The sequence below is a fragment of the Rhodococcus sp. NPDC058532 genome, assembly GCF_042719255.1.
Lineage (GTDB): Bacteria > Actinomycetota > Actinomycetes > Mycobacteriales > Mycobacteriaceae > Rhodococcus_G.
In genome coordinates this window covers 1-110,765 of the sequence record NZ_JBHXNU010000014.1, presented here as the reverse complement: position 1 = coordinate 110,765, position 110,765 = coordinate 1, and the positions used below count along the sequence as shown (strand labels likewise).

Genomic DNA, 110,765 nt, shown 5'->3' with positions numbered 1-110,765 from the left:
GTACCGGTTCACCGTGTTCGTCGAGCCCGGTGCGCCACGTGTAATTCCACATGCCGCCCAGATCGCTCTGCTTTTCGAAACAAACCAACTCGGGTGTCGAGCCGGGATCCGATTTGAACGCGGATTCGAATGCTCGCAGTTGTGCGAGCCCACTCGGTCCGGCTCCCAAAATCGCAATCCTTGGCGTCAAGACTGTCCCCTATTCTCGTGGATCTCCTCTCTTGCTTAGCATGACGAATGACGAAATCGCCAGTTCGGCGACGCACTCGGGGGCGGTGACGGCGCCGCCCGCGACGTCCTCACCTGCGAGTATGTCGATCCTGTTACGAGATGCCGGGTCGGCGGGTCCCGGCCGCGCCCGACGCCGCCGGCCCGGGGTCGAGCGGGCGTGTCCGCCGGGCGCCGTTCGGGGGTGCGTAGGCTCATGACCGGGCGACCCGGCGGCGTGGACGCCGCAGACAACGATCGGATGAAGTGGAGATCAGGTGACCGTGATTCGCGTCGGAGTGCTCGGTGCCAGGGGCAAGGTGGGGAAGGCGATCTGCGAGGCCGTCGAGGCGGCCGCGGACCTCGACCTCGTCGCGCAGGTCGACGCGGGCGACCCGATCGAGACCTTCGTCGACACCCGCACCCAGGTCGTCGTCGACTTCACCCACCCCGATGTGGTGATGGGGAACCTCGAGTTCCTCGTCGCCAACGGCATCCACGCCGTCGTCGGCACCACCGGATTCGACGACGACCGGCTCGCACAGGTCCAGCAGTGGCTCGCCGAGCGGCCCGAGGTCGGCGTGCTGATCGCCCCGAACTTCGCGATCGGCGCCGTGCTGTCGATGCGGTTCGCGCAGCAGGCGGCGCGGTTCTTCGACTCCGTCGAGGTGATCGAACTGCACCACCCGAACAAGGCCGACGCCCCGTCCGGCACCGCCTACCGGACCGCGGCGCTGATCGCGGAGGCCCGCGCCGCCGCCGGTCGGGGACCGAGCCCCGACGCGACCAGCACCGAACTCGAGGGCGCCCGCGGCGCCGACGTCGACGGGGTGCGGGTGCACTCGGTGCGGCTCGCCGGACTCGTCGCGCATCAGGAGGTGCTGCTCGGCACGCAGGGCGAGACCCTGACCATTCGGCACGACTCGATCGACCGCAACTCGTTCGCGCCCGGCGTCCTGCTCGGTGTTCGGGAGATCGCCGGGCGGCCCGGTCTCACCGTCGGCATCGACCCGCTGCTGGACCTGTGAAGGGGTCCTCGACGAAGGTCGTCGCGACGATCGCGGGCATCGTCGTCGCGCTCGCGTTCTACTTCGTCCTGCTCGGGCAGCGCGGGATCGCGTTGATTCAGGACGGCGGCGCCGTCCCCGTCGTGCTCGGCATCGCGGTCCTGGTGCTGCCGTTCCTCGGCATCTGGATGGTGTACTCCACCATCCGATCCGGATTCCAGCATCAGCACCTGGTGTCCCGGGCCAGGGAGGAGGGTCGCGACCTCGACGTGTCGGACCTGCCGACGATGCCGTCCGGCCGCGTCCAGCGCGACGCCGCCGACGCCCTGTTCGCGCAGGTGCAGCGCGAGTGGGAGGCCGAGCCCGACAGCTGGCTCGCCACCTACCGCCTCGCCCGCGCATACGACTATGCGGGTGATCGGTCGCGGGCCAGGGAGACGATGCGGCGCGCGGTCGCACTCGAGGCGGCCGAGCGTGGGACGCCGTAACCTGCACCCGTGACCGCAGATACCGCGTCGTCCCGGGTGTCCACCCTGCTGGTGGTGCACCACACGCCCTCCCCGCATTGCCAGGAGATGTTCGAGGCCGTCGTCGCCGGCGCAACCGACCCCGAGATCGAGGGTGTCGAGGTGGTCCGGCGGGCAGCGCTCGCGGTGACGCCGTTGGACATGCTGGAGGCGGACGGGTACCTGCTCGGGTCCCCGGCGAACCTCGGGTACATCAGTGGTGCTCTCAAGCACGCCTTCGATGTTTGCTACTACCCGATCCTCGACTCCACTCGGGGTCGGCCGTTCGGCCTCTACCTCCACGGGAACGAGGGCACCGAGGGCGCGGAGCGAGCCGTCGACTCCATCACCGCCGGGCTCGGCTGGGTGCGGGCGGCGGGAAATGTCATCGTGTCCGGCAAGCCGAGCAAGGCCGAGGTGGAGGCGTGCTGGGAGTTGGGGGCAACGGTCGCCGCGCAGCTCATGAACTAGCCCGGCTCTTAGGCGAATCCGCGGTAGATTCCGTCGGGTCCGGCCGCGGAGGTGAAGTCCTCGAAGTCCATGTTGGCGAGGGAGAGATTGTTCTCGATGGACCACATCTGGGACGGAATCACCCGAACCGTTCCGCCCCGCGACCGGTCGCTTTCGGTGGGGCTGGTATCGACAGCGAGGATCGGGTGCTCGGGATCGGTGATGGTAGTGGTGTCGGCAAGGAACGCGTAGTACACCGGCTGATCTCCGATGTCGTCGAGTAGTTGGTTGATCGTCATGCCGTCGTACTCCCGGTTGTCGATGCACGTCAGCACGGCAACGAAGTCGGATTCGTCGCCGACGCCGGGTGCCATCGCCGACGCGGCCACGCTCCGCCAGGCGTCGTCGTCGGTGAAGTCGGTCCGGATCAGTAGCGACACCCCGTGGCGGTCCCCGAGATAGTCGTCGAGTCGACGACCCGTACCCAGCGATTCGGATGCCTCGGTCTCGGTCTTCGCCGCGGCATCGCGGTTGAGGGCGTCACGGATCTGTTCAGGTGTGGCGGCCGGCAGGGCGGCGGGCTCGATGGATTCGATGATCCGCGTGCAGTCGTCCGGGTCGATCGGGGTGTGGCTGCGGATCTCGTAGGTCCAGGGCCCGACCGACAGCGCATGCCTCACCGGGACGTGCTGGGTGGACCATCCGGGGTCGGGTTCGCCGACGTCGGTGATCCACTGGCGCAGCGTGAAGAAGCCGTGTTCGGCGGTGACCTGGAGTTCGAGGGCACCCGTTCGGGGATCGCCATCGAGCGGTTCGGCGGTGATGGTTCGCGGCACCCAGGTGACGCGTGGCCTGGGCAGCTGCTTCAGTGCCGCCATCTTCTCTTCGTATTCGCGTTGGGCCGGGGTGACGAAGCCGTCCTGCTTCTCGCGGGCAGGGCCGGTCCACTCGAACAGAGCCGGGTCGACGTCCTCATCGAGCGTGGGGTTGGCCAGTTCCATCACCTGACTTCCCACTGTCCTCGACAAGACAAGGCCGAGTTCGGCGTCGATCACGTACGCGACCTCGCCGCCGGATGCGGCATTGATGAACCGAACCCGCCAGCCCGAACGACCACGACACTCGACCGGTTCCGGGGTGCTCGGTGCAGTCAGGTGCGGCTCGGTGCCCCGCTCCTCCAGCGGCCACATCAGGTACGAGGTGAGGAGGGTCTGCGGAGCATCTCCGATGGTCATGACCCACCGATTCGGGGACTTGACCGAGTGCACCATCATGCCGTCATCGGACCTGCGGTATTCGTCGGTGTCGTTCTCGATGTACGTCACCTCGCCGGCGGCGTTCTCGACGCGCCACGATGTCGGTGGTGCGAACCACACGCGTCCGGTATAGCTTCCGTCCGAATACATTTCGGCTCCGACGGGTCGACCCATCGTGCTGAAGTTCAATCCGCGCACCCGCGGCCAGGTCATCGACATCTGCCCAACCTAGGTCACCGCAACGACAGGGACATCGGACACGGATGCAACACCTCGACGAGGGCGGGGGTACCTGCCGATGTGGAGGCGCGATTGTGGGTATCGCGGTGACGCTCGTCGCCTGACTGTCTGGCGCACCCACGGCCGTGTGTAGCCTTGCCTAAGTTCATTGCCCGCATCGGTCGACACCGCCGGTGTGCCGCCACCCGCGCCGAGGAGCCCCGATGCCCGACCCGACTCCGGACCCCGTGCGACCCGGCTACCGCCCCTACCGCGCCACGGTCACCGAGGTGCGGCGGCTGAGCCCGCACTTCGTCCGGGTCGGATTCACCGGTCCCGACTTCGTTCACTTCGCCGACCACGCACGCGATCAGCGGGTGAAGGTGGTGTTCCCGACCGCCGACCGCTGCTACGCGGACCTGGGTGTCGACGACGAGGAGGCGTTGCTCCGGGGCGACTGGTACGCCCGCTGGCGGGACCTGCCCGACGAGCACCGCAGCCCGTTCCGCACCTACACCGTTCGCGCCGTCGACCCGGCGCGCCGCCGCGTCGACATCGACTTCGTCGCACACACCGAGGCGGGCCGTCCGGTCGGCCCCGGCTCCACCTGGCTGCACCGCGCCAGCCCCGGCGACGACCTCATCATCGTCGGCCCCGACGCCCGCAGCGCGGACTCGGCAGGCGGGATGGACTGGAAGCCGGGCACCGCGACCGAACTCCTGCTCGCCGGTGACGAGACCGCGGCACCCGCCATCGCGGGCATCCTCGAGCGGCTGCCCGCGGGATGCCGGGCCACCGCGCTCGTCGAGGTGCCGGAGCCGGCCGACATGCTCCCGATCGCCAGCGCCGCCGACGTTGACCTCCGGTACCTGCCGCGCGGCGGGGCCGCCGTCGGCTCGCTCCTCGTGCCCGCCCTGCACGACTGGCACGGCACCCACCGCAAGCTCGTCGACGCCGCGCGGGCGGCCGGGAGTCAGCACCTCGACGACATCGACGTCGACGACCAGATCCTCTGGGACTCGCCCGAACCCGAGCCGACCGGCGACTTCTACGCGTGGCTCGCCGGGGAGGCCGCGGTGATCAAGCAGCTCCGCAGGCTCCTCGTGACGGACTGGGGCGTCGACCGCAGGCGGGTCGCATTCATGGGGTACTGGCGGAAGGGGCTCGCGGAGCGCACCTGCTGACCGCGGCCAGACCGTCAGCGGAACGGGACGGTGTCCGGGTCGTCGGGGTCGACCGGTGACGGATCGAACGGCGGCGGGTCGTCGGGGTCGAAGCGGCCCGGCAGGGTGGAGCAGGTGGCGCCCGGCTCGGGGAAGGTGGCCGGGTTCAGCCGCAGCGCGGTGACGAACCGGTCGATGCGCGGGTCGTCGACGCTGTCCACCGGCAGCTGATGCCCCCACGACTGCAGTGAAATCGGCACCGGCAGGCCCGGATACGGCGACATCAGCAGATAGCTGCGCCCCTCCACCCGCTCCGCGAGCCGATCCAGGTCGGCGCCGCGCACCCGGTCGGGGTCGTACGCGATCCACACCGCGCCGTGCTCGAGCGAATGCACGATGCTCTCGGTGCGCACCGCGGTCGGGTACACGAGACCGTTGCATGCCGCCCACACCGCGTCGTGCGGTCCGCCGACCGGCGGTACCAGGTCGTAGTCGACCCGCTGCGTCGGACGGACATGCAGACCGGCGGGGGGTTCGACGATCACGATGCCCTCGATGCGCACCGACGGATCCGGGTTGTCGAAGGACGGCACGAACCGGTCGGGGGTCGCGGTGCCCTCGACCGTCGACCCGCATCCCGCCGCGGACAGGGCAACGGCGGCGGCGATGATCGGGATCGCGATGCGCACGACCGGATCGTAGCCGCCCCGGTGATGTCGGTGGCCCGTGACAGGGTGAGCGCATGCTGACGATGAGTGCGTCCGCGGCGCGGCGGGCCGCGCTGGCCGCGCAGGGGTTTACCGACCGCAGGCCCGCCGCGACCCCGACACGGCGGCACGTGCTCGCCGCGGTGCGCCGGACGGGGCTGCTGCAGCTGGACTCCGTCTCGGTGGCGGTCCGGGCCCACTACATGCCGGTGTTCAGCCGGATCGGTGGTTACGACCGTGCACTCCTCGACGCCGCGGCGTGGCGCGACACCGCAGCGAAACCCCGTGCGCTGGTGGAGTACTGGGCGCACGAGGCGGCCCTGATCCCGGTCGACGACTGGCCGCTGCTGCGCTGGCGGATGCGGCGGTACGCCGACGGCCGATGGGAGGGGGAGCGGCGGGTCCTCGAACGAAACCCCACCCTCGGCAGGGACATCCTCGACGCCATCACCGAGGTCGGCGCCGCCACCGCAGGCGACGTCGAACGGCACCTCAGCATCTCCTCCGAGCGGGGCGGGCCGTGGTGGGGGCGCAGCGACACCAAGGTGATCTGCGAACAACTGTTCGCCTCGGGACAGCTGTCGGTGGACCGCCGGGTCGCGTTCGCCCGGCACTACGACCTGGCCGACCGGGTGCTCCCCACCCACGTGGTCGCCGTCGACGTCGACGAATCGGACGCGATCCGGGAACTGGTCCGCCGCGCTGCCCGGTCGCTCGGCGTCGCGACCGCGGCAGACCTGCGCGACTACCACCGGCTGTCGGCGGCCCAGGGGCGTGCCGCGATCGCCGACCTCGTCGACGAGGGCACCCTGATCCCGGTGGCGGTCCGCGGCTGGGACGAGGCGGCGTACCGGCACGTCGATGCCCGCACCCCGCGCCGCGCGACCGGAACCGCGCTGCTCAGCCCGTTCGACCCGCTCGTCTTCTTCCGGCCCCGCACCGAACGGATCTTCGGGTTCCGGTACCGGATCGAGATCTACACGCCCGCCGCCCAACGGGTACACGGCTACTACGTGTTCCCGTTCCTCCGCGACGGGGAACTGGTGGCGCGGGTGGACCTCAAGGCCGACCGCGCGGCCGACGCGCTGCGGGTCCCGGGCGCGTTCGTCGAGGACGGCCACCACCCCGGCGAGGTCGCCGAGGCGCTCGCGATCGAACTGCGGTCGATGGCGACGTGGCTCGGGCTCTCCGACGTCGCGGTGGGGGACCGGGGCGATCTGGCGGCGACCCTCGCGGCCCGGCTGTGACCGGCGGCGGTTCTACGGCAGGTCCAGGCCCGGCGCGGTGACCAGGGCGATCACCTGGTCGACCGTCGGCACGGCACCGAGACCGCCGAGGTCCACGGTCACCGCGGTGCCCGACGGGCGGGTCGCCGTCACGTGCGTGGTGCCGTACTCGCGGTGCGTGCGCACCCGGGTGCCGTCCGGACGCGGCTCGCCCGCCGCGCGCGACTCCGACGGTGCCGGTGCGATCACGACCCGCAGTCGGGACTCGCCGCCGGAACCCGACAGCGTGACCTCCGTGCACACGGACGTCCGGCCGGCGCCGGTCAGTTCGAGGGACCCGAGCGGCCGGTCGGGGGTCGCGGGCAGCGGACCGAGCGCAACCAAGGCCGCGTCGAGCGCACCGTTCAGCCGTTCCACGTCGGCGCGATCGAGCGGTGCACCGGACCCGTCCGGTGCCGCGCCGCAGCCCATGCGTGCCGCGGGAGTGCCGACGGGAACTGTTGTGGTGGTGCGCAATCCGGGTTCGGCCGCGACCCTCGCCAGCTCGTCCACCGTCAGGGGCAGGGCGCCGCTGTGGGTGTCGCCGTCCGTGTCATCCACCGACACGTCGACGCGGGATCCATCCGGTGTGTACGCGGTCGCGCCCGCGGTGCGGGTGCGCACCCCGCCGCGCTCGAACCAGCTGTCGAGGACGTCGACGACGGTGCCGTCGGCGAGGGTGCGCCGCTCGTCCAGTGCCCCCGCGACGCAGTCCGGCGGCGTTCCGCTGCCGGCGCGGACGGCGGTGCGTAGCGTTCCCGACCCCTCGCCCCGGACCAGGAAGCCGCGCGACTCGCTGACGCCGGACACGTCCTCGGGTGCGACGTCCTCCGGAAGCTGGTCGGGGTTCATGCGAAAGATCGGCTGGAACAACAGCATCCGGCGCGGAGCGTCGAATCGCACGTCGGCGTCGGTCGGGAGCGCGGCGCGCAGCGCGTCGGTCATCGCGGTCGCCTTCGGCGCCGTCAACCAGGCGAAGTCCGGGTCGCCGTAACCGTACGACGCGCCGTACATCGTCCAGCCGGAGCCGGTGACCGGCGGCGGTGGCGGCAGCACCTCGGCGCAGCCCGGAATGTCGACCGGATACGCGACGGGTTCGGTGACATAGGTCGGGGCGGCCGGACCGGTGTCCGGGTGGTCGCGGGGCAGCACCGATGCGGCCCCGAACCCAAGCGCGACGATCCCGGCCACGACGGCGGTGTCCCGCCACGACCACCGGGCCCGACTGGTGTCGGGCCCGGGGCTCTGCCGCGGTTCGGTCACCCTCACCCGCCCGGCGTCAGCCCTCGACGAACTTCGTCAGGCCCTTCGACGCGGTGTCGAGGGCCATCTTCTGCGCCTTCTTCACCAGGAAGCCGGGCACCGGGATCTTCGGGTCCACGGTCAACGCGAAGTCGACGTGGGTGGTGCCGTCGCCGTTGTCGGTGAGGACGTAGCTGCCGTCCTGCTGCTTCTGCTGGCTGCCCTCCACGAGCGTCCAGGACAGCTTCTCGTCGCCCTCGTAGGAGTAGTCGACGACCTGCTCGTCGGTGATGCCGATGACCGAGACCGTCATCCGCACCCGGTGCGGACGCCCGTCCGGGTAGGTGGTCTCGACCGCGACCGATTTGTGCGCCGACGACCACTCGCCGAGCCGCTCGACCGCGACCAGTGCCGCCATTACCGTCGCCGGATCGGCCTTGACGTCGAACTGCTTGGACCCGGATACCGCCATGTGGGACCCACCCCTTCTGATTGCCGCGAACGTGACGCGTCAGTCAATCACCACCGGTGGTGACGACCGCCGACGACCGAACCTTACCCGTGAGTCAGTTACAGGCCGAACCGCGTGTTCTCCCGGCTGCGCCGCATCTGATCGCTCAGTGCACCCTGCACGGCCTGCGCGACCCACGAGTTCAGTGACACGCCGTTCTGTGCCGCTGCCTCCTCCGCGCGCGCCTTGACCTGCTCGACCAGGCGCAGCGTCACCCGGGAGATGTCCCCGCTCAGGTCGTCGAAGTCCGAGGTCGGCGGCCGGGTCCCGGTCGTGCCGTCCCCGCCGGGCGGTGTCGACGCGGCGGGCTGCTCGGGATCGGTGGCGCGGTCGGTGCCGGTGATCTCGACGGTCGCGTCGTTCCCGGTCAGCCGGACGTGCACGGCGCGGTCGCCGAGTTCGGCGGACACCTCCGCGGCCAGATCGGACAGTGCGCTGATCACCATCAGGCGGGCCGAATTCTCTGCGGCGTCGGCAAGGGCCTCCGCGATGCGGCGGGTGTTGTCGTCGCCGAGGGCGGCCGCCGCCGTCAGGTCGCGGCGCAGGGATTGGGTGTAGGTCGACAGGTCCATGACGTCAGTGTGGCGTCACACATGACATCAGTCAAGGGCATGTTGACGCCAGTTTGGCGTCATCGCTGGGTGGGGTCCGGTGCGCGGACGTCGGGTGCCCGCGCCCGCCCGTCCTTCCGGGTGCAGGTGGGCGGCGAGCGAACGGCACATTCGGTCGATCTCATCGACTGAACGCTTCCGTTCACTCGGAGTGGTGGGGGCGGTGGGGGTGGATAGGGTGCGGGCAGGAGCCGATTCGCGGCGACGGAGGGAAGGCGGTGGTCCGGTGGCGCATGATTCCGTGCGGCGAGCGGTGTCCCTGAACGTGCAGCTGATCGCGAGGACCGAGTTCCTCGCGCCCGCGGATGTCCCGTGGGACACGGACGCCGACGGGGGTCAGGCGCTCGTCGAGTTCGCCGGGCGGGCCTGCTACCAGAGTTGGAGCAAGCCGAACCCGCGCACGGCGACCAACGCCGGGTATCTGCGGCATCTGCTCGAGGTCGGGCACGACTCGGTGCTCGAGCACGGCAGCGTCAGCTTCTACGTCACCGGCATCTCGCGCTCGTGCACCCACGAGCTGATCCGGCATCGGCACCTGTCGTTCTCGCAGCTGTCGCAGCGGTCGGTGTCCGAGCGCGACGCCAACGTCGTCGTGCCGCCCGCCATCGCGGGCGACCCCGCACTGGAGGCGCTGTTCGAGTCCGCGACCGAGGCCAGTCGCGCGGCCTACGGCGACCTCCTCGACGCGCTCGATGTCGCACTCGCCAGCGTGCCCAACGGATCGTTGCGGGCCAGGCAGGCCAGGCAGGCCGCCCGGTCGGTGCTGCCCAACGCGACGGAGACGCGCCTGGTGGTGACCGGCAACTATCGGGCGTGGCGGCACTTCATCGCGATGCGCGCCACCGAGCACGCGGACGTCGAGATCCGGGAGGTCGCGGTCGAGTGCCTGCGGCAGCTGATCGTTGCCGCGCCAAACGTGTTCGGCGACTTTGAGATTGCGACGCTCGCCGACGGCTCCGAGGTGGCGGTCAGCGAGTTCGACGCCGGCGCCTGACCGGGCGTCGCGGGCCGGGTGTGATCGGTGTGCGAAGTGGGCGGCGCCACCGGGTAACCTTGACAACCATGACCAATGCTGAATCCGCACCAGTCGAGCGTCCGTTCGGCACCATCCTGACCGCGATGGTGACCCCGTTCACTGCCGACGGAAAGCTGGACGTGGATGCGGGTGTGCGGCTGGCCACCCATCTCGTCGACGGAGGCTGTGACGGCCTGGTGCTTGCCGGCACCACCGGGGAGTCTCCGACCACCACCGAAACCGAGAAGCTCGAACTGATGCGCGCGGTGATCGACGCCGTCGGCGACCGCGCCAAGATCGTCGCTGGCGCGGGCAGCAACGACACCGCGCACAGCGTCGAACTGGCCAGGGATGCCGCCCGCGCGGGTGCGCACGGCCTGCTGGTCGTCACCCCGTACTACTCGAAGCCGCCGCAGGCCGGCCTGCTCGCGCACTTCACCGCGGTCGCCGACGCCACCGACCTGCCGGTGATGCTGTACGACATTCCGCCGCGTTCGGTCGTTCCGATTGCTACCGAGACCATCTACCGGCTCGCCGAGCACCCCCGGATCAAGGCGGTCAAGGACGCCAAGGGTGATCTGGTCGCCGGCGCCGAGCTGATCGCTAACACCGACCTGGAGTTCTACTCCGGTGACGACCCGCTGAACCTGCCCTGGCTGTCCGTCGGCGCCGTCGGATTCGTCAGCGTCATCGGGCATCTCGTGCCCGGCAGGCTGGGTGAGCTGCTCGACGCCTACCGGTCCGGTGACGTCGCCCGGGCCACGCAGATCAATGCCAGCATGCTCCCGCTGATCCGGTCGTTCGGCCGCCTCGGTGGTGTCACCGGGTCGAAGGCTGGACTGCGACTGCAGGGCATCGAGGTCGGTGATCCGCGGTTGCCCCAGGTACCGCCGACACCAACGCAAGTCGAGGAACTGGCAGCGGATCTGCGCGCGGCGGGAGCACTGTCGTGACCCGCCCGGAGCGCCGCCGCAGCGCGCGCCGCCAGGCCGGACCGCCGAGCATCGCGCAGGCGGCTCCCGAGACGCCGATCGTGACCCACGTGCCCGATACTGCGCCCGCGACGAAGGCCGCCCCCGCGAAGGCCGCCCCCGCGAAGGCCGCCCCCGCGAAGGCCGCCCCCGCGACGGCCGCCCCGGCGCAGGCGGCCCCGGCAACGGCCGCCCCCGCGACGGCCGCCCCCGCGAAGGCGGCCCCGGCCAAGGCGGCGAAGTCCCGGAAGGCGGCGGCCGAGCGGGCAGCCGAACCGGCGCAGGAGAAGCAGGCCAAGGACAAGGCGCCGCGGCGCCGTCGCGGCCAGGGCGGAAACAAGGCGCCGAGGCAGTCGAAGGGTCGCCCCGACGGACTCGCCGCTGTCGACCCGACCGAGCGGCTCGGTCTTCCGCCGAAGGCACCGCACAACGGCCTGCGGGTCGTCGCGCTCGGCGGCATCGGCGAGATCGGCCGCAACATGACCGTCTTCGAGCACAAGGGCAAGCTGCTCATCGTCGACTGCGGCGTGCTCTTCCCCGAGGACCAGCAGCCCGGCGTCGACCTGATCCTGCCGGACTTCGCGCACATCGAGGACCGGATGGACGACGTCGAGGCGATCGTCCTCACGCACGGCCACGAGGACCACATCGGCGCGGTGCCGTTCCTGCTCCGGATGCGCCCGGATGTGCCGGTGATCGGGGCGAAGTTCACCCTGGCGCTGGTCGCGGCCAAGTGCCGCGAGCATCGGCAGCGGCCGAACCTCGTCGAGGTCGTCGAGGGTCAGATGACCACCCACGGCCCGTTCGAGTGCGAGTACTTCGCGGTCAACCACTCGATCCCGGACGCGATCGCGGTCGCGATCAAGACCTCCGCGGGTGTCGCGCTGCACACCGGTGACATCAAGCTCGACCAGCTGCCGCTCGACGGCAGGCTCACCGACCTCGCCGGGTTCTCGCGGCTCGGCGACGAGGGTGTCGACCTGTTCCTCGTCGACTCCACCAACGCCGAGGTCCCCGGCTTTGTCACCCCCGAACGCGAGATCGGCGGGGTCCTCGACGGCGTCATCGGCAAGGCGAAGCAGCGGGTGATCGTCGCATCCTTCGCCAGCCACGTGCACCGGATCCAGCAGGTCGTCGACGTCGCGGTCCGCTACAAGCGCAAGATCGCGTTCGTCGGTCGCTCGATGGTCCGGAACATGCAGATCGCGCAGGATCTCGGCTACCTGACCGTGCCGGACGGGGTGGTCGTCGACATCGACACCGCCGCGAACCTGCCCGACGACCGGCTCGTGCTGATCTCCACCGGCTCGCAGGGCGAGCCGCTGTCCGCGCTGTCGCGGATGGCCCGCGGCGAGCATCGCCAGATCAACATCCGCGCCAACGACCTGGTCGTGCTCGCGTCGTCGCTGATCCCCGGCAACGAGAACTCGGTGTTCGCGGTGGTCAACGGCCTCGCCAAGCGGGGCGCGACCGTCGTCACCCAGCAGAGCGCGAAGGTGCACGTCTCCGGGCACGCGTCCGCGGGTGAGCTGCTGTACCTGTACAACGCGGTGCGGCCGACGAACGCGATGCCGGTGCACGGCGAGTGGCGGCACCTGCGCGCCAACGCCGCCCTCGCCGCCGCGACCGGTGTTCCGGAGGAGCGGATCGTGCTCGCCGAGGACGGCGTCGTCGTCGACATGGTCGACGGGCTCGCCGAGATCGTCGGCCGCGTCCCGGTCGGGATGGTCTACGTGGACGGCAACTCGGTCGGCGACGTCGGCGACTCGACCCTCTCGGACCGGCTGGTGCTCGGCGAGGGCGGGTTCATCTCGATCTCCCTCGCGGTCGACCAGCACACCGGCAAGGCCGTGAGCACCCCGCAGGTGCATGGGCGCGGCTTCTCCGACGACCCGGCCGCGCTCAAGGAGGCGGCGGTGCTCGTCGAGGCGGAACTCGCCCGGCTCGCCGGGGAGGGTGTCACCGATACCCACCGGATCGCGCAGGCCGTCCGCCGCGTCGTCGGCCGTTGGGTCGCCGACAAGTACCGGCGTCGGCCGATGATCGTGCCGACCGTCATCGGCGTCTAGCATCGTCACCTCACGCGACCCCCGGTGCCTCCGCACCGGGGGTCGCGTCACGTCAGGCCAGCAGGCGCCACAGGCCGATCAGGCCGAGCACCACGATCGCGGCGCGTAGCGCGTTCGGGGACAGCCGGCGACCATAGCGGGCGCCGATCGACCCACCGATCAGCGAACCGACGGCGATCAGCCCCGCCGCTGCCCAGTCGATCCGATCGAACGCGACCAGGGTGTACGCGGCGGCCGCGACGATGTTCACCAGCAGTGCGAGCAGGTTCTTCGCCGCGTTCATCCGCTGCATCGACTCCGGAAGCAGGGCGCCCATCACGCCGACCAGCAGGATGCCCTGCGCGGCCGTGAAGTATCCGCCGTAGACGCCGACCGCGAACGTGCCCGCGGTCAGCGCGAGCATCCGACCCGTCCCGACGTGGTCGGCGGTGCGTCCCGCTGCCTCCGCCCTTGCCCGCGCCCACGCCTGGATCCGCGGCCCGGCAATGACCAGGGTCAGCGCGCCGACCAGCAGGACGGGGACGATTGTCACGAACGCCTCGTCCGGCAGGTGCAGCAGCAGCCACGCGCCGAGGCAGGCGCCGAGCAGCGAGGCGGGGATCTGCCAACGCAGCCGATCCCATTGGCCGCGCAGTTCCCTGCGGTACCCCCACGTCCCGGACACGCCGCCCGCGACGAGACCGACCGCGTTCGACATCGTCGCTACCACCGGCGGGTAGCCGAACGCAACGAGGGTGGGAAAGGTGACCAGGGTGCCGGATCCGACGATCGCGTTGATGCCGCCCGCGCAGAACCCGGCGAGGGCGATGACGATCATCTCGGCGGCGGTCATGTCGGCACGCTATCGAGGGCGTGGACCCCGCCGACGCGCGGGGAGCGGTAGCGTGCGCGCCATGAGCCTCGCCCATGACGAACGACTCGCGTTGGTGGCGACGATGACCTCGGTCGGACCGGAGGCGCCGACGCTGTGCGCGGGCTGGACCACCCGCGACCTGGCCGCGCACCTGATCCTGCGGGAACGTCGACTCGACGCGGCGCCGGGGATCCTGGTGGCGCCCCTGGCCGGGCACACCGCGCGGGTGCAGGCGGGGATCGCCGCCCGCCCGTACCCGGAGCTGCTCAAGCTGGTGCGGACCGGCCCGCCCGCCTGGTCGCCGCTGCGTTGGTTCGACGCGCAGGCCAACCTGGGGGAGATGTTCGTGCACCACGAGGACGTCCGGCGCGCCGGTGCCGGCTGGGAGCCGCGGGACCTGGGTGCCGACTGGGACGGTCCGCTGTGGTCGCTGGCGAAGCGGATGACGCGGATGGCGTTCCGGAGGGCGCCGTGCACGGTCGTCGTCGAGGCGGGGGAGGGGCGGCGGGTGATCCCGCGCCAGGTGGCGGGGGCCGATCAGGTGACCGTGGTGGGCACGCCGCCGGAGCTGGTGTTGTACGGCTTCGGCCGCGACGCGGTCCGGGTCGCGTTGGACGGCCCGGACCGGGCGGTCGCCGCGGTCCGGGCGCTGACGCGGGGCGTCTGATCGCGCTGCTCCGGCGCTGGGGCGAGTGTTGCGGATGGTCCCGGTGGGGCTGGAGCGACTAACCTGGCCGTCATGGCAGGTAAGTCCGGGACCCGATCCACCACGAGCACGCCGCGGTCCGCACCGCGGGGCGGGGCCTCGGGTGGGTCGTCGGCCGCCCGGGGCGCGAAGGGGGCGGGAGCGAAGGGCGCGACGGCGCGCAGCCGGACCACGAAGACCGTCAGCACCCCCCGCAAGGCAACGGCGCCGCGACCCGCCACGCGCAGGCCCGCGAACCGTAGGCCCGCGCCCCGGAAGTCGGGCGGCGCGCTCCAGTCCGTCGGCGCCGGACTCGGCCGGGGGTGGACGCTGATGGCCCGCGGGGTCGGGGCCGCGACCCGCACCGTCGGGCGCGCGGGCGACATCGAGCACGGGCATCGGCGGGACGGGATCGCGCTCGGCCTGATCGCGGTCAGTGCGGTGATCGCCGCCGCCATGTGGTTCTCGGCGGGCGGCCCGGTCGGCGGGTGGATCGAAACCGGGGTTCGGGGGTTGTTCGGCGGTGCCGCTGCGATGCTGCCCGTGGTCGGTGTCGTGGTCGCGGTGATCCTGATGCGCACCGAACCGAAACCCGACATCCGTCCCCGTCTGGTGCTCGGGTCGCTGCTCGTCGCGGTCCCCGCGCTCGGCGTCTACCACGTGATCAGCGGGGAACCGCGGGACGCGGACGGGCGCGCAACGGGGGCGGGCATCGTGGGGTCCGTCGCTGGCGGCCCGCTCACCGACGGCGTCACCTTCTGGCTGTCGGTGCCGCTGCTGCTCCTCGCGATGTGCTTCGGTGTCCTGCTGCTCACGGGGACGACGGTCCGCGAGGTTCCGGCGCGGCTGCGGGCGTTGGTCGGGGCGTCGCATTCGGACGGCGAGCACGAACCGTATGACGACGAGGAGGACGTCGGCTCCGAGTACGGCGACCACGAGCCGGACTACCTCAGGGGGCTGCGCAATCTGCGCCCGTCTCGGCGGCGCGCCGAGGCCGACTACGACCCCGCGCTCTTCGACGCCGACGGCTACCCGGTCGACGACGACCGCGCCGCGGACGGCTCCGGTCGGTACGGCGTGAACTCGTCCGGGTACGCCCGCTTCGACGACCATCCGGTCGCGACGGACCCGGAATCGAACTATCCGCTCGACGAGGGATACGCGCCGACCGAGGTGCTCGTCCCGGACGCGGAGTTCGCCGCCCCGGCCGCACCCGCCGCGCCACCCGCGCCGAAGCCGAAACCGAAGCCCAAGCCGAAGCAGGCGGCGACACCGCCGCCGAAGGCCGACGACGAACCGGAGATGCTGATCCCGGATCGGGTGGTCGAGGGCGACTACACGCTGCCGCCCGCGTCGCTGCTGATCGACGGCGATCCACCGAAGACCGGGAGCTCCGCGAACCAGGCGATGATCGACGCGATCTCCGAGGTGCTCCTGCAGTTCAAGATCGACGCCGCTGTCACCGGCTACACCCGCGGTCCGACCGTCACCCGCTACGAGGTGGAACTGGGTCCGGGTGTGAAGGTCGAGAAGATCACCGCCCTGGCCCGCAACATCGCGTACGCGGTCGCGACCGACAATGTGCGGCTGCTGGCGCCGATCCCCGGCAAGTCCGCGGTCGGTATCGAGGTGCCCAACACGGACCGCGAGATGGTCCGGCTCGCCGACGTGCTCACCGCCCCGTCCACGCGTAAGGACCACCATCCGCTGGTGATCGGCCTCGGCAAGGACATCGAGGGCGACTTCGTCAGCGCGAACCTGGCGAAGATGCCGCACCTGCTGGTCGCGGGTTCCACCGGTTCCGGCAAGTCCAGCTTCGTCAACTCGATGCTGGTGTCACTGCTGCAGCGGGCCACCCCGGACGAGGTCCGGATGATCCTGATCGACCCCAAGATGGTCGAGTTGACGCCCTATGAGGGCATCCCGCACCTGATCACGCCGATCATCACCCAGCCGAAGAAGGCGGCAGCCGCGCTGGCGTGGCTGGTCGAGGAGATGGAGCAGCGGTACCAGGACATGCAGGCCAACAAGGTCCGGCACATCGACGACTTCAACAAGAAGGTCCGGTCGGGGGAGATCACCGCGCCGCTCGGCAGCGAGCGGGTGTACCGGCCGTACCCGTACATCCTGGCGATCGTCGACGAACTCGCGGACCTGATGATGACCGCCCCCCGCGACGTGGAGGAGGCGATTGTCCGGATCACCCAGAAGGCGCGCGCCGCGGGAATCCACCTGGTGCTGGCCACGCAGCGGCCGTCGGTTGACGTCGTCACCGGCCTGATCAAGACCAATGTGCCGTCCCGGCTCGCGTTCGCGACGTCGTCGCTGACCGACTCGCGGGTCATCCTCGACCAGCCCGGCGCGGAGAAGCTGATCGGCATGGGCGACGGGCTGTTCCTGCCGATGGGCGCGGGGAAGCCGACCCGCATGCAGGGCGCGTTCATCACCGACGAGGAGATCGCGGCCGTCGTCGACTTCACCAAGAATCAGGCCGAACCCGAATACACCGAGGGCGTCACCACCGCCAAGGCCGCCGAGAAGAAGGACGTCGACCCCGACATCGGCGACGACATGGACGTGCTGCTGCAGGCCGTCGAGCTGGTGGTGACCAGCCAGTTCGGATCCACGTCGATGCTGCAGCGCAAGCTGCGGGTCGGGTTCGCGAAGGCGGGGCGGTTGATGGACCTGATGGAGACCCGCGGCGTCGTCGGGCCGAGCGAGGGGTCGAAGGCGCGCGAGGTGCTGATCAAACCGGATGAACTGGACGGTCTGCTGTGGTCGATCCGCGGCGGCGACCCGGACGAATCCCCGTCCGACGACTGACCTGCTCGTTCGTGGCGAGCGGCCGATGCTGTGATTGAATGGGGAGGCTTTGGAGGGGAGTATCCCCGTGATCCGTGGCAACCTCGTCAACACGATCGGCGCCGTCGCCGCTCCGGGGTTGTCGGTCGATCGACCCGGGGCGGCACGCGGTGACGCGGCCGGCCGGTGACGTTCGGCGGGAGAGACCTCCGGTGTCCTGATCGACTACCGGAGGTCTACGAGTGCACATCACACCCCTGATCTGGATCGTCACCTGCGTGGTGATCCTTGGCCTGTTCGTCTTCGACTTCTTCGCGCACGTGCGGACACCGCACGCACCAACCCTGCGGGAGTCCGGCTTCTGGTCGGCCGTCTACATCGGCATCGCGATCCTGTTCGGCCTGTTCGTCATGTGGCAGTGGGGAACCGGCGCCGGCGGTGAGTATTTCGCCGGGTACATCACCGAGAAGGCGCTCTCGGTGGACAACCTGTTCGTGTTCGTCATCATCATGTCCAGCTTCGCGGTGCCCCGCGAATACCAGCAGAAGGTGCTGCTGATCGGCATCGTGATGGCGCTGGTGCTGCGCGGTGTGTTCATCGCCGTCGGCGCGGCCGCGATCAACGCCTACAGCTGGGTTTTCTACCTGTTCGGTTTCTTCCTCGTGTACACGGCGATCAAGCTGGTCAAGGACCACGGTGACGAGGCAGACGCGGAGGAAAAGCGCGAGAACCGGATGGTCTCGATCGTGCGCCGGTTCGTGCCGGTCAGCGAGGTGTACGACGGCGACAAGCTGGTCACCAAGATCGACGGCAGGCGTTTCGTCACCCCGCTGCTCCTTGCCCTCATCGCGATCGGCTTCACCGACATCCTGTTCGCGCTCGACTCGATTCCGGCGATCTACGGTCTGACCAAGGAGCCGTACATCGTCTTCACCGCGAACGCGTTCGCGCTGATGGGCCTGCGGCAGCTGTACTTCCTGATCGGTGGCCTGCTCGAACGGCTGGTGTACCTGTCCTACGGTCTGTCGATCATCCTGGCGTTCATCGGCGTCAAGCTCGTGCTACACGCGCTGCACGAGAACACCCTGCCGTTCGTCAACGGCGGCGAGCACGTCACGGTCCCCGAGATCAGCATCGCGTTCTCGCTGACCGTGATCATCGGCGTGCTGATCGTCACGACCGTCGCCAGCCTGATCAAGACCCGTGGCGACAAGGACAAGGAGCCGACGACCACGGCGTGATCGCTTGTCCGCCCCGTCCCGCGTCCGCGGGGCGGGGCGCACCTGCGTCAGGCGAAGGCGCCCATCACCGGCGTCCACTCGGTGAACCGGGCACGGTCGACGAGGCCCGCCCGCCCGAACGGATCGTCGGCGAACAGGGCGCGGGCGGCGTCGACGTCCACGGCTCGGACGAGAATCAGCGCGCCGCTGCCGTCGGCGTACGGGCCGGTGCTCAGGACGGTGCCCGCGTCGACGAGGCCGGCGAGCCACCCGCGGTGGTCGGGGCGGATCTCGTCGCGGGCCGCCGCGGTCGCGGCGGCATAGCTGTATTCGACGGCGATGACGGGCATCGGAACTCGCTTTCGTTGGGGGAGGCAGGGGCGGGTCAGAGGGTCAGCAGCATGCGGGTGTTGCCGAGCGTGTTCGGCTTGACGTAGCTGAGGTCGAGGAACTCGGCGACACCGGTGTCGTAGGACCGGCACATCTCCGCGTACACCTCCGCGGTCACCGGGGTGCCCTCGATCTCGACGAAGCCGTGCCTGGCGAAGAAGTCGACCTCGAAGGTGAGCACGAAGACCCGCTCGAGTTCGAGTTGCCGCGCAACGCCGACCAATCGGGCGACAACGAGGTGGCCGACACCACGTCCCTTCACCGTCGGGTCGACCGCGACGGTCCGGATCTCACCCAGGTCGCCCCACAGCACGTGCAGCGCGCCGCAGCCGACGACCTCGCCGCCGATCTCGGCGACCCAGAACTCCTGCACCGCCTCGTACAGGGTCACCAGGTTCTTTTCCAGCAGGATGCGGCCGGCGTAGATGTCGATCAGGCGCTTGATGTCCGGGACGTCCGAGGTGCGTGCGCGGCGGACGAGCAGCGGGTCCGGGTCGGACTGGGCAACGCCTGAAGTCATGGGGTGAACAGTAGTCGGGGCACGAAACGATATTCTGGGCGATGTGCCGTCCCGTCTTATCTCCGCCCGCGTCGCTGACGCCTCGGGCGTGCGCCCCCGTTGCGCCGGTCGCGGAGCCCGAAAATGACCGCGCAGCAGCGGGCCTCGGACGGTCTCGCGGTGTCGTCGACCGAGGGCTCCGACGCGGCGGCTGGGCGCCCCGTCCCGGTGCTGAACATCGCGAACGTGCTGACGATGCTCCGGATCCTGCTGGTCCCGGTGTTCCTGCTTCTGCTGTTCGTCGGCGACGGGCACGAGACGCCGTGGCGGATCGCGGCGGCCGCGGTGTTCGCGATCGCGGCGATCACCGATCGGATCGACGGCCAGGTGGCCCGCAAGTACGGGCTGGTGACCGACTTCGGCAAACTCGCGGACCCGATCGCGGACAAGGCCCTGATCGGCGCGGCGCTCGTCGGCCTGTCGATCCTGGGTGACCTGAGCTGGTGGGTGACCGGCGTCATCGCCGCCCGCGAAATCGGCGTCACCGTCCTGCGGTTCGCGGTCCTGCGGCACGGGGTGATCCCGGCCAGCCGCGGCGGCAAGGTCAAGACGTTGGTGCAGTCCGTCGCGATCGGTCTGTATCTGCTGCCGCTGTCCGGTGCCGTGGCGACCGCGGCCGCCGTCCTGATGGGTGCCGCGGTGTTGCTCACCGTCGTTACCGGACTCGACTACGTGATTCAGTCGATCCGGCTGCGCGCGGGCGTGCACACCCGCCACCCGGCGCCATGACCGATCCGCTGACCGACGGCACCGAGGTCGTCGCGCTGGTTGCGGCGCTGACCGAACGACGGGAAACCGTCGCGACCGCCGAATCCCTGACCGCCGGGCTGCTTGCCGCGACGATCGCGGGCGTGCCCGGCGCCAGTGTTGTGCTGCGTGGCGGACTGATCGTGTACGCCACTGACCTGAAGGTAGGCCTGGCCGGGGTGTCGGCGGCGACGCTCGCCGCGGACGGCCCGGTCGCCGCGAGCACCGCCGCCGAACTCGCCACCGGGGCTGCCGCGCGCTGCGGCTCGGACTGGGGGATCGGGCTCACCGGTGTCGCCGGACCCGACCCGCAGGACGGCACCCCGGTCGGAACGGTGTTCCTCGGGGTCGCGGGCCGGGACGGGGTCGCCGTCCGGCGGCTGACGTTGCCGGGTGGTCGCTGGGAGATTCGCCGCGCGGCCGTCGCCGAGGCCGTGTCGGACGTCCTCGGTCGCGTGCGTTCCGGTGCGGCGGGATAGGGTCGGGAACCAACTCGACATGGCGGCTCGTTGAACCAACAGGACTCGTCGTACGACCCGTCGGGGGCAAGTGAAGGAGGTGCCAGATGACCGTGTTGTTGCGAGAAGCGCTCGGGGACAGTCTGCGGCGCACGAGGGTGGCCCAGAGCCGCACGCTGCGCGAGGTGTCGAGCTCGGCGCGTGTCAGCCTGGGATACCTTTCCGAAGTCGAACGGGGGCGGAAGGAGGCGTCGAGCGAACTGCTCGCCGCGATCTGCGACGCGCTCGACGTTCCGCTGTCGGACGTGCTCCACGACGTCAGCGAGACGCTGTCGGACGCGACCGCGGTACGTGCCGGGGCCGTCAGTACCGAGACCGCGGGCTCCGCGATGCCCGAGGTCGTGCACGCGGCGGCGCCGCGCATCGACGGGGACACCCGGGTGGTGATTCCGGCGCCGCAGGCGACGGCATTGGCCGCCGCCTGACGGTCCGCTCGGGGGCGGTTCGGTCGGTCCGCTCGCTTCAGCCGGACCGGATTCGGGTCGGCGCGGATGGTTCGCGGTGGTGCCGGATCGCTGTAGATTCGACGAGGACAGTGGCGCAAGGCGGTGTGCGACGGTCGCGCACCGGGTCGCGGATGACGCGGCGCATCAGATGGAGGCAGGATCACACCCATGGCTAACCCGTTCGTCAAGGGCTGGAAGTACCTGATGGCGCTCTTCAACTCGAAAATCGACGAGAAGGCGGACCCGAAGGTTCAGATTCAGCAGGCAATCGAGGACGCGCAGCGCCAGCACCAGGCACTCTCGCAGCAGGCCGCATCGGTCATCGGCAACCAGCGCCAGCTGGAGATGAAGCTGAGCCGCCAGCTCGACGAGGTGGAGAAGCTCAACGCGAACGCTCGTCAGGCCGTCACCCTGGCGGACCAGGCCGCCACCGCGGGCGACAACGAGAAGGCGATCCAGTACACCAACGCCGCCGAGGCCTTCGCCGCACAGCTGGTGACGGCCGAACAGTCCGTCGAGGACCTGAAGGTGCTGCACGACCAGTCGCTGCAGGCGGCCGCGCAGGCGAAGAAGGCCGTCGAGCAGAACGCGATGGCGTTGCAGGCCAAGGTCGCCGAGCGCACCAAGCTGCTCAGCCAGCTCGAGCAGGCCAAGATGCAGGAGAAGGTCAGCGACTCGCTGCGGTCGATGGACGCCACCCTGTCCGCGCCGGGCAACACCCCCAGCCTCGACGCGGTGCGCGACAAGATCGAACGCCGCTACGCGGACGCGCTCGGCTCCGCGGAGCTGGCTCAGAACTCCGTCCAGGGACGGATGATGGAGGTCCAGCAGGCCAGCGTGCAGATGGCAGGCCACAGTCGTCTCGAGCAGATCCGCGCCTCGATGAAGGGCGACGCGCTTCCGTCGGGGGGCGGTGCCACTCCGGCGGCAGCGCCGCAGACCCCGGCGGCTGCCCCGAAGACCGAGGGTCCCGCCGCGCAGTAGTTCCACACCGACGCCAGGCCCGGTCCGGACATCGTCCGGGCCTGGCGTCGTTTTCCGACCCGCGTTCGTCAGTCGTCGACGCCGCGCGCGGCGAGGGCCTCGCCCATCGCGTCGGCCGTGCGGACGGCACCGATCACGACCGGGACGGCCAGGGCCCGCAGGGAGAAGCCGAGACCACGGGCCTTGCGGGCCTCGGTCACCTCGGCGACCAGCCCGGCAAGCAGCGGGATGCAGCGGATCGTCATCGCCAGCACCAGACCGACCCGGTTGGGGTCCACCCCGAACCGCCGGAACGGCCCGAGGATCCGGTGCAGCGCGTCGAGCATGTCCAGTACCCGGGTGGTCAGGGACACCAGTGCCGCGACGGCGACGGACAGCAGCAGCACCCCGCACACCACCAGCGCGCGTCGCCACCCGGTGAAGACGACCTGAAACACCGCGATGAACGCGAGCATCCACAGCACCGGACGCAACTGGGCGAGCACCACCCGTGCGGGGATGCGGGCGATGCCGAACCCGGCGATCACCACGACCGCGGCGGGCGCCAGCTGCCACGGCTGCCGAACGAACGCCGCGAGCCCGATGAGGAACAGCACCAACCCGATCAGCTTCCCGCCCGCGGGCAGCCGGTGCAGCACGGACCGCCCCGGTCGGTACAGGCCGAGCGTCGTCACCCGGCGAGCCGTCGATAGAAGCCGATCGCCTCGGCGGGCGCGCCGTCGGCGGCGACGCCCCCGGAGTCGATGACGATGACCCGGTCGAAGTCCGCGAGCAGGTCCAGATGGTGGGTCACCGCGATCAGCTGCTGCGGCAGCGCCGCGAAGGTGTCCGAGACCAGCCGGGTGTTGCGCAGGTCCAGCAGCGTGGTCGGCTCGTCGGCGACGATCACCTCGGGCTCGGTGACCATGATCGCCGCGAGCGCCAGCAGCTGCTTCTGCCCGCCGGACAGCTGGTGGGTGGGGTGGTCGGCGTGCCCGGCGAGCCCGAACCGGCCGAGCACGCTGGCGACCCGCGCGTCCCGGTCGGCGGCGGGCAGCCCCGACCGCTTGAGGGAGAACGCGATGTCCTCGGCGACGGTCGGCATGATGATCTGATGGTCGGGGTCGGTGAACACGAACCCCACCTTGCGACGCACCTTCCTGCCGTCGCGGGCGGTGTCGAGTCCGTCGACGGTCACCGTCCCGGCGGTGGGGACCACCAGCCCGTTGATCATTCGTGCGAGTGTCGACTTGCCGCTGCCGTTGGCACCGACGATCCCGATGCGGGATTCGGTGAGGGTCAGGTCCACCTCGCGCAGGACGGCGCGTTCCCCGTAGCGGTGCGCGACGGACCGGAACCGGATCTCGGTCATCGGCGGGGTCAGGCGGCGTCGGCGGCGGGCGCCGCTGGCGCCCGGCGGCCGGTCAGCAGGGCGGGGTACGCCCGGTGCACCTGGGCGGCGACGACGGCGGCGACCACCGCCTTGATCGCGTCGCCGGGAAGGAAGGTCACGTTCGCCGACAGCGTGGCCACCAGCGTCAGGTCGGTGCGCAGCAGCATGCCCGCGATCCCGCAGGCGTACAGCACGACGATCCCGCCGAGCAGGTTGATCAGGGTCCCGACGATCGCGTTGTAGCGGGGCAGCGCCTTGACGGTCAGCCACCCGATCAGCGCGGCGGTCGGGATCCAGCCGATCAGGAAGCCCGCGGTCGGGCTGGCCAGCGCGGTCAGGGTGGTGCGCCCGCCTGCGAGGACGGGCAGCGCCATCCCGACCGCGATCACGGTCAGCACGGCCAGCGATCCCTTGCGGGCGCCGAGGAGCGCGCCCGCGACCATCACGCCGAGACTCTGCAGGGTGATCGGCACGCCGGAGGTGCCGATGGTGATGGTGCCGGGCAGGCCGAGGGCGATGATCAGCGCCGCGAAGACCGCGACCTGGGCGAGGTCGCGCGCGGTCAGTGCCGGGGCGCCGGAGATTCGGGAGGACACGGGTGGTGCAGAGCTCCTAGGTGGCGGGGACCGGTCGAGCTTATGTCAGGCGCGTCGGCCGATGGGCTCCTCCACCCGGTCGGGGCGGCCGCGGGGCATGGGGGTTCACCCTGATCTTTCCCTGATCTTGCCGTTGAGCTGGTGATTTACCGGCGCGATCCTGTCAGGCTGGACGGCAGCGGACCGCCAACTCGTGGTGGTTCGGCCCGCAAGAAACGGAGAACCATCGTGTTCTGGAAGATTCTCGGTGTCGTTGCGCTGGTGTGGATCGCACTGGCCCTGGTCGGGGTGCTGGTGAAGGGCCTGTTCTGGATCCTCGCCGTCAGCGCCGTGGTGTTCGGTGTGTACCTGCTGGTCAAGGCGTTCTCGGATTCGGACTCGCAGAAGGTCACGAAGATCTAGGCGTGCTGCCCGGGCGCGTCTCGCCACCCGAACCGGTATCCGGCGGCATGCTCGTTGGCATGGAGCCCACGATCGAACCGATTCCCGAGGACTGGCAGCGCGGCGTGGTGATCGTCGCGCATCCCGACGACATCGAATACGGCTGCGCGGCGGCCGTTGCCCGGTGGACCGCGCAGGGCAAGGACGTCCGCTACGTCCTCGTCACGCGGGGGGAGGCGGGGATCGAGGGGGTCCCGCCCGCCGAGTGCGGACCGCTGCGGGAGGCGGAGCAACTCCGGTCCGCCCGGGTCGTCGGGGTCACCGAGGTCGAGTTCCTCGGCCTCCGGGACGGCACCGTCGAGTACGGCCCGGCGCTGCGCGCCGCGATCGCCGGGGCGATCCGCAGGCACCGGCCCGAGATCGTCGTCACCCTGACTCATCACGAGGCCGTGGTCCCCGGACGCCGCAACAGCGCCGACCACCGGGCCGTCGGGTTGGCCGCACTGGACGCGATCGCGGACGCCGCGAACGAGTGGATCTTCCCGGACCTGCCCGAACCGCGCTGGTCGGGTGTGCGGTGGGCGGCGGTGACCGGGCCGTCCGGGCACACGCACGCCGCTGACGTGACGGCAACGGTCGACCTCGCGGTCGCGTCCCTTGCCGAGCATGCCCGCTACCTCGCCGCGCTCAGCGACGTCCCGGTCGCGGAGCAGGCCGCCGCGCAGGTGGAGATGGCAACCGGTCCGAAGCCCGGATTCCCGGCGCCGCGGGCGGTTGGGTTCGAGTTGTTCTCGTTCTGACCCGCCCGCCGCGATGCGGTGAATGGGGGTTCATGGCGCATTTCCGGCGGCACGGTGGCACCTGAACCCCCATTCAATCCTGGGGCGTGGGTCAGTGGACCGGAGCGCCGACGATGACGCGCCCGGCCCCCCGAACGGTCTGGACGTCGATCGGCAGCGGCGCGATCCGTTCCCCGTCCGCGTACGCGGTGATACCCGCCGCCTCCACCCGCACCGAGGCGGAGCGGAAGACCCGCACCTCGTCGAGCGACACGTGGGTCCCCTTGTAGACGGTGGGGAACAGCCGGACCAGCTTCCATCGGCTGCCCGGAGCGATGACGACGACGTCGAACAGTCCGTCGGTCAGGCTCGCGTCCGGCGCGATGAGCATCCCGCCGCCGTACGAGGTGCCGTTCCCGATCGAGACCATCGCCGCGTCCAGATCGAGGGTGCGGTCGTCGAGCACGATCCGATACGGGATCGCCCGCAGGCTCGCCAGTTCCGCGAGCATCGCGAGGTTGTAGCGCATCGGGCCCCGCGGCCAGCGCATCCGGTTCGCCCGTTCGGTGACGAGGGAATCGAAACCGCCGCACAGCACCGTGCCGAACCAGTGCGCGGCCGCGCCGACGGTGACCCGTCCGAGGTCGACGTCGGCCGTCTCGCCCTCGGCGACGATGTCCGCCGCCGCGACCGGGTCGTCGACCGGGATGTGGAACAGTCGGGCATGGTCGTTGCCGGTCCCGCCGGGGATGATGCCCAGCGGCACCCCGGATTCCGCGACCGCCTGCCAGGCGATGTTGATCAGCCCGTCGCCGCCGACCGCGACGAGGGCGTCGGTGCCTGCCTCGACCGCGGCGCGGGCCAGCTGCAGGGCCTCGGCAGGGGAGCCGCCCTCGATCGCGGTGATGTCGATGCCCCGCTCGCGCAGGCGCGCCGTCGCGGCCGCGGCCACCTCGTGCGGGTGTCCGCCGCCGGCGTGCGGGTTCGTCAGCACCGTCACCGATCTCATGGGATCAGCTTGCCGGGGTTGAGGATGCCGACGGGGTCGAGCGCGTCCTTGACCGCCTGCAGGACGCTCGCACCGAGCTCGCCGACCTCGTCCGCCATCCACGGGCGGTGATCCCGGCCGACGGCGTGATGGTGGGTGATCGTTCCGCCCGCCGCGACGATGGCATCGCCCGCGGCGCGCTTGGCCGCGGACCACTGGATCAGCGGATCCGCGGCCTGCGCGCACACGACCGTGAAGTACAGCGACGCGCCGGTCGGGTAGGTGTGCGAGATGTGGCACATCACGAGGGGCGCGGTGCCCTGCGCGGTGAGGGATTCGGTGAGGGCGGTGGTGACGGCGTCGCGGAGGGTCGCCAGGTTGGACCAGGTGGTCGCCGTCTCCAGGGTCTCGACGACCGCGCCCGCGTTCAGCAGTGCATCGCGCTGGTAGGGGGCGGAGAAGCGGCCGTGCTCCCAGGATCGGGCGGGCCCGTCGCCGAGGTCGGTTCCGCCTGCGGCGGCGAGCAGGGCGCCCGCCTCCTCGGAGCGGGCCCGCACGTGCGCCTCGGTGCCCTCGAACGTGGTGATGGCCAGGCATCCCGACGTGGGGCTCTCGCCACCGATGTCCCCGGCCAGCGCCAGGTTGATGCCGGTCTCCGCCTCATCCGACAGGCGCATCACCGTCGGTGCGGCGCCGGTCTGGACCACCGTCCGCAGTGCGTGCGCGCCGGTCTCGAAGTCGGGGAACGACCAGGCGCGGTAGGCGGTGGTCGCGGGCACCGGGTGCACCCGGACGGTGACCTCCGTGATGACGCCGAAGGTGCCCTCCGAGCCGACGAGCAGCTCGCGCAGGTCCGGTCCCGCGGCCGACGCCGGGCCGCGGCCGAGGCTGAGGGTGCCTGCCGGGGTCGCAACCCGCAGGTGCTGCACCATGTCGTCGAACCGGCCGTAGCCCGCGGACGCCTGCCCGGACGAGCGGGTCGCGGCGAATCCGCCGATCGTCGCGAACTGGAAGCTCTGCGGGAAGTGGCCGAGCGAAAAGCCGTGCACCCCGAGCAGTTCCTCCGCCTGCGGTCCGGTCACACCCGCCTGCAGGGTCGCGATCCCGGACACCGGATCGAGGTCGACGAGCGCGTTCAGGCGCCGCAGATCCACCGCGATCACCGTGTCGAAGCCGCCGCGGACCGGGTCGAGTCCGCCGACGACGCTGGTGCCGCCGCCGAACGGGACCACCGCGACCGTGTTCCTGGCACACCACTGCAGGAGGGCGAGGACGTTCTCGTGGGAGGCGGGCAGGACCACCGCGTCCGGGGCGTCCTGCGCCGCGGTGTCCTTGCGGCGCAACAGGTCGGGTGTGGACTTTCCGCCCGCGTGGCGGAGCCGGATCGCGGAGTCGGCGCGGACGTTGTCGGATCCGAGCAGGTCCTTGAGCGCGCGGCGGTGCGCGTCGGTGAGGGAGCTGGGCCGCAGCACGACGTCGGACTCGGCGGGGGCGGCGGCCTGCGCCGCGTCGACCCCGAGCGCCGCCCCGAGCAGGGACAGGACCTGCGGGGAGAGTTGCTTGCGGAACTCGCCGACTCCCCAGGCGTCCCACTCCATGACGGGGGCCTCGGTCGCCGGGTGCTCGGGTGCTGTGAAGTCGATCATGCGTTACAGTGTTACACACAATGTCTATTCGTAACGCTGATCTCGACCGGGGAAATGTGAACGCGTGAGCAGTGACACCGCGGCGGCCCGGTGCGTCGACGACCAGATCCTCGACGCGGCCCGGACCTGCGTCCTCGAGTTCGGCCTGCGGCGCACCACGCTCGCGGAGATCGCCCGGCGGGCTGGCGTGAGCAGGCCGACCGTCTACCGGCGCTGGCCCGACACCCGCGCAGTGGTGGGGGATCTGCTCACCCGCGAGATCGGGCTCGCGGTCCCGGCACCGTCCGGTGCTGGCCCGATGCGCGCCCAACTCGTTGCCGCGGTCGCGCAGATGGCGGACGCGGTGCGGCATCACCCCCTGTTTGTGAAGATCCTCCGATCCGACCCCGAACTGCTCATCACCTACATTGTCGAGCGGCTCGGCACCAGCCAGCGCGCGATCATCGACCATCTCGTCCCCGCGCTCGTTGCCGGCCAGGCGGACGGCTCGGTCCGGGCAGGCGACCCCGTCGCCCTCGCGACGATGCTGCTGTTGATGACGCAGTCGGCGGTCCAGTCCGCCGGAATGGTCGCCGACCTGCTCCCGCCCGACGCGCTGATCGGGGAGCTGACCGTCGCCGTCGACGCCTATCTGACCGCACCGTCCGTCTGACATCCCGGATCAGGAGTTCACCGTGCACCTCAACGCCCCGACCGCCCTCAATGCCGACCGCCGAGCGCGGGAACTGTCCGAGCTCGGTGACGGGGATCCGATCGACCTGCTGGTGATCGGCGGCGGGATCACCGGGGTCGGGGTCGCGCTGGACGCCGCGTCCCGCGGACTGCGGACCGTCCTCGTCGAACGCCGTGACCTGGCCTTCGGGACCAGTCGATGGAGTTCGAAGCTCGCGCACGGCGGACTCCGGTACCTCGCGAGCGGGAACGTTGGCATCGCCAGGGAGAGCGCCGTCGAACGCGGCATCCTGATGACCCGGACTGCGCCGCACCTGATCCGGGCGCTGCCGCAGCTGGTGCCGCTGCTGCCGTCCGTCGGGCGATTCGAGAAGGCGCTGGTGCGGGCCGGATTCCTCGCCGGCGATGCGCTGCGGGCGACCGCCGGCACCCCCGCGTCGGTGCTGCCGCGCTCCCGGCGCGTCGGGTCGGCCGCGGCGATCGCCCTCGCGCCAGCGGTGCGCCGGGACGGCCTGCGCGGCGGCCTGCTCGCGTACGACGGCCAGCTCGTCGACGACGCGCGACTGGTCGTCGCGATCGCCCGCACGGCGGCCGGGCACGGCGCGAAGATCCTTACCCGGGTCGGGGCGTACGACGTCACCGGTGATCGTGCGCGGCTCCGGGACGAGCTGACCGGGGAGGAGCTCACGGTGCGGGCCCGCGCGGTCGTCAATGCCGCCGGGGTGTGGGCCGGGCAGGTCGACCCCGACATCGCGCTCAAACCCAGCCGCGGCACCCACCTGGTGCTCTCCGCGGAGCGACTCGGGAACCCGACGGCGGCGCTCACCGTCCCCATTCCCGGCGAGACGAACCGCTTCGTGTTCGCGTTGCCCGCGCAGCTGGGTCGGGTCTACCTCGGGCTGACCGACGAGGCGGCATCGGGGGAGATCCCCGACGTCCCGGTGGCCACCGAGCCCGAGATCGACTTCCTGTTGACCACCGTCAACACTGCGCTGGGGGGCGACCTGACCCGCAGCGACGTGCTCGCCAGCTACGCGGGCCTGCGGCCCCTGCTCGACACCGGGGACGGTGCGACCGCGGACCTGTCCCGCAACCACGCGGTCCTCACCTCGGGCGCCGGGGTGATCAGTGTCGTCGGCGGGAAGCTGACCACCTATCGGAAGATGGCGCAGGACGCGGTCGATGCCGCGATCCTGGCCGGGGGCCTCGCGGCCGGGGCGTGTGTCACGAGGAATCTGCCGGTGGTCGGTGCGGGTGCGGCACCGACCGGGTTGCCCGCGTCGCTGATCGACCGGTACGGAGCCGAGGCGGGCAGCGTCGCCGCGGCCGGGCCCCTCGATCGGGTGGCCGACGGGATCGACGTCAGCCACGCCGAGTTGGTGTTCGCGGTCCGCAGCGAAGGGGCGCTGGACGTCGACGACCTCCTTGACCGCCGAACCCGGATCGGTCTGGTCCCCGCCGACCGGGACCGCGCACGGAACGCGGCGGTGGCCGCGCTCGGCTGAACATTGTCGGTGCGAGGTCGTACGGTGGGGCGTCCGGTTCGACACGGCTGTACCGACGTTCGGGAGCGACGCACACCATGACCACCGATCCGCAGAGCACTGCCACGACCGACATCCTCGACCTGCTCGCCGAGCAGCGCAGCACCTTCCTGATCACCTTCCGGGGCCTCGACGACGCGGGGGCCCGCACCCGGTCAACGGCCAGCGAGTTGACGCTGATCGCCCTGCTCAAGCACGTCACCGGCACCGAGCGCGGCTGGATTCGGACCCTGGTCGAGCGGGACGAGGCCGCCGAGTTCGACATGGACTCCGCGATGCAGTCGTGGACGGTCGGGTCGGACGAGACCCTTGAGGCGCTGCTCGCGGACTATGTCGTGGTGGCCCGTGAGACCGAGGCCGCGGTCCGCGACCTCGACCTCACCGAGCCGGTCCCGCTGCCGACCGCGCCGTGGGCGCCGCAGCGTCAATGGTGGAGTGGGCTGAAAATCCTCATGCACATCCTGCGGGAGACGGCCCAGCACGCCGGGCACGCCGACATCATCCGCGAGAGCCTCGACGGGGCGAACACCACCATGCAGATGGGCGCCGACGCGGGCATGGAGATCTAGCGTCGGCGACGACGAGGCGGGTGCCGCCGCCGAATCGCCTGCCACAGTCGGCCCACTCGTCATGGGCTGAGCGGGGCCTATGGCACCCTGGTCGGATGCGCGTCGCCGTCGTCGCCGGACCCGATCCCGGTCATGCCATCCCCGCCATCGCCCTGTGCCTGAAACTGATTGCCGCGGGCGATGATCCGGTGCTGTTCACCGGTGATCGCTGGCTGGACACCGCGCGCGCGGCGGGGATCTCGGCGCGCAGGCTCAAGGGTCTCGCGCCGCGGCCGGAGGACGACGACCTCGACGCGGGGGCGCGGATCCATACCCGGGCGGCGTACATCTCCACCGAGATCCTGCCCGAGCTGAGCGCGATGCTGCCCGAACTGGTGGTCTCCGACATCCTCACCGCGGGCGGCGGGATGGCCGCCGAACGGCTCGACGTGCCGTGGGTGGAGTTGTCACCGCATCCGCTGTACGCGCCGTCGACGGGCCTGCCGCCGATCGGCAGTGGCCTGGCGCCGGGGGAGGGGCTGCGTGGTCGGGCCCGCGACCGGCTGATGCGGGCGGCGACCGGCCGGTCGATCAAGCAGGGTCTGCGGCAGCGCTCCGAGGCGAGGGTCGGCGTCGGTCTGCCCGCCGAGGATCCGGGGCCGGTCGCGCGGCTGATCGCGACCCTGCCCGCCCTGGAGGTGCCCCGGCCGGACTGGCCAGACAACGCGCAGGTGGTCGGGCCGCTGCTGTGGGAGCCGACCGCGGACCTCCTCGCCCCGCCGCCCGGCGACGGGCCGTTGGTGATGATCGCGCCGTCGACCGCGCACACCGGAGCCGAGGGCATGCTCGAGACCGCGCTGGCGGCGCTCGACGGCACCGGGGTGCGGGTGGTCGCCTCCATGCTCGACACCCCTCCTGCGGACCTGCCGTCCTGGGCCAGCGCTGGGCTGGGGCGTCAGGACGCGCTGCTGGCCGACGCGTCGGTGGTGGTCTGCGGCGGCGGTCACGGCATGCTCGCCAAGACGCTCCTCGCCGGGGTGCCCGCGGTGACCGTTCCCGGCGGCGGGGACCAGTGGGAGCTGGCGAACCGTGCGGCCAGGCAGGGCAGCGCCCTGGTGGTGCGGCCGCTGTCGGGCGATGCCCTGCGCGGGGCGGTGCTGAGGATGCTGGACGACCCGTCGTTCGCGGCGGCGGCGGCCGCGGCCGCGGCGACCGCGGGCGAGGTTGCCGACCCGGTCGCGGTGTGCCGGGCGGCCGCCGCCGCTGGATCGACCCTGCCATGATCGCGCGGCGGGCGGGCGGGCCTGATGGCCGGACGGCGGCACGCGTTACCGTTGGTCCGTGCGACTGACCGAGTTCAATGAACTGGTACACGGCGAGTTCGGCCGACTCTACGGCGAATCCCTGCTGGTGGACCACGTGCTGCTCAGCCTGGGTGGCAGGACCGCCGCGCAGGCCATCGAGGCCGGTCGGGAACCGCGTGAGGTGTGGCGTGCGCTCTGCGTCGAGTTCGAGGTGCCACGAAGCCGCTGGTAGTTGCGGCGTTGGCGCCGACACGCCCATCCCGGGCCATTGACTCGAACAGGTGTTCCCCTATGCTGGGGGTGTGCTCGTCAGGTCGCGTCGGCAGAGTTTGTCGGTGTCCCCGTCTACGGTGACCACAACACAGTGAGACCCCGCTCGAACATCGGGCCGCCCGGAAATCGGGCCGCTCGACACGCGAGCTCCTGACGACACACGAGTTCCTGACTAAGGAGAACCGATGGCACCACAGGCACACGATCGCGACAAGGCGCTCGAGCTCGCACTGGCGCAGATCGACAAGAACTTCGGCAAGGGCTCGGTGATGCGTCTCGGTGAGGAGGCGCGCCAGCCCATCTCGGTGATCCCCACCGGGTCCATCGCCCTCGACGTCGCGCTCGGGATCGGCGGCCTGCCGCGCGGGCGCGTCGTCGAGATCTACGGCCCGGAGTCCTCGGGTAAGACGACCGTCGCGCTGCACGCGGTGGCGAACGCGCAGGCCGCAGGCGGTGTCGCGGCGTTCATCGACGCCGAGCACGCGCTCGACCCCGAGTACGCCCGCAAGCTCGGCGTCGACACCGACGCCCTGCTGGTCTCGCAGCCGGACACCGGTGAGCAGGCGCTGGAGATCGCGGACATGCTGATCCGCTCCGGCGCCCTCGACATCATCGTCGTCGACTCGGTGGCCGCGCTGGTGCCCCGCGCCGAGATCGAGGGCGAGATGGGCGACAGTCACGTCGGTCTGCAGGCCCGACTGATGAGCCAGGCGCTGCGGAAGATGACGGGTGCCCTGAACAACTCGGGCACCACCGCCATCTTCATCAACCAGCTGCGCGAGAAGATCGGTGTGATGTTCGGTTCGCCGGAGACCACCACCGGCGGCAAGGCGCTCAAGTTCTACTCGTCGGTGCGACTGGACGTGCGCCGTATCGAGACCCTCAAGGACGGCGGCGACGCGGTCGGCAACCGCACCCGCGTCAAGGTCGTCAAGAACAAGGTCTCGCCGCCGTTCAAGCAGGCCGAGTTCGACATCCTCTACGGCCAGGGCATCTCCAAGGAGGGCTCGCTGATCGACATGGGTGTCGAGCACGGCTTCATCCGCAAGTCGGGGTCGTGGTTCACCTACGAGGGTGACCAGCTGGGGCAGGGCAAGGAAAACGCCCGCAAGTTCCTGCTGGAGAACACCGACATCCGCGACGAGATCGAGAAGAAGATCAAGGAGAAGCTGGGCATCGGCGCCGACGTGACCGCCGAGGACGCGGGCGACGCACCCGCCGACTTCTAGGACACCGCCCATGGAACAGGACGACCGCCCGCGGGCGTCCCGTCGCCGGGCCGATGAGTCGCGACGATCCGGTGCCGGCGCGGCGAGACGCGCCGCCGCCGACGTGGGCTCCCGCAGTCCTGCCGAGCAGGAGGCGCAGGCGAAGGACCTGTGCCTGCGCCTCCTGACCGACCGCGCGCGCAGCCGCACGGAACTGGCCACCAAGCTCACCGACAAGGGCTACCACCCCGACGTGATCGTCGGGGTGCTCGACCGGCTCACCGAGGTGGGTCTCGTCGACGACGCCGCGTTCGCGGCGCAGTGGGTGCACTCCCGGCACACCTATTCCGGCAAGGGCAAGCGGGCGCTGGCGATGGAGTTGCGCACCAAGGGGGTCGCGCCGGACATCGCGGCGACCGCGCTCGACCGCATCGACGTCGACGACGAACGTAAACGGGCCACCGAACTGGTGCGGCGCAAGCTGCGCACCGCATCCCTCGACTTCGAGGTCGACGGACCGGGCGGTCGCAGCAGCGACCGCGACCGACTCGTCCGGCGGCTGGTGTCGATGCTCGCCCGCCGCGGCTATCCGCAGGGCATGTGCTTCGACGTGGTGAAGACCGAACTCGCGCGGGCCGGTTCGGATGACGAGGGTCTCGACGCCGGGTGACGGTCCACGCCGCGCGGGCCCGGCGGGCCGTCCCCGTCCGCCGGGTCAGAACCGGACCAGGGTGAGCGCCAGCCAGACCGCACCCAGGATCATCAACGCCCACCCGGCCAGCGCCACGAACGGGAAGTAGACGACCGGCGGCACGAACGCCCACAGGATCACCGCGCAGGCCGTCGCGACGAGCACCGACACCGCGGCGACGGTCGCCCGCCACCACCGCGGCGGGACCGGCCGCGCCGCACCTTCCCCGGTCATCACACCTTTGCGGTCAGGTCCATGCCCGGCGCGGCGGGCGGTACCGCAGGCGTGGCCGCCGGGCGCCCCTTCCGTCCGCTGCGCAACCGCCTCTCGACGTACGTCGCCAGTGCGGACAGCGCCGAGTTCAGCACGATCATGATCGCCGCGACCACCAGCAGTGCGGGCAGGTAGTTGCCGTAGAACGCGCCGAGCTGCTGGCCGGACCGGACCACCTCGACGTACCCGATGAGGTAGCCGAGCGCGGAATCCTTCAGCGCAACCACCATCTGCGAGATGATCGCGGGCAGCATCGCCGCGATCGCCTGCGGCAGCAGGATGCTCCGCATGATCAGGCTCTTGCGCATGCCCAGCGCCCGCGCGGCCTCCGACTGCCCCTTCGGGAGCGAGGCGATGCCCGCGCGCACGATCTCCGCGATCACCGACCCGTTGTAGAGGGTCAGGCCGGTGATGACCGCGGCCAGCGCCAGGTAGGTCGACTTGAACACCTGGTAGTCGGCGAACACCTGGTACGCGAAGATCATCAGGATCAGCACCGGGATTGCCCGGAACACTTCCACGATCACCCCGGAGACCACGCGGACCGCCCGATGTTCCGACAGTCGCCCGACGCCGAGCAGGACGCCGAGCAGCAGCGCCAGCACGATCGACACCGCCGCCGCGATCAGGGTGCCGCGGATGCCGGGGACGAGGTACGTCGTCCACGACGAGGACTCGAGGAACGGCTCCCACTTCTCCGCCGTCAACTGCCCCTTCCCGTCGAGGGCGCGGTACACGAGGTATCCGACGGCGACGAGCACCGCGGCGGCAACGACCGACCCGAGGCGGTGGAGCCTGCGGGCCCGGGGACCCGGCGCGTCGTAGAGGACCGTTGCCCCGGTGCTCATCGGGCCACCTCCAACCGCTTGCCGAGATACCCGAACAGCAGACCCATCGGCAGCGTCAGGATCACAAAGCCGAGCGCGAAGATGCCGCCGACGACGAAGATCGCGGCCTCGTTCTCGATCATCGTCTTCATCAGCAGCGAGGCCTCCGCGACGCCGATCACCGAGGCGATCGTGGTGTTCTTGGTCAGGGCGATCAGCACGCTGCCGAGCGGTGCGATCACCGCCCGGAACGCCTGCGGCAGCACGATCAGCCGCAGGTTCTGCCCGAACGTGAGACCGAGGGAGCGGCCCGCCTCGGCCTGCCCGACGTGGACGGTGTTGATGCCGGCGCGCAGCGACTCGCACACGAAGGCGGCGGTGTAGACGCTCAGGCCGAGCACCGCGAGCCGGAAGTTGTTGTCCACCAGGAAGGTCGGTGAGTTCTCCGGCGAGAGTCGAACACCCATCGTCTGATAGAGGCCGAACGAGCAGAAGATGACGATCAGCGTCAGCGGGGTGTTCCGGAACACGGTCACGTACGCGGCCCCGAGCCACCGCGCCACCGGCACCGGCGACACCCGCATCGCGGCCAGCACGGTGCCGATGACGAGGGCGCCGATCGCGGCGAGCACGGTCAATTCGATCGTCGTCCAGAACGCGGAGATCAGCTGATCCCCGTACTTGGTGAGCAGGTTCACGGACGTTCCTTCTCCGTCCCCGCGCACCGTGCGTGATTTTTACCCCCATCGGGGTGAAACTCACGCACGGGCGCGGAGCGCCTCCTAGTAGCGGTCGACGGTCGGGGGCGCGGGGATCGGGTATCCGGACGGGCCGACGTTCTTTTCCAGCGCCGCCTGCCACGATCCGTCCGCGATCATCGCCTCGATCGCGTCGTTGATCCTGGCGCGGGTCTCGTCGTCGCCCTTGGCAAGGCCGATGCCGTAGTTCTCGGTGGTGAAGGTGTCACCGACCACCTTCAGCTGGCCCGGGTACTGGGCGGCGTAGCCGGCGAGAATGATCGCGTCGGTGGTCACCGCGTCGACGGCGCCGTTGCGCAGGGCCTCCACGCACGCCGAGTACGTGTCGAACTCCTGCAACTGCACCTCGTTGGCGTAGGTGTCCTTGACGTTCTGCGCCGGGGTGGAGCCGGTGACCGAGCACAGCTTCTTGCCGCCGTTGAGCGAGTCGGGCCCGGTGATGTCGGTGTTGTCGGCGCGCACCAGCAGGGACTGCCCGGTGGTCAGGTAGGGCCCGGCGAAGTCGACCTTCTCCTTGCGGGCGTCGGTGATCGAGTAGGTCGCGACCACGTAGTCGACCTCGCCGTTCTGGATCAGCGTCTCCCGCTGCGCGGACGGGGACTCCTTGAACGTGATCCCGGACGGCTGCACACCGAGCTTGCCGGCAACATAGGTGGCGACGTCGACGTCGAAGCCGCTGAACGTGCCGTCCGGGTTGCGCAGGCCGAGGCCGGGCTGGTCGAACTTGATGCCGACCGTGAGCGTGCCGGACTCGGCGCTCTGCACGGCGCTCCTCTGCTCGTCGCCGCCGCAGGCGGTCGCGACGGCGGCGACGGCGAGCACGCCGACCCCGACTCGCAGCGCACGGGTGATCCTCATGTGTTCCTCTCCTTCGGGTCGGGCAACGGGAAGTGCGGTCGGGTGCTCGGTCCGTGCTGTCAGTGACCGAGGATCTTGCCGAGGAAGTCCTTGGCGCGGGCCGATGACGGTGCGGTGAAGAACGTGTCCGGGTCGGTGTCCTCCACGATCTGGCCGTCCGCCATGAACAGCACCCGGTCGCCCGCCTTGCGGGCGAAGCCCATCTCGTGGGTGACGACGAGCATCGTCATGCCCTCCTTCGCGAGGCTGGTCATCACGTCGAGGACCTCGCTGACCATCTCGGGATCCAACGCCGAGGTCGGTTCGTCGAACAGCATCACCTTCGGGTTCATCGCCAGGGCCCTGGCGATCGCCACCCGTTGCTGTTGGCCACCCGACAGCTGGGCCGGGTACTTGTCGGCCTGGTTGCCGATGCCGACCCGGTCGAGCAGTTCGACGGCCCTGGCCCGCGCATCGGACTTGCTCATCTTCCGGACCTTGACCGGGGCGAGCATGACGTTCTCGAGGATCGTCTTGTGCGCGAACAGGTTGAACGACTGGAAGACCATCCCGACGTCGGCGCGCAGCGCGGCAAGCGCCTTGCCCTCCTCGGGCAGTTCGCGACCGTCGACGGCGATGACCCCCTCGTCGACGGGTTCGAGCCGGTTGATCGTGCGGCACAGGGTCGACTTCCCGGAGCCGGACGGCCCGACCACGATCACCACCTGCCCGGTGGGGACCTCGAGGTCGATATCGCGCAGCACGTGCAGATCACCGAAGTGCTTCTGCACCCCGGACATCGAGATCATGGCCCGTGCGGTGGCGGTGGGTGCGCCCGCGCCCGATTCACCCGCGTTCGTCATAGTCGTCGACCCTAGGTGCTGGGCAGGCGGAATCCGGGTGTTTGCGTGACGTCGGCCCGTCGACGTAACGGAACCTTTACCAAGGCAACGGATTGGTGCGGCTGCGCGAAATCCGGCCCCGAAGCCGGGTGGGGATCGCCGGACGGGTGTTTACTGGATCGGTACGACCACGGCCTGCCGAGGGGGCTTCATGACGTACGCGTACCCGAGTTCCGATCGACTCCGCCGGGCGGGGCGGCGGCGATGACCGCGGTGTCCCCGACGCCGGGTGTCGCGGCGTCCCGGCCGTTCCCGGCCCGCCTGGGGCCCAAGGGGTCCTATGTCTACCGGATGATCACCACCACCGACCCGAAGATGCTCGGCGTCATGTACCTGGTGACGTCGTTCGCCTTCTTCCTCGCCGGCGGCCTGATGGCGCTGCTGATGCGCACCGAGTTGGCCTTGCCCGGCATGCAGTTCCTGTCGAACGAGCAGTTCAACCAGCTGTTCACGATGCACGGCACGGTGATGCTGCTGCTGTATGCGACGCCGATCGTGTTCGGTTTCGCGAACTACATCCTGCCGCTGCAGATCGGCGCCCCCGACGTCGCGTTCCCGCGACTGAACGCGCTGAGCTACTGGCTGTACCTGTTCGGCGCGTTGGTCGTGATGGCCGGCTTCGTGACTCCCGGCGGCGCCGCGGACTTCGGCTGGACCGCATACAGCCCGCTGACCGACGCGGTGCACTCGCCCGGTGTCGGCGCGGACCTGTGGATCATGGGTCTCGCGGTCGCGGGTGTTGGCACCATTCTCGGCGGCGTCAACATGATCACCACCGTGGTCTGCCTGCGCGCCCCCGGCATGACGATGTTCCGGTTGCCGATCTTCACCTGGAACATCCTCATCACGATGATCCTGGTGTTGCTCGCGTTCCCGATCCTGACCGCGGCGTTGCTCGGGGTGTTCGTGGACCGGCATCTCGGTGCCCACCTGTTCGATCCGGCTAATGGCGGGAACCTGCTGTGGCAGCACCTGTTCTGGTTCTTCGGGCATCCCGAGGTGTACATCGTTGCGCTGCCGTTCTTTGGGATCATCACCGAGGTGATCCCGGTGTTCAGCCGCAAACCGCTGTTCGGGTACACCGGGATGGTGTTCGCGACGATGTCGATCGCGGCACTGTCGATGGCGGTGTGGGCGCACCACATGTATGCCACCGGCGCGGTGCTGCTGCCGTTCTTCTCGTTCATGACGTTCCTGATCGCGATCCCGACCGGCGTGAAGTTCTTCAACTGGATCGGCACCATGTGGAAGGGGCAGTTGACGTTCGAATCGCCGATGCTGTTCTCCGTCGGCTTCATCGTCACGTTCCTGTTCGGCGGCCTGTCCGGGGTCCTGCTCGCCAGCCCGCCGCTCGACTTCCACGTCACCGACTCGTACTTCGTGGTCGCGCACTTCCACTACGTGCTGTTCGGCACCATCGTGTTCGCCACCTACGCGGGCATCTACTTCTGGTTCCCGAAGATGACCGGCCGGATGCTCGACGAGCGCCTCGGCAAGTGGCACTTCTGGCTGACCTTCCTCGGCTTCCACGCCACCTTCCTGGTGCAGCACTGGCTCGGCAATGAGGGCATGCCGCGTCGCTACGCGGACTACCTGCCGTCGGACGGCTTCACGACACTGAACACGATCTCGACGCTCGGCGCGTTCGTGCTCGGCGCCTCGACGCTGCCCTTCCTGTGGAACGTGTTCAAGAGCTACCGCTATGGCGAGGTCGTCACGGTCGACGACCCGTGGGGCTACGGCAACTCCCTCGAATGGGCGACGACCTGCCCGCCGCCGCGGCACAACTTCACCGAGCTGCCCCGGATCCGCTCGGAGCGGCCCGCGTTCGAGTTGCACTACCCGCACATGTCCGACCGGATGCGCGCCGAGTCCCACGCCGGTGTCCGGCACCGGACGTCGGCGTCAGAGGTCGAGCGCAGTCGCGCGTGAGGGGGCACCGATGCAGGGAAATCTGCCGAACCTGCCGTACATGGGATCGGACTGGGAGTTCTCCTTCCCCACGAATCTGTACATAATGTTCATCCGCTGGTGGAATCCGTTCTGACGAGCGGGCACGGTGACGGCGGCCAGCATCGTGAAGGGGGAGTGCCGTGCGCGCGGACATCGCTGACCGAGCCGACATCGGCACCCTGCTGCGCCGATTCTACGGCCGTGCCCTCGTCGACGAGTTGCTCGCGGAACCATTCACCGAGGTGCGGGAGCAGGGGCTTGAGTCGCATCTGCCGGTGATGTGCGATTTCTGGGAGACGCTGCTGTTCGCGGCGGGCACCTACCGGGGCAGCCTGTTCCGGATCCATCAGAACGCGCATGACCGGCACCCGTTCGGGGCCGAGCACTTCGACCGTTGGCTCCAGTTGTGGCACGAGTCCGTCGACGAGGCGTTCACCGGGCCGATCGCGGACCGGGCGAAGCAGCAGGGCGAGCGGATCGCGGTGGCCATGCACCGGCGAATGACGCACGCCCCGAGCCTGGCCGCGGAGGCCGTCCGCACCGGCGTTGCGGCGGCGCCGACGATGCGGCAGGGCGGAGCCGGGTCGGCCTGACGGTGCCGTTCGGTGCGGCCCGCGCGGGCCCGTACCCTGGACTGGTGGACACGATCGACCAAGACACCCCCGCATCGCGCAGCTATGAGGTCCGCACCTTCGGCTGCCAGATGAACGTGCACGACTCGGAGCGGCTGTCCGGTCTGCTCGAGGACGCCGGGTACACCAAGGCCGCGCCCGGCTCGGACCCCGACCTGCTCGTGTTCAACACGTGCGCGGTCCGCGAGAACGCCGACAACAAGCTGTACGGCACCCTCGGCCACCTGCGCCCGACGAAGGACGCGCACCCGGGCATGCAGATCGCGGTCGGCGGCTGCCTCGCGCAGAAGGACCGCGACACCGTGGTCAAGAAGGCGCCCTGGGTGGATGTGGTGTTCGGCACCCACAATATCGGGTCGCTGCCGGTGCTGCTGGAACGCGCCCGCCACAACGACGAGGCGCAGGTCGAGATCATCGACTCGCTCGAGGCGTTCCCGTCCACGCTGCCCGCCAAGCGGGACTCCGCCTACTCCGGCTGGGTGTCGATCTCCGTCGGCTGCAACAACACCTGCACCTTCTGCATCGTGCCCGCGCTGCGCGGCAAGGAGGTGGACCGCCGCCCCGGCGACATTCTCGCCGAGGTGCAGGCGCTGGTGAACGAGGGCGTCCTCGAGGTCACCCTGCTCGGCCAGAACGTCAATGCGTACGGCGTCTCCTTCGCCGACCTGGAGATCCCCCGGGATCGGGGCGCGTTCGCGAAGCTGCTGCGCGCCTGCGGCGAGATCGACGGCCTCGAGCGGGTCCGGTTCACCTCCCCGCACCCGGCCGAGTTCACCGACGACGTGATCGAGGCGATGGCGGCGACCCCGAACGTGTGCCCGCAGCTGCACATGCCGCTGCAGTCCGGGTCGGATCGCGTCCTCAAGGCGATGCGCCGCTCGTACCGCGCCGCCAAGTTCCTCGGCATCATCGAGAAGGTGCGGGCCGCGATGCCGCACGCCGCGATCACCACCGACATCATCGTCGGGTTCCCCGGTGAGACGGAGGAGGACTTCCAGGCCACCCTCGACGTCGTCCGGCAGGCGCGGTTCACCAGCGCATTCACGTTCCAGTACTCGAAGCGGCCCGGCACCCCGGCCGCCGAGATGGACGGGCAGCTGCCGAAGGCGGTCGTGCAGGAACGCTACGACCGGTTGATCGCACTGCAGGAGCAGATCACGCTCGAGGAGAACCGCAAACTGGTCGGCACCGAGGTCGAGCTGCTCGTGGCGGCAGGCGAGGGCCGCAAGAACGCCGAGACACAGCGGATGAGCGGCCGCGCCCGCGACGGCAGGCTGGTGCACTTCCGGCCGGACGGCAACCTCGACGGCGGAATCCGTCCCGGTGACGTCGTCACGGTCGCCGTCACCGGGGCCGCACCCCATCACCTGGTCGCCGACGACGCCGTCCTCACCCATCGGCGCACCCGTGCCGGCGACTCGCACGAACGTGGCATCACCCCCAAGACCCCGCCGATCGGTATCGGATTGGGGCTCCCGCAGATCGGTGCGCCCGCACCGCTGCCGACCGTGACCGGATGTGGAGCATGAGCGACAACCAGCCCGCCGACCCCAGCGAACAGTTCCGGAAGGACATCGACGCCGCCGAGAGGAAGGTGGCCCGCGAGATCGACCCCGGCATGCGGGCCCTGGTCGTCGCCGTCGGCGTCCTGCTGCTCGCGGGTACGTTCGCGCTCCCGCACACCGGTGCCGCGAAGGGATGGGACGTCCTCGCGGGGAACGAGGTGGCCCTCGCCGAGGACATTGCGCTGCCGTCGCGGGTCTTCGTGTGGTTGACGCTGGTGTTCGGCGTGGTGTTCGCGATGCTCGCGCTGGCCACCCGCCGCTGGGCGCTGGCCTGGGTCGCGGTCGCCGGATCTGCCGTCGCGAGCGTGTTCGGGATGTTGGCGATCTGGTCCAGGCAGACCCTGGACGCGAACTCACCCGGCGCCGGTCCCGGGATCGGGCTGATCCTCGGCTGGATCCTGATCATGGTGCTGACGTTCCACTGGGTGCACGTGGTGTGGCAGCGCACCGCGATCCAGCTGGCCGCAGAGGAGGAGCGCAGGCGGCAGACCGCGGAGCGCGGCGACCAACTGCTGTGGGGCGATCGCTGACCCCGAGCGGGAGCGGCGACCCGACACGGCGCGGCGCGCGTCAGTCATTCGGTCCGGCCGACGACGGGGAGTCGTCGGCCGGACGCGTGACCTATTGGCAGGCGCCGTCTATCGGTCGCTGACGGCGGTGCCGTCTATCGGTCGCTGACGGCGGTGCCGTCTATCGGTCGCTGACGGCGGTGCCGTCTATCGGTCGCTGACGGCGCCCTCGGCGGCGTCGGCCCATTCGCGCCACTGCTTGGCCTGGGCGAGGGCCTTCTCCGCGTCCTTGGCCTTGCCTGCGGCCGTCGCCTTCGCTGCCTGCTCCTCGAACTGGGCGACCCGCTCCCGGAACTGGGCGGCGCGGGCCATCGCCTCGGGGTCGGTGCGCCGCCACTGGGAGTCGGCGGCGTCGCGGACCGTCTTCTCGATGGCGTGCAGTCGACCTTCGAGGTCGTGCATCTTCTCGCGGGGGACCTTGCCGATCTCGTCCCACTTCTCCTGCAGGTCCCGGAGCGCGGAGCGGGCGGCGTCGAGGCCCTTACTCGGATCGATGTGCACGCCCTTGAGCAGGTCCTCCTTCGCGGCCGCGTTGCCTTCGAACTCGGCGTCCCGCTCGGACGCGGCGGCGTTGCGATTGCCGAAGAACACGTCCTGCGCGGCCTTGAACCGCTTCCACAACGCGTCGTCGGCCTCCCGCGGGGCGCGTCCGGATGCCTTCCATTCGGCGAGCAGGTCACGGAAGGCGGCCGCCGTCGGGCCCCAGTCGGTCGACTCCTGCAGGTCCTCGGCGCGCTGGCAGAGTTCCTCCTTGCGGGTCTTGGCGGCGGCGCGTTCGCGGTCGAGTTCGGCGAAGTGGGCCCCGCGGCGCCGGTTGAACGCCTCCCGTGCCTTCGAGTACCGCTTCCACAGGGCATCGTCGAGTTTGCGGTCGACACCGCGGATCGACTTCCACTCGTCGAGGATCTCGCGGAGTCGGTCGCCCGCGGCCTTCCACTGGGTGGACTCGGCGCCGATGCGTTCCGCCTCGGCGGCCAACTCCTCCTTCCGGTGGGTGTGCTCCTCGCGATCGCGATCGCGTTCGGCCTTCTCCGCCTCGGCGGCCTCCTGCGATCCGGCGATGACGGCGTCGAGGCGGGTCGCGAGGGCGTCGATGTCCCCGATGACGGCGGCGGTCGGCAGGGTCTCCGCCAGGGCGACGGCGGCGGTCCGGGTGCGGCGGGCGTCGCCGGTGCCGGAGGTCAGGCGGGCCTCGAGCAGTCCGACCTCGGTGGCCAGGTCGTCGTACCGGCGGCCGAAGTGGGCCAGCCCCTCGGCGGCGTCGCCTGCCTGCCAGGACCCGATCTGGCGTTCGCCGTCGGCGGTGGTGACCCACGCGGTGCCGTCCTCGTCGACCCGCCCGAATCGGCTCGGGTCGCTCGGGGGTGTTGCGGCCGGGGCGTGCACGGCGGCGTGGGCAGCGATGTTCGCGGGACCGGGTTTGGCCGCACCGGGCTTGGGCGTGCCCGGCTTCGGGGCGCCCGGCTTGGGCGTGCCCGGCTTCGGGGCGCCGGGCTTGGGTGCGCTGGTGTCGGTCATGACTCCTCATCTCTGCCGCGCGTCACGGCTGCCGCTGCCTCGCTCGTCGCACGCCGATCCGCTCGTCGGTGCGCGCTGGTTCCATTCAACCCGGAACGAGGTGTCTACGACCATTGAAACAGTTCGGACCGCGAGAGTCGGGATTGTGCGGCGGTGCGGGGTCGATCTGGTCGCGGACCGTCGACACGGGGCGACTACCTTGGGCGGTGTGTTCACCGCCGCCGCACTGGTTTCCTCGCCGCCCCTGCTGCTTCCCGAACTGGCGGGCGCGGCGGCCGCGGAGACCGCCGACCTCCGGGCCGCGAGCATCGCCGTCGCTGGCGAGCTGGGGAGACTGGCGGCGGTGTGGACGGTGATCGGGGTCGGGGACACGGACACCGAGGTCGCGGCGGGGGTGCGGGGAACCTTTCGCGGCTACGGCGCTGACGTGCGGGTGGCGTCGGGGGCGGCAGGCGAGCATGGCGTCGCGGACCCGACCCTGCCCCTCGCGACGCTGACGGCGGGATGGCTGCGCGGCAGGGCGGCACCCGACGCGGAGTTCGACACGGTCGTCCTCAGCGCGGACACCCCACCGGCGTCCTGCGTCGACTTTGGCCGCCGGTTGCGGGCCCGGCTGGACGCGGATCCCCGGCCGCGGGGCGTGCTGGTGGTCGCCGACGGTGCGGCAACGTTGACCGCGAAGGCGCCCGGCTCCTTCGACGACCGTGCCCCCGCAGCGCAGGCCGACCTCGACCGCGCGCTCCGCTCCGGCGACGTCGACCATCTCGCCGCACTGGACCCGGTCATCTGCACCGGCCTCGGGATCGCGGGCCGCCCGGCGTGGCAGGCGCTGGCCGCGCTGTTCGGTGGCCCACCCGCCCGGTGCCGCACCGACTACCAGGGCGCCCCCTACGGGGTCGGCTATCACGTGGGGATGTGGCTGCCGTGACGGGAAGCGTGCGCCCGATCGCGGTGCTCGGCCCGACCGCGACCGGCAAGTCCGACCTCGGGCTCGCGCTGGCCGAGCGGCTCGGCGGCGAGATCGTGAACATCGACGCGATGCAGCAGTACCGCGGGATGGACATTGGCACCGCGAAGCTGCCGGTCGCGGAGCGGCGGGGCATCCCGCACCATCAGCTCGACGTCCTCGACGTCACCGAGACCGCGACGGTGGCCCGATACCAGCTGGCCGCGCGGGCCGACGTGGAGGCGATCGCCGCGCGGGGGGCCGTGCCGGTGATCGTCGGCGGGTCGATGATGTATGTGCAGTCGCTGCTCGACGACTGGGAGTTCCCGGCGACGGATCCGCGGGTGCGGGCCCGGTGGGAGGCGGTGCTCGCGGAGCAGGGGGTCGCCGGTGTGCACGCGGAGCTGACCCGCGTCGACCCGGCTGCCGCCGCCACGATCCTGCCGACCGACGGCCGCCGCATGGTCCGCGCGCTGGAGGTGGTCGAACTGACCGGGCGGCCGTTCGCGGCGTCCGCGCCGACGATCGGTGAGCCGCGGTGGGGGACGGTCGTCCTCGGCGTCGACCGCGACACCGCCGAACTGGACGAGCGGATCGACCAGCGGACCAGGGCGATGTTCGCGTCCGGTCTCGTGGACGAGGTGGCGGAGTTGGTGGCGGGAGGGCTCCGGGTCGGGGTCACCGCGCGCCGCGCGATCGGGTACGCGCAGGTGCTCGCCGCGGTGGACGGCGAGTACGACCTCGACGAGGCCCGCGAGCGGACCCTGATCGGAACCCGGCGGTACGTGCGCAGGCAGCGGTCCTGGTTCCGACGGGATCGCCGGGTGCAGTGGCTCGACGCGGCCCGACCCGACCTGATCGATGCGGCCCTGACGATTGTCGAGAAGCAGACGGAGATGCAGTGACGAAGAAGACCACCCCCCGGGCGGCGGGGGGACCGCCGCGCAGCGGAGCCCGCGACGCGACCGGGATGCGCAAGGTGACGGTGCGCAACGCCAGCTTTCAACAGTGGCAGTCGTACCTGACCACCCGCGCGAAGCGGACGAAGGCGGGCCGATTCCTGATCCAGGGCGTCCGTCCGCTGACCCTCGCCCTCGACAACGACTGGCCGATCGAGACGCTGCTGTACCGGGTGGACGGGCCGCCGCTGTCGGAATGGGCCAGGGGCGTCCTCGCCGGATGGGCCGGGGACTCGGTCGGGGTCGCGGGGGAGCTGCTCGCCGAGTTGGGGGAGCGGGCCGAGTCGGCGCCGGAGCTGATCGCGGTCGGGAAGACCCGGACCCGCCCGGTGTCGACGCTGACCGTGACCCGGTCCGAGCGGGCCCCGCTGATCGTGGTGTTCGACCGGCCGTCGTCACCGGGCAACCTGGGTACCCTGATCCGCAGCGCCGACGCGTTCGGGGCGGACGCGGTGGTGGTCACCGGGCACGCCGCGGACCCGTTCGATCCGCAGAGTGTGCGCGCGTCCACCGGTTCGCTGTTCGCGATGCCGGTGTACACCGCCGCAGATCCTGACGAGGTGGTCGCGTTCCGTGACCGCCAGAAGATGGAGTTGCAGATCGTGGGCACCGACGAGCACGGCGGTGTCACGATCGCCGACCACGACCTGAGAGGTGGAACGATCCTGGTGATCGGCAACGAGACCCGTGGCATGAGCGCCGCCTGGCGCGGCGCCTGCGACGTCACCGCCAGCATCCCGATCGGCGGTGCCGCGAGTTCGCTTGGCGCGCCGTCGGCCGGCGCGGTGTGTCTGTACGAGATCACGCGGCAGCGAACCGCTGCCGCGAGCGGTCGCGGTGCGGCCCGTCACGACCGGGAGGGCATCCGATGAACATCGCCGACCACCTGGCCGCCCGGATGAGCCTGTTCGGCGCCGCCGCATCGATGACCGCGGTCGCCCCGACCACCGCCATGCAGTTCAGCAAGGGGCACGGCACCGAGAACGATTTCGTGCTGCTGCCCGACCTGGAGGCGACGATCGACCTTGGCCCGGCCCGGGTGTCGGCGCTGTGCGACCGGCGCCGGGGACTCGGCGCCGACGGGGTGCTGCGCGTCGCGCGCGCCGGGGTGCTCAAGGAGGCGGGCGTGCTCGACGCCCTGCCGAAGGGCGTCGGGGTCGACGACTGGTTCATGGATTACCGGAACGCGGACGGATCGATCGCCGAGATGTGCGGCAACGGGGTCCGGGTCTTCGCGCATTTCCTGCGGGCGTCGGGCCTCGAACTTGCCGACGAGTTCGTCGTCGGATCCCGGGCCGGGGCACGCCCGGTGGTGGTGCACCGCCTCGCGGGGGCGACCGCCCAGGTGACCGTCGACATGGGTCTGGTCCGGGAACTGGGACCCTCGACGGCGACCGTCGACGGCACCGAGTTCACCGGGCTCGGCATCGACGTCGGCAACCCGCACCTGGCGTGCGTGGTGAAGGACCTGACCGCGGAGTCGCTTGCCGCGCTCGACCTGACCGCGCCGCCGCAGTTCGATGCCGCGTTCTTTGCCGACGGGGTGAATGTCGAGATCCTCACCCCGCTCGCCGACGGCGCCGTCGACATGCGCGTGCACGAACGCGGGGTGGGGGAGACCCGGTCCTGCGGCACCGGCACCGTCGCCGCGGCGATGGCCGCGCTGCGGGCCGCCGGCCGATCCGACGGGGAGGTGCGGGTCCGGGTCCCCGGCGGGGAGGTCGTCGTCGACATCGACGCGGGCAAGGCGACCCTGCGCGGGCCGTCCGTCCTGGTGGCATCCGGCAGCATCGACGAGACCTGGTGGTCGTCGCTGTAATCCGGATGCGTCGCGGTCGTCGGGCGTGGGACGATTGGGGTGTATGACGAACTCAGACGACATGACCCCCCGCACCGACCACCGCGATCACCCGATCAACGGCCACCACGACCCGTCGGTCGGCGAGATGCAGCTCGACGAACGCAGCGCCCTGCGCCGCGTCACGGGCCTGTCCACCGAACTGACCGACATCACCGAGGTCGAGTACCGGCAGCTCCGGCTCGAGCGGGTCGTGCTGGTCGGGGTGTGGACCTCCGGCACCGCCGACCAGGCCGACGCCAGCATGACCGAACTGGCCGCGCTCGCCGAGACCGCGGGCTCGGAGGTCCTTGAGGGCCTCGTGCAGCGCCGCGACAAGCCGGACGCCGCCACCTACATCGGTTCCGGCAAGGCCGAGGAACTGCGGGAGGTGGTCCTCGCGACCGGCGCGGACACGGTGATCTGCGACGGCGAGCTGACCCCCGCCCAGCTGACGGCGCTGGAGAAGGTCGTCAAGGTCAAGGTGATCGACCGCACCGCGCTGATCCTGGACATCTTTGCCCAACACGCCACCTCCAGCGAAGGCAAGGCGCAGGTCGCGCTGGCGCAGATGGAGTACATGCTCCCGCGCCTGCGCGGCTGGGGTGAATCGATGTCACGGCAGGCGGGCGGCCGGGCAGGCAGCAACGGCGGTGTCGGTCTGCGAGGTCCCGGTGAGACGAAGATCGAGACCGACCGCCGCCGGATCCGGGAACGGATGGCGAAGCTGCGCCGCGAGATCAAGGGGATGAAGGCGGCCCGCGACACCAAACGCACCCGGCGGCTGCGCAGCGACGTCCCGTCGGTCGCGATCGTCGGCTACACCAACGCGGGCAAGTCCAGCCTCCTCAATGCGCTCACCGGCGCCGGGGTTCTGGTGCAGGACGCGCTGTTCGCGACCCTGGACCCGACCACCAGGAAGGCCGAATTCGCCGACGGCCGCCAGTACGTGCTCACCGACACCGTCGGGTTCGTGCGGCACCTGCCCACCCAGCTGGTCGAGGCCTTCCGGTCCACGCTCGAGGAGGTCGCCGACGCGGATCTGCTGCTGCATGTCGTCGACGGCTCCGACCCGCTGCCCACCGACCAGATCAAGGCGGTGCGGGAGGTGATCACCGACGTCCTGCGCGAATCGGACGCCCCGGCCCCGCCGGAACTCCTGGTGGTCAACAAGATCGACGCCGCGGACCCGATCACCCTCACCCAACTTCGGGGTCTGCTGACGGGCGCGAGGTTCGTCTCGGCACGGACCGGCGAGGGCATCGCGGATCTGCGGGCCACCCTCGCCGAGATGGTCAGCCCACCCGAGGTGGAGGTCGAGGTCCTGCTGCCGTACACCCGCGGCGACCTGGTGGCCCGGATTCATGCGGACGGGCGGATTCTCGAGTCGGCGCACGAAGCGGAGGGCACCCTGGTCCGGGCGAAGGTGCCGCAGGCGCTGGCCTCCGCCCTGGACGGGTTCCGGCGCAGCGCCGTCTGACGCCGAGGAGCAGCCCGACCATGCCAGGAATGAGCGCTGCCGTGCGGACCCGACTGGCCGTGGTCGCCGCCGCGGTGTGCGGGATGGCCGGGGTGTCGGCCGTCCCCGCTCTCGCGCAGGGCGGCCCATCGGCCGCACCCTCGAGCGGTGCGGCCGTGGTCGATGCGCCGCTGGAGACCCTGTGCACGCCAACGGATCCCGGGCTCGCCGAGCTGTCCGGTCTGGCGTCGGACGGTGACCGGATGTTCGCGATCGGGGACAGCGGCACCGACCGGACGCTCTGGGTTCTCGGCCCCGACTGTGCGGTGACCGGGGCGCTGCCGGTGCCCGCGACCCCCACCGATGTCGAGGACCTGGCGCTGGTCGACGGTCGGCTGTGGCTGTCGGACACCGGCGACAACGCCCGGGTCCGGTCGTCGGTGGCGCTGACCGTCCTGGATCCCGGCACCGGGTCCGGCTCGACCCACCTGCTCGGCTACCCGGACGGTGCGCACGACGCCGAGGCCTTCCTCGTCGGGCGGGACGGCCGCCCGGTGATCGTGACGAAGGAGGTGCTCGCGCCGTCGGGGATCTACACCACCGACCTTCCCCTCGACGAGCTCCCGGCCGGACCGACACCGCTTCGTCGTGTCGGCCAGCTCACCGTCGCGCCCACCGACACCCCGGGCGGCCCGCTGCCCGTCGCGTCGTCGGTCCTGGTGACCGGGGGCGCGGTCAGCGGTGACGGCCGGGTGGTGGCGGTCCGCACGTACACCGACCTCTACCTGTATCCGGCGGCGGACGGTGATGTCGTCGCGGCGTTGACCGGTGCGACACCGGTCCGGGTGCCGATGCCGCATCAGCCGCAGGGCGAGGCCATCGCGTTCACCCCGGACGGCGACCTGGTGAGCGGGTCGGAGGCCGCGGACGGCCCGATGCCCCCGATTCAGGTCCTGCGGGGCGCCGCCGCGCTGGTCCCGCTGCCGGATCCCACCCCCGTCGACGAACCGCTCGCCGGACGTACCGGATCGGCTGCGGTCGCGGCCGCGCTGGTCGGGGTGGGCGCGGTGGTCATCGCCGCGGCCGGCGCCGCGGTCGTACGGTTCCGGTCGCGCCGGCGCTGACCGAACGGACCATCTGCTCGATCTGATCGACTGAACGGAAGCGTTCACTCGACCAGATCGACCGAATGTGCCGTTCGCTCGGCTCGTTCTCGGTGGAGGAACGGCGGTCGATGGCCCACGATGGAGGGCATGGACCCGGTCGAGGCATTGCGGGAGATCGCCTTCTGGCTCGAGCGCGGGCGGGCCGAGACGCATCGGGTCCGCGCGTATCGGCGCGCGGCGGACGTCGTGGACGCGTTGACCCCGGAGCAGCGGGACCGGCTCGGCCGCACCGAGACGTGGACGGCGCTGACCGGGATCGGGCCGAAGACGGCGACCGTGATCGGCCAGGCCTGGTCCGGGCGGGTCCCCGACTACCTGATCGAGGTCAAGGCGGCGGCCGGACGGATCGGGGAGGGGGGAGGCGAACTGCTCGCCGCGCTGCGTGGGGACCTGCACACGCACTCGGACTGGTCCGACGGCGGCAGCCCGATCGCCGAGATGATGCGCCGTGCCGCGCTGATCGGGCACGAGTACTGCGCGCTGACCGACCATTCGCCGCGGCTGACGGTGGCGAACGGGTTGAGCGCGGATCGGTTGCGCAGGCAGCTCGATGTGGTCGCCGAACTCAACGCGGACCTGGCACCGTTCCGGGTCCTGACCGGCATCGAGGTCGACATCCTCGACGACGGCAGCCTCGATCAGGATCCCGAGCTGCTCGCCGAGCTCGACGTGGTGGTCGCGAGCGTGCACTCGAAGCTGGCGATGGACCACGACGCGATGACGCGGAGGATGGTGCGCGCGGTCGCGAATCCCCTGGTCGACGTGCTCGGGCACTGCACCGGCCGGCTGGTCGAGGGTGGCCGCGGCACCCGCCGCGAGTCCACGTTCAATGCCGAGGTGGTGTTCGAGGCGTGCCGCCGGTTCGGGACCGCGGTCGAAATCAACAGCAGACCCGAACGCCGTGACCCGCCGTCGCGGCTGATCCGGACCGCACTCGACCGGGGCTGCGTGTTTGCGATCGACACCGACGCCCACGCGCCCGGTCAGCTCGACTTTCAGGGCTACGGATGTGAACGGGCGCAGGCGTGCGGGGTGCCCGCCGACCGGGTGGTCAACACGTGGCCGGTGGGCGAGCTGCTGGCCTGGGCGGCGGGGTGACGGTCGGACCGGGCACCGCCCGGCACGGTGCGGCCGCGGGTGGGAGTGCCGTTGACCGAGCCGCACGGCCGTGTCTAGTGTCCGTGTCGGCTCAGGAGCGCGACGCGACCGTGCGTCCGGTGCGTGGCCGCGCGACCCTCGCGCGCCGGAAGGGCCGCCGACGCGAAGGAACACACACGTGAGCGCACATCGCTTGACTACTCGACTCGCTGCCGTTGGGCTCGGCGCCGCCCTTGCCGCTGGCGTCCTCGCCGTCGGAGCCACGGCGACGGCCGCCACCCCGGCCGCGGGCACCGTCGTCGCGAGCGAGCCACTGCCGCAGGATCTCTGGTACCCGGGCACGGCGCGGGCGGAACGCCTCACCTACTGGACCAGCCTCGCGAACGGGCAGCCTGCGCTGAGCACCGGCACCGTGTTCGTGCCGGAGGGGACGCCCCCGGACGGCGGCTGGCCGGTGCTGTCGTGGGCGCACGGCACCGTCGGTCTCGGTGACGACTGTGCGCCGTCGGTGGTCGGGCCCGGCGCCCGCGACCGCGACTTCGCGTACCTCGGTACCTGGCTCGATCAGGGCTACGCCATCGTCGCGAGCGACTACGCCGGACTCGGCACGCCCGGGGTGATGCCGTACCTGGACGGCCGGGCCGAGGCGCACAGCGTGGTGGACATGGTGAAGGCCGGGCGCAGCGTCGAACCCGACCTGTCGAACGCCTGGGTGGCGATCGGCCAGTCGCAGGGGGGCGGCGCCGCCATCACCACGGCGCGCTACGCCACCGAGCTGGGCGGCCCGACCCTCGACTACCGCGGCGCGGTCGGCACCGGGGTCCCGGCATACATCGAAAACATTGTTGCGCAGGCCGGTCCGGGCTTCCCGCCGGTCGCGCTGCCCGCCGGTCTGACCGTCTACGCCCTGTACATTCTCGCGGGCCTGAATGCCGCGCATCCGGAACTCGGCGTCCCCGGCCTGCTGAACGAGACGGGTCTCGGCCTGTTGGGGAAGGCCGAGACCCTCTGCTATGGCGACCTCAAGGACGAGGTGGCCGGCCTGGTCCTCGGCACGGTGTTCGCGAAGCCGCTGTCGTCGATCCCGAACGTGCACGGTGTGCTGACCGACTACATGGGCATTCCCGAAACCGGTTACGACAAGCCGTTCTTCATCGGTCAGGGCCTCAAGGACACGGACATCATCATGCCGTCGACGCTGCTGCTCGGCGGGACGCTCGCCCGCAACGGGGAGCCGGTGACCTTCAGGACCTACCCGACCGACCACAGCGGAACCATGGCCGCCTCGCTGGTGGACACGGTCCCGTTCGTGCGGGACCTGTTCGACGGCCGCACCCCCGAGTCGGGCGCCGGCAGCTGAGCCTCCGACCGGCGTGACGGTGTCGCGCCGGTCACAGTTTGTGCTCGTTCGGGTCATCGACCGGGCCGTCGGCCGGGCCTAGCCTGGGCGAATGGAACGCACTCTCTTCGAGCCCGAGCACGAACTCTTCCGTGAGTCCTACCGGAAGTTCCTCGACCAGGAGGTCGCTCCCTTCCACGACCAGTGGGAGGAGGACAACATCGTCGACCGCGAGGTCTGGAAGAAGGCGGGCGCGCAGGGCTTCCTCGGCATGGCGGTGCCCGAGGAGTACGGCGGCGGGGGAGTCAAGGACTTCCGCTACAACACGATCGTCACCGAGGAGACCACCCGCGGTGGGTTCGGTGGCCCCGGCTTCATGCTGCACAACGACGTCGTTGCGCCGTACCTGATCGACCTCGCCACCGAGGAGCAGAAGCAGCGCTGGCTGCCCGGATTCTGTTCCGGCGAGATCATCACCGCGATCGCGATGACCGAGCCGGGCACCGGGTCGGATTTGCAGGGCATCAAGACCCGCGCGGTTCGCGACGGGGACCACTGGATCCTCAACGGCTCCAAGACGTTCATCACCAACGGCATCAACGCGGACCTCGTCATCGTCGTTGCGCAGACCGACCCCGACAAGGGTGCGCAGGGCTTCTCGCTTCTCGTCGTCGAGCGCGGCATGGCGGGCTTCGAGCGGGGACGCAACCTCGACAAGATCGGTCTCAAGGCGCAGGACACCGCCGAGCTGAGCTTCACCGACGTGCGGGTCCCGGCGACGAACCTGCTCGGTGAGGAGGGGATGGGCTTCATCTACCTGATGAAGAACCTTCCGCAGGAACGGCTGTCGATCGCGGTGGTCGCGGTCGCGGCCATGGAGTCGGTCCTGGAGTCGACGATCCAGTACTGCCGGGACCGCAAGGCGTTCGGCAAGTCGATCGGCAGCTTCCAGAACAGCCGGTTCGTGCTTGCCGAACTCGCCACCGAAACCCAGATCGCGAGGGTGTTCGTCGACCGGTCCATCGAGCTGCTCAACGAGGGCAAGCTGACCGTCCAGGAGGCCGCGATGGCCAAGTGGTGGACCACCGAGAAGCAGGTCGAGCTCGTCGACCGGTGCCTGCAGTTGCACGGCGGCTACGGCTACATGCGCGAGTACCCGATCGCGAAGGCGTACCTGGATTCTCGGGTGCAGCGGATTTACGGTGGCACCACCGAGATCATGAAGGAGATCATCGGCAGGGGACTGAACCTCTAGGGATTGCGCTGCCCGGGTCTACCCGGCCGAGGGGTGCCGACGGGGCCGTGACGACTGAACGTCACGGCCCCGTCGGCATGTCCGTCCGCTAGACCTTGCGCATCACCGTGACGACCTTGCCGAGGATCTGCGCGTCGTTGCCCGGAATCGGCTCGAAGTGCTCGTTGTGCGGCATCAGCCACACCTCGCCCCTGGTCCGCTTGAAGGTCTTCACCGTGGCCTCCCCGTCGATCATCGCGGCAACGATGTCGCCGTTGTCCGCGACCGACTGCTGCCGCACGACCACCCAGTCGCCGTCGCAGATCGCGGCATCGATCATCGACTCACCGACGACCTTGAGCAGGAACAGCGAGCCCTGACCGACCAGCTCGCGGGGCAGCGGGAAGACATCCTCGACGGCCTCCTCCGCGAGAATGGGGCCGCCCGCGGCGATCCGGCCGAGCACCGGCACCAGGGCCGGCTTCGGTGCCCCAGCGTCGGTCGCGTCGCCGGCCGCGGCCTGCTCGAACCCGGCCTGTGGGTCGGTGGCCGGTACCGGCTCGTTGAGGCCCCGAACGTCCACGGCGCGGGGGCGGTTCGGATCGCGGCGCAGGAATCCCTTCCGTTCGAGGGTGCGCAGCTGGTGGGCCACCGAGGACGTCGATGTCAACCCGACCGCGTCACCGATCTCCCGGATGCTGGGGGGATACCCGCGTTCGCTGACGGACGCGCGGATCACCTCCAGTACGCGACGCTGCCGGTCGGTGAGCCCCGCCGTCAGGTCGGGCAGGCCGGGGGCGGCCGCCGTACCTGCGCGGGAGCTGTCGTCCTTCATGGAGGGCCTCCTTGGAGTGGGAGCGGTGTGGGTCTCGGTGCGGGTGATGCGGCAGGCGGGTCGGGTGGGACGCCTGGGTGTGTTGTGGCTTCTGACACGAATCTAGACCCAAAAGCCGTGGGCATCAAACGTTTGTTCGACATTTCTCGCATCAATGCGAGACATTGCTGGCGATGCGTGGTAGAAATCGAACATGCGTTCCCTCGAACGGGTGATCGAATCGGCGGGCTCCCTCGAATTGGCGGGCTCGAATTGGCGGGCTCCCCGACAGTCCGCTTCCGGCGGACGACGAACCCGGCCGATCGCGAGGAGCGTGCGAACTAGTCCGAATACCCTGTACGACCAGGTAGAAAGCGGTGGTTCTCATGAGCGTGGCGATGGATGTCGACGGCGGTGCGGACGGCGAGGGGGCGGGTAACCGACTCGGGGTCGGCGGGAACAGGGCAGCCGGGAGCAGGGCAGCGGGGATTCGAACCGCGGGCGGCCCAGCGTTGACCGTGCGCCCCGCCCGTCCGCCGAGGGCGCCGCGCCGCGCCGCACGCCGGTACGGGACATCCCGCCGGCCCGGCGGCCGCCCGCTGTCGTACGGCCCGGCCGGCACCGGCGTCTCGCGGGCGGCGCACACCCGGTTCGGCGGCGACACCGGGTGGGGCACCGTCGTGGTCGTCGCCCTGGCCACCGCCCTCGCGATCGTCGCGTTCGGTGCGCTCGCACAGTGGCAGTCCGGTGACGCGGTGCCGGACCGGACCGGTGTGGTGCAGGTGCGGGCTGGGGAGTCGCTCGGGGAGGTCGCCGAACGGTCGGCTCCGGGGGTGCCGGTCGAGCGGGCAGTGGAACGGATCGTGGAATTGAATGCACTCGACGGCACCGGAGTGCATCCGGGGCAGGCGCTGATCGTGCCGGTGTCCGCGGGCTGACGCGGGGGAAGTGAACGGTCATGGCCGAGCCGACGGTATTGTCGATCCTTGTTGGTTCCACCACATCCAGTGGATCGCACGAGCTCGGACCGCTCGGGATGCATGACGACCTCGGGTTTCGCGGTTCGTGCGTCCGCAGGCACGGTCCAGACGAAGGATTCGCCATGCATTGCCCGTTCTGCCGGCATCCCGATTCGCGCGTCGTCGATTCGCGGGAGGCGGACGAGGGTCAGGCGATTCGCCGTCGTCGATCCTGCCCCGAATGCGGCCGCCGCTTCACCACCGTCGAGACCGCGGTCATGTCGGTCGTCAAGCGCAGCGGCGTGACGGAGCCGTTCAGCCGCGAGAAGGTCGTCCGCGGTGTCCGTCGCGCCTGTCAGGGTCGCGATGTCGCGGACGACGCGCTGTACCAGCTGGCGCAGAAGGTCGAGGAGACCGTCCGGGCCAGCGGGTCAGCCGAGATCCCGAGCAACGAAATCGGGCTCGCGATCCTCGGCCCGCTGCGGGACCTGGACGAGGTGGCCTACCTCCGGTTCGCCTCGGTGTACCGGTCCTTCTCCTCCGCAGAGGATTTCGAGCGGGAGATCAAGGACCTCCGGGTGCATCGCGAGGAGGCAGCGGCGGAGGCGGACAGCGACGCTCCGGCGTAGCCTCCGGTCCCCTCAGTCGCGCAGCTCCCAGACCAGGTCGCCGTCCGTGATCCGCGGGTACCACAGCCGGTCGAACACGCCGCCACTCTCGAGGCTGTCGGCGAGATCGGTCAGCATGGCGCTCACCGACTTCCATCGCGGGCCCACCTCGTCGGCGCCGTCGCGGGAGAACTCGAGCACGCAACCGTGCATCGGTCCGGGCCGGGTGTCGACGACGAGGTAGTACCCGTCGAGCCCGGCGAACGGGACGTACTCGCGAATGAACGTGAAGGCCGGTGTCCCCGCCTGCTCCGACACCACCTGCCCGTCGCCGGGTTCGGATCCGTCCTCGTCGGCATCGATCTCGGACCAGATGTCCACCATCATCGCGTGGTCGTCGAGCATCTGGTCGAGGGAGAGGACAGCATGCGAGGGAAACAGTCGGTGCGGGTGGTCCTGTCGCGCCGCGGTGACGAAGTCGATCAACTCGTCGGGCCACGCGACGCCGGTCCGGGTCACCGCCGCCGCGACGGCCTCCGGCGTGGCGGTGAGACCCGCGGGGGTGGCGGCGGGCAGGTTGCGGTCGAGCCACGAGGAGACGCGATCCCACTGTGCGCGAACGGACCCGGGCGGCGTTGGGCTCAGCGTCGGGGCGTCGCCGAGGAGCGCTGCGGATTCCTCGGTGCGCCGCATCATCTCGTCCTGCTCCCTGGCGTAGGCGGCGATGGCCGCCTCGGTCCGGGCGACGAGCTCCTCCACCGGAAGATCGGGGTCGGTGGCGCCGAGCACCGTTCCCAGTTCGGTGTCTGCCCGGTATTGCACCACGTGGATGGTGGCGCGGTCGTCGACCGGGCCGGGGTGAGCGGCGACGAAGTCCCTGATCGCGGTCAGGGCGTCGACGATCGCCTGCGGCCGGGATTCCGAACTTCCCTGGAGGAAGGCTCTTTCCCGGCGGCCGGGGCCGTAGTTGAACGCCGCGCGCCAGATCCGTCCGTCGTCTTCCACGGTGTCTCCTCGTACTTGGTGGACCGGATGGGGTTCGTCCCCCGCCCCACGGGGTGTCGCGGCAGCTGGCCGGGGTGTTACCGGGCGATCGCCGCGATGGCCTTGCGGATTCGCTTGTCCGACACCGGGTACGGGGTGCCGAGCGACTGCGCGAACAGCCCGACCCGTAGCTCCTCGATCATCCAGCGGATCGCGTCGACGTCGGGGTCGTGGTGTCGCCGCGGATCCAGGCGCGCCAGCAGTGTGCCGTACGCGTCGAACACGCCGTCCACCACGGCGAGGTTCTGGCGGTCGCGGACCGCCGACGCAGGCAACGCCTCCAGTCGCTGGATCGCCGCGTCCAGGTAGCGGGGCAGCTCGCGGAGACGGGCCGCGCCGGTGTCGGCGACGAAACCCGGATACACCAGGGAGTCGAGCTGCTCGCGGACATCATCGGCGGCGTCGCCGCTGGCGCCGTCGAGCAGCACCCGCAGCTGCTGGGCGCGCGCCAGGGCCGGGACGACGAGGCGCACCAGCGCCGCCACCTCGCGGGGCAGTTCGGCCCGCACCGCCGCGGCGAGGGCGTCGAAGCCGTCGGGGGTGCGCGGTGGGCCGCCGTGTCGATCGATCAGGGCGTCGACGGCGCAGGTGCGTGCATCCTCGACGAGCGCGTCCACGCCGCCGTGCGGATTCTGGCTCAGCGCCAACCGATCCCGGGTTCCGAGGCCGCCGATCGCGGCCTTTGTCGGTGTCGGAACCGCGGCAAGCAGCAGCGTCCGGGTGCCCTCGCGCATCGCGCGCCGCTGCTCGGCCGGCGTGGCAAGGACGCGCACCGCGACACCGCCGGGCTCGGGGACCAGCGCCGGATAGCCGACGACCTTCTGCCCGCCGAGATTCCGGGTGACCGTGGCGGGCACGGTGCCGAGGGTCTCCGACGTCCACACCGCCGCGGCCGCCCGCTCGGTGGTGGACGCGGCCTTCGACACCGCCGCCGCGACCCGCGGTGCCTGCCCGGCGCGCAGGTCGTCAAGACTCTTGCTGCGGCCGAGCACCGCGCCAGCGGGGTCGACCGCGGCGAACGTCATCCGCAGGTGATCGGGGACCGCGGTCAGGTCGAAGTCGGTCGGGGCGATCGGGGTGCCCGCCATCCGGGTCAGCTCCCGCGCGATCGCGACCGGCAGCGGCTCGGTCCGCGGCTTGACCGCCGACAACGCGGCCCGCGCATAGTCGGGGGCGGGAACAACGGTGCGGCGCAACGTCTTCGGTAGCGTCTTGATCAGGGCGGTGACCAACTCCTCCCGCATTCCGGGGACGAGCCATTCGAAGCCGACGCCGCGCACCTGCGCGAGCAGGGCCACCGGGATGCGGGCCGTGACACCGTCGTCCTCGGTTCCCGGCTCGAACTGATAGGTCAGCGGGAAGGAGATGTCGCCCTGCCGCCAGGTGTTCGGGTAGTCGCCGCCGAGCACGGCGGTCGCCTCCGGGTTGACGACGTGCGCTGCCGTGAAGGTCAGCATGTCCGGGTCGGAGCGCCGCGCCTTCTTCCACCAGGTGTCGAAGTGCCTGGCGGACACCGCTTCTTGGCCGACACGCTGGTCGTAGAACTCGTACAGCGCCTCGTCGTCGACGAGGATGTCCCGTCGCCTTGCCCGGGTCTCCATCTCCTCGACGTCGTCGAGCAATGCCCGGTTGGCGTGGAAGAACGTGTGCTGGGTCTGCCACTCGCCCTGGACCAGGGCGTGCCGGAGGAACAGCTCCCGTGACGCCTCGGGGTCGATCGACGAGTAGGTGACCGCGCGCTTCGCGACCAGCGGGATGCCGTACAGCGTGACCCGCTCGTACGCCATCGCACAGGCCCGCTTGGTGGACCAGTGCGGCTCCGAGTAGGTGCGCTTGACCAGGTGCGGGGCCAGATTCTCGGCCCACTCCGGCTCGATGCCCGCCGCCATCCGGCCCCACAGCCGGGACGTCTCGACGAGCTCGGCGGCCATCACCCAGCGCGGGGGCTTCTTGAACAGCGACGAGCCGGGGAAGATCGCGAACCGGGCGCCCCTGGCGCCAAGGAAGTCCCGCTTGTCGCCCTCGCGCAACCCGATGTGGGAGAGCAGCCCGGCGAGCAGCGCCTGGTGCACCGCATCCGGGGACGACTCGGTGTCGGCGACCGACCAGCCGAGCGAACGGGTGATCTGCGACAGCTGCCCGTGCAGGTCCTGCCATTCTCGGATGCGCAGCCAGTGCAGGTACTCGTTCTTGCACATCTTCCGGAACTGGCTCGACGACAGTTCCTTCCGTTGGGTACGGAGGTATTCCCAGAGCGTGGTGTATGCGAGGAAGTCGGAACCGGTGACGGCGAACCGGGCGTGCTTCTCGTCGGCGGCCTGCTGGTGTTCGGCGGGACGTTCCCGGATGTCCTGAATGGACAGCGCGGAGACGATCACGAGCATCTCGCGGAGGCAGCCGGTGTGGTTGGCCTGCGCGAGCATCCGTGCCATCCGCGGGTCGACCGGGATCTGCGCGAGTTCCCGACCAATCGGGGTGAGCTCGGCTGCGGCGTCCTTGCGGGCCGGAACCAGCGCGCCGAGCTCCTCGAGCAGCGCGATGCCGTCGCGCACCGCCCGCGGGTCGGGCTTCTCGACGAACGGGAACGCCTCGATGTCGCCGAGTCCGAGCGCCGTCATCTGCAACACCACCGACGCCAGGTTGGTGCGCAGGATCTCCGGCTCGGTGAACTCCGGCCGCGCGTCGAAGTCCTCCTCCGAGTACAGCCGGATGCAGATGCCGTCGGCGACGCGGCCGCACCGTCCCGCGCGCTGTCGTGCGGAGGCCTGCGAAATCTCCTCGATCGGCAGCCGCTGCACCTTGGTGCGGACCGAATACCTGGAGATGCGGGCGGTGCCGGGGTCGATGACGTACCGGATGCCGGGGACGGTCAGCGAGGTCTCGGCGACGTTGGTGGACAACACCACCCGCCGGCCGGTGTGCCGTTCGAAGACCCGATGCTGCTCGGCCGCGGACAGTCGCGCGTACAGCGGCAGGATGTCGAGGCCGCGGATCCTGCGGTCCCGCAACGCGTCCGCGGTGTCCCGGATCTCCCGCTCGCCGGACAGGAACACCAGGATGTCGCCGTCGCCCTCGGCCAGCAGTTCCTCGACGGCCTCGCCGACCGCGTCCACCGGGTCCCGATCGATGGTCTGCTCGCCAACGTGGACGGTCAACGGGCGGTACCGCATCTCGACGGGGAACGTGCGGCCCGAGACCTCGACGATCGGGGCGGGCACCCCGTCGACCGCGAAGTGCTCGGCGAACCGTTCGGGGTCGATCGTCGCGGAGGTGATGATGATCTTCAGGTCGGGCCTGCGGGGGAGCAGCTGCTTGAGGTAGCCGAGGATGAAGTCGATGTTGAGGCTGCGTTCGTGCGCCTCGTCGATGATCAGCGTGTCGTAGCGGCGCAGCAGCCGGTCGCGTTGGATCTCGGCGAGCAGGATGCCGTCGGTCATCAGCTTGATCAGCGTGCCGTCGGAGACCTGATCGGTGAACCGCACGGTGTAGCCGACGGCGTCGCCGAGGTCGGACTCGAGCTCCTCGGCGATCCGTTCGGCGACGGTGCGGGCGGCGAGCCTGCGCGGCTGGGTGTGGCCGATCAGGCCGCGGATGCCGCGGCCGAGGTCGAGGCAGATCTTCGGGATCTGGGTGGTCTTGCCGGAGCCGGTCTCACCGGCGACGATCACCACCTGGTGGGCCTGGATCGCGGCGGCGATGTCGTCGCGGCGGGCACTGACCGGCAGCGCCTCCGGGTAGGTCGTCGCGGGCACCCGGGACCGGCGGGTCGCGATCCGGGCCTGCGCCTGGCCGACCTCCCGGCCGAGCGCTGCGAGGGCCTCCGGGCTGCGGGCACGGTCGAGTTTGCGCCGCAACCGGTGCTCGTCGCGGAGGGTGAGGTCGGGGAGGAGTCGCGTGATCTCGCGCCGGTCGAGGCCTGGCTGCGCGGCGGGTGGTGTGGTGGACATGCTGCGCACAGCCTATCGAAGGCCGCGCCGCCGGATCGGTCCGGCGCATGCGCGTCGCACCCCGCCGCGCCCGCCCGGCGTGCGACGATCTGCCGGTGAGCGACGTCGCCGCGCAGTCGGCCTACCCCCACACGCGTCCCTACGTCCGCGTCCTGCGGCTCGCGTTCGCAGTTCTCGGCGTTGTCGCGCTGGCCTGGATTCCGCTCCGCAACGTGGGTGATGCCGCGTTCTCGGTGGCGAACTACTTCAGCTACTTCACCGTGCTGAGCAACGTGCTCGGGGTGATCGCCCTGCTCGTCGGCGGCCTGGTCGACCCGCAGTCGACACGGTGGCAGCTCTTCCGCGGCGCCGCGACCCTGTACATGGTCATCACCGGAATCATCTACGCGGTACTGCTGTCGAACATCGACGTCACCTTGAACGACAAGTGGATCAACGACACGATGCACCGGTACCTTCCGCTGGTGTTGCTGTTGGACTGGGTGCTCAACCCACCGCGAGGGCGGATCTCCGACAGGCAGGCACTGACCTGGCTGTGGTTCCCCCTGGTCTACGGCGTGTACACCCTGGTCCGGGGTCCGTTCGTGGACTGGTACCCGTACCCATTCATCGACCCGCGCGCGCAGGGCTACCTGCAGATGGCGGTGGGGCTGGTGGTGTTGCTGCTGGCGTTCGTGCTGATGGCGTTGGCGGTCAACGTGTCCGGGCGCCTGGCCGGGCGCTGGCGCACCGGTGACGACGTGCCTCGGTCGACCTCGGACGAGATCGGGAGCAACGAAACCACGGAGTCGGCATGACGACCGCAAGTCACGGCACGGCCAGCTCGACGCCGCGGCCTGCCTGCCCCCACACGCCTCCCGCGGTCCGAGTCCTGCGCGTCGCCCTCGCCGTGCTCGGCGCGGTGGCCCTCGCGTGGCTGCCGATCCACGAGGCGGGCGAACCCGATTTCGACCTGGTCAGCTACTTCAGCTACTTCACCGTCCTGAGCAACGTGTTGGCCGTGGTCGTCCTTGCGGTCGGCGCGGTGATCGACCCGCAGGGCGAACGCTGGCAGTCATTCCGCGGCGCCGTCACCGTCTACATGGTCATCACCGGCATCGTGTACGCGGTGCTGCTGGCGAACGTCGACGTCGGTGGCCAGGGGCAGTGGACGAACGACGTCGTGCACCGGGTCATGCCCCTGGTGATCCTCCTCGACTGGGTGGTGTTTCCGGCGCGCAGGCGGATCAGCGACGCGACGGCGATGACGTGGGTGTGGTTCCCGGTCCTCTACGGGGTGTACACGCTGATCCGCGGCCCGATCGTGGCCTGGTATCCGTACCCGTTCATCGACCCGCGCCAGCAGGGCCCGCTGCAGATGGCGATCGGACTGGTCGTCCTGGTGGTGGCGTTCCTGCTCATCAGCCTTGCCGTCAACGTCGCCGGGCGGCTCGGCGCCCGCTGGCGATACGGTGATCGAACGGTCCCGGCATCCGACGCGGGAGTCGACAGGAAGGTCGAGCAATGAGTACGAGCGGTTCGCTGTGGCATGGGTTCGCGGACATGGGGGCGGTGCACCGGGACGGGGCCTTCGTGGTCAGTCGTGGTGAGGGCGCGTACATCTGGGACGCCGAGGGCAACCGGTACCTCGATGCGACGGCGGGCCTGTGGTTCACCAACGTCGGACACGGGCGCACCGAGATTGCGGACGCGGTCGCGGCACAGTTGTCGACGGTGGCGCACTTTTCGAACTTCGGCGACTTCGCGCCGGAGACGACGATCGCCCTTGCGGACAAGCTCGCCGAGATCGCCCCGGTGCCCGGCAGCAAGGTCTTCTTCACCTCGGGCGGATCCGATTCGGTGGACACCGCGGCGAAGCTCGCCCGCCGCTACTGGCACGAGCTGGGCAGGCCCGGCAAGCGGATCGTCGTCGGCAGGCAGAAGGCCTACCACGGCATGCACGTCGCGGGGACCGCGCTGGCCGGCATCCCGGTCAACCGCGAGAACTACGGCGAGCTGATGCCCGACGCCCGCACCGTCGGCTGGGACGACGCGAAGAGTCTGCTTGAGCTGATCGAGCGGGAGGGCGAGGACACGATCGCGGCCTTCTTCTGTGAGCCGATCATCGGTGCGGGCGGCATCTATCTGCCGCCGGACGGCTACCTCGCCGAGGTGCGGGAGATCTGCCGCGACCACGACATTCTGTTCGTCGTCGACGAGGTGGTCACCGGCTTCGGCCGGATCGGCGGATCCTGGTTTGCGTCCACCCGGTTCGACCTGCAGCCGGACCTGATCACCACCGCGAAGGGCTTGACGTCCGGGTACGTGCCGATGGGGGCGGTCTTCGTTGCGCCCCGCGTCGCCGAGCCGTTCTTCGCGGGCGGGGTGTGGTGGCGGCACGGCTACACCTACGGCGGGCACGCGGGGGCGGCCGCCGCGGCGCTGGCGAACCTGGAGATCATCGAGCGGGAGAACCTGCTCGCCGAGTCGAAGCGGCTGGAGGTCTCGCTGCACGAGCACCTCGCGCCGCTCGCCGACCATCCGCGGGTGCAGGAGGTGCGCAGCGGGCTCGGTGCCGTCGCCGCAGTTCAGCTCGCGGACCCGGCGGAGGCGTTGCCGTTCGTGAAGACGCTCCGCGAGCACGGCATCTCCGGGCGCGCCGCCGGGGTCGGTGCCATGCAGTTCTCCCCGTCGTTCGTGATGACCGACGAGCAGGTCGCGGAAATGGCGGCCGGCGTCCGCTCCGCCCTGGGGTAGGCGGCTCCGCCGCCTGTGAGTACTTCTGGTCCGTCTGGGGGCCAGAAGTACTCACAGGCGCCGCAGGCGCCGCAGGCGCCTCAGGCGTTGGCGGAGAGTGGATTTGACGGGGGCGAGCTCAACCTTCGGGCGCCGGTCGGCGTCCCCGGCGGCCTGCGCGAACCGGGTGTGTAGCCGGGCCCGCACCTCGTCGGGGGTGTAGGCGCGGCGCTTGCGTTCGGCGCGGACGGTGAGGGCGCCGGTCGCCGCGACGCCGACCACACCGGCGAGGCCGATGAGCTTCCACAGGTGGCGCGGGTTCATCGCTCTAACCTAGGGGGATGAGTCGGCGGATGCACGAATCGCAGGTCAGCCTCGACGTGGCGGTCGACGCCACCCGCACCGGGGACATCTGGATCTTTCGGGGCCGCGCCGGCGCGGACCGCGCCATCCAGACGCTGACAAACAGCCCGGTCAATCATGTCGGGATGTCCGTCGTCCTCGATGACCTGCCGCCACTGATGTGGCACGCCGAGTTGGGGCATTCGCTGCAGGACATGTGGACGGGCCGGTACCAGCGTGGGGTGCAACTGCACGACCTGCGCGCCGCGGTGCAGGTGTGGGGCGCGCGGTACGGGCAGCGGGGGTGGCTGCGTCAGCTGGAGACCCCGGTGACGCGGGAGCAGGAGAACGAGCTCCTGCGGACGATCGCCCGACTGAACGGGGCGTCCTTCCCGTCGACGGCGCGGCTGGCGTCCCGGTGGGTCGGGGGCCGCCTGCCTGCGCTCCGCAGGCCGACCCGCCGTGCCGGTCAGCGAGCGGCGGCCGGGATCGAGAGCGCGTACTGCGCGGAGGTCGTCGCGCAGACCTACGAGTCGATGGGTCTGCTCACCGATCGGCGGCGGACCAACTGGTACGACCCCGGGAAGTTCTGGAGCGGGGATCGGCTGCCCCTCGCCGACGGGGTGCGGCTGGGCGACGAGATCGCGGTGTCCCTCAGCGCGGCGGATCTGGCCGCGGGGGCGGCGCGCACGCCCTGACCCGGGTCGCGAATCGGACATTTTGAGTGACGCGGATCACTTTCTGTGCGTGTCGGTCGCCACACTCCGCGGGTGGACCGACCGGTTGGTTCTGGTTGAAATCTGCACGATGCCCTGCGGGGAACGCGTTATATAGCAGCAATTGTGTCAGATGTGGCGGCAACACGCGGGCCGTGACCTTCTTGTGATCGTCGCCTACGGTCATCTCAGCTCGAATCAACCGGGCTACCGCCGACCCGCTACCGCCAGATCCTGTCCCGCGGGTCGGACGCCACCAACTTCCCCGGGACAGGAGCGGGCCGGACACACACTCGCGGGGCGCCGATGACGGCGCGCGAGTCCGGACCCCGGCGGCAAGGAGAGGATTCACCCGAATGACTCGCTTCACCCCCAAGCGCGCCCTCGGCGCCGTCGCCGCCACCGCCGCCCTCGCCGCCGTTCCGATGGCGCTGAGCGCGGGCACCGCCTCGGCAGCCACCCACAACTGGGACGGCGTCGCGCAGTGCGAGAGCGGCGGCAACTGGTCGATCGACACCGGCAACGGCTACTACGGCGGCCTGCAGTTCTCGCAGAGCACCTGGAACGCCTACGGCGGCGCGGGCAGTGCCAACAACGCCAGCAAGGCCGAGCAGATCCGCGTCGCGGAGAACGTGCTCGCCGGGCAGGGCGTCGGCGCCTGGCCGGTGTGCGGCCAGTACCTGACCACGGGTGTCTCGGACGTCGCCGAGCCCGTCCAGGAGGCCCCGGTCCAGGAGACGCCCGCCCCGAGCCCGGTTCAGCAGGTCGCGGCGCAGATCGCCGAGTCCGCGCCGGTGCAGACGCTCGGGGCGTCGACCTACGTCGTCCAGGTCGGTGACACCCTCTCGCAGATCGCCGCCGAGCACGGGGTCGACCTGTCGGTCTTCGCCGAGCAGGTGCAGAACCTCGACCTGATCTTCCCGGGGCAGACCCTCACGCTGTCCTGATCCGGCGGGGCGGCGCGACCGCCCACCGAGCATCGACCGCCCGGCGACCGTTCACACGGTCACCGGGCGGTCGCGCTGCACCCGGCCGCCGACCTCGATCCAGCCGTCCGGGCTGCGCCGGGTGACGATCTTCGACCCCCGCCCCTGCGTGATGTGCAGGCCCCTCCGCAGGTGCTCGGTGATGCGGACCGCGGCGGCGCCGGTGGCCTCGTCCTCGGGAACGCCGAGCGCGGGGGCGAACATGCGCGCGTGGATCGCGCCCTCGCCCGCCCACGCCCAGACGTAGTGGTGGCCGTCGCCGAAGCTCGATGCGGCGACGGCGTGGACGGCGGCGCTGTCCGGCTGGCAGTGCAGGGTGAACTCCGGTGCCCAGTCGGGCTTCGCCCGCACCCACGTGTACCCGTCGGCGGTGCGGGTGGCGACCGGCCCGGCCCGCACCTCGAGGGTGTCCACCGGGAGTCCGCGTTCGCGCAGCCACCACGACAGCCCTACGGTCGGGTGACCCGCGAAGGGGATTTCGGCTGCCGGGGTGAAGATCTGGGCGGTCGCGGAGGTGGCCGTCGGGTCGGGCAGATCGACGAAGATCGTCTCGCTGAACCCGAGGTCGGCGGCCACCCGCTGTCTGTCCGGTGGCGGTACCGCGGCCGCGTCGACGATACCGAGCGGATTCCCGTGGCGCCCATCGGGATCGGTGAACACCCGGACCACATCTACCTGAATGCTCATTGTCAAACGATACCGCCGGATGGGACGACGAAAGGTGCCCTTCGCGTAACGGTCCACGCGAAGGGCACCTTTCGTGGTGCGGGGGAGACTAGGCGGTCGTCCCGGCCAGGGACTCGGAGACCGCGACGGCCTGCGCGACACCCTGGAGGGTCGCGGCGACCTTGACGGCCTCGAAGACCTGCTCCTTGGTCAGCCCCTCCTTGCGCACGACGGCGTCGTGCGCAACGGTGCAGTGCTCGCAACCGTTGATCGTGGAGACCGCGAGGCTCCACAGCTCGAAGTCGACCTTGTCGACACCGGGGTTGCCGATGATGTTCATCCGCAGACCCATCCGCACCTGGGCGTAGTCGTCGCCCAGGTAGCCCTTGGCCCGGTAGGCGACGTTGTTCATGCCCATGATCGACGCGGCACCGAGCGCGGCGTTGTACGCCTCCGCCGACAGCACGTCGGCGGCCTCCTCGGCGACCTCACGCAACACGGTCGCCGACTTGGTTGCCGCGGCCGCCGCGAGGAACGTGCCCCACAGCTGCTGCTCGGTGAGCTCGGTCGAGCGTGCGAGCGAGCCCAGGTTGAGCTTGAGATCCTTGGCGTACTCGGGGAGGGAGTTCTTCAGGTTCTCGATGCTCATGGTCAGACGCCCTCGGTCATCAGGGCGCCGGCGTCGATGGTCGGGTCGCCCTTCTTCCAGTTGCAGGCGCACAGCTCGTCGGACTGCAGGGCGTCGAGGACGCGCAGGACCTCGTCGACGTTGCGGCCGACGGACCCGGCGGTCACGGACACAAACTGGATCTCGTTGTTCGGGTCGATGATGAAGGTGGCGCGGTCCGCGACGCCGTCGGCGTTCAGGACGCCGGTGGCCTCGGCCAGCTCACGCTTGAGATCCGAGAGCATCGGGAAGGGGAGGGTCTTGAGGTCCTCGTGCTGTGCGCGCCACTGGAAGTGCACGAACTCGTTGTCGACGGAGGCGCCGAGCACCTGCGCGTCGCGGTCCGCGAACTCCTCGTTGAGCTTGCCGAAGGCGGCGATCTCGGTGGGGCAGACGAAGGTGAAGTCCTTCGGCCAGAAGAAGACGATCCGCCACTTGCCCGCGTAGTCGTCGCTCGTGATCTGGGTGAAGTAGTCGTCGGGCTGCTGCGCGTCGACCTTGGACAGGTCGCCGCCGATGACGGCCTTGAGGTTGTACGCCGGGAACTGGTCGCCGATGGTCAGCAGAGCCATGTGTGTTCTGTCCTCCTGTGCTGGATTTCGTCCGCGATCGAGCGCGTCTTTCTGGGGTGACTCCAGTCTGCCCGAAACCCTTCAAAAGGTAAAGGCGATAGAAGTCACTACACTGATAGGCGTGCCCGATCAGACTTATCAACCGACACTGTCGCAGCTGCGTGCCTTCGTCGCGGTCGCCGAATGTCGCCACTTCGGCACCGCCGCAACCCGACTCGGTGTGAGTCAGCCCACACTCTCGCAGGCGCTGGCGGCGCTCGAGAACGGTCTCGGTGTGCAGCTCATCGAACGCAGCACCCGCCGGGTCCTGGTCACCCCCGCGGGGGAGACCCTGCTCGCGCAGGCCAAGCAGATCCTGGACGCCGCCGACGGATTCGTCGCGACGGCAGCCGGGGTCGGTCACGCGTTGTCCGGACCGTTGCGGATCGGGCTGATTCCGACGATCGCCCCCTACGTGCTGCCCGCCCTGCTGCCCGCGCTGCGTGCCGAACTGCCCGCGGTCACCCCGCAGGTGGTCGAGGACCAGACCGCCCGCCTTCTCGACGCCCTCCGCTCCGGTGACCTCGACGTCGCCGTCCTCGCACTACCGTCGGAGGCGTCCGGGATGGCCGAGATGCCGCTGTACACCGAGGAATTCGTGTTGGTGGTGCCGCCGGGGCACGAGCTGGCCGGGCGCGCCGACCTGGCACCGGGGGCGCTCGACGAGTTGCCCCTGCTGCTGCTCGACGAGGGCCACTGCCTGCGCGATCAGACCCTCGACCTGTGCCGCTCGGTGGACGCCCACCCGATCGCGGGGGACACCCGCGCCACCTCGCTGACCACCGTCGTGCAGTGCGTGGCGGGCGGTCTCGGTGTCACCCTGGTGCCCGCGTCGGCGGTGGCGGTCGAGGCCGCCCGCGGCGGCCTCGCGACCGCGCGATTCGCCGCCCCCGCCCCCGGCCGCACCGTCGGCCTGGTGTTCCGGGCGTCGAGCAGTCGGGTCGAGGCATACGAGCGGCTCGCGGACCTGATCACCTCGATCGCGCCCGCCGGGATCCGCTTCTGACGGCGCCCCCGCCGCGGACCGTGATCGACGGGCGGTGGCAGGCGCCCGCGGGTGCGACGCGGATGGAAGGATGGACGAAGCACGCGCGTGACGTGCGGCGCTCGGGTCGGCGACGGCTTCGAGGGAGCGACGAAGGAGAGAACAGGCGTGAGCACCAGTGTCATCGTTGCGGGGGCGCGGACCCCGATCGGCAAGCTGTCCGGCGCGTTGGCGTCGCTGACGGCGGCGGACCTCGGCGGCCGAGCGATCGCCGCCGCGATCGAGCGTGCGGGCGTCGGAACCGACGGCGTCGACGCCGTGGTCATGGGCACCGTCGTGCAGGCCGGTGTCGGCCCCAACCCGGCGCGGCAGGCGGCGGTCGCCGCGGGCCTGCCGATGACCGTGCCCGCCACCACCGTGAACAACCTGTGCCTGTCCGGGCTTGAGGCCATCATGCAGGCCGACCGGCTGATCGCGACCGGCGCCGCGGACGTCGTCGTCGCCGGCGGCATGGAATCGATGACCAACGCCCCCTACCTGGTGCGCGGCGCCCGTCAGGGCCTGAAGTACGGTTCCACCGGCTTTGAGGACGCCCTCGACCGCGACGCGCTCGTGTGCGCGTTCGACGGGGTCTCGATGGGCGCCTCCACCGAGAGCTACCAGGCGTCGGAGAACATCACCCGCGCCGAGCAGGACGAGTTCGCGGCCCGCTCACACCGCCTCGCCGCCGAGGCCACCGCCTCCGGCGCGTTCGCCGCCGAGATTGCGCCGGTGGAGATCGCCTCCCGCAAGGGCACCGTCACCGTGTCCGCCGACGAGGGCATCCGCGAGGCGACCACCGTCGAGTCCCTCGGCAAGCTGCGCCCGGCGTTCGCGAAGGACGGCACCATCACCGCGGGCGCGTCGTCGCAGCTGTCCGACGGCGCCGCCGCCGTCGTGGTCATGCGCAAGGACGTCGCCGAGGCCCGCGGCATCGAATGGCTCGCCGAGATCCGGGCGCACGCACTGGTCGCAGGACCGGACACCTCGCTGCTGCACCAGCCGGCGAACGCGATCGAGGCCGCGCTCAAGCGGGACGGCGAGACCACGGTCGCGGACCTCGACCTGCTGGAGATCAACGAGGCGTTCGCCGGTGTGTCGATCGCGTCGATCCGTCAGCTCGGTGTCGACGCCGACAAGGTGAACATCCACGGCGGCGCGATCGCGGTCGGGCACCCGGTCGGCATGTCCGGTGCCCGGATCGCGCTGTCGCTGGCGCATTCGCTCAAGGCCGCCGGGGGCGGTGTCGGCGCCGCGGCCCTCTGCGGCGGCGGCGGCCAGGGCATCGCGATGATCCTGTCCGTGTAGGCGCCTGCGGCGCCCGTGAGTCTTTTCGGTCCCGGTGTGGGCCAGAAGGACTCACGGGCGCGTCAGCGCCTGCCGCGCTTCGGCTTCTGCTTCGGCTTCGGCTTCTGCGGCGGGACTTTGCCCGCCGCGACCCGGGCGGCCTGCTTGGCCGCGGACTTCTGCGACGCGGTGCGCTTCGGTGCCGGCTCGGGTGCGCCGCGGCCACGCGAGCTGTTGACGCTGCGGCCGCGGACGATGCCGACGAACTCCTCGACCAGGTCCGTCGTCCGGGCGGCGGGCCAGGCCAGCGCGACGGGGGAGACCGGCGCGTCGGTGACCGTCCGGTACGTCAGATCCTTGCGATGGTGCAGCCGCGCCAGGGACTGCGGCACCACCAGCACGCCGACACCGGCCGCGACCAGTTCGACCGCATCGGCGATGGTGTCGGGACGGTGCCCGGCCGCCGTCCCCGGCCGCACCGCCCACTCGAGCATGTCGTCGAGCGGATGCAGCACGATCTCATCGGTCAGGTCCGCGGTCGACACCGCGTCGGCGGCGGTGACCACGTGGTCCTTCGGCACCACCACGACCGGTGTCTCCTCGTACAGCGCGATCACGCTGAGCTCGCCGCTGTCGATCGGCAACCGCACCAGGGCCGCGTCCGCGCCACCGTCCCGGAGCAGCGTCGGGGCGGCGGACTCGGTCGCCGCGACCAGTTCGAGGCGGACGTCCGGCATGCGTTCGCCCCAGATCCGCACCCACTTGGCGGGGGTGACGCCGGGCACGTACGCGAGCCGGAACGGGGCGGAGGGGGCGGGCTCGGTCATTCCGCCAGATTACCGGTCGATACCCTTGACCCATGAGTGCGCAGAAGACACCCCAGACGATGAAGCCGGCGACAGCCGCGAAGAAGCTGGACGTGTACCTCGAGGCGACCCCCGCCGAGTTCCGTGACGGCGTCGTCTCCCGCGAGGAGCTCGCAGACCTGCGGGCGAACCCGCCGCAGTGGCTGCAGGACCTGCGTGCCGACGGCCCGCACCCGAAGAATGTCGTCGCCGCGAAGCTCGGTGTCACGATCGCCGGACTCACGCGCGGCGGCGTCGCCGAGGCGTTGACCACCGAGCAGATCGACGCGCTGCTGGCCGACCAGCCGGACTGGCTGGTCGCCGAGCGCGCCAACCTCGTCGAGGTCCGCAAGGAGGACAAGCGGATTCGCGAGCAGCAGGCGGCGCAGCGGGAGGCGTCGAACCGTCAGCAGCGGCGCGCGAAGCCGATCCTGCACCCGCAGGACTGACCTTTCGGCGAGTAACACGCCCCGGCAGGGGGCCGATGTAGCCGTCCGTGCCCGGGAGCACCCGGTCACGTCCGAAGTGAGACCGTCACCAGTGATGAGGAGCTCCACCCGTGTCGAACCCGCATGACATGAGTTCGGATCCAACCGAGGTGATTCCGCGCGTGGATGCCGCGCAGCCGGTGCCGACGAGCCAGATGCCGACGAGCCATGTGCCGACGAGCGACGTGCCGACCAGCTACGCGCCGACGAGCGACGTGCCGACCAACTACGTGCCGACGAGTGACCTGCCGACCACCCAGGCGCAGGCTGCCCCGATCCCGGCTGCCCCGGCCCCGGCTGCGTCGGCGACCGCGGCGCCGGAACCGGGCAGCGGGTCACGGCGGCGCGCGGCGGTGCTCGCTGGCGCCTCGGTGGCCGCGCTGGTCGTCGGTGCGTTCGCCGGCTACCTCGTCGGGTCCGGCGGGTCGGGATCCGCGCCCGCGCCCGCCGCCGCGGCGGCCGCTCCGACGACGACTCCCGCGCCGGTGCCAGGTCCGGGGCAGTTCCTCGCGTCGTCCGGCACGCTCGACACCGTCAGCGGGACGTCGTTCGTGCTGCGGACCGCCGACGGCACCCGGGTCAACGTCCGGACCACGCCGGGCACCCGCGTGGTGACGCTGCGCGGCGACGCCGTCACCGATCTCGAGGCAGGCGACTCCGCCGTCGTGCAGGGCACCGGAACCCCCGCCGACTTCGTCGCGGATCTGGTGATCGCCGGGGGCCTGGCCGGGATCGGTCCGACCCCGGAACCGGCGGCGGCGCCGACGCAACAGGCCGAACCGGAACCGACCGCGGAGCAGTGGGAGCCACCGCAGCCCGCCGTCGCCGCGGTCCCGGAGGCGCCAGCCCCGGAGCCGGTCCCGGAGACCACCGAGGTTCCGCCGCCCGCGCCGACCACCAATCAGATCGGACCCGATCGCAGCGACTACGGCCCGAAGCAGGACAGCTACGGACCGGACCGCAGCGACTACGGCCCGAAGCAGGACAGCTACGGGCCCAGGCAGGACAGTTACGGGCCGAACTGACGCGGTCGCGCCGCTCGCCTGCTACCCCTCGACCACCTCGAACTCGTCGAACACCACCTCGCCTGCGGCGTCGGACTCGGCGAGGTTCACCTCGGCGAGCAGCGCCCAGCCGTGGTCGCCGTTCGGGTCGGCGATGGTCTGACGCACCCGCCACAGGTCCGCCTCGCGGGTGACGGTGAACAGCTGCGGGCCGCGGGCGTCGGGGCCGGTGCCGATCTCGGCGTACTCGTCGAAGTACAGCTCCATCAGGTCGGCCCAGTCGTCGGCGTCGAGCCCGTCACCCAACTCCGCCAACACCTCCCACCGGCGGCGCGACGCCAGTTCGATCCGTTTGAACATCGCGTTGCGGACCATCACGGTGAACGCGCGGACATTCGCCGTGACCGGGCGCGGGATGTCGGCGCCGAACGCGACCTGCTGGTCGTCGGATTCGACGCCCGGGTTCGTCAGCTGCTCCCACTCGTCGAGCAGCGACGAGTCCACCTGCCGGATCAGCTCGCCGAGCCACTCGACGAGGTCGTCGAACTCCTCGGTGCGCGCCGACTCCGGCACCGTCTGCCGCAGCGCGCGGTAGGCGTCGGCGAGGTACCGGAGCACCAGCCCCTCGGACCGGGCCAGCCCGTAGTGGCCGACCAGGTCCGCGAACGTCATCGCCTTCTCGATCATGTCCCGCACCACTGACTTCGGGGACAGCGCGAACTCCGACACCCACGGATGCCCGCCGCGGTAGGTCTCGAAGGCGGGGTAGAGCAGTTCCTCGAGCGGCTTCGGCCAGGTGACGTCCTCGAGGAGCTCCATCCGCTCCTCGTACTCGATGCCGTCGGCCTTCATCTGCTGCACGGCCTCGCCGCGGGCGGAATGCTGCTGCGCCATCAGGATCTGCCGCGGATCGTCGAGCGTCGATTCGATCACCGACACCACGTCCAACGCATAGGTGACCGCGCCGGAGTCGAGCAGGTCGATCGCGGCCAGCGCGAACGGGGACAGCGGCTGGTTCAGGGCGAAGTCCCGCTGCAGGTCGACGGTCAGGCGGGCCCACGAGCCGTTCTCGTCCGGCGTGTCGAGCTGCTCGACGATCCCGGCCTGCAGCAGCCCCCGGTACAGGGCGATGGCCCGCCGAATGTGCCCCAACTGCTTCGGCCGCGCCTCGTGACTGTCCTCGAGCAGATGCCGCATCGCGGTGAAGCAGTTGCCGGGCCGGGCGATCACGTTGAGCAGCATCGAATTCGACACCCGGAACCGGGAGACGAGCTGTTCGGGGGCAGCCGCGACGAGCCGCTCGAACGTCGGTTCACCCCACGACACAAACCCCTCCGGCGGCTTCTTGCGCTGAATCTTCTTGAGCTTCTTCGGATCGTCGCCCGCCTTGAGGACCAGGCGGTGGTTCTCGATCTCGTGCTCGGGTGCCTGCACCACCACGGTGCCCATCGTGTCGAACCCGGCCCGGCCTGCGCGCCCGGCGATCTGGTGGAACTCGCGGGCCCGCAGGTGTCGGGTGCGGGTGCCGTCGTACTTCGTGAGTCCGGTCATCAGCACGGTGCGGATCGGGACGTTGATGCCCACGCCGAGGGTGTCGGTGCCGCAGATGACCTTGAGCAGTCCGTCCTGCGCGAGCCGTTCGACCAGGCGCCGGTACTTCGGCAGCATGCCCGCGTGATGGACGCCGATGCCGTGCCGCACCAGCCGCGACAGCGTCCTGCCGAAACCGGTGGTGAACCGGAACGCGCCAATCGCCTCGGCGATCGCGGCCTTCTCCTCCTTCGAGCACATGTTGACGCTCGTCAACGCCTGCGCGCGTTCCAGCGCGGCGGCCTGGGTGAAATGCACCACGTACACCGGCGCTTGGTGGGTGGTGACGAGTTCCTCGATGGTCTCGCCGATCGGCGACTTCGCGTACGAGAACGTCAGCGGCACCGGCCGCTGCGTGCCCCCGACCACGGTCGTCGGCCGCCCGGTGCGGCGGGTCAGGTCGTCACGGAAGAAGGAAACATCGCCGAGGGTCGCGGACATCAGCAGGAACTGCGCGTTCGGCAGTTCGATCAGCGGAACCTGCCATGCCCAGCCGCGGTCCGGCTCCGAGTAGTAGTGGAACTCGTCCATCACCACCTGGCCGATGTCCGAGTCGGCGCCCTGCCGCAACGCCAGGTTCGCGACGATCTCCGCGGTCGCGCACACGATCGGTGCCTGCGAGTTCACCGACGCGTCGCCGGTCATCATGCCGACGTTCTCGGCGCCGAACACCTCGCACAACGCGAAGAACTTCTCACTGACCAGGGCCTTGATCGGCGCGGTGTAGAAGGTGCGGCGGCCGTCCGCGAGGGCCGCGAAGTGCGCTCCGATCGCGACCATCGACTTCCCGGACCCGGTCGGGGTGGACAGGATGACGTTCGCGCCGGACACGATCTCGATCAGCGACTCCTCCTGCGCCGGGTAGAGCGTCAGCCCGCGCCCGGACGCCCACCCCGCGAAGGCATCGAAGAGCGAGTCGGCGTCGGGGGAGTCGGGGATCAGATCGGAAAGGAGCACCGGTACAGGCTATCGGTCGCCGGAGGGGCCCTGGCTGCGTACTCGACGCTCGCCTCGTTCCTCGCTTGAGGGGTCAGACGGTGAGCAGTCCGGCGGCAACCAGCATCGCGACCGCGGTTGCCCCGTGGATTCCGTACGCGGACTTCCGGTTTCCCCCGTTGGCGAGCACGATGACCATGTCCCCGAGCGGGATCAGGGCCAGCACCAGGAGTAGGAGTGCAAGCTGGTCGCGGGCGGCGAGAATGAAGACGATCCCCAGGATTCCGGTGGTGGCGTCCCGAATGCCCTTCACCTGCCACCAGCCGCGGGCCTCGGGTGCGAGGCTGGTGGGAAGGCCGAATCCGGCGGCGTTGCCCGCGTTCTTGGCGAGATAGGCGATGCCGATCCCGAGGATGCCCAGCGCTCCGACCCAGGCGAGCGCGAGTCCGATCCAGGACAGCATGGTCGCTCCCTTCCGCGTAGGGACCGGTCAGGTCGCGCTGCGCTCGTCCGCCCCCATCGCGTCGAGGACCGCCTCCCTGGCCGCGCTGGACCCGGCGATGCTCGATTCGCCGACGCCGTCGAGGAGCGTCTGCCGCCATCGGTCGCGGTCGAACTCCAGCGGACGGGTTGTTGCGACGAAGTCCTCCACCACCTGCAGGAAGCGGATCGGGTCGTCGTGGAACGGGAAGTGGCCGCTGTCGGGGAAGATCTCCAACCGCGAGTGCGGCAGCGCGGCGTGCGCGAGGTGCGCGTGGCTCACGGGGATGACGGCGTCCCGGTCACCCCAGATGATCTGCACCGGGAGGTCCGCGGTCAGGTAGCACCGGTCCAGCATCGTCACCACCTGCCCGCGCCAGTCCACGACGGCGCGCAGGGTCCGCAGGAAGGCGTCCCTCGCGGTGGGATCGGGCAGGGAACGCAGCACCCGCACCAGGTCGGGGGCGTCGTGGAAGAGGGCGACGCTGCGGAACGGGCCGCGGTAGAGCTGGTCGGCGATCTGCCCGAGCGCCCCGATCAGGGTGAGCGCACCGGGGACCTGAAGCAGGCGCATCGCCTCGTTCGCGATCGGCAGCGACGCGAACCGCAGCGCCGGGTTGACGTCCTTGGTGACACCGCCGGGGGCGACGACGACCAGACGCTCGACCATCTGCGGGAATTGGTACGCGAACTGCAGCGCCACCCCGCCGCCGAGGGAATGCCCGACCACCGTTGCTCGGTCAAATCCGAGGACGGTCTGCAGGTCCCGGATGCCGTTCGCGTATGCCGCGATGGAGTAGTCGGCACGGGGCTTGTCGGAGCGGCCGTGCCCGAGCAGATCCGGCGCGATCACCGTGAAGTTCTTCGCCAGGTGCGGGATGACCTCGTTCCACGTCGCGGAGTTGTCGCCGATCCCGTGAATGAGGAGCAGGGCAGGTCCGCTGCCCGCGATCCGGAACGCGCGTCGATACCCGTGCACGGTCCGGAACGACAGCCGCGGTTCGGTGTCCGGAACCGTGCGCAGTGCGCGGGTGCGGTCTCCGCCCATGTCTCGCTCCTGTCGTCCGTCGGCCGGTATTTCGTTGGCCGACCTACCCAGTCGATGATCTGGACGATCGTATAGATGAACTCCTGTGCGCGCCGGATAACTGTAAAACGGATTCACATGTTGCGCTCGCCGGGCTCGCCGCCCTGGTCGGGGGCGTCACCGTCGGCGTCGAGCTCGGCGAGGAAGCGCTCAAACTCGGCGCCAAGCTCGTCCCCACTCGGCAGCTCACTCTCCGTCGCCAGCAGGCTCGACTGCTGTTCCTGCGCGGTCACATAGCTGTCGTACTGGCGCTCGAGCGCCCGCACCACCGACTCGACCTCCTCGTTCCCGTTCACCTGGGCGTCGACCTGTTCCCGGACGCGGGCCGCTGCCTCGCCGAGCGCGGCCAGCGGCAGCACCAGCCCGCCCGCCTCGCCGACGCGTTCGAGCAGCGTCTCCGCCGCCGCCGGGTAGTCGGCCTGTGCCAGGTAGTGCGGCACGTGCACGGAGTAGCCCATCGACTCGTGCCCGTGCTGGGACATCCGCAGCTCCAACAGCGAGGACGCGCTGCCCGGGATGCGCAGATCGCCGGGCCAGCCCTCGTTCTCGCCGACCAGATCCGGGTTCGCCGAGTGCGCGGTCACTCCCATCGGCCGGGTGTGCGGCACCGCCATCGGGATCGCGTTGAGCCCGATCGTGCGGCGGACGCCGAGCTGCTCGGCGAGCAGCCGGACGGCGGTGGTGAACCGATTCCACTTCAGGTCCGGTTCCAACCCGGACAGCAGCAGAAACGGGGTGCCCTCGGTGTCCCGGACCGCGTACAGGTTGAGCTCGGGGGCGTCGTAGTCGGTGAAGTGATTCGCCGTGAACGTCATCGTGGGTCGCCGGGACCGGTAGTCGATCAGCTCGTCCACCGCGAACGACGCGACCAGTTCGGTTTCCAGGCTCTCCCGCAGGTGCGTCGTCGCGAGCTTCACGGCATGACCTGCGTCGGAGTAGCCCTCCAGGCCGTGCACCAGCACCGGGCCGCTGCCGTCGTGCGCGGACACCACCGGGGCCGGGAACTCCAGCTCGTACATGCCCGACTGCTCGTCCATCGTCAAACCCCTTCGCGTTTACGTTGCCGACCAGTGTCCCTCACCGGCCGGCCGGGGCGATCACCCCGGTCCCACGCCCGATTGCATCAGTCAACGTGACGCGCGGACACATCATTCCCGTGTCGCCGGTGCGGGGACGCGCCGCGCCGCGCTCGGGTCGTCCCCGCGGTCCCGACCTGGCAGAGTTGACGCATCCGCCCGCAACCCGAGAGGACCGTCGTTGACTCGCCGAATGCTGATGGCCGGAGCGGCCGCCGCCACCCTGGTGGTCGCCGGATGCTCCTCGCACGTCTCGGGTGTCGCCGAACCGGTCGGGGGAGCGGCAACTCCCGCGGCGGGCACCGCGGACCGGGTCGAGGCGCCGCTGGCGTCGATGCTGCCCGCCCCGGACGACTTCCCGGCGCCCTACCAGGCCCTGGTGCTGCCGGAGCAGGCGGTGGAGCAGGCCGCCGCCGACCTGGACGGGATTCCGGCGGGCGCCAAGGTTGACCCGGCCGGGTGCAAGCCCCCGCCGCAGAACTTCGGTCCGGACGCCACCGCCCTGATCGTGGGCACCGACAACGACGCGCGGGCGACCGTCTCCGTGGAACTGACCCGGGTCGACACCCCGCTGTCGGTGCGGGCGAACGAGATCGACCAATGCCTGGAGCTGACCACGACGAAGAGCGGCGCGACGGCGACGGTCGCCACCACGGTGCTGCCCGCGCCCCCGCTCAACGCGGACGACACGCTGGCGCTGCGGCAGACGGTTACCTCCGGCACCCCCGACCGCACCGTCACCCAGTCGATGCTCAAGCTGTTCGCCCAGGTCGACGACGTGCGCATCTCCGCGACACACATGTCCTTCGGCGCAGGCACACCCGACTCGGTGACGCTGGACCAGCTGTTCACCGAGACCGTCCAGAAGGTCACCGCGGCGGCAAAGTAAACCCCGGCGGCATCAGCTGTGGAAGACGCGGGAATTCGTCCACAGGGCAGGCGGATTCGACGTCCGTGGCCCGGTGGTGGTCGCCCCGGTCGGGGACCGTGCAGGCATGACACGCAGGCAACCGAATCCCGCACCCGACGACGAACCGCGGCTGCGGATCAGCGAACCCGGCGACCTGATCGCCGCGATCCCCGCGATGCTCGGCTTCCGGCCGCACCGGTCCATCGTGGTGATCAGCCTCGGCGGTACCCCGACGGCGGTGCAGACCGTGATGCGGCAGGACCTTCCGGCCGGGGACGTCACCGCCGGTGACCGCGCCGGACTCGAACTGATCGCACGGGTGTGCGCGCGGTCCGACGCGAGCATGGCGGTCGCCGTCGTCGTCGACGACCGCGAACCCGGGACGCTCGGCCCGGCCGTCGCCGGCCTCGTCGACGGTGCGGCGGCCGCGCTCATCGCGGCCGGGGTGATGCTGACCGCGGTGCACGCGACGCCCTCGATCGAGGCGGGGCGACCGTGGTGGGGGATCCTCGGCGATCCGCGGTGCGGGCGACTGCCCGATCCGACCGCGTCGACGGTGGCCGCCGAGCAGGTGCTGCGGGGGCGCCCGATCCTCGCGTCGCGGGCCGAGCTGGCGCGGATCCTGCATCCGCTGCCCCGGCGGGACCGGCTGCGGATGGCGCGACTGCTCGCCGTCGCCCGCCACCCCGCCTCCCGGGCCGTCCCGCGACGCGACCGGGCGGCGCTCGAGTTCGCGCTCACCCGGATCGCCACCGTCGCGTCGACCGGGTATCTCACCGACGACGAGATCGTCGCGCTCTCGGTCGTGCTGGAGCGCCCCGCCGTCCGCGACTCGCTGCTGGGGTTGGCGGTCACCGCGGAGGCCGATGCCGCCGACCAGACCTGGATCGTGTTGGCGCGGGCCCTGCCCGGACCCGCACGGGCCGAGCCAGCGGCACTGCTCGGGTTCAGCAGCTACGTCCGCGGCAACGGCCCGCTGGCCGGGGTCGCGTTGGCCGCGGCGCTCGCCGCGAACCCCGACCATCGACTGGCGGGGCTCCTCGATCACGCGCTCGCCACCGGCATCCGCCCCGGCAAGATCGCCGACCTTGCCGGAACCGGACACCGGGCCGCCGCGGACCTCGGCGTCGCCCTGCCCCCGGTCGAACGGGAGCGCGCGTGACCGGGTGCGGTCAGCGGAAGTTGCGGTCGACCAGCGCGTCGACCAGGTCGGCGGTCGGGAAGTCTGCCATCACGACGCCCGTGCGTCCGGTCGGGTGCTCGGCGAGGTGGTCCTCGGTGCGGTCGAGGATCCCGGTCACGCCGGGCACCCCGCGCGCGACGGTCACCGGCACGGTGCCCGTCACCAGCGCGGCGGGAACGCCGGTGGCGCTGAGGTGATTCACGAAGAACGTCTCGCCGGGACCGGCCGCGGCCCGGTCGAACTGGGTGCGGATCAGGTCCCACTTGCGGTCGAGGTCGTCGAGGCCGGTGAGCTCGTAGCTGTCCTGGATGTCCATCGCGTCACCGCCCCACCGCGGACCGTACGTCGCCGCCGCCGCGAAGTTCTGGAGCAGCACCACCTTCCCGCGGGCCGCACCGAGGGTCGGGATGGAGTCGCCCCCGCCCGCGGGTGGCCGCCACAGGTGCTGCTGCAACCGGTCCCGGGTTGCGGGGTCGGCGTCGATGTACCACCGCAGGGTGTCCTCATAGGTGCGGGTGTTCTCGGCGGCCGTGTACTCCTCCTTGAGACGCATGACCACCGCCTCGGTCGGATGGCTGCGGAGGAAGTCGGTGACCTGAACGACGACGTCGGTGAAGGTGCTGTCGAGGTACTCGATGCCGTGGTGGATCGGGAAGGCGTCCCGGAAGTGCCGGGTCCGGACATCGAGGACCCGGACCCCCGCCCGCAACTGGGTCGGGAGGTCGGCGTCTTGCGTCTGCGCGAAGATCGACCCGCGGTGCGCCATCGTGTCGTGCGTGCCGGGCAGGGACAGTTCGGACAGCCCGACGTCGTCGGGCAGCAGACTCATCCAGTCGGGGTTGTCCGCGCTCGCCAGATCGCCGGGCGCGACCGATCCCGACGCGCTGCCAAGGTCCGGCGCGGTGGAACCGGGGGCCGCCGCGGCGGGGGGAGCGGTGAGGAGAAGCAGTGCCGCAAGGGGGATCAACAGTGCACGCACCGTCGATCCCCCGAGCGCACGAGTGGATTTCGCCACGGACACGGTCCTTTGCTGGCACGCGGGTAGGCGGGGCCGACGCCCGGCTACGGGAATGCTGTGCAGCATCGCATGCCGTGCCGCAGCGGCGTCGGCGAATGCCCGCCTTCGGTGGCTACCCGCGCTGGGCGGCGTGCGAGCGGTCCCCGAGATCCTGCAGGTACGTCCAGGCGTCCGAGACGATCTCGTCGAGATCGGTGTGCTTCGGCCGCCAGCCGAGGTCGGCGATCGCCTTCTCGCTCGACGCGACGAGGACCGCGGGGTCGCCCGCGCGTCGCGGCGCGTCCTCCGCGGAGATCGGCAGCCCGGTCACCCGGCGGCATGCCGAAATCACTTCGCGAACACTGAAACCCGCACCGCTACCGAGGTTGTAGACCGAATGCGTTCCGGCGACGGCGTTGTCGAGGGCCAGCAGGTGCGCTTCGGCAAGGTCGAGAACGTGGATGTAGTCCCGGACCGCGGTGCCGTCCGGCGTCGGCCAGTCGGTGCCGAACACCGAGATCTTGTCTCGCTGCCCGAGCGCGACCTGGAGCACCAGCGGGATGAGATGCGTTTCCACGACGCGGTTCTCGCCAGCGCCGCGGTAGGCGCCCGCGACATTGAAGTAGCGCAGGCTGGTCGCCGCCAGACCGTACGCGGCGGCGTACGAGGTGATGGCATGGTCGATCGCCAGCTTCGTTGCCCCGTACGGGTTGGTCGGCCGCGTCGGATCGTCCTCGGTGATGGGCGTGCGATCGGGTTCGCCGTACGTGGCGGCCGTCGACGAGAACACCAGCCGCGGAGTGCCGGACGTGCGCATCGCCTCCAGCAGCGCGAGGGTGGTCACGACGTTGCCCTGCCAGTACTTCGCCGGCTCGAGCACCGACTCACCGACCAGCGACTGCGCCGCGAAGTGCAGGACCCCGTCGAAACCCGGGCCCTCGCCGAGGACCCGGCCCGCCACCGCGGCGACGTCGCCCTCGACGAACACCGCGCCAGCGGGCACCGCATCCGCGTTGCCGGTCGACAGGTCGTCGATCACCACCACGTCGTGACCGCGTTCGAGCAACACCGTTGCGCACACACTGCCCACGTAACCGGCACCGCCGGTGACCAGAAGTCGCACGCGATCAGACCTGCTTGACCTGGACGGCGTGCGCCATCTCCGCGGGCAGGTCGACACCCTCGTGTCCGGGAACGGTGATCGTCACCGAGTCCGGATGGGTCTCGACCGTCACCCGGGCGTTCGGCACCACACCGGCATCGCGCAGCTGCGAGATGATCTCGGGGTCCGACTGCACGTGCTCGGCGAGCCTGCGGACCACCACCGCGGTGGGCTGCCCGGTGGGAACCTCGGTCAACCGGATCAACGACTCGGCACCCACCTCGGCGTCGAGGCCGAGCTGAGCGAGACCCGGGATCGGGTTGCCGTACGGCGACGTGGTCGGGTTGTTGAGCACCTTCACCAGCCTGCGCTCGACCTCCTCGCTCATCACGTGCTCCCAGCGGCACGCCTCGGCGTGCACCTGATCCCACTCGAGTCCGATCACGTCGACCAGCAACCGTTCCGCGAGACGATGCTTGCGCATCACCGCGATCGCGAGATCACGGCCCTTCTCGGTCAGCTCCAGGTGCCGGTCGCCGGCAACCAGCAGCAGCCCGTCGCGCTCCATCCGCGCCACCGTCTGGCTGACCGTCGGCCCGCTCTGCTCAAGCCGCTCGGCGATGCGTGCCCGCAACGGCACGACGCCTTCCTCTTCAAGGTCGTAGATCGTCCGGAGGTACATCTCCGTTGTGTCGACCAGATCCTTCACGCTCACGCCCCTTCGTTCCCGGCAATTCTACCGGGGTGATCCGACGAATCAGTGCCTCACGCGCCGCGGCTGCGACTGACACCACACGCTGCACCTGCCGTACAACGCCGTGCGCCGCTCGCGCCTTCCCGCCCGGCGACAGTAGCGTGACGGCATGGCCGACTCGCCCCCTTCCCCCCTGACGGGCACCGGTGCCGACGGCGTCGTCGTGTGGAGCCCCGACTATCTCGACTATCGGTGGAGCGCGGACCATCCGATGAACCCGACGCGGCTGGACCTGACGATGTCACTCGCGCGCGGGCTTGGCCTGATCGAGGGTGCCGAGATCGTCGCACCCCACCCCGCGACCGACGCGGACCTCCTGCGGATCCACACCCCCGGTTACATCGCGGCGGTGAAGGCGGCGGGCGCGGGACCGGTGCAGGGGCTCGCCGACGCCCGCGCCGACGGGGAGGCAGCGCCGCACGGGCTGGGCAGCGAGGACAACCCGATCTTCCCGCACATGCACGAGGCCAGCGCGATCCTCGCGGGCGGCACCCTCGCCGCGGCCCGCGAGGTCGCGGCCGGGCGAACCCGGCGCGCGGTGAGCATCGGTGGCGGGATGCACCACGCGATGGCGGACTGGGCCTCCGGCTTCTGCGTGTACAACGACGCGGCGATCGCCATCTCCTGGTTGCTGGACAACGGATTCGACCGGATCGCGTACCTCGATGTCGATGCCCACCACGGCGACGGCGTGCAGCACGCGTTTCTCGGTGATCCGCGGGTGCTGACGGTGTCCATTCACCAGCACCCGGCCACCCTGTGGCCCAACACCGGCTGGTCCAGCGAGGTCGGCTCCGGTGCGGGGGAGGGCACCTCGGTCAACATTCCGGTCCTGCCCGGGACGGTGGATGCGGTGTGGCTGAGGGCATTCCACGCCGTGGTTCCCGGCGTCGTCGCCGCGTTCCAGCCGCAGATCGTGATCAGCCAGTGCGGCGTCGACAACCATCGTGAGGACCCGCTCGCGGACCTCTCGCTCACCGTCGACGGGCAGCGCGCCGCGTTCCGCGCCATGCGCGACCTGGCCGACCGGTACGCGGACGGACGCTGGATCGCGGTCGGCGGCGGCGGCTACGGGCTGGTGCGGGTCGTGCCCCGCGCCTGGACCCACCTGATCGCCACCGCGCTCGGCCGCGACCTCGACCCGGCGACCGCCGTGCCGGGGCCGTGGCGGGACCGGGTCGCCGCGCTTGCCCCGTCCGTCGAGGTGCCGACCACGATGAGCGACGGCGGCGACGCGGGCCACCTGTCGTGGGACGGGCCGGGCGGGACACCCGAGACCGGCAACGACACCGTCGACCGGGCGCTGGTCCGGGTCGACGCCGCGATCATCGCCACCCGCAGGGCGAGTTTCCCGCTGCTCGGCCTGGACCCGGAGGACCCTCGTGACTGACCAGCCCCTTCCCGACCGGACCCAGCGCCCGGCGTTCCCCGCGCACTGGATCGCGGATGTGCTCGCGACCGACGGCGGCGCCGTGCACCTGCGGCCGATCACCCCCGCCGACGCCGACCGGCTCATCGCGTTCCACGCCAAGCTGTCCGAACGGACCCGGTACCTGCGCTACTTCGGGCCCTACCCGACGATGTCCCAGCGCGACCTCGTGCGCTTCACCACCGTCGACCACCACAACCGGGTCGCGTTCGTCGCGATCCTCGGCGACGACATCATCGCGGTCGGGCGGTACGAGCGCCTGCTCGACGTCGGCGACGGACTCTCCGCCGAGGTCGCATTCGTCGTCGCCGACGAACACCAGGGCCGCGGCCTCGGCCCGATCCTGCTCGAGCACCTCGCTGGCGCGGCCGCCGAGAACCACCTGACGATGTTCGTTGCCGAGGTGCTCGCCGAGAACCGCAACATGGTCAGCGTGTTCCGGGAGGCCGGGTACCAGGTCAGCCGCAGCTTCGAGGGCGGGGTGCTGCGCCTCGAGTTCGCCATCGACCCCACCGAGGCGCTGCTGACGGTGCGCAACGCCCGCGAACGCGCCGCCGAGGCGCGCAGCGTCCGCAACCTGCTCAGCCCCCAGTCGGTTGCGGTGATCGGTGCGTCCACCGACGACGCCAAGGTGGGCAATGCGGTGCTCCGCAACCTCCTCGAGGCCGGCTTCGCCGGTCCGGTGTACCCGGTCAACGCCGAACACCGGTCGGTGCGCGGGGTCCGGGCCTATCCCTCGGTCCGCGACATCCCCGACGACGTGGACCTCGCGGTCGTCGCGGTGCCCGCCGAGGCGATCGACGCGGTCCTCGACGACTGCCTCGCCAAGGGCGTCAAGGCGCTGGTCGTCGTCTCCTCCGGGTTCAGCGAGACCGGTTCGGACGGCTACGACTCCGAACGCCGACTCGTGCACGCGGCCCGCGCCCACGGCATGCGCCTGGTCGGCCCGAACGCGCTCGGCGTCGCGAACACCCACACCGCGGTCCAGTTGAACGCGACCCTGGCCCCGGTCCTTCCGCACGGCGGGAAGGTCGGCTTCTTCTGCCAGTCCGGCGCCCTCGGCATCGCGATCCTCGACGAGGCCGCACGCAGGAAACTCGGGCTGTCGACATTCGTCTCGGCGGGCAACCGCGCCGACGTCTCCGGCAACGACCTGCTGCAGTACTGGGACAGCGACCCCGACACCGAGGTGGTGCTGCTGTACCTGGAGTCGTTCGGCAACCCGCGCAAGTTCTCCCGCATCGCGCGGCGGGTGGCCCGCAACAAGCCGGTCGTCGCGGTCAAGTCCGGGCGGCACGCCGTCCCGACCGCGCTCAAGGCGACCTCCGTCGAGATCGACGACTCCATCGTCTCCGACCTGTTCGCACAGGCAGGCGTGGTCCAGGTCGGATCGATCGCCCAACTCTTCGACTGCGCCGTGTTGTTCGGCTACCAGCCGCTGCCCTCGGGGCCGCGGCTGGCGGTGGTCGGCAACTCGTCGGCACTCGGGTTGCTCGCCGTCGACGCCGCCCGGTCCGAGGGACTCGAGGCGGCCGACCCGGTCGACCTCGGGCCGCAGGCCACCCCGGACCAGTTCGCGGGCGCGGTGCGGGCCGCGATCGAGAATCCCGCGGTGGACTCGGTGATCGCGGTGTTCGTTCCGCCCGTCGCGATGGACCCGGAGCCGTACGCGAAGGCGCTGCGGGACGCCGCCAGCGACAGCGGCAAGCCGATCGTCACCACCTTCCTCGCCGTCGAAGGCATCCCGGACGTGCTCGCGGTGCCCGGACCCGCGGGGCACCCGGTGCGCGGATCCGTCCCGTCCTATCCGGGGCCCGAGCGGGCCGCGCTGGCGCTGGCCCGGGCGTGGCGGTACGCGCAGTGGCGGGACAAGCCGACCTCGCAGGTGGTGCGCCCCGACGGCATCGACGCCGCCCGCGCCGCCGACCTCGTGCACACCTGGGTCGAGGGCAGCGGCCCCGACGGCCGCTGGCTCACCGACTTCGAGGCCGCGGAACTGCTCGCCTGCTACGGCGTCGCGATCGCGCAGTTCGCCGCCGCCTCCAGCGAGGACCAGGCCGTCGCGGCGGCCGCCGAGCTCGGCTACCCGGTGGCGGTGAAGGCGACCCGCGAGCAGTGGCGGCACCGCCCCGACCTCGGTGGGGTGCGGCTCGACCTCGACACCCCGGACGGGGTGCGCCGCGCCTACCGGGACCTTGCCGCCGCCTCCGGCGACCCGCTGCTGTACGTGCAGAAGATGGCGACAAAGGGGTTCGGCTGCGCGATCGGGGTGCAGGACGACCCGTCGTTCGGGTCACTGATCTCGTTCGGCCTTGCCGGGGTGATCTCCGACCTGCTCGGCGACCGGGCCTACCGGGTGCTGCCGTTGACCGAGGAGGAGGCGGGGGAACTGATCGACGCGCCGAAGGCGGCGCCGCTGCTGGCCGGCTACCGGGGCGGGCCGGGAGTCAATCGGGCGGCGCTGGTGGACCTGCTGCAGCGCATCTCCGCGCTCGGCGACGACCTCCCCGAGGTCCGCGAGCTGGTGTGCGAACCGGTCCTGGCCAGCGCCACCGGCGCCGAGATCACCGACTCCCGGGTCCGGATCGGTCCCGAACCGAGCACCAGGGTCGACCTGGGGCCCCGCAGGCTGCGCTGATCCGAGCGGGCGGGGCGGTCATGGGCGCGCCGACCGGTCCGTGACACCCGAGGGGGGAGGGGGTCGGGACCGGCCGGCGCGGGTCGGGGGGGGGGAGCGTCAGCTGGCGTAGGCCCGCAGGCGGTCGGCGCGCTCACCCTGACGCAGCTTGCCCATCACCTCGCGTTCGATCTGCCGGACCCGCTCCCGGGAAAGGCCGAAGATCTTGCCGATCTGATCCAGGGTCCGCGGCTGCCCGTCGTCCAGGCCGTAGCGGAGCCGGATCACCTGCTGTTCCCGCTCGTCCAGGGTGCCGAGCACGCTGCGGACGTCGCTGTGCAGCAGCCCCGCGATCACCGCGTTCTCCGCGGACGTCGCCTCCGAGTCCTCGATGAAGTCGCCGAGCGGGGCCTCCTCATCGGTGCCGACCGGCATGTCCAGGCTGACCGGATCCCGGCTGTGGTCGAGCAGATCGGCAATCTTCGCGACCGGGATGCCCGACTCCTCCGACAGCTCGTCGTCGGTGGCCTCCCTGCCGAGCTGCTGATGGAGTTCCCGCTTGATCCGGGCCAGCTTGTTCACCTGCTCGACCAGGTGCACGGGCAGCCGGATGGTTCGGGACTGGTCCGCCATGCCGCGGGTGATGGCCTGCCGGATCCACCACGTCGCATACGTGGAGAACTTGAAACCCTTCGCGTAGTCGAACTTCTCCATCGCGCGGATCAGGCCGAGGTTGCCCTCCTGGATCAGGTCGAGCAGCGGCATGCCGCGGCCGGTGTACCGCTTCGCCAGCGAGACGACCAGCCGCAGGTTCGCCTCAAGCAGATGGCTGCGGGCCCGCTCCCCGTCCCGGACGATGCTGGCCAGGTCCCGCTTCTTCGCCGCCGTCAGCCGCTTGCCCGTGTTGAGCACGTGCGCCGCGTACAGTCCCGCCTCGATCCGCTTCGCCAGCTCGACCTCGTCCGCTGCGGTCAGCAACGCGGTGCGTCCGATCCCGTTCAGGTAGACGCGGACCAGGTCCGCGGCCGGGGACTGGGCGTCCAGATCCTCGGGGGTCGGGCGCGCTCGGCGGGTGGTGGGGCTCGTCATGACCTGCCTCCTCATCGGTGGTCTCTCACGATGTTCAACGCCCCACCGGCAGGCAAAGTTCCCGAGCGGTCCCGGTCACATCGGCGCTGACCTGCGTATTTCCCGCCTCGCGCCTGAGAAGTAGCTGAGAAGAACGGCGACCGGGAACGGTGCGTCAGGCGGGGAGCACCAGACCGTGCCGCACCAGGCCGTGCAGCAGCGCGACGGCGGCGTCCGCCAGCGGTTCCGCGGGCTCGTCGTGTGCCGCGGCGAGCAGATCCACCAGTTCGCCCAACGCCAACCCGTCCCCGCGCATTCCGCCGAGCAGCGCCGCGGCCAGGTCGTCCACCTCGTGCTGCCACGCGGGGCCGTCCCCTCGATGCACCCGCGCCACGACCTGCCGCCAGCCCTCCTCGCCCGGCAGGTACACCCGCTCCAGCGCCGTCGCGGGTGCCACCGCGAAGCGTTCCTCGAGCACGTCCCGCTCCCGCAGCCACGCCACCCGATCGAGATAGCCGAGCGCCTCGTCGCCCAGCGGATCGCTGTAGCCGTGCCGCAGATCCTCCGCAAGCACGTCCGACGGGGCGTCGGTCCGCCGCAGGTACACGAACCCGAATCCGATCCCCTCAACGTCGCTGTCCGCGAAGTGCGCCAGCCACGACTCGGCCTGCGCGGCCGTCGCCGGATCCCGCGGGTCCAGCCCGGCGTCCCGCATCCAGGTGCCGACGTACAGCGCCGGGTCGGCGACGTCGCGCTGCACGATCCAGGCGTCCACGCCGTGCGCGGGCAGCCACGACGCCACCCGGGACCGCCAGTCCTGGCCTGCCACGTGCACCCACGACGCGAGCATCGCCGCGGTCCCGCCCGGGTTCAGGTGCTCGCTCGCCCGCGAGATCATCAGCTCGCTCGCCCCGTCCAGGTCCAACCCCGAATCCCGGTAGGTGTGCTCGACCCTGGCCCGCCCCACCACGAACGGCGGATTCGCCACCACCCGATCGAAGGCGCGGCCGGCGACCGGCTCGAACCATGATCCCGGCAGCAACTCCGCCTGGACCCCATTGAGCGCGAACGTCGCGGCCGCCAGGTCGAGGGCCCGCACATTGATGTCGGTCGCCGTCACCGAACCGGCGTACTCGGCGGCGTGCAGCGCCTGGATCCCGCAGCCGGTGCCGACGTCGAGCACCGACCCCGTCGCCGCCGTCGGGGTGCCGCGCAGCAGCGACAGTGACGCGTGCCCGACCCCGAGCACGTGATCCGGCGCCGTCGTGCGTGGCCGCATGCTCCCGTCCAGGTCGGCGAGCACCCAGCGGTTGCCGTGGCCGAGGTCCATCGGCCGCAGGTCCAACGCGGCCCGGACCAGGTCGCCGTCCCGTTCGAGCAGCCCCGCGGCGACCGCATGGTCGAGATCGACGGGCGCGAGCACCGCCGCGACCTCGGCCGCGGCGCAGTCATCGCCGAGCAGGAACAGTCGAGTCAGTACGCCAAGCTCGCCCGCATCCCGGGTGGCGCGGCGGACCGGCACCGGCTCGTACCGGCTGAGCGCGGCATGCGCGTCCGCCCCCAGTGCATCGAGCAGGGCGTCGGCGGTGTAGTCGGTGCGGTGCAGGGCCTCGCGCAGCGGGCCGCACAGGGAGAGGAGGTCGCGGTTCACGCGGCCATTCTCCCAGTCACTCTCACCCCTCGATGGTGCGGTGGGGTGCCGACTCGATCGCCGGGCCCGGCGTCGGCCGGTGGTCGAACCGGCGCGGCTCGTCGGCGCGCCGCGGCGGGCGATCGTTCGCCATCAGGACCGCGATCCACGGCAGCGGGATCGACGCGCCGATGATCAGCAGGCTGATCCACCCGTTGCCCCACGCGCTGTACGCGATTGCCGCCAGCACCAGCGCCGGGATCCGGATCCCCATCATGATCGTGTACTTGCGGATCCGGGCCCGCTGCTGCTCGTCGAACGACGTCGCCGCGTCGGTGATCAGGATCGGATTGCGCGAACTCTCGTCGCCCTCGGCGGGTGGGAGGTTGTCCGAACTCGAAGGCATGGCTCCAGCGTCCCACTCCGCGGGCCGAGATGCACCACCGGGGTTCGGGTGCATCCTCGCCGACCTTCGCCGAATGCGTCATCATGGACCGGTGAGCACTGTGACCAAGGAACGTCCCGACACCACGACCGACGAGTCCACCGATGACGACGTCCCCAAGTACTTCCACTACGTCAAGAAGAACAAGATCGCCGAGAGCGCCGTCATGGGCACCCATGTCGTCGCGCTCTGCGGTGAGGTGTTCCCCGTGACGAAGTCCGCGAAGCCGGGATCGCCGGTGTGCCCCGACTGCAAGAAGATCTACGACGGGCTCCGGCCGGGGGAGTAAACCCCGGCGGGCCACCGAAGCGGGGCGCGGGAGGCGACCGGTGGGCGTCATCGATGCGGACATGCGCGGAATCGTCGAGTCGGCGATGCTGTCGTTCGTCGCGACGGTGTCCCCGGACGGCGCCCCGAACCTGTCCCCGAAGGGGTCGGTCCGGGTGTACGACGACGACCACCTGGCGTTCATGGACATCGCCTCCCCGCACACGATGGCCAATCTGCGCCGGGATCCGCGGGTCGAGGTCAACGCCGTCGACGTATTCAAACGCCGGGGCTACCGATTCGCGGGCGAGGCCGCGATCGTCGCACCCGGCCATCCCGTGTACGAGTGGCTGCACGACTGGCTCCTCGCGCTGAACGGACCCGGGTACCCGGCCAACGAGGCGGCCCTGATCACCGTGCGCCGCGCGGCCCCGATCCGGTCGCCCGCCTACACCTGGGGCGGTGCCCGTGAATCCGACCTCGTCGCCTCGTTCGGGCGACGCTACGTGGAGGCAGCAGGGCTCGGCCCGCTCGCGGCCGATCCCACGCCCGACGGCGCCGACCACCGGGGCAGTGCGCCGCGGACGATGCGCGCGGCGTTCATCCGGCACCGCGGGGGAGTCGAGCGGATCGAGGTCGGGCAGCTGCCGGTCCCACGGCCAGGCGGTACCGAGGTGCTGGTCCGACTGACGGCCACCGCGGTCAACCATGTCGACCTGTTCGTCAGGTCCGGTGCCTACCGGACCCCGATCCCGCTGCCGTTCGTCATCGGCCGCGACCTGGTCGGGACCGTCGTCGAGGCGGGAGCGGGCGTCACCGAGCACCGCGTCGGGGACCGGGTCTGGTGCAACAGCCTCGGCTACGGGGGCAGGCAGGGGACGTTCTCGGAGTATGTGTCGGTGCAGGCCGACCGGCTGTACCGGCTTCCCGACCGGGTCGACCCGCTGGCCGCGGCGCCCGTGCTGCATGCCGGGGCCACCGCGCACCTGGGGCTGCTGCGCACGGCGCGGGTCCAGCCGGGGGAGACGGTCCTGGTCGGGCACGCCAGCGGCGCGGTCGGCAGCGCGGCGGTGCAGGTGGCCGCCGCGGTCGGCGCCCGAGTGCTGGCCACCGCGGCGGTCGGCGACGCCGAGTGGTGCCGGGCCTGCGGGGCGGAGACGGTGATCGATCAGCACACGGAGGGCGCGGTGGACCGGATCAGGGCCGCCGCCCCGGACGGAGTCGACGTGTGGTGGGACACCAGCGGCGAGTACGACCTTGGCGCATGGCTTCCCCTACTCCGGCATGGTGGCCGGATCGTGGTCGCTGCAGGCCTCGATGCCGCACCGGTGCTGCCGGTCGGGCCGTTGTACACCGCCGACGCGGCCGTGTGTGGCTTCGCGATCAGCAACGCGTCCGTCGACGACCTCGCCGCGGCCGCACGGACCGTCAACGGTCTACTGCCGGGCCGCCTCCGGGGACGGGTCGGGGCCACCTACCGCCTTGAGGACGCGGCCGCCGCGCACCGCGCGCTCGAGTCAGGGGCGGCGCGCGGACGGATCCTGGTCGTGCCCTGAGCCGAGCTCCCGCCGCCGGTCACTCCCGGGGCAGCGGGCAGGCATCCGGGTGGTCCTCGGGATCCGGTTCCTCGTGCTTGCCGCGGGCGGTCCCGACGGCGCGGATCGGCGTGGTCGTCAGTCGGCGGGTCAGGCTCGTCACCGGCCCACCCGCGTCGGCCGCTGCCTGCGCGGCCAGCCACTCCCGCACCTGCTCGATCCGGGTCGCGCGCGCGGGCCAAAACTCCTGGATCGTCGCGTTGAACTGGGCGCCAAGCACCACCGCGAACCCGAGGAAGAACGTGAACAGCAGGAAGGCGATCGGGGCGGCGAGCGCACCGTAGGTGTACCCGGTGCCCGTCACCCAGGTGAGGTAGCGACGCAGCACCACGCTCGCGGCCATGAAGAACACCCCCGCGAGCAGCGACCCGCCGAGCAGCCGATGCCACGGCAACGTCTTCGGCAACGCCACCTTGTACAGCGTGGTCAGCCCGGCGATCAGCAGCAGGCCCACCGCCGGGTAGTAGAAGCTGTCGACCAGGCTGGACCCGACGTCGTACCAGGATTCGGGCAGCACCTGACCGATCAACGTCGGGCCCAGCGCCACCAGCGGCAGCACGAACACCGCCACCACCAGGAACATCACGTAGAGCAGCAGGGCGAAGATCCGCTGCCACACCGGGTGCCGGGCATCCTTCTGCCCGTGCGCCTCGACGATCGAGTCGACGAACGTGGAGATCGCCGACGAGCCGGCCCACAGCGACAGCAGGAAGCCGGCCGAGATGATCTCCGGCCGACCGCGCCCGAGCACATCCGACACGGTGGGGGAGATCAACTGGTCGACGACGTTCTCGCTGAACGCGGTGTGGCTGAACGTGATGATCTTCGACTCGATGATCCGCTGGATGTCCGGGCCGAACCAGCCGCCGACGTAGCCGATGCTGCCGAGCAGCCCCAGCAGCAGCGGCGGCAGCGACAGGGTCTGCCAGAACGCGGCCGTCGCGGCCTTCCCGAAGATCGAATCCCCCCACGCCTTGACCGCGGTCCGGGAGATCACCTGCCAGGTCTTTCGCAGCGGATGCCGGTCCGGCCTCGGGTCCGCGTGATGCGTCGGTAGGTCGGTCGGCGCCGCGGGACCCCCACCAGGGTGCTGGTCGCCGATCGGTTCGCTCATGATGTGTCCAGCATCCCTGACGACCGGGTCCCGGGCCGCACCGGTGGTGGTCGTGTCGGACACTTCCCGGTCGGTCGCTGTCGGCGCCGCGACACCTTTGGTGGTGTGCGCCATTGGATGCGGAGAACGTCGGCGGTCGGGGTTAGGCTCGTCCGGCAGTCCTCACGGTCGAGATCGACCCGCAGTCGAGAAGGAGCGGACGCGACAGTGCTTTCGGGTAATTCAGTGCTCACAGGTGACACCGAAACACCGGCCCCCGCGCCCACCTCGACGCTCCGCGCCTGGCAGCGGCGCGCCCTGACGAAGTACCTGGCGACGACGCCGCGGGACTTCCTCGCGGTCGCGACACCGGGCGCCGGTAAGACGACGTTCGCCCTCCGGGTTGCCGCCGAATTGCTCGGTGACCGTACCGTCGACCAGATCACCGTCGTCGCGCCAACCGAACACCTCAAGCACCAGTGGGCGGAATCCGCGGCCCGCGTGGGCATCGCGCTCGACGCGAACTTCTCCAACTCGACCGGTCAGACCTCCGCCGACTATCACGGCGTCGTCGTCACCTATGCGCAGGTCGCGTCGCATCCGACGAAGCACCGGGTGCGGACCGAGAACCGGCGCACCCTGGTGATCCTCGACGAGATCCACCACGGCGGCGACGCGAAGAGCTGGGGCGACGCGATCCGGGAGGCGTACGAGCCGGCAACGCGTCGGCTCGCCCTCACCGGCACCCCGTTCCGCAGCGACGACTCCGCGATCCCGTTCGTCCAATACGAGCCGGACCGCGAGGGCCTGATGCGGTCGAAGGCCGACCACGCGTACGGCTACTCCGACGCCCTCGCCGACGGCGTCGTCCGCCCGGTCGTGTTCCTCGCCTACTCCGGTGAGGCCCGCTGGCGCAACAATGCGGGCGAGGAGTTCGCCGCCCGGCTCGGGGAACCGCTGTCCGCCGAACAGACCGCCCGGGCCTGGCGAACCGCGCTGGACCCGGCAGGTGACTGGATTCCCGCGGTCCTCACCGCGGCGAACACGCGCCTGCAGCAGCTGCGGTCCGGCGGCATGCCCGACGCGGGCGGCCTGGTGATCGCGACCGACCAGACCGTCGCCCGCGCATACGCGAAGATCCTCGAGGCCCTCACCGGGCAGGCGCCGACCGTCGTCCTCTCCGACGACCCCACCGCCTCGAAGCGGATCGCCGAGTTCAGCGGCAATACCGAACCGTGGATGGTCGCGGTGCGGATGGTGTCCGAGGGCGTCGACGTGCCGCGGCTGGCGGTCGGGGTGTACGCGACCAGCGCGTCGACCCCGCTGTTCTTCGCGCAGGCCATCGGCCGGTTCGTGCGCTCCCGGCGGAAGGGGGAGACGGCCAGCGTCTTCGTCCCGTCGGTGCCCGTCCTGCTCGACCTGGCCAGCCAGCTCGAGGTGCAACGCGACCACGTCCTCGGCAAACCGCACCGCGAGAAGGACGGCCTCGACGACGACCTGATCACCGACGCGAACAAGCAGAAGGACGAGCTCGGGGAGGAGGAGAAGGCGTTCACCTCCCTCGGCGCCGATGCCGAACTCGACCAGGTCATCTACGACGGCTCCTCGTTCGGCACCGCGACCTTCGCGGGCAGCGACGAGGAGGCCGACTATCTGGGGCTCCCGGGTCTGCTCGACGCCGAGCAGATGCGGGCACTGCTCCGCGAGCGGCAGGCCAGCCAGCTGGACAAGAAACCCGCCGAACCGGCCGCCCCGGTCCCGCCGCCCGCGGTGACCGACCGGGTGGGGTCCGCGGCGAAGCTGGCGGAGCTGCGCAAGGAACTCAACAGCCTCGTCGCGATGACCCATCACCGCACCGGCAAACCGCACGGCTGGATCCACGGCGAACTGCGCCGCGTGTGCGGCGGGCCGCCGACGGCCATTGCGACCGTCGAGCAACTCACCGACCGCATCGCCACCCTCCGGCGGTGGTGAATTGCACCGCCCGCGGTGGTGGTGAATTGCACCGCCCGCGGTGGTGGTGACGTGCACCGCCCGCTGTGGTGGTGACCGCACGCCGAAGGGCCCGCATCCGGTGGATGCGGGCCCTTCGGTGTCGAATGGGGGTCTGAGGGTCAGGCCGCCCGGTTCTGACGGCCTAGATCGCTGCTTCGTCGATGGCGCCGGTGACGATGGTGGCGTTCATCGCGCGGAGTCGATCCTCGTGCTCGTTGGCGTGATGCTGGCAGAAGAGGAGCTCTCCACCAGAGGCGAGCACCGCGCGGACGCGGGCTCCGGCACCACACCGGTCGCACCGGTCGGCTGCGGTCAACGGGGGGCTGGTCAGGGTTCCGGGCATGACTCCTCCGTACTGGCTCCCGGTGCGACCCGGGACCTTGGGGGCTGGTCCGCCGCGTCGGGTGACGCGGTGGCATCACTCTGTCAGACGTTCGGCGTTCGTTCGATGTTCCCGACGGTGTTTCTTTGTGGTTTCACTAACAGCAGACACCGGTCGGGCGGTGACACAGGTCACGGACCGCCTCGGGGATAAGGTTCGTTCCGTGACCGATCCGACCCTCGTGCACATGTGCACCGCCGACGACTGGGCGCGATGCCGGGACAGCGGGCGACGCATCCCGGACAGCGTCGGCTCCGACGGGTTCGTGCACCTGTCCACCACCGAACAGGTGCAGCTGCCCGCGAACCGTCTGTTCCTCGGCCGCGACGACATCGTGCTGCTGTACCTCGACGCGGCCCGGCTCGGCGCCGAGCTGCGGTGGGAGCCGGGCGTGCCGACCGACCCGGCGTCGATGCGGTTTCCGCACCTGTACGGCCCCCTGCCCGCCGCCGCCGTTACCGCGGTCGTGCCCTACTTGCCCGGGCCGGACGGGATGTTTCCTGCTGCCGACCGCACGCCGCGACCGGGACACCGCGACCTGCGCACCTGACCGCGCCCGCGGCGCTACCGTTGAGTCATGAACGTGGAAGTGACCCCGCTGCCCGGGATCGGGATCCGCAAGGACTTCGAGCTCGCCACGGGTCGGCGCGTCGGTGTGGTGACGCTGCGCGACGGCGGCACCGACCTGATCGTCTCGAAGAAGGACGACCCCGACTCCTGCCAGGCCTCGGTGCGGCTGACCGAGGACGAGGCCGCGGTGCTGGCGAATCTGCTCGGGGCGCCGCAGCTCGTGTCGCAGCTGACCGAGGAGCACCGCGACCTCCCCGGGATCACGACCCGGCAGCTGCCGATCAGCGAGGAATCGCCGTTCGACGGGCGCACCCTCGGCGAGACCGGGATGCGCACCCGCACCGGCGTGTCGGTGGTGGCGGTGATGCGCGCAGGGCAGGTGTATCCGTCGCCGAACCCGGACTTCAACCTCACCGAGGGTGACCTCCTCGTCGCCGTCGGCACCACCGACGGACTGGACGCCGCGGCCAAGATCCTGCACCACGGATGATCCGTGGATAACACCGCGCTCGCGCTGGTCGAGCTGGGTGCGGTCTTCTTCGCGCTGGGCGTCCTCGGGCGGCTGGCCGGCCGAATCGGGATGTCCCCGGTCCCGCTGTACCTGATCGGCGGGCTGTGTTTCGGCAACGGCGGGTTCATCTCCCTCGGCGACATCGGGGAGTTCGGGCACCTGGCGAGCGAGATCGGGGTGGTGCTGCTGTTGCTGCTGCTCGGCCTCGAGTACACGGCGTCGGAGCTCGTCACCGGTCTGCGGAAGTCGTGGATGGCCGGTGTCGTCGACCTCGTCCTGAACTGCACGCCGGGTGTCGTCGTCGCCCTGCTGCTCGGCTGGGGTCCGATCGGCGCGCTGGTGATGGCGGGCGTCACCTACATCTCGTCGTCGGGGATCGTGGCGAAGGTCCTCACCGACCTCGGCAGGCTCGGCAATCGGGAAACCCCGGTGGTGCTGTCGATCCTGGTGTTCGAGGACCTGACGATGGCGGTCTACCTGCCGATCCTCACCGCAACCCTGGCCGGGGTTGGGCTGCTCGGCGGTGTCAAGGCGATGGGGATCGCCCTGCTGGTGCTCGCGGTGGTGCTGCTCGTCGCGCTGCGGCACGGCCACGTGGTGTCGAAGATCGTGGATGCCAAGGACCGCGAGGTCTTCCTGCTCAAGCTGCTCGGGGCTGCGCTGCTGGTGGCCGGGATCGCGTCCGCGCTGCAGGTGTCCGCCGCGGTCGGCGCGTTCCTGCTCGGCATCGCGATCTCCGGGTCGACGGCGCGCAACGCCGCGCAGGTGCTGGAGCCGCTGCGGGACCTGTTCGCCGCGATGTTCTTCGTGGTGTTCGGGCTGAACACCGATCCGTCCACGGTCCCGCCGGTCCTCGGCTGGGCGGTCGTCCTCGCTGTCGTCACCACCGCGACGAAGGTGCTCACCGGAATCTGGGCGAGCCGCAGGCAGGGGGTGGCCCGGATGGGCCAGGCGCGGGCCGGTGCCGCCCTCGTCGCGCGCGGTGAGTTCTCGATCGTGATCGCGGGTCTCGCCGTGTCCGCGGGCGCCGTCGAGGGCGAACTCGCCGCCCTCGCGACCGCGTACGTGCTGCTGATGGCGATCCTGGGGCCGGTCGCCGCGCGGGTCGTCGAACCCGTCGCGCGGCTGCTGGTGCCCCGGCTGCGCGAACGGCCGTCGGCGGGGGAGCCGACGGCCGTCACCGACGAAATCTAGTCGAGGTAGTCGCGCAGCACCTGCGAGCGCGACGGGTGCCGCAGCTTCGACATCGTCTTCGACTCGATCTGCCGGATCCGCTCACGGGTGACGCCGTAGACCTGACCGATCTCGTCGAGCGTCCTCGGCTGCCCGTCGGTCAGGCCGAAGCGCAGTCGCACGACGCCCGCCTCACGCTCGGACAGCGTGTCCAGGACCGACTGCAGCTGATCCTGCAGCAGCGTGAACGACACCGCGTCGACCGCGACGACGGCCTCGGAGTCCTCGATGAAGTCGCCGAGCTGGCTGTCGCCCTCGTCGCCGATGGTCTGGTCCAGCGAGATGGGCTCACGCGCGTACTGCTGGATCTCCAGCACCTTCTCCGGCGTGATGTCCATTTCCTTCGCGAGCTCCTCCGGGGTGGGCTCGCGGCCCAGGTCCTGCAGCAGCTCGCGCTGGATCCGCCCCAGCTTGTTGATGACCTCGACCATGTGGACGGGGATGCGGATGGTGCGGGCCTGGTCGGCCATCGCGCGGGTGATCGCCTGCCGGATCCACCAGGTGGCGTACGTGGAGAACTTGTAGCCCTTGGTGTAGTCGAACTTCTCGACCGCGCGGATCAGACCGAGGTTGCCCTCCTGGATCAGGTCGAGGAACGCCATCCCGCGGCCCGTGTACCGCTTCGCGAGCGAGACGACCAGTCGCAGGTTGGCCTCGAGCAGGTGGTTCTTGGCGCGGTTGCCGTCGCGGCAGATCCAGTTCATGTCGCGGCGCTGCGCGGCGGGGAGCTTCTCGCCCTTCTCGGCGTGCTCGGCCATCAGCTGCGTTGCGTACAGGCCGGCCTCGATGCGCTTGGCGAGCTCGACCTCCTCCTCGGCGTTGAGGAGGGCGACCTTGCCGATCTGCTTGAGGTACGCGCGCACCGAATCGGCGGACGCGGTCAGCTCGGCGTCCTTGCGGGCCTGCCGGAGCGCCTCGGACTCCTCCTCGTCCCACACGAAGTCGCCGGACGCCTTGTCCTTCTCGGACGGCTCCTCGGTGGTCTCGTCGTCCTCGACGGTGATGTCCTCGACGACCTCCTCGGTCAGCTCGCCCTGGGGGCCCTCGAGCTCGAGGTCGCCGTCGTCGTGGCCCTCGTCCGCCGCGTTCGGGTCGCCCGCCTTCTTGGTGGCGGCCTTCTTCGCCGCGGCCTTCTTGGCGGGGGCCTTCTTTGCTGCGGCCTTCTTGGCGGGGGCCTTCTTGGCGGGGGCCTTCTTCGCGGGGGCCTTCTTCGCGGCCGCCTTCTTCGCGGGAGCGGTACCGGTGACCTCCGCTTCGGTCGCGGAGTCGGAGGTCGGACTGGTTTCGGTGGCGGCCACGTACGCCCTTTCGTGACGGAGTCGTGCGGCGTCACGCCAGAGGATTTCCGGCGGAGAGGTCAGTTGATGTCGGCCGGCTTGGACGTCGGCCTCACCATTGTAACTATCCTCCGGGAGGGTTACGCCCCGATGCTGGTTGCCGCGGTCAGCGCCGCACCGACGATACCCGCCGTGTTCAGCAGCGATGCCGCGACGACGGGGGTGTCGTTGGTCAGGTGCGGGATCCACTTCTCGCCCTTGCGGCTGATGCCGCCGCCCGCGATGAACAGGTCGGGCCACAGCAGCGCTTCGTACCGGACGAGGACCCGGGAGACCTCCTTCGCCCACTCCTTGTACGACAGGTCCCGAAGCTCCTTGACCGCGGACGACGCGCGGTGCTCGGCCTCCTTCCCGTCCACCTCCATGTGTCCGAACTCGGTGTTCGGCAGCAGCACGCCGTGGTTGAGAATCGCGGACCCGATCCCGGTACCGAACGTGAGCAGCACGACCACGCCGTCGACGTCCCGGCCCGCCCCGTAGCGGTCCTCGGCGATGCCCGCCGCGTCGGCGTCGTTGAGGACCGCGACCGGCGCCCCGCCGAGGGCCGCGGTGAACAGGGCGCGGGCATCGGTGCCGATCCACGCGTGGTCGATGTTCGCCGCGGTGCGGCAGATGCCGTTGGTGACGACGGCGGGGAGCGTGATCCCGACCGGTCCGGTCCACCCGGCGCGGGCGACGATCTCCGCGACCGTCGCGGCGACCGCCGTCGGGGTCGCGGGGTGCGGGGTGAGGATCTTGATCCGGTCGCCGATCAGGTCGCCGGTGTCCAGGTCGACCACACCGCCCTTGATGCCGCTGCCTCCGACATCGACGCCGAAGCCACGGATCGTCTGCTGCGTCGCATCCGTCATGGCGGCAACGATAGTGGCTGTGGTTGCGCCGTGACGGGAACCGGTGAGGCACCATGGGGTGTGCCGTTTTTCGAGGATCACCCCGCCGCCCGCCGCCCCGTCGACAGCGGGGCGGGCGCGGCGCCCGACGGCCCGGCGGCACTGCGCGCCGTCGCGGTCCGGGTCGCCGTGGCCGCCGCAGCCCATGTCGCCGCGCGGCGACCCGAGGTGTTCGCGGCGGTCGGCCACGCCGCGGTCCCCGGCGCCGACGCCGTTGCGGCGAAGAGCACCCCCACCGACCCGGTGACGGTGGTGGACACCGAGACCGAGGACCTGATCCGGGCGCAACTCGCCGAACTCCGCCCCGGCGACGCCGTGCTGGGCGAGGAGGGTGGCCGGGACGGCGGCCCGGACGGGGTTCGGTGGGTCGTCGACCCCATCGACGGAACGGTGAACTTCCTGTACGGGATCCCGGCGTTCGCGATCTCGGTTGCGGCCCAGATCGACGGGGTCTCGGTCGCAGGCGCGGTCGTGGACGTCGCCTCGGGCGCGGTCTACTCCGCCGCGCGCGGGCAGGGTGCGACGCTGCATGAGGCGCACGGCGCGGTGCACACGCTGCGCTGCACCGAGGCGACGGAGGTGTCGATGTCGTTGTTGGCCACCGGATTCGGGTACGTGGCGCAGCGCAGGCGGCGGCAGGGCGAGCTGGTCGCCGCGCTGCTGCCCCGGGTGCGCGACATCCGCCGCATCGGGTCCGCCGCGCTGGACCTGTGCATGGTCGCTGCCGGCCGGGTCGACGCCCACTACGAGCACGGGCTCAGCCCATGGGACTGGGCGGCCGGGTCGCTGGTCGCGGAGGAGGCAGGCGCGGTCGTTCGGCTGCCGTCGGCGGAGTCCACCAGCGACGAGGGCGCGATCACGGTGGCCGCCGCGCCGGGGGTCGCCGGTGCCCTCGACGAGCTGTTCGCGGAGGTGGGGGCGCTCGACCCGATTCCGGTGTGAGCGCGCCCCGCCCTCCGTGTCGGGGGCGTGCGGTCAGCAGTGAACGGTGCGGGCGGCCTTGAGCAGGTCGATGTCCACCGCGCCCGCACCGTCGGGGGCGGTGGTCTTGAGTGCGGAGAGCACCTCTTCGGCGTCGGTATTGGGCTGCAGGTTGCGGAAGTAGGTGCCGAGGGCGAGGTCGACGATGTCGTCGGTGCGGCCGTCCTGGATCAGTTCCGCGCACGGCATCGCGAGCCACAGCGAGCTGGCCGCGGCGAGGCCGCTCGTCCCGAACCGGATCTGGCCCTGGCACTGCATGTTCTGGTCGACGTACACCGGGTCGTTGCCGGACTGGATGTCCGGGGCCGCGGCGAAGCCGTAGTCGCTCAGCTGGGACGCGACGTCGGCGGCCTGACCGCGCTCACCGTTCGCGTTGAACACGCGGACCCGGGTGGCGGACAGCGGGGCCGGTTCGACGTCGAGGAGAGTGGACGCCGGGACCTGGTCGCCGAGCGGCTGCGGTGCAGGCGCGTCCGGGTCGACCGGGCCGGACACGGACGGCGGGTTGCAGACCACCGGGGCGGACAGCTCGGTCGGCTTGGTGAGGATCCGGAACCACAACAGCGCGCCGAGCACCGCGAGTACCGCGATCAGCGCGATCACCGGCAGGGCCCGTCGGTACGGATAGGGCTTGCCGTTCGGGCCGGTGGAACTGCCCTCGGTGATCAGTGAAACCACGTTGCGTCCTGACCTCTCGCTGTTCGGGTGCTGCTGCGTGCGCACAGCGTAGTGAAGGGTCGGGTCGCGTCGCGACACCGGAGGCGGCGCGGCGTGCGTGCCGGGTCGGTCGGTGCCCGCCGGGGCTGCGGTGTGACGGACATCGTCCCGGTCCGGAATGCCCAGGCGGATCGAGGTGTTTGTGTCGTGTGCCGGACGGTTTTCGGGCCACGGCGAAATGGACCGCGACATTTCCGCCGAGTTCGGCTATTGTCTGGCCGCCTGATCGTGACAGGACGGTGGTCGCGGAAGTGTGCAGATTTGAGAAGAATGTGAGTCGAATCATATTTTCTCTTGCTAACTTCCGGGCACATTTCGTCGTCCTGATGCGTTGTGCAGCGAGGCTGCGACAGGTGGCACGCCCACCGGGCGTGGGGACGGGGACAGATGACGAGAGAGGACGAGGGGAAGACGAGATGGCAACCGACTACGACGCACCGAGGCGTTCGGAATCCGATGAGGTGTCGGAGGACTCGCTGGAGGAGTTGAAGGCGCGGCGAAACGAGGCCCAGTCCGCGGTCGTCGACGTCGACGAGTCGGATACGGCGGAGTCCTTCGAACTGCCGGGTGCCGACCTGTCCGGCGAGGAACTGTCGGTTCGTGTGGTGCCGAAGCAGGCGGACGAGTTCACCTGCTCCAGCTGTTTCTTGGTGCATCACAGGAGCCGACTGGCCAGCGAGGCCAACGGCGAGATGATCTGCATGGACTGCGCCGCCTGACGGTGCACCGCGACGGCCGCACGTCCCGCTCTCGGCCCGGCCCGATGGGGTCGGCCCGCGGTGACGCGCGAGCCCGGACCGCGCGCTGACCCCGCACCCGAACGAGCAACGCCCGCGTCCCACCCGAGCACTCGGGGTGGGACGCGGGCGTTCGTCGTCCGGGTGCGGGGGTGCTACGCGGCCCCGGTGTTCCAGCCAAGCGCCGCCGCCAGCTCGTGCGGCCGGCGGGTGCTGACCAGCCAGTACGGGGTCGGGTCGTCCGGATCGTCGAGGACGATCAGCAGCATGGTCTTGATCCAGGTCCGGTTCTGCACGAACGCGGCGGGATCGAGCTGGCGGCCCAGCGCGGCCGACTTCGCCGACGGGGGCACCACGGCGACCCGGGCGATCACGTCGACCGGCAGGTGCGCGCGCCCGACCCGCAGCTCACCCGCGTCGCCGTGCGCACCCGCGACGACGTCGACCCGCATCCGGCTCAGCCACAGCAGGCCCCACACCGGGAACGGAAGCAGCAGCGCGTACGGCAGCCACGCCGGGATGCCCGGTTGGGCCATGTTCACCTCGGCGGCAAGCAGCCCGGCGACCGCGAGCCCCGCGACCCACCACCACGGTGGGACCCAGAGTCGCTCCGAGTAGCTCGAGCGGTCGGTGGCCGGGGTCGGGCCGGACGTCGGTTGGGGGTTCCCAGGTTGGGGGTTCGCAGGCACGCATCCAGAGTAGTCTCGGTGCACGTGAGCGATCTTCCTGCCATCGAGCTGCTACGCCTCGATCCCGAGCTACCACTCCCGCGACGTGCGCACGACGGCGACGCGGGCGTCGACCTCTGCTCGTCCGTCGACGTCACCCTCGCACCCGGTGAGCGTGCCCTGGTGGGCACCGGGATCGCCGTCGCGCTGCCGATCGGGACCGTGGGGCTGATCCATCCGCGGTCCGGCCTCGCGGCCAGGTCCGGGCTGTCCGTGGTGAATACCCCCGGCACCGTGGACGCCGGGTACCGCGGGGAGATCAAGGTGTGCCTGATCAATCACGACATCCACACCCCGATCGACATCCGGCGCGGCGACCGGATCGCGCAACTGCTGGTGCAGCGCGTCGAACTGGTGACGTTCGTGGAGGTTGACGCGCTCGACGACACCAGCCGGGGCACCGGCGGCCACGGTTCCAGCGGTGGCCACGCGCTGCTGCACGCGGCTGCCGAACCGGTCAGGGAGGAGGCACGATGATGTTCGGGCGGAAGAAGAAGGACGTCGAGGCTGCCGAGGGCAACCCGTCCGTGCGGGGCCGGGCGGACGTGGACGACGTCAGCGCCACCGAGATCACCGACGAGTTCCCGGCCCTCGGGACCGAGGAGCGTGGACCGTACGACGTCCTCGACCTGGACGGCGACCCCGCCGAGGGGCGACTCGACCTCGGTTCGGTGCTGGTGCCGGTGCCGGAGGGCGGGCAGATCCAGGTCGAGATGGCCCCCGACGGCACACCGCAGGCGGTGCACCTGGTGACGCAGCACGGCCGGATCACGGTCGCCGCGTACGCCGCGCCGAAGTCGCCGGGGCAATGGCGTGAGGTGACCGCCGACCTCACCGAGTCGCTGCGGACCGACAACGCGCAGGTCACCGTGCAGGGCGGCCCGTGGGGGCGGGAGATCCACGCGATCACCCCGAATGCGGACCTGCGGTTCATCGGCATCGACGGCTACCGCTGGATGATCCGCTGTGTCGCGGCCGGGCCGACCGGCTCCGCCGGGTCGGACTCCCCGCTCGCCGGGGTGGCCCGCGAGGTGCTGCGCGAAACGGTGGTGCGGCGGGGCGACGAGCCCCATCCGGTGCGGACCCCGCTGCCGGTGGTCCTCCCGCAGGCACTGGCCGACCAGCTCGTCGCCGCGCAGCAGCAGCAGGTCCTGGCGCAGCAACAGGCGCAGGCTCAGCAGGAGCAGGCCCAGCAGCAGGCGCTCGCCGCGCAACAGCAGGCGGCAACGGCGGCGGCCCTGGCGCAGCAGGAGCGGGATCGGACCCCTCCGGAGCAGCGTCCCGGCGGCTCCGGCTCCGCGATGCAGCAGATCGAGCGCAACTGAGTCGAGGCAGGCGGTGGTCTACACCGTCTGCGGCTGACTCGGCTGCCGTGCGAGTGCCGCCAGGCAACCGCGTCCGAGCGCGGCAGGGTCGGCGCCGACGTCGTCGAGGGTGACGGTCTCGAGCGCGGCGTGCGGGAGCACCCCGACCCACTGCCGTGCCACGGCGATCGGATGCACGGCGTCGTCGACGGCCGCGCAGATGCCGACGGGGACGGGTGTCCCGGCGAGCCGGTCCTCGGTGAGCGCGTCGTACCGGGCCGCCTCGTCGAGGGCACGCGGCAGGTGCGGCCACTGGGATCGCCACGAGCGGGCGAGTTCGATGCCGAGCCAGCCTGGGGAGCTGGCGACCATCTCCTCGATGACGGCCTCGAGCCCGTCGGCGCGCAGTCGCTGCGCGGTGAACGCGGCGCTCGCCGCGGCGGGGGCGTCGCGGGGGTCGCCGGTCCACGCGGGCAGCGCGGCGAGGACCCCCGCCGCGCTGCCCGGGTGCTGCGCCGCCCAGTCCAGCGCGACCGCGGCGCCGATCGAGATGCCTGCGGCCAGGATCCGGTGGTGCCGGGCCGCCGCGGCATTCAGCGCGTCCCAGTAGCTGTCGACCACCCGGCGCGGGTCGGGGTCGACCGCGATGACCCGGACCCCTGCCTGCGACAACGCGGCGGTGAACGCGCGGGCGGCAAAGTCGGCGTCGGACCCGGTCCCGGGGAGTGCCACGGCGACGGGCGGCAGTGTCAGCGGTGCCATGCGTCGATAGTGCACGGTGCCCGGTCGCCGATCCCAACCGGTCTGGTTGACCCGCCCGGATCAGGGTCTACAGTGGCGGACACGGAGACCACCGACGCGTGGCCGAGGGCGGCGAACGCCGACCGGGACGGCCCCGCACCCGCACCACGTTCTTGGCAAGCTCGAAGGAGCGCGCAATGGCACTCGCGGCCAACGGATACATCAGGCGACTGACCCGCCGCCTGACCGAGGACATCGACGAACTCGACGCCGAGGAGATGGCGGAGTCCTCGCAGGCATCGGGCGCCCAGTGCGCCAGCGACTGTCGGCACGGCGAGGAGGTGACGATGCAGGGCAGGCTGCGCAGCGTGGAGTCCTGTTCGAAGTCCACCAGCGCCACCGTGCAGGCGGAACTGTTCGACGGCACCGATCCGGTGACCCTGGTGTGGATCGGCCGCCGCCGGATCCCCGGGATCGAGACCGGGAAGAAGCTGCTGGTCCGGGGCAGGCTCGGGGAGCGCAACGGCCAGAAGACCATCTACAACCCGTACTACGAGCTCCTCGGCGATTCGTAGGGCCGTCCGCGCGGGGCCGACGGCGGGCGCCGGGCGGTGCAGGCAGGGGAGCCGATGTGGCACCCTCGTGGGGTGACCGACAGGCAGCAGCCCACCATCCTCGAACAGCTCGGCGGCATCAGCGGGTTGATCTACTCGACCCTGCCGATCCTGGTGTTCGTTCCCGTGAACGGCCTGTTCGGGCTGACCCCGGCCATCTGGGCCGCGCTCGGCGTCGCCGCGGCGATCCTGGTGTGGCGACTGGTGGTGCGGGGGACCGTGCAGCCGGCGATCTCCGGCTTCGTCGGTGTCGGAATCTGTGCGTTCATCGCGCACCGGACCGGGGACGCGAAGGGATACTTCCTCTTCGGCATCTACACCTCGCTGCTGTACGCGGGTGTCTTCCTGGTGTCGATCCTGGTGCGCTGGCCGCTGGTGGGCGTGGTGTGGGGATTCCTCAACGGGCACGGCAACAGTTGGCGACGGTCGCGGGTGGCGACGCGGGCCTACGACGTCGCGACCGTGGCCTGGGCCGTGGTCTTCGGCGCGCGGTACCTGGTGCAGTCCCAGTTGTACGACACCGATCACACCGGCTGGCTGGCGGTGGCCCGGATCGGGATGGGCTGGCCGTTGACCGCGCTGGTGCTGGTGGTGACCGTCTGGGCGGTGCGCCGAGCGGATCGCGCGGTGGACGCGGCCGGGTTGGACGCCGACGAACGGGACGCCGAGAGTCTGGCCGGCGGGGGAGCGGACCCCGCCGACGCCCCGCCCGCCGACCGCTAGGCGAGGCCATGAGAAAGCCCGCGCTGCGCCCCGTCGGAATTGTTGTCGAATGGTGATGTATTTCAATTCCGGCGATATGAATTCGTGATTTATTGGGCGGGTCGCGGCCCGGATTAATCGGACAATTGCCGTCGTTGTGGCGGTGCCGATGTGCATTCCCCTGCGGTGGCCGCCGCGCGCACCGCGTCCGCCGGTCAGTGGTCCAGGCCCACCGCCTCCCGCAGCTCGTCCTCGACCTCCACCGACGCGACGAACACCAGCTCGTCACCGCCCTCGATCGGGTCGTCGGGCTGCGGCGCGATCACCCGCCCGCCGCGGATGATGGTGACCAGCACCGCATCCCGAGGCAACAGCATCCGGCGCACCGGCTTGCCCGCGAGCGGGGTGTCGGCGGGCAGCGTGATCTCCACCAGGTTCGCCTGACCCTGCCGGAACGTCATCAGCCGGACCAGGTCGCCGACCGAGACGGCCTCCTCGACCAGCGACGCCAGCATCCGCGGCGTCGACACCGCAACGTCGACTCCCCACGAGTCGTCGAACAACCATTCGTTGCGCGGATCGTTGACCCGGGCCACCACCCGACTGACCGCGAACTCCGTCTTCGCGAGCAGGCTGACGACGATATTCGCCTTGTCGTCGCCGGTCGCCGCGATCACCACGTCGTACGTCTCCAGCTGCGCGGTCTCGAGCAGTCCGAGCTCGCACGCGTCCGCGTGCACCCAGTGCGCCTCCGGGATGACCTCGGGCTCGACGTGCTCGAGCTTGCGTTCGAGCAGCATCACGTGGTGGTCGCTGCGGACCAACTCGCGGGCGATCGACCGGCCGACTGCTCCGGCTCCGGCAATTGCGACTCTCATCGGTTCACTTCCGATCGGGTGGGCTGGCGGTCGGTCAGTTGTCGGCAGGCGGCGCGGTCGCGGCCAGCGCTACGGCCTCGGCGACCGTGCCCGACACCGCGGCGACGTACACCTGGTCCTCGGCCTGGATCACGGTCTTCGGGCCGGGAAGGACCCCGCTGCCGAACCGGATCAGGAACGCGACCCGCGACCCGGTGAACTCCTCTAGTTCGGTGACCCGGTGCCCGACCCAGTCCTCGTGCAGGTCGAGTTCGGCGACCGCGACGGTCCCCGATGGATCGCGCCACTTGGTGGTGTGCGACTCCTTCGTCAACTGGTGCAGGAACCGGTCCGTCGTCCACGGCACCGTCGCGACGGTCGGGATGCCGAGCCGCTCGTAGACGGCGGCGCGCTTCGCGTCATAGATCCGCGCCACCACCCGGCCGACCCCGAACGTCTCCCGCGCGACCCGCGCGGAGATGATGTTCGAATTGTCGCCGGAGGAGACCGCGGCGAACGCCTCCGCCCGTTCGATGCCCGCCTTGACGAGGACGTCGCGGTCGAAACCCATGCCGACCACCCGCTGTCCGGTGAACTCGGGGTCGAGGCGCCGGAACGACTCCGGATCCCGGTCGATGATCGCGACCTCGTGGCCGATCCGGTTCAGCCCGGCCGCGAGGGCGGATCCGACCCGGCCGCACCCCATCACGACTACGTACACCGCTCACCCTCCGCTGACTCCCCGAGGCCGTACGCGGGCCGTCGGTCGGCTCGCTGCCCGTGAACCCGAACGGTACCGGTCGGCCCGCCGTGGTGCGCACGGCCCGCCCGCTGCCGGGCCGAAACCGGACGTATCGGTGCGGATGCCGCCGGATCGAATCGGACGGCTTACGCTTTGGCGGTGTCAAAGCTCTCGACCGCTGCGAAGCGGCTGTTGGTGGGTAGGCCGTTCCGAAGCGACAAGCTGGGACACACCCTGCTGCCCAAGCGGATCGCGCTGCCGGTCTTCGCGTCCGACGCGATGTCCTCGGTCGCGTACGCGCCGGAGGAGATCTTCCTGGTGCTGTCCGTCGCCGGGATCGCCGCCTACGCGTACACGCCGTGGGTCGGGCTCGCGGTCTGCGCCGTCATGGCGGTGGTCGTCGCGAGCTACCGGCAGAACGTGCACGCCTACCCGTCGGGTGGCGGCGACTATGAGGTCGCGACCGTCAACCTCGGCCCGAACGCCGGGCTGACCGTCGGCAGCGCGCTGATGGTCGACTACGTGCTCACGGTCGCGGTGTCCATCTCGTCCGCGGCGTCGAACATCGGCTCGGCGGTGCCGTTCGTCGCCGAGCACAAGGTGCTGTTCGCGGTCGTCGCGATCGCTGTGCTCACCGCGGTGAACCTGCGCGGTATTCGCGAGTCCGGAACCGCGTTCGCGATCCCGACCTATGCGTTCATCGTCGGCATGTGCGGCATGCTCGGGTGGGGGCTGTTCCGCACCTACGTGCTCGGCGAGGAGATCCAGGCCGAGTCGTCCGGTTTCGAGCTGGTCGCGGAGGACTCGCACCTGTACGGCATCGCGTTCGCCTTCCTGATCGCCCGCGCCTTCTCCTCGGGGTGCGCGGCGCTCACCGGTGTGGAGGCGATCAGCAACGGTGTCCCGGCGTTCCGGAAGCCGAAGTCCCGCAACGCGGCCACCACCCTGCTGCTGCTCGGGACGTTCGCGATCGTGCTGTTGATGGGCATCATCGTGCTCGCCCAGAAGATCGGCATCGTGTACGCGCACGACCCGGCAACCCAGCTGGTCGGCGCCCCAGAGGGATACCACCAGAAGACCCTGATCGCGCAGATCGCCGAGGCGGTGTTCTCCGGCTTCCCGATCGGATTCTTCTTCATCGCCATCGTCACCGCGCTGATCCTGGTGCTCGCCGCCAACACCGCGTTCAACGGATTCCCGGTCCTCGGGTCGATTCTCGCCCAGGACCGGTATCTGCCGCGGCAGCTGCACACCCGTGGCGACCGGCTCGCGTTCAGCAACGGCATCCTGTTCCTCTCCGGCGCTGCGATCGCCTTCGTCGTGGTGTTCGGTGCCGAGGTCACCAAGCTGATCCAGCTGTACATCGTCGGCGTGTTCGTCTCGTTCGTGCTCAGCCAGACCGGCATGATCCGGCACTGGACGCGGCACCTGCGGACCGAGTCCGATCCCGAGCAGCGGCGACACATGCAGCGGTCCAGGGTGATCAACTCGATCGGCCTCGCGATGACGGGTGCGGTCCTGGTGATCGTCCTGATCACCAAGTTCGCTGCGGGCGCCTGGATCGCGATCGTCGCGATGGTCGCGATCTTCGTGCTGATGAAGTCCATCCGGCGGCACTACGACAGCGTCGCCGCGGAGCTGGAGGATCAGGAGTGGGACGGGGTGCTGCCCAGCCGCACCCACTCGATCGTTCTGGTGTCCAAGATGCACATGCCGACGATGCGGGCACTGGCCTACGCCCGCGCGACCCGCCCCGACACCCTCGAGGCGGTCACCGTGAACGTCGACGAACCCGACACCCGGGCCCTGGTCCGGGAGTGGGAGAAGAGCGACATCACGGTGCCGCTCAAGGTGATCGAGTCGCCCTACCGGGAGATCACCAAGCCGGTGCTCGACTATGTGCGGCGGGTGCGCCGCGACTCGCCGCGGGACGTCGTCACCGTGTTCATCCCCGAGTACGTGGTCGGGCACTGGTGGGAGCAGATCCTGCACAACCAGAGCGCGCTGCGGCTCAAGAGCCGGTTGCTGTTCCAGCCCGGGGTGATGGTGACGTCCGTTCCGTGGCAGCTGACCTCGTCGGAACGGGTCAAGCGCTACACCGTGCCCACCGTGCCCGGCGGCACCCGGCGCGGGTTCGACGCCCCGGACGAGAAGGGGAAGCAGTGAGCGAGAGTTGGTTCGGCCGGACGCTTGCGGTTCGGCTCGGCAACCCCGGGCACGGTGGGTTTTGCGTGGCGAGGCACGAGGGGCGGGTGGTATTCGTCCGGCACGGGCTGCCCGGCGAACTGGTGCGGGCCCGGGTCACCGAGGACCGCGGCGGGTCGTTCTGCCGCGCGGACGCGCTCGAGATCGTCGATCCCTCCCCGGAACGCGTCGACCCGCTCTGCCCGATCTCCGGACCCGGCGGGGCAGGCTGCTGCGACCTGTCGCACGCGTCGCTGCCCGGCCAGCGCGCGATCAAGGCG

The 110,765-nt window shown here is 70.8% G+C and carries 113 protein-coding genes (1 of these 113 running past the window's edge); 66 read left to right on the top strand and 47 right to left on the bottom strand.

Going from position 1 to position 110,765, the window contains the following annotated elements:
- Window positions 1–190, bottom strand: the 5' portion of a protein-coding gene (locus ACFWQG_RS17145; RefSeq protein ID WP_378508828.1) for a flavin-containing monooxygenase. 1,244 nt of this gene lie to the left of the window's left edge; only the first 190 of its 1,434 coding nucleotides appear in the window; the start codon lies at window positions 188–190; the stop codon falls past the left edge of the window.
- Between the two features lie 301 nt (window positions 191–491).
- Between ACFWQG_RS17145 and dapB the strand changes: the two genes are divergently transcribed.
- Genes dapB through ACFWQG_RS17130 form a run of 3 tightly spaced genes read left to right on the top strand, consistent with a single transcriptional unit; the run spans window position 492 to window position 2,191 of the window.
- Complete coding sequence (gene dapB, locus ACFWQG_RS17140) at window positions 492–1,235, top strand: 4-hydroxy-tetrahydrodipicolinate reductase (protein WP_378508863.1); 744 nt, start codon at window positions 492–494, stop codon at window positions 1,233–1,235.
- Entirely contained in the window at window positions 1,232–1,702 is a 471-nt protein-coding gene (locus ACFWQG_RS17135; RefSeq protein WP_378508827.1) for a hypothetical protein, read from the top strand. Before dapB ends, ACFWQG_RS17135 begins: the two co-directional genes overlap by 4 nt.
- 36 nt (window positions 1,703–1,738) lie before the next feature.
- Window positions 1,739–2,191: a flavodoxin family protein gene (locus ACFWQG_RS17130; protein ID WP_378508862.1), complete on the top strand. Its 453-nt coding sequence runs from the start codon at window positions 1,739–1,741 to the stop codon at window positions 2,189–2,191.
- A gap of 8 nt (window positions 2,192–2,199) precedes the next feature.
- Here ACFWQG_RS17130 and ACFWQG_RS17125 read toward each other — a convergent pair whose 3' ends face one another.
- The gene (locus ACFWQG_RS17125) at window positions 2,200–3,645 is read right to left on the bottom strand and encodes a DUF6924 domain-containing protein (RefSeq protein WP_378508826.1); all 1,446 of its coding nucleotides are present in this window, start codon (window positions 3,643–3,645) and stop codon (window positions 2,200–2,202) included.
- 224 nt (window positions 3,646–3,869) lie between these two features.
- Between ACFWQG_RS17125 and ACFWQG_RS17120 the strand changes: the two genes are divergently transcribed.
- Window positions 3,870–4,829, top strand: a complete 960-nt coding sequence (locus ACFWQG_RS17120; protein ID WP_378508825.1) for a siderophore-interacting protein — start codon at window positions 3,870–3,872, stop codon at window positions 4,827–4,829.
- Window positions 4,830–4,843: 14 nt separating this feature from the next.
- Here the strand turns inward: ACFWQG_RS17120 and ACFWQG_RS17115 are convergent, their stop codons facing one another.
- Complete coding sequence (locus ACFWQG_RS17115) at window positions 4,844–5,497, bottom strand: DUF3105 domain-containing protein (protein WP_378508824.1); 654 nt, start codon at window positions 5,495–5,497, stop codon at window positions 4,844–4,846.
- A gap of 53 nt (window positions 5,498–5,550) precedes the next feature.
- On the opposite strand from ACFWQG_RS17115, the gene ACFWQG_RS17110 reads away from it, so the two are divergent.
- The gene (locus ACFWQG_RS17110) at window positions 5,551–6,762 is read left to right on the top strand and encodes a winged helix-turn-helix domain-containing protein (protein ID WP_378508823.1); all 1,212 of its coding nucleotides are present in this window, start codon (window positions 5,551–5,553) and stop codon (window positions 6,760–6,762) included.
- A 12-nt stretch (window positions 6,763–6,774) separates the two neighbouring features.
- Here the strand turns inward: ACFWQG_RS17110 and ACFWQG_RS17105 are convergent, their stop codons facing one another.
- From ACFWQG_RS17105 to ACFWQG_RS17095, 3 genes are all read right to left on the bottom strand, one after another.
- The gene (locus tag ACFWQG_RS17105; protein ID WP_378508822.1) at window positions 6,775–8,049 is read right to left on the bottom strand and encodes a hypothetical protein; all 1,275 of its coding nucleotides are present in this window, start codon (window positions 8,047–8,049) and stop codon (window positions 6,775–6,777) included.
- A 10-nt stretch (window positions 8,050–8,059) separates the two neighbouring features.
- Window positions 8,060–8,494, bottom strand: a complete 435-nt coding sequence (locus ACFWQG_RS17100; RefSeq protein WP_378508821.1) for an SRPBCC family protein — start codon at window positions 8,492–8,494, stop codon at window positions 8,060–8,062.
- A 98-nt stretch (window positions 8,495–8,592) separates the two neighbouring features.
- The gene (locus ACFWQG_RS17095) at window positions 8,593–9,105 is read right to left on the bottom strand and encodes a toxin-antitoxin system HicB family antitoxin (protein ID WP_378508820.1); all 513 of its coding nucleotides are present in this window, start codon (window positions 9,103–9,105) and stop codon (window positions 8,593–8,595) included.
- Window positions 9,106–9,385: 280 nt separating this feature from the next.
- On the opposite strand from ACFWQG_RS17095, the gene thyX reads away from it, so the two are divergent.
- From thyX to ACFWQG_RS17080, 3 genes are all read left to right on the top strand, one after another.
- Complete coding sequence (thyX, locus tag ACFWQG_RS17090; RefSeq protein WP_378508861.1) at window positions 9,386–10,138, top strand: FAD-dependent thymidylate synthase; 753 nt, start codon at window positions 9,386–9,388, stop codon at window positions 10,136–10,138.
- Window positions 10,139–10,206: 68 nt separating this feature from the next.
- Window positions 10,207–11,112 (top strand): 4-hydroxy-tetrahydrodipicolinate synthase, encoded by a 906-nt coding sequence (gene dapA / locus ACFWQG_RS17085; protein WP_378508819.1) that lies wholly within the window; start codon window positions 10,207–10,209, stop codon window positions 11,110–11,112.
- Window positions 11,109–13,199, top strand: a complete 2,091-nt coding sequence (locus tag ACFWQG_RS17080) for a ribonuclease J (protein WP_378508818.1) — start codon at window positions 11,109–11,111, stop codon at window positions 13,197–13,199. Before dapA ends, ACFWQG_RS17080 begins: the two co-directional genes overlap by 4 nt.
- Before the next feature lie 52 nt (window positions 13,200–13,251).
- Here ACFWQG_RS17080 and ACFWQG_RS17075 read toward each other — a convergent pair whose 3' ends face one another.
- On the bottom strand, window positions 13,252–14,031 hold the full coding sequence (locus ACFWQG_RS17075; protein WP_378508817.1) for a sulfite exporter TauE/SafE family protein: 780 nt from the start codon (window positions 14,029–14,031) through the stop codon (window positions 13,252–13,254).
- Between the two features lie 61 nt (window positions 14,032–14,092).
- Here ACFWQG_RS17075 and ACFWQG_RS17070 point away from each other — a divergent pair, with 61 nt between their 5' ends.
- The 3 genes from ACFWQG_RS17070 (at window position 14,093) to ACFWQG_RS17060 (ending at window position 18,780) form a co-directional block, all read left to right on the top strand.
- Complete coding sequence (locus tag ACFWQG_RS17070) at window positions 14,093–14,719, top strand: TIGR03085 family metal-binding protein (protein WP_378508816.1); 627 nt, start codon at window positions 14,093–14,095, stop codon at window positions 14,717–14,719.
- Between the two features lie 72 nt (window positions 14,720–14,791).
- Window positions 14,792–17,560, top strand: coding sequence for a DNA translocase FtsK (locus ACFWQG_RS17065; protein ID WP_378508815.1), 2,769 nt, complete (start codon window positions 14,792–14,794; stop codon window positions 17,558–17,560).
- A 221-nt stretch (window positions 17,561–17,781) separates the two neighbouring features.
- Window positions 17,782–18,780 (top strand): TerC family protein, encoded by a 999-nt coding sequence (locus tag ACFWQG_RS17060; RefSeq protein ID WP_378508814.1) that lies wholly within the window; start codon window positions 17,782–17,784, stop codon window positions 18,778–18,780.
- Window positions 18,781–18,827: 47 nt separating this feature from the next.
- Here the strand turns inward: ACFWQG_RS17060 and ACFWQG_RS17055 are convergent, their stop codons facing one another.
- Both ACFWQG_RS17055 and ACFWQG_RS17050 read right to left on the bottom strand, forming a co-directional pair.
- Window positions 18,828–19,109 (bottom strand): YciI family protein, encoded by a 282-nt coding sequence (locus ACFWQG_RS17055; protein ID WP_378508813.1) that lies wholly within the window; start codon window positions 19,107–19,109, stop codon window positions 18,828–18,830.
- 35 nt (window positions 19,110–19,144) lie between these two features.
- Window positions 19,145–19,669, bottom strand: a complete 525-nt coding sequence (locus tag ACFWQG_RS17050; protein ID WP_378508812.1) for an amino-acid N-acetyltransferase — start codon at window positions 19,667–19,669, stop codon at window positions 19,145–19,147.
- A gap of 123 nt (window positions 19,670–19,792) precedes the next feature.
- Here ACFWQG_RS17050 and pgsA point away from each other — a divergent pair, with 123 nt between their 5' ends.
- The 4 genes from pgsA (at window position 19,793) to ACFWQG_RS17030 (ending at window position 22,403) form a co-directional block, all read left to right on the top strand.
- Window positions 19,793–20,437: a CDP-diacylglycerol--glycerol-3-phosphate 3-phosphatidyltransferase gene (pgsA, locus tag ACFWQG_RS17045; RefSeq protein WP_378508811.1), complete on the top strand. Its 645-nt coding sequence runs from the start codon at window positions 19,793–19,795 to the stop codon at window positions 20,435–20,437.
- The gene (locus ACFWQG_RS17040) at window positions 20,434–20,934 is read left to right on the top strand and encodes a CinA family protein (protein WP_378508810.1); all 501 of its coding nucleotides are present in this window, start codon (window positions 20,434–20,436) and stop codon (window positions 20,932–20,934) included. Before pgsA ends, ACFWQG_RS17040 begins: the two co-directional genes overlap by 4 nt.
- Window positions 20,935–21,020: 86 nt before the next feature.
- Complete coding sequence (locus tag ACFWQG_RS17035; protein WP_378508809.1) at window positions 21,021–21,398, top strand: helix-turn-helix domain-containing protein; 378 nt, start codon at window positions 21,021–21,023, stop codon at window positions 21,396–21,398.
- A gap of 189 nt (window positions 21,399–21,587) precedes the next feature.
- Window positions 21,588–22,403, top strand: a complete 816-nt coding sequence (locus tag ACFWQG_RS17030; protein ID WP_378508808.1) for a PspA/IM30 family protein — start codon at window positions 21,588–21,590, stop codon at window positions 22,401–22,403.
- Window positions 22,404–22,471: 68 nt separating this feature from the next.
- Here the strand turns inward: ACFWQG_RS17030 and ACFWQG_RS17025 are convergent, their stop codons facing one another.
- The 3 genes from ACFWQG_RS17025 to ACFWQG_RS17015 are packed head-to-tail and all read right to left on the bottom strand — an operon-like array spanning window position 22,472 to window position 24,371.
- Complete coding sequence (locus tag ACFWQG_RS17025) at window positions 22,472–23,077, bottom strand: energy-coupling factor transporter transmembrane component T family protein (RefSeq protein WP_378508807.1); 606 nt, start codon at window positions 23,075–23,077, stop codon at window positions 22,472–22,474.
- Window positions 23,074–23,754, bottom strand: a complete 681-nt coding sequence (locus ACFWQG_RS17020) for an energy-coupling factor ABC transporter ATP-binding protein (RefSeq protein ID WP_378508806.1) — start codon at window positions 23,752–23,754, stop codon at window positions 23,074–23,076. Before ACFWQG_RS17020 ends, ACFWQG_RS17025 begins: the two co-directional genes overlap by 4 nt.
- A gap of 8 nt (window positions 23,755–23,762) precedes the next feature.
- The gene (locus ACFWQG_RS17015) at window positions 23,763–24,371 is read right to left on the bottom strand and encodes a biotin transporter BioY (RefSeq protein WP_378508805.1); all 609 of its coding nucleotides are present in this window, start codon (window positions 24,369–24,371) and stop codon (window positions 23,763–23,765) included.
- 228 nt (window positions 24,372–24,599) lie between these two features.
- Between ACFWQG_RS17015 and ACFWQG_RS17010 the strand changes: the two genes are divergently transcribed.
- Both ACFWQG_RS17010 and ACFWQG_RS17005 read left to right on the top strand, forming a co-directional pair.
- The gene (locus tag ACFWQG_RS17010) at window positions 24,600–24,773 is read left to right on the top strand and encodes a hypothetical protein (protein WP_378508804.1); all 174 of its coding nucleotides are present in this window, start codon (window positions 24,600–24,602) and stop codon (window positions 24,771–24,773) included.
- A 71-nt stretch (window positions 24,774–24,844) separates the two neighbouring features.
- A complete protein-coding gene (locus ACFWQG_RS17005) occupies window positions 24,845–25,552 on the top strand; it encodes a PIG-L deacetylase family protein (RefSeq protein ID WP_378508860.1) in 708 nt (235 codons plus the stop codon).
- 91 nt (window positions 25,553–25,643) lie between these two features.
- On the opposite strand, the gene ACFWQG_RS17000 is transcribed toward ACFWQG_RS17005, so the two are convergent.
- Both ACFWQG_RS17000 and ACFWQG_RS16995 read right to left on the bottom strand, forming a co-directional pair.
- Window positions 25,644–26,540: a diacylglycerol kinase gene (locus ACFWQG_RS17000; protein ID WP_378508803.1), complete on the bottom strand. Its 897-nt coding sequence runs from the start codon at window positions 26,538–26,540 to the stop codon at window positions 25,644–25,646.
- Entirely contained in the window at window positions 26,537–28,165 is a 1,629-nt protein-coding gene (locus ACFWQG_RS16995; protein ID WP_378508802.1) for an FAD-binding oxidoreductase, read from the bottom strand. Before ACFWQG_RS16995 ends, ACFWQG_RS17000 begins: the two co-directional genes overlap by 4 nt.
- A 64-nt stretch (window positions 28,166–28,229) precedes the next feature.
- Between ACFWQG_RS16995 and ACFWQG_RS16990 the strand changes: the two genes are divergently transcribed.
- From ACFWQG_RS16990 to recX, 7 genes are all read left to right on the top strand, one after another.
- Entirely contained in the window at window positions 28,230–28,817 is a 588-nt protein-coding gene (locus ACFWQG_RS16990) for a TetR/AcrR family transcriptional regulator (RefSeq protein WP_378508801.1), read from the top strand.
- A 22-nt stretch (window positions 28,818–28,839) separates the two neighbouring features.
- Complete coding sequence (locus ACFWQG_RS16985) at window positions 28,840–30,342, top strand: glycerol-3-phosphate dehydrogenase/oxidase (protein ID WP_378508800.1); 1,503 nt, start codon at window positions 28,840–28,842, stop codon at window positions 30,340–30,342.
- A gap of 77 nt (window positions 30,343–30,419) precedes the next feature.
- The gene (locus ACFWQG_RS16980) at window positions 30,420–30,950 is read left to right on the top strand and encodes a DinB family protein (protein WP_378508799.1); all 531 of its coding nucleotides are present in this window, start codon (window positions 30,420–30,422) and stop codon (window positions 30,948–30,950) included.
- A 95-nt stretch (window positions 30,951–31,045) separates the two neighbouring features.
- Window positions 31,046–32,212: a glycosyltransferase gene (locus ACFWQG_RS16975; protein WP_378508798.1), complete on the top strand. Its 1,167-nt coding sequence runs from the start codon at window positions 31,046–31,048 to the stop codon at window positions 32,210–32,212.
- 58 nt (window positions 32,213–32,270) lie between these two features.
- Window positions 32,271–32,465: a DUF3046 domain-containing protein gene (locus tag ACFWQG_RS16970; RefSeq protein ID WP_378508797.1), complete on the top strand. Its 195-nt coding sequence runs from the start codon at window positions 32,271–32,273 to the stop codon at window positions 32,463–32,465.
- Window positions 32,466–32,691: 226 nt separating this feature from the next.
- The gene (gene recA, locus ACFWQG_RS16965) at window positions 32,692–33,735 is read left to right on the top strand and encodes a recombinase RecA (RefSeq protein ID WP_378508796.1); all 1,044 of its coding nucleotides are present in this window, start codon (window positions 32,692–32,694) and stop codon (window positions 33,733–33,735) included.
- Between the two features lie 10 nt (window positions 33,736–33,745).
- Complete coding sequence (gene recX / locus ACFWQG_RS16960) at window positions 33,746–34,384, top strand: recombination regulator RecX (protein ID WP_378508795.1); 639 nt, start codon at window positions 33,746–33,748, stop codon at window positions 34,382–34,384.
- A gap of 45 nt (window positions 34,385–34,429) precedes the next feature.
- On the opposite strand, the gene ACFWQG_RS16955 is transcribed toward recX, so the two are convergent.
- The 5 genes from ACFWQG_RS16955 to gluA form a co-directional block, all read right to left on the bottom strand.
- Complete coding sequence (locus tag ACFWQG_RS16955; protein ID WP_378508794.1) at window positions 34,430–34,639, bottom strand: hypothetical protein; 210 nt, start codon at window positions 34,637–34,639, stop codon at window positions 34,430–34,432.
- Window positions 34,639–35,526: an amino acid ABC transporter permease gene (locus ACFWQG_RS16950; protein ID WP_378508793.1), complete on the bottom strand. Its 888-nt coding sequence runs from the start codon at window positions 35,524–35,526 to the stop codon at window positions 34,639–34,641. Before ACFWQG_RS16950 ends, ACFWQG_RS16955 begins: the two co-directional genes overlap by 1 nt.
- Window positions 35,523–36,203, bottom strand: coding sequence for an amino acid ABC transporter permease (locus tag ACFWQG_RS16945; RefSeq protein WP_378508792.1), 681 nt, complete (start codon window positions 36,201–36,203; stop codon window positions 35,523–35,525). Before ACFWQG_RS16945 ends, ACFWQG_RS16950 begins: the two co-directional genes overlap by 4 nt.
- Before the next feature lie 84 nt (window positions 36,204–36,287).
- Complete coding sequence (locus tag ACFWQG_RS16940; RefSeq protein WP_378508791.1) at window positions 36,288–37,121, bottom strand: glutamate ABC transporter substrate-binding protein; 834 nt, start codon at window positions 37,119–37,121, stop codon at window positions 36,288–36,290.
- 59 nt (window positions 37,122–37,180) lie between these two features.
- Window positions 37,181–37,909: a glutamate ABC transporter ATP-binding protein GluA gene (gene gluA / locus ACFWQG_RS16935; protein ID WP_378508859.1), complete on the bottom strand. Its 729-nt coding sequence runs from the start codon at window positions 37,907–37,909 to the stop codon at window positions 37,181–37,183.
- 297 nt (window positions 37,910–38,206) lie between these two features.
- On the opposite strand from gluA, the gene ctaD reads away from it, so the two are divergent.
- The 4 genes from ctaD (at window position 38,207) to ACFWQG_RS16915 (ending at window position 42,682) form a co-directional block, all read left to right on the top strand.
- Window positions 38,207–39,934: a cytochrome c oxidase subunit I gene (gene ctaD / locus ACFWQG_RS16930; protein WP_378508790.1), complete on the top strand. Its 1,728-nt coding sequence runs from the start codon at window positions 38,207–38,209 to the stop codon at window positions 39,932–39,934.
- A 161-nt stretch (window positions 39,935–40,095) separates the two neighbouring features.
- Complete coding sequence (locus ACFWQG_RS16925) at window positions 40,096–40,548, top strand: group III truncated hemoglobin (protein ID WP_378508789.1); 453 nt, start codon at window positions 40,096–40,098, stop codon at window positions 40,546–40,548.
- 44 nt (window positions 40,549–40,592) lie between these two features.
- A complete protein-coding gene (miaB, locus tag ACFWQG_RS16920) occupies window positions 40,593–42,116 on the top strand; it encodes a tRNA (N6-isopentenyl adenosine(37)-C2)-methylthiotransferase MiaB (protein WP_378508788.1) in 1,524 nt (507 codons plus the stop codon).
- A complete protein-coding gene (locus ACFWQG_RS16915) occupies window positions 42,113–42,682 on the top strand; it encodes a hypothetical protein (protein WP_378508787.1) in 570 nt (189 codons plus the stop codon). Before miaB ends, ACFWQG_RS16915 begins: the two co-directional genes overlap by 4 nt.
- Before the next feature lie 186 nt (window positions 42,683–42,868).
- Here ACFWQG_RS16915 and ACFWQG_RS16910 read toward each other — a convergent pair whose 3' ends face one another.
- Entirely contained in the window at window positions 42,869–44,239 is a 1,371-nt protein-coding gene (locus tag ACFWQG_RS16910) for a DUF349 domain-containing protein (protein ID WP_378508786.1), read from the bottom strand.
- Window positions 44,240–44,447: 208 nt separating this feature from the next.
- On the opposite strand from ACFWQG_RS16910, the gene ACFWQG_RS16905 reads away from it, so the two are divergent.
- The 9 genes from ACFWQG_RS16905 to ACFWQG_RS16865 all read left to right on the top strand — a co-directional run bounded on the left by ACFWQG_RS16905 (window position 44,448) and on the right by ACFWQG_RS16865 (window position 54,298).
- On the top strand, window positions 44,448–45,167 hold the full coding sequence (locus tag ACFWQG_RS16905) for a hypothetical protein (RefSeq protein ID WP_378508785.1): 720 nt from the start codon (window positions 44,448–44,450) through the stop codon (window positions 45,165–45,167).
- A complete protein-coding gene (gene miaA, locus ACFWQG_RS16900) occupies window positions 45,155–46,090 on the top strand; it encodes a tRNA (adenosine(37)-N6)-dimethylallyltransferase MiaA (protein ID WP_378508784.1) in 936 nt (311 codons plus the stop codon). Before ACFWQG_RS16905 ends, miaA begins: the two co-directional genes overlap by 13 nt.
- A 65-nt stretch (window positions 46,091–46,155) precedes the next feature.
- Window positions 46,156–47,016: a TrmH family RNA methyltransferase gene (locus ACFWQG_RS16895; protein WP_378508858.1), complete on the top strand. Its 861-nt coding sequence runs from the start codon at window positions 46,156–46,158 to the stop codon at window positions 47,014–47,016.
- Window positions 47,017–47,096: 80 nt separating this feature from the next.
- Entirely contained in the window at window positions 47,097–47,963 is an 867-nt protein-coding gene (gene dapF, locus ACFWQG_RS16890; protein ID WP_378508857.1) for a diaminopimelate epimerase, read from the top strand.
- A 61-nt stretch (window positions 47,964–48,024) separates the two neighbouring features.
- On the top strand, window positions 48,025–49,461 hold the full coding sequence (gene hflX, locus ACFWQG_RS16885; protein ID WP_378508856.1) for a GTPase HflX: 1,437 nt from the start codon (window positions 48,025–48,027) through the stop codon (window positions 49,459–49,461).
- A gap of 29 nt (window positions 49,462–49,490) precedes the next feature.
- Window positions 49,491–50,564, top strand: coding sequence for a hypothetical protein (locus ACFWQG_RS16880; protein ID WP_378508783.1), 1,074 nt, complete (start codon window positions 49,491–49,493; stop codon window positions 50,562–50,564).
- A 129-nt stretch (window positions 50,565–50,693) separates the two neighbouring features.
- Complete coding sequence (locus tag ACFWQG_RS16875) at window positions 50,694–51,704, top strand: PHP domain-containing protein (RefSeq protein ID WP_378508782.1); 1,011 nt, start codon at window positions 50,694–50,696, stop codon at window positions 51,702–51,704.
- A gap of 178 nt (window positions 51,705–51,882) precedes the next feature.
- Window positions 51,883–53,064 carry a lipase family protein gene (locus ACFWQG_RS16870; RefSeq protein ID WP_378508781.1) on the top strand — a complete coding sequence of 394 codons (1,182 nt, stop codon included), beginning with the start codon at window positions 51,883–51,885 and terminating at the stop codon, window positions 53,062–53,064.
- A gap of 91 nt (window positions 53,065–53,155) precedes the next feature.
- Window positions 53,156–54,298 carry an acyl-CoA dehydrogenase family protein gene (locus ACFWQG_RS16865; RefSeq protein ID WP_378508780.1) on the top strand — a complete coding sequence of 381 codons (1,143 nt, stop codon included), beginning with the start codon at window positions 53,156–53,158 and terminating at the stop codon, window positions 54,296–54,298.
- 88 nt (window positions 54,299–54,386) lie between these two features.
- Here the strand turns inward: ACFWQG_RS16865 and lexA are convergent, their stop codons facing one another.
- Window positions 54,387–55,112 carry a transcriptional repressor LexA gene (lexA, locus tag ACFWQG_RS16860; RefSeq protein WP_378508779.1) on the bottom strand — a complete coding sequence of 242 codons (726 nt, stop codon included), beginning with the start codon at window positions 55,110–55,112 and terminating at the stop codon, window positions 54,387–54,389.
- A 365-nt stretch (window positions 55,113–55,477) separates the two neighbouring features.
- On the opposite strand from lexA, the gene ACFWQG_RS16855 reads away from it, so the two are divergent.
- Both ACFWQG_RS16855 and nrdR read left to right on the top strand, forming a co-directional pair.
- On the top strand, window positions 55,478–56,029 hold the full coding sequence (locus tag ACFWQG_RS16855; protein ID WP_378508778.1) for a LysM peptidoglycan-binding domain-containing protein: 552 nt from the start codon (window positions 55,478–55,480) through the stop codon (window positions 56,027–56,029).
- 164 nt (window positions 56,030–56,193) lie between these two features.
- Entirely contained in the window at window positions 56,194–56,679 is a 486-nt protein-coding gene (gene nrdR / locus ACFWQG_RS16850; RefSeq protein ID WP_378508777.1) for a transcriptional regulator NrdR, read from the top strand.
- A gap of 12 nt (window positions 56,680–56,691) precedes the next feature.
- Here the strand turns inward: nrdR and ACFWQG_RS16845 are convergent, their stop codons facing one another.
- Together ACFWQG_RS16845 and hrpA are read right to left on the bottom strand one after the other, a co-directional pair.
- Window positions 56,692–57,663 carry an SMI1/KNR4 family protein gene (locus tag ACFWQG_RS16845; RefSeq protein ID WP_378508776.1) on the bottom strand — a complete coding sequence of 324 codons (972 nt, stop codon included), beginning with the start codon at window positions 57,661–57,663 and terminating at the stop codon, window positions 56,692–56,694.
- A gap of 77 nt (window positions 57,664–57,740) precedes the next feature.
- Entirely contained in the window at window positions 57,741–61,649 is a 3,909-nt protein-coding gene (hrpA, locus tag ACFWQG_RS16840) for an ATP-dependent RNA helicase HrpA (protein ID WP_378508775.1), read from the bottom strand.
- A 95-nt stretch (window positions 61,650–61,744) separates the two neighbouring features.
- On the opposite strand from hrpA, the gene ACFWQG_RS16835 reads away from it, so the two are divergent.
- The 3 genes from ACFWQG_RS16835 to ACFWQG_RS16825 are packed head-to-tail and all read left to right on the top strand — an operon-like array spanning window position 61,745 to window position 64,385.
- The gene (locus ACFWQG_RS16835) at window positions 61,745–62,446 is read left to right on the top strand and encodes a Pr6Pr family membrane protein (protein ID WP_378508774.1); all 702 of its coding nucleotides are present in this window, start codon (window positions 61,745–61,747) and stop codon (window positions 62,444–62,446) included.
- Window positions 62,443–63,156 carry a Pr6Pr family membrane protein gene (locus tag ACFWQG_RS16830; protein ID WP_378508773.1) on the top strand — a complete coding sequence of 238 codons (714 nt, stop codon included), beginning with the start codon at window positions 62,443–62,445 and terminating at the stop codon, window positions 63,154–63,156. The genes ACFWQG_RS16835 and ACFWQG_RS16830 overlap by 4 nt, the downstream gene beginning before the upstream one ends.
- Window positions 63,153–64,385: an aspartate aminotransferase family protein gene (locus ACFWQG_RS16825; protein ID WP_378508772.1), complete on the top strand. Its 1,233-nt coding sequence runs from the start codon at window positions 63,153–63,155 to the stop codon at window positions 64,383–64,385. The genes ACFWQG_RS16830 and ACFWQG_RS16825 overlap by 4 nt, the downstream gene beginning before the upstream one ends.
- Before the next feature lie 51 nt (window positions 64,386–64,436).
- On the opposite strand, the gene ACFWQG_RS16820 is transcribed toward ACFWQG_RS16825, so the two are convergent.
- Window positions 64,437–64,688: a hypothetical protein gene (locus ACFWQG_RS16820; RefSeq protein WP_378508771.1), complete on the bottom strand. Its 252-nt coding sequence runs from the start codon at window positions 64,686–64,688 to the stop codon at window positions 64,437–64,439.
- 17 nt (window positions 64,689–64,705) lie between these two features.
- On the opposite strand from ACFWQG_RS16820, the gene ACFWQG_RS16815 reads away from it, so the two are divergent.
- A complete protein-coding gene (locus tag ACFWQG_RS16815) occupies window positions 64,706–65,404 on the top strand; it encodes a hypothetical protein (RefSeq protein ID WP_378508770.1) in 699 nt (232 codons plus the stop codon).
- 374 nt (window positions 65,405–65,778) lie between these two features.
- The gene (locus ACFWQG_RS16810; RefSeq protein ID WP_378508769.1) at window positions 65,779–66,369 is read left to right on the top strand and encodes a transglycosylase family protein; all 591 of its coding nucleotides are present in this window, start codon (window positions 65,779–65,781) and stop codon (window positions 66,367–66,369) included.
- 51 nt (window positions 66,370–66,420) lie between these two features.
- Here ACFWQG_RS16810 and ACFWQG_RS16805 read toward each other — a convergent pair whose 3' ends face one another.
- The 3 genes from ACFWQG_RS16805 to ACFWQG_RS16795 form a co-directional block, all read right to left on the bottom strand.
- Window positions 66,421–67,095 (bottom strand): PhzF family phenazine biosynthesis protein, encoded by a 675-nt coding sequence (locus ACFWQG_RS16805; RefSeq protein WP_378508768.1) that lies wholly within the window; start codon window positions 67,093–67,095, stop codon window positions 66,421–66,423.
- A gap of 88 nt (window positions 67,096–67,183) precedes the next feature.
- Window positions 67,184–67,723: a carboxymuconolactone decarboxylase family protein gene (locus ACFWQG_RS16800; protein WP_378508767.1), complete on the bottom strand. Its 540-nt coding sequence runs from the start codon at window positions 67,721–67,723 to the stop codon at window positions 67,184–67,186.
- Between the two features lie 2 nt (window positions 67,724–67,725).
- Window positions 67,726–68,313 (bottom strand): peroxiredoxin, encoded by a 588-nt coding sequence (locus tag ACFWQG_RS16795; protein WP_378508766.1) that lies wholly within the window; start codon window positions 68,311–68,313, stop codon window positions 67,726–67,728.
- 121 nt (window positions 68,314–68,434) lie between these two features.
- Here ACFWQG_RS16795 and ACFWQG_RS16790 point away from each other — a divergent pair, with 121 nt between their 5' ends.
- Together ACFWQG_RS16790 and ACFWQG_RS16785 are read left to right on the top strand one after the other, a co-directional pair.
- Entirely contained in the window at window positions 68,435–69,358 is a 924-nt protein-coding gene (locus ACFWQG_RS16790; protein ID WP_378508765.1) for a LysR substrate-binding domain-containing protein, read from the top strand.
- 147 nt (window positions 69,359–69,505) lie between these two features.
- The gene (locus ACFWQG_RS16785) at window positions 69,506–70,684 is read left to right on the top strand and encodes an acetyl-CoA C-acyltransferase (RefSeq protein WP_378508764.1); all 1,179 of its coding nucleotides are present in this window, start codon (window positions 69,506–69,508) and stop codon (window positions 70,682–70,684) included.
- 62 nt (window positions 70,685–70,746) lie between these two features.
- On the opposite strand, the gene ACFWQG_RS16780 is transcribed toward ACFWQG_RS16785, so the two are convergent.
- The gene (locus ACFWQG_RS16780) at window positions 70,747–71,490 is read right to left on the bottom strand and encodes a LysR substrate-binding domain-containing protein (RefSeq protein ID WP_378508763.1); all 744 of its coding nucleotides are present in this window, start codon (window positions 71,488–71,490) and stop codon (window positions 70,747–70,749) included.
- Between the two features lie 32 nt (window positions 71,491–71,522).
- On the opposite strand from ACFWQG_RS16780, the gene ACFWQG_RS16775 reads away from it, so the two are divergent.
- Window positions 71,523–71,957: a DUF5997 family protein gene (locus ACFWQG_RS16775; RefSeq protein WP_378508762.1), complete on the top strand. Its 435-nt coding sequence runs from the start codon at window positions 71,523–71,525 to the stop codon at window positions 71,955–71,957.
- 128 nt (window positions 71,958–72,085) lie between these two features.
- Window positions 72,086–73,021, top strand: a complete 936-nt coding sequence (locus ACFWQG_RS16770; protein ID WP_378508761.1) for a hypothetical protein — start codon at window positions 72,086–72,088, stop codon at window positions 73,019–73,021.
- Between the two features lie 21 nt (window positions 73,022–73,042).
- Here ACFWQG_RS16770 and ACFWQG_RS16765 read toward each other — a convergent pair whose 3' ends face one another.
- From ACFWQG_RS16765 to ACFWQG_RS16750, 4 genes are all read right to left on the bottom strand, one after another.
- The gene (locus tag ACFWQG_RS16765) at window positions 73,043–75,547 is read right to left on the bottom strand and encodes a DEAD/DEAH box helicase (RefSeq protein ID WP_378508760.1); all 2,505 of its coding nucleotides are present in this window, start codon (window positions 75,545–75,547) and stop codon (window positions 73,043–73,045) included.
- A gap of 73 nt (window positions 75,548–75,620) precedes the next feature.
- Window positions 75,621–75,989 (bottom strand): DUF4267 domain-containing protein, encoded by a 369-nt coding sequence (locus tag ACFWQG_RS16760; protein ID WP_378508759.1) that lies wholly within the window; start codon window positions 75,987–75,989, stop codon window positions 75,621–75,623.
- 27 nt (window positions 75,990–76,016) lie between these two features.
- On the bottom strand, window positions 76,017–77,054 hold the full coding sequence (locus ACFWQG_RS16755) for an alpha/beta fold hydrolase (RefSeq protein WP_378508758.1): 1,038 nt from the start codon (window positions 77,052–77,054) through the stop codon (window positions 76,017–76,019).
- A 113-nt stretch (window positions 77,055–77,167) separates the two neighbouring features.
- Window positions 77,168–78,130 (bottom strand): PAC2 family protein, encoded by a 963-nt coding sequence (locus ACFWQG_RS16750; RefSeq protein WP_378508757.1) that lies wholly within the window; start codon window positions 78,128–78,130, stop codon window positions 77,168–77,170.
- A gap of 232 nt (window positions 78,131–78,362) precedes the next feature.
- Here ACFWQG_RS16750 and ACFWQG_RS16745 point away from each other — a divergent pair, with 232 nt between their 5' ends.
- Together ACFWQG_RS16745 and ACFWQG_RS16740 are read left to right on the top strand one after the other, a co-directional pair.
- The gene (locus tag ACFWQG_RS16745) at window positions 78,363–79,058 is read left to right on the top strand and encodes a sensor domain-containing protein (RefSeq protein WP_378508855.1); all 696 of its coding nucleotides are present in this window, start codon (window positions 78,363–78,365) and stop codon (window positions 79,056–79,058) included.
- Between the two features lie 106 nt (window positions 79,059–79,164).
- The gene (locus ACFWQG_RS16740; protein WP_378508756.1) at window positions 79,165–80,241 is read left to right on the top strand and encodes a DUF4192 domain-containing protein; all 1,077 of its coding nucleotides are present in this window, start codon (window positions 79,165–79,167) and stop codon (window positions 80,239–80,241) included.
- A gap of 10 nt (window positions 80,242–80,251) precedes the next feature.
- On the opposite strand, the gene ACFWQG_RS16735 is transcribed toward ACFWQG_RS16740, so the two are convergent.
- From ACFWQG_RS16735 to ACFWQG_RS16725, 3 genes are all read right to left on the bottom strand, one after another.
- A complete protein-coding gene (locus tag ACFWQG_RS16735) occupies window positions 80,252–81,277 on the bottom strand; it encodes a phosphatidylinositol-specific phospholipase C (protein WP_378508755.1) in 1,026 nt (341 codons plus the stop codon).
- A gap of 115 nt (window positions 81,278–81,392) precedes the next feature.
- Complete coding sequence (gene galE, locus ACFWQG_RS16730) at window positions 81,393–82,382, bottom strand: UDP-glucose 4-epimerase GalE (RefSeq protein ID WP_378508754.1); 990 nt, start codon at window positions 82,380–82,382, stop codon at window positions 81,393–81,395.
- A gap of 4 nt (window positions 82,383–82,386) precedes the next feature.
- Complete coding sequence (locus tag ACFWQG_RS16725) at window positions 82,387–83,070, bottom strand: iron dependent repressor, metal binding and dimerization domain protein (protein WP_378508854.1); 684 nt, start codon at window positions 83,068–83,070, stop codon at window positions 82,387–82,389.
- A gap of 154 nt (window positions 83,071–83,224) precedes the next feature.
- Between ACFWQG_RS16725 and ACFWQG_RS16720 the strand changes: the two genes are divergently transcribed.
- Both ACFWQG_RS16720 and ACFWQG_RS16715 read left to right on the top strand, forming a co-directional pair.
- The gene (locus ACFWQG_RS16720) at window positions 83,225–84,505 is read left to right on the top strand and encodes an acetoin utilization protein AcuC (RefSeq protein ID WP_378508753.1); all 1,281 of its coding nucleotides are present in this window, start codon (window positions 83,225–83,227) and stop codon (window positions 84,503–84,505) included.
- Entirely contained in the window at window positions 84,498–87,182 is a 2,685-nt protein-coding gene (locus ACFWQG_RS16715; protein WP_378508752.1) for a GNAT family N-acetyltransferase, read from the top strand. The genes ACFWQG_RS16720 and ACFWQG_RS16715 overlap by 8 nt, the downstream gene beginning before the upstream one ends.
- A 99-nt stretch (window positions 87,183–87,281) precedes the next feature.
- Here ACFWQG_RS16715 and ACFWQG_RS16710 read toward each other — a convergent pair whose 3' ends face one another.
- The 3 genes from ACFWQG_RS16710 to ACFWQG_RS16700 all read right to left on the bottom strand — a co-directional run bounded on the left by ACFWQG_RS16710 (window position 87,282) and on the right by ACFWQG_RS16700 (window position 90,265).
- Window positions 87,282–88,250 (bottom strand): sigma-70 family RNA polymerase sigma factor, encoded by a 969-nt coding sequence (locus tag ACFWQG_RS16710; protein WP_378508751.1) that lies wholly within the window; start codon window positions 88,248–88,250, stop codon window positions 87,282–87,284.
- A gap of 154 nt (window positions 88,251–88,404) precedes the next feature.
- Window positions 88,405–89,880 (bottom strand): methyltransferase, encoded by a 1,476-nt coding sequence (locus ACFWQG_RS16705; protein WP_378508750.1) that lies wholly within the window; start codon window positions 89,878–89,880, stop codon window positions 88,405–88,407.
- Window positions 89,881–89,902: 22 nt separating this feature from the next.
- Window positions 89,903–90,265 carry a DUF3099 domain-containing protein gene (locus ACFWQG_RS16700; protein WP_378508749.1) on the bottom strand — a complete coding sequence of 121 codons (363 nt, stop codon included), beginning with the start codon at window positions 90,263–90,265 and terminating at the stop codon, window positions 89,903–89,905.
- Window positions 90,266–90,356: 91 nt separating this feature from the next.
- Here ACFWQG_RS16700 and ACFWQG_RS16695 point away from each other — a divergent pair, with 91 nt between their 5' ends.
- Window positions 90,357–90,593, top strand: coding sequence for a DUF3039 domain-containing protein (locus ACFWQG_RS16695; RefSeq protein WP_378508748.1), 237 nt, complete (start codon window positions 90,357–90,359; stop codon window positions 90,591–90,593).
- 40 nt (window positions 90,594–90,633) lie between these two features.
- The gene (locus tag ACFWQG_RS16690) at window positions 90,634–92,127 is read left to right on the top strand and encodes an alcohol dehydrogenase catalytic domain-containing protein (RefSeq protein ID WP_378508747.1); all 1,494 of its coding nucleotides are present in this window, start codon (window positions 90,634–90,636) and stop codon (window positions 92,125–92,127) included.
- A gap of 19 nt (window positions 92,128–92,146) precedes the next feature.
- On the opposite strand, the gene ACFWQG_RS16685 is transcribed toward ACFWQG_RS16690, so the two are convergent.
- Entirely contained in the window at window positions 92,147–93,163 is a 1,017-nt protein-coding gene (locus ACFWQG_RS16685) for a YihY/virulence factor BrkB family protein (RefSeq protein WP_378508853.1), read from the bottom strand.
- A 234-nt stretch (window positions 93,164–93,397) separates the two neighbouring features.
- On the opposite strand from ACFWQG_RS16685, the gene ACFWQG_RS16680 reads away from it, so the two are divergent.
- The gene (locus tag ACFWQG_RS16680) at window positions 93,398–95,233 is read left to right on the top strand and encodes a DEAD/DEAH box helicase (protein ID WP_378508746.1); all 1,836 of its coding nucleotides are present in this window, start codon (window positions 93,398–93,400) and stop codon (window positions 95,231–95,233) included.
- Between the two features lie 163 nt (window positions 95,234–95,396).
- Here the strand turns inward: ACFWQG_RS16680 and ACFWQG_RS16675 are convergent, their stop codons facing one another.
- Complete coding sequence (locus tag ACFWQG_RS16675) at window positions 95,397–95,597, bottom strand: hypothetical protein (protein ID WP_378508745.1); 201 nt, start codon at window positions 95,595–95,597, stop codon at window positions 95,397–95,399.
- Between the two features lie 226 nt (window positions 95,598–95,823).
- Here ACFWQG_RS16675 and ACFWQG_RS16670 point away from each other — a divergent pair, with 226 nt between their 5' ends.
- From ACFWQG_RS16670 to ACFWQG_RS16660, 3 genes are read left to right on the top strand one after another with little or no spacing between them, the layout of a single operon-like run.
- The gene (locus ACFWQG_RS16670) at window positions 95,824–96,186 is read left to right on the top strand and encodes a DUF952 domain-containing protein (RefSeq protein ID WP_378508852.1); all 363 of its coding nucleotides are present in this window, start codon (window positions 95,824–95,826) and stop codon (window positions 96,184–96,186) included.
- Between the two features lie 27 nt (window positions 96,187–96,213).
- The gene (locus tag ACFWQG_RS16665) at window positions 96,214–96,696 is read left to right on the top strand and encodes a cation:proton antiporter regulatory subunit (protein WP_378508744.1); all 483 of its coding nucleotides are present in this window, start codon (window positions 96,214–96,216) and stop codon (window positions 96,694–96,696) included.
- 3 nt (window positions 96,697–96,699) lie between these two features.
- Window positions 96,700–97,911, top strand: a complete 1,212-nt coding sequence (locus ACFWQG_RS16660) for a cation:proton antiporter (protein ID WP_378508743.1) — start codon at window positions 96,700–96,702, stop codon at window positions 97,909–97,911.
- On the opposite strand, the gene ACFWQG_RS16655 is transcribed toward ACFWQG_RS16660, so the two are convergent.
- Window positions 97,908–99,248, bottom strand: coding sequence for an RNA polymerase sigma factor (locus ACFWQG_RS16655; RefSeq protein WP_378508742.1), 1,341 nt, complete (start codon window positions 99,246–99,248; stop codon window positions 97,908–97,910). The two genes, ACFWQG_RS16660 and ACFWQG_RS16655, sit on opposite strands and share 4 nt — an antisense overlap.
- Before the next feature lie 119 nt (window positions 99,249–99,367).
- Window positions 99,368–100,138, bottom strand: a complete 771-nt coding sequence (gene ppgK / locus ACFWQG_RS16650; RefSeq protein WP_378508741.1) for a polyphosphate--glucose phosphotransferase — start codon at window positions 100,136–100,138, stop codon at window positions 99,368–99,370.
- 60 nt (window positions 100,139–100,198) lie between these two features.
- On the opposite strand from ppgK, the gene ACFWQG_RS16645 reads away from it, so the two are divergent.
- Window positions 100,199–101,119: an inositol monophosphatase family protein gene (locus ACFWQG_RS16645; protein WP_378508851.1), complete on the top strand. Its 921-nt coding sequence runs from the start codon at window positions 100,199–100,201 to the stop codon at window positions 101,117–101,119.
- 33 nt (window positions 101,120–101,152) lie between these two features.
- Here the strand turns inward: ACFWQG_RS16645 and cei are convergent, their stop codons facing one another.
- The gene (cei, locus tag ACFWQG_RS16640) at window positions 101,153–101,836 is read right to left on the bottom strand and encodes an envelope integrity protein Cei (protein WP_378508740.1); all 684 of its coding nucleotides are present in this window, start codon (window positions 101,834–101,836) and stop codon (window positions 101,153–101,155) included.
- Window positions 101,837–102,291: 455 nt separating this feature from the next.
- Here cei and ACFWQG_RS16635 point away from each other — a divergent pair, with 455 nt between their 5' ends.
- Complete coding sequence (locus tag ACFWQG_RS16635) at window positions 102,292–102,594, top strand: DUF4193 domain-containing protein (RefSeq protein WP_378508739.1); 303 nt, start codon at window positions 102,292–102,294, stop codon at window positions 102,592–102,594.
- A gap of 173 nt (window positions 102,595–102,767) precedes the next feature.
- On the opposite strand, the gene ACFWQG_RS16630 is transcribed toward ACFWQG_RS16635, so the two are convergent.
- Window positions 102,768–103,301 carry a DUF3093 domain-containing protein gene (locus ACFWQG_RS16630; RefSeq protein WP_378508738.1) on the bottom strand — a complete coding sequence of 178 codons (534 nt, stop codon included), beginning with the start codon at window positions 103,299–103,301 and terminating at the stop codon, window positions 102,768–102,770.
- Between the two features lie 18 nt (window positions 103,302–103,319).
- Between ACFWQG_RS16630 and dut the strand changes: the two genes are divergently transcribed.
- Both dut and ACFWQG_RS16620 read left to right on the top strand, forming a co-directional pair.
- Window positions 103,320–103,817 (top strand): dUTP diphosphatase, encoded by a 498-nt coding sequence (gene dut / locus ACFWQG_RS16625; RefSeq protein ID WP_378508737.1) that lies wholly within the window; start codon window positions 103,320–103,322, stop codon window positions 103,815–103,817.
- The gene (locus tag ACFWQG_RS16620) at window positions 103,817–104,665 is read left to right on the top strand and encodes a DUF3710 domain-containing protein (protein ID WP_378508850.1); all 849 of its coding nucleotides are present in this window, start codon (window positions 103,817–103,819) and stop codon (window positions 104,663–104,665) included. The genes dut and ACFWQG_RS16620 overlap by 1 nt, the downstream gene beginning before the upstream one ends.
- 18 nt (window positions 104,666–104,683) lie before the next feature.
- Here ACFWQG_RS16620 and ACFWQG_RS16615 read toward each other — a convergent pair whose 3' ends face one another.
- Entirely contained in the window at window positions 104,684–105,406 is a 723-nt protein-coding gene (locus tag ACFWQG_RS16615; RefSeq protein WP_378508736.1) for an alpha/beta fold hydrolase, read from the bottom strand.
- 176 nt (window positions 105,407–105,582) lie between these two features.
- On the opposite strand from ACFWQG_RS16615, the gene ACFWQG_RS16610 reads away from it, so the two are divergent.
- Entirely contained in the window at window positions 105,583–105,960 is a 378-nt protein-coding gene (locus ACFWQG_RS16610; protein ID WP_378508735.1) for an OB-fold nucleic acid binding domain-containing protein, read from the top strand.
- A 72-nt stretch (window positions 105,961–106,032) separates the two neighbouring features.
- Window positions 106,033–106,722 (top strand): DUF3159 domain-containing protein, encoded by a 690-nt coding sequence (locus ACFWQG_RS16605; protein ID WP_378508734.1) that lies wholly within the window; start codon window positions 106,033–106,035, stop codon window positions 106,720–106,722.
- Between the two features lie 194 nt (window positions 106,723–106,916).
- On the opposite strand, the gene ACFWQG_RS16600 is transcribed toward ACFWQG_RS16605, so the two are convergent.
- Window positions 106,917–107,579 carry a potassium channel family protein gene (locus ACFWQG_RS16600; RefSeq protein WP_378508733.1) on the bottom strand — a complete coding sequence of 221 codons (663 nt, stop codon included), beginning with the start codon at window positions 107,577–107,579 and terminating at the stop codon, window positions 106,917–106,919.
- A 34-nt stretch (window positions 107,580–107,613) separates the two neighbouring features.
- Window positions 107,614–108,279, bottom strand: a complete 666-nt coding sequence (locus ACFWQG_RS16595; protein ID WP_378508732.1) for a potassium channel family protein — start codon at window positions 108,277–108,279, stop codon at window positions 107,614–107,616.
- A gap of 180 nt (window positions 108,280–108,459) precedes the next feature.
- Between ACFWQG_RS16595 and ACFWQG_RS16590 the strand changes: the two genes are divergently transcribed.
- Complete coding sequence (locus ACFWQG_RS16590) at window positions 108,460–110,466, top strand: APC family permease (RefSeq protein ID WP_378508731.1); 2,007 nt, start codon at window positions 108,460–108,462, stop codon at window positions 110,464–110,466.
- Window positions 110,463–110,765 (top strand): TRAM domain-containing protein (locus ACFWQG_RS16585; protein WP_378508730.1); only part of this gene is annotated, 303 nt, incomplete at its 3' end. The genes ACFWQG_RS16590 and ACFWQG_RS16585, both read left to right, overlap by 4 nt.

What these genes read in the sequence shown, in the direction of transcription:
- ACFWQG_RS16740 (WP_378508756.1), top strand. Translation starts at nt 79,165, where the DNA reads ATGACACGCAGGCAACCGAATCCCGCACCCGACGACGAACCGCGGCTG.
- ACFWQG_RS17000 (WP_378508803.1), bottom strand. Translation starts at nt 26,540, where the DNA reads ATGAGATCGGTGACGGTGCTGACGAACCCGCACGCCGGCGGCGGACAC.
- gluA (WP_378508859.1), bottom strand. Translation starts at nt 37,909, where the DNA reads ATGATCTCGATGTCCGGGGTGCAGAAGCACTTCGGTGATCTGCACGTG.
- ACFWQG_RS16760 (WP_378508759.1), bottom strand. Translation starts at nt 75,989, where the DNA reads ATGCTGTCCTGGATCGGACTCGCGCTCGCCTGGGTCGGAGCGCTGGGC.
- ACFWQG_RS16915 (WP_378508787.1), top strand. Translation starts at nt 42,113, where the DNA reads ATGAGCGACAACCAGCCCGCCGACCCCAGCGAACAGTTCCGGAAGGAC.
- ACFWQG_RS17050 (WP_378508812.1), bottom strand. Translation starts at nt 19,669, where the DNA reads ATGACTTCAGGCGTTGCCCAGTCCGACCCGGACCCGCTGCTCGTCCGC.
- ACFWQG_RS16810 (WP_378508769.1), top strand. Translation starts at nt 65,779, where the DNA reads ATGACTCGCTTCACCCCCAAGCGCGCCCTCGGCGCCGTCGCCGCCACC.
- ACFWQG_RS16815 (WP_378508770.1), top strand. Translation starts at nt 64,706, where the DNA reads ATGAGTCGGCGGATGCACGAATCGCAGGTCAGCCTCGACGTGGCGGTC.
- ACFWQG_RS16830 (WP_378508773.1), top strand. Translation starts at nt 62,443, where the DNA reads ATGACGACCGCAAGTCACGGCACGGCCAGCTCGACGCCGCGGCCTGCC.
- ACFWQG_RS16665 (WP_378508744.1), top strand. Translation starts at nt 96,214, where the DNA reads ATGAACGTGGAAGTGACCCCGCTGCCCGGGATCGGGATCCGCAAGGAC.
- ACFWQG_RS16800 (WP_378508767.1), bottom strand. Translation starts at nt 67,723, where the DNA reads ATGAGCATCGAGAACCTGAAGAACTCCCTCCCCGAGTACGCCAAGGAT.
- ppgK (WP_378508741.1), bottom strand. Translation starts at nt 100,138, where the DNA reads ATGACGGATGCGACGCAGCAGACGATCCGTGGCTTCGGCGTCGATGTC.
- ACFWQG_RS16795 (WP_378508766.1), bottom strand. Translation starts at nt 68,313, where the DNA reads ATGGCTCTGCTGACCATCGGCGACCAGTTCCCGGCGTACAACCTCAAG.
- hflX (WP_378508856.1), top strand. Translation starts at nt 48,025, where the DNA reads ATGACCCCCCGCACCGACCACCGCGATCACCCGATCAACGGCCACCAC.
- ACFWQG_RS16865 (WP_378508780.1), top strand. Translation starts at nt 53,156, where the DNA reads ATGGAACGCACTCTCTTCGAGCCCGAGCACGAACTCTTCCGTGAGTCC.
- ACFWQG_RS16880 (WP_378508783.1), top strand. Translation starts at nt 49,491, where the DNA reads ATGAGCGCTGCCGTGCGGACCCGACTGGCCGTGGTCGCCGCCGCGGTG.
- ACFWQG_RS16805 (WP_378508768.1), bottom strand. Translation starts at nt 67,095, where the DNA reads ATGAGCATTCAGGTAGATGTGGTCCGGGTGTTCACCGATCCCGATGGG.
- ACFWQG_RS16745 (WP_378508855.1), top strand. Translation starts at nt 78,363, where the DNA reads ATGCTGATGGCCGGAGCGGCCGCCGCCACCCTGGTGGTCGCCGGATGC.
- ACFWQG_RS17030 (WP_378508808.1), top strand. Translation starts at nt 21,588, where the DNA reads ATGGCTAACCCGTTCGTCAAGGGCTGGAAGTACCTGATGGCGCTCTTC.
- ACFWQG_RS16720 (WP_378508753.1), top strand. Translation starts at nt 83,225, where the DNA reads ATGGCCGACTCGCCCCCTTCCCCCCTGACGGGCACCGGTGCCGACGGC.
- ACFWQG_RS16980 (WP_378508799.1), top strand. Translation starts at nt 30,420, where the DNA reads ATGACCACCGATCCGCAGAGCACTGCCACGACCGACATCCTCGACCTG.
- ACFWQG_RS16710 (WP_378508751.1), bottom strand. Translation starts at nt 88,250, where the DNA reads ATGACGAGCCCCACCACCCGCCGAGCGCGCCCGACCCCCGAGGATCTG.
- hrpA (WP_378508775.1), bottom strand. Translation starts at nt 61,649, where the DNA reads ATGTCCACCACACCACCCGCCGCGCAGCCAGGCCTCGACCGGCGCGAG.
- nrdR (WP_378508777.1), top strand. Translation starts at nt 56,194, where the DNA reads ATGCATTGCCCGTTCTGCCGGCATCCCGATTCGCGCGTCGTCGATTCG.
- ACFWQG_RS16820 (WP_378508771.1), bottom strand. Translation starts at nt 64,688, where the DNA reads ATGAACCCGCGCCACCTGTGGAAGCTCATCGGCCTCGCCGGTGTGGTC.
- ACFWQG_RS17065 (WP_378508815.1), top strand. Translation starts at nt 14,792, where the DNA reads ATGGCAGGTAAGTCCGGGACCCGATCCACCACGAGCACGCCGCGGTCC.
- ACFWQG_RS17055 (WP_378508813.1), bottom strand. Translation starts at nt 19,109, where the DNA reads ATGCCCGTCATCGCCGTCGAATACAGCTATGCCGCCGCGACCGCGGCG.
- ACFWQG_RS16700 (WP_378508749.1), bottom strand. Translation starts at nt 90,265, where the DNA reads ATGCCTTCGAGTTCGGACAACCTCCCACCCGCCGAGGGCGACGAGAGT.
- ACFWQG_RS17070 (WP_378508816.1), top strand. Translation starts at nt 14,093, where the DNA reads ATGAGCCTCGCCCATGACGAACGACTCGCGTTGGTGGCGACGATGACC.
- ACFWQG_RS17100 (WP_378508821.1), bottom strand. Translation starts at nt 8,494, where the DNA reads ATGGCGGTATCCGGGTCCAAGCAGTTCGACGTCAAGGCCGATCCGGCG.
- ACFWQG_RS16615 (WP_378508736.1), bottom strand. Translation starts at nt 105,406, where the DNA reads ATGGCACCGCTGACACTGCCGCCCGTCGCCGTGGCACTCCCCGGGACC.
- ACFWQG_RS16825 (WP_378508772.1), top strand. Translation starts at nt 63,153, where the DNA reads ATGAGTACGAGCGGTTCGCTGTGGCATGGGTTCGCGGACATGGGGGCG.
- ACFWQG_RS17095 (WP_378508820.1), bottom strand. Translation starts at nt 9,105, where the DNA reads ATGGACCTGTCGACCTACACCCAATCCCTGCGCCGCGACCTGACGGCG.
- ACFWQG_RS16635 (WP_378508739.1), top strand. Translation starts at nt 102,292, where the DNA reads ATGGCAACCGACTACGACGCACCGAGGCGTTCGGAATCCGATGAGGTG.
- ACFWQG_RS16955 (WP_378508794.1), bottom strand. Translation starts at nt 34,639, where the DNA reads ATGACCGGGGAAGGTGCGGCGCGGCCGGTCCCGCCGCGGTGGTGGCGG.
- ACFWQG_RS17110 (WP_378508823.1), top strand. Translation starts at nt 5,551, where the DNA reads ATGCTGACGATGAGTGCGTCCGCGGCGCGGCGGGCCGCGCTGGCCGCG.
- ACFWQG_RS16675 (WP_378508745.1), bottom strand. Translation starts at nt 95,597, where the DNA reads ATGCCCGGAACCCTGACCAGCCCCCCGTTGACCGCAGCCGACCGGTGC.
- ACFWQG_RS17035 (WP_378508809.1), top strand. Translation starts at nt 21,021, where the DNA reads ATGACCGTGTTGTTGCGAGAAGCGCTCGGGGACAGTCTGCGGCGCACG.
- ACFWQG_RS16680 (WP_378508746.1), top strand. Translation starts at nt 93,398, where the DNA reads ATGCGGAGAACGTCGGCGGTCGGGGTTAGGCTCGTCCGGCAGTCCTCA.
- recX (WP_378508795.1), top strand. Translation starts at nt 33,746, where the DNA reads ATGGAACAGGACGACCGCCCGCGGGCGTCCCGTCGCCGGGCCGATGAG.
- ACFWQG_RS16670 (WP_378508852.1), top strand. Translation starts at nt 95,824, where the DNA reads ATGTGCACCGCCGACGACTGGGCGCGATGCCGGGACAGCGGGCGACGC.
- ACFWQG_RS17075 (WP_378508817.1), bottom strand. Translation starts at nt 14,031, where the DNA reads ATGACCGCCGCCGAGATGATCGTCATCGCCCTCGCCGGGTTCTGCGCG.
- ACFWQG_RS16775 (WP_378508762.1), top strand. Translation starts at nt 71,523, where the DNA reads ATGAGTGCGCAGAAGACACCCCAGACGATGAAGCCGGCGACAGCCGCG.
- ctaD (WP_378508790.1), top strand. Translation starts at nt 38,207, where the DNA reads ATGACCGCGGTGTCCCCGACGCCGGGTGTCGCGGCGTCCCGGCCGTTC.
- dapF (WP_378508857.1), top strand. Translation starts at nt 47,097, where the DNA reads ATGCAGTTCAGCAAGGGGCACGGCACCGAGAACGATTTCGTGCTGCTG.
- ACFWQG_RS16875 (WP_378508782.1), top strand. Translation starts at nt 50,694, where the DNA reads ATGGACCCGGTCGAGGCATTGCGGGAGATCGCCTTCTGGCTCGAGCGC.
- ACFWQG_RS17120 (WP_378508825.1), top strand. Translation starts at nt 3,870, where the DNA reads ATGCCCGACCCGACTCCGGACCCCGTGCGACCCGGCTACCGCCCCTAC.
- ACFWQG_RS16895 (WP_378508858.1), top strand. Translation starts at nt 46,156, where the DNA reads ATGCGCAAGGTGACGGTGCGCAACGCCAGCTTTCAACAGTGGCAGTCG.
- ACFWQG_RS17020 (WP_378508806.1), bottom strand. Translation starts at nt 23,754, where the DNA reads ATGACCGAGATCCGGTTCCGGTCCGTCGCGCACCGCTACGGGGAACGC.
- ACFWQG_RS16780 (WP_378508763.1), bottom strand. Translation starts at nt 71,490, where the DNA reads ATGACCGAGCCCGCCCCCTCCGCCCCGTTCCGGCTCGCGTACGTGCCC.
- ACFWQG_RS16910 (WP_378508786.1), bottom strand. Translation starts at nt 44,239, where the DNA reads ATGACCGACACCAGCGCACCCAAGCCCGGCGCCCCGAAGCCGGGCACG.
- dapA (WP_378508819.1), top strand. Translation starts at nt 10,207, where the DNA reads ATGACCAATGCTGAATCCGCACCAGTCGAGCGTCCGTTCGGCACCATC.
- pgsA (WP_378508811.1), top strand. Translation starts at nt 19,793, where the DNA reads ATGACCGCGCAGCAGCGGGCCTCGGACGGTCTCGCGGTGTCGTCGACC.
- lexA (WP_378508779.1), bottom strand. Translation starts at nt 55,112, where the DNA reads ATGAAGGACGACAGCTCCCGCGCAGGTACGGCGGCCGCCCCCGGCCTG.
- ACFWQG_RS16855 (WP_378508778.1), top strand. Translation starts at nt 55,478, where the DNA reads ATGAGCGTGGCGATGGATGTCGACGGCGGTGCGGACGGCGAGGGGGCG.
- recA (WP_378508796.1), top strand. Translation starts at nt 32,692, where the DNA reads ATGGCACCACAGGCACACGATCGCGACAAGGCGCTCGAGCTCGCACTG.
- ACFWQG_RS16610 (WP_378508735.1), top strand. Translation starts at nt 105,583, where the DNA reads ATGGCACTCGCGGCCAACGGATACATCAGGCGACTGACCCGCCGCCTG.
- ACFWQG_RS16995 (WP_378508802.1), bottom strand. Translation starts at nt 28,165, where the DNA reads ATGATCGACTTCACAGCACCCGAGCACCCGGCGACCGAGGCCCCCGTC.
- ACFWQG_RS16950 (WP_378508793.1), bottom strand. Translation starts at nt 35,526, where the DNA reads ATGAGCACCGGGGCAACGGTCCTCTACGACGCGCCGGGTCCCCGGGCC.
- ACFWQG_RS17125 (WP_378508826.1), bottom strand. Translation starts at nt 3,645, where the DNA reads ATGTCGATGACCTGGCCGCGGGTGCGCGGATTGAACTTCAGCACGATG.
- ACFWQG_RS16620 (WP_378508850.1), top strand. Translation starts at nt 103,817, where the DNA reads ATGTTCGGGCGGAAGAAGAAGGACGTCGAGGCTGCCGAGGGCAACCCG.
- ACFWQG_RS17040 (WP_378508810.1), top strand. Translation starts at nt 20,434, where the DNA reads ATGACCGATCCGCTGACCGACGGCACCGAGGTCGTCGCGCTGGTTGCG.
- ACFWQG_RS16750 (WP_378508757.1), bottom strand. Translation starts at nt 78,130, where the DNA reads ATGGACGAGCAGTCGGGCATGTACGAGCTGGAGTTCCCGGCCCCGGTG.
- ACFWQG_RS16600 (WP_378508733.1), bottom strand. Translation starts at nt 107,579, where the DNA reads ATGAGAGTCGCAATTGCCGGAGCCGGAGCAGTCGGCCGGTCGATCGCC.
- ACFWQG_RS16770 (WP_378508761.1), top strand. Translation starts at nt 72,086, where the DNA reads ATGAGTTCGGATCCAACCGAGGTGATTCCGCGCGTGGATGCCGCGCAG.
- ACFWQG_RS16940 (WP_378508791.1), bottom strand. Translation starts at nt 37,121, where the DNA reads ATGAGGATCACCCGTGCGCTGCGAGTCGGGGTCGGCGTGCTCGCCGTC.
- ACFWQG_RS16975 (WP_378508798.1), top strand. Translation starts at nt 31,046, where the DNA reads ATGCGCGTCGCCGTCGTCGCCGGACCCGATCCCGGTCATGCCATCCCC.
- ACFWQG_RS16755 (WP_378508758.1), bottom strand. Translation starts at nt 77,054, where the DNA reads ATGGGCGGAGACCGCACCCGCGCACTGCGCACGGTTCCGGACACCGAA.